118 protein-coding genes and 1 pseudogene (1 of these 119 running past the window's edge) are annotated in these 113,780 nt (G+C 45.4%); 21 read left to right on the top strand and 98 right to left on the bottom strand.

From position 1 onward, the window contains the following. The 13 genes from ACRRQV_RS13085 to ACRRQV_RS13025 all read right to left on the bottom strand — a co-directional run. Positions 1 to 749, bottom strand: the 5' portion of a protein-coding gene (locus tag ACRRQV_RS13085; RefSeq protein ID WP_432531566.1) for a CaiB/BaiF CoA transferase family protein. The gene continues 235 nt to the left of window position 1, outside the view; the window shows 749 of its 984 coding nt (coding positions 1-749); the start codon lies at positions 747 to 749; the stop codon falls past the left edge of the window. Then, positions 750 to 1,898 carry an acyl-CoA dehydrogenase family protein gene (locus ACRRQV_RS13080; protein WP_432531564.1) on the bottom strand — a complete coding sequence of 383 codons (1,149 nt, stop codon included), beginning with the start codon at positions 1,896 to 1,898 and terminating at the stop codon, positions 750 to 752. Between the two features lie 84 nt (positions 1,899 to 1,982). Beyond that, entirely contained in the window at positions 1,983 to 2,753 is a 771-nt protein-coding gene (locus ACRRQV_RS13075; protein WP_432531562.1) for a 3-hydroxyacyl-CoA dehydrogenase, read from the bottom strand. Between the two features lie 14 nt (positions 2,754 to 2,767). Continuing rightward, on the bottom strand, positions 2,768 to 3,919 hold the full coding sequence (locus ACRRQV_RS13070; protein WP_432531560.1) for a thiolase family protein: 1,152 nt from the start codon (positions 3,917 to 3,919) through the stop codon (positions 2,768 to 2,770). A 171-nt stretch (positions 3,920 to 4,090) separates the two neighbouring features. After that, positions 4,091 to 4,990 (bottom strand): glycine betaine ABC transporter substrate-binding protein, encoded by a 900-nt coding sequence (locus ACRRQV_RS13065; protein WP_432531558.1) that lies wholly within the window; start codon positions 4,988 to 4,990, stop codon positions 4,091 to 4,093. Between the two features lie 12 nt (positions 4,991 to 5,002). Then, on the bottom strand, positions 5,003 to 5,641 hold the full coding sequence (locus ACRRQV_RS13060) for an ABC transporter permease (RefSeq protein ID WP_432531556.1): 639 nt from the start codon (positions 5,639 to 5,641) through the stop codon (positions 5,003 to 5,005). After that, positions 5,638 to 6,606, bottom strand: coding sequence for an ABC transporter ATP-binding protein (locus tag ACRRQV_RS13055; RefSeq protein ID WP_432531554.1), 969 nt, complete (start codon positions 6,604 to 6,606; stop codon positions 5,638 to 5,640). The genes ACRRQV_RS13060 and ACRRQV_RS13055 overlap by 4 nt, the downstream gene beginning before the upstream one ends. Before the next feature lie 230 nt (positions 6,607 to 6,836). Continuing rightward, positions 6,837 to 8,480: a ribosomal protection-like ABC-F family protein gene (gene abc-f, locus ACRRQV_RS13050; protein WP_432531552.1), complete on the bottom strand. Its 1,644-nt coding sequence runs from the start codon at positions 8,478 to 8,480 to the stop codon at positions 6,837 to 6,839. 217 nt (positions 8,481 to 8,697) lie between these two features. Beyond that, positions 8,698 to 9,549: a GNAT family N-acetyltransferase gene (locus tag ACRRQV_RS13045; protein WP_432531550.1), complete on the bottom strand. Its 852-nt coding sequence runs from the start codon at positions 9,547 to 9,549 to the stop codon at positions 8,698 to 8,700. 159 nt (positions 9,550 to 9,708) lie between these two features. Continuing rightward, positions 9,709 to 10,926 carry an MFS transporter gene (locus ACRRQV_RS13040; protein WP_432531548.1) on the bottom strand — a complete coding sequence of 406 codons (1,218 nt, stop codon included), beginning with the start codon at positions 10,924 to 10,926 and terminating at the stop codon, positions 9,709 to 9,711. A gap of 115 nt (positions 10,927 to 11,041) precedes the next feature. Next, a complete protein-coding gene (locus ACRRQV_RS13035; protein WP_432531546.1) occupies positions 11,042 to 11,986 on the bottom strand; it encodes a DUF4003 family protein in 945 nt (314 codons plus the stop codon). Between the two features lie 53 nt (positions 11,987 to 12,039). Further along, entirely contained in the window at positions 12,040 to 12,849 is an 810-nt protein-coding gene (gene zupT / locus ACRRQV_RS13030; RefSeq protein ID WP_432531544.1) for a zinc transporter ZupT, read from the bottom strand. Positions 12,850 to 12,949: 100 nt separating this feature from the next. Beyond that, entirely contained in the window at positions 12,950 to 13,594 is a 645-nt protein-coding gene (locus ACRRQV_RS13025) for a uracil-DNA glycosylase (RefSeq protein WP_432531542.1), read from the bottom strand. Between the two features lie 133 nt (positions 13,595 to 13,727). Here ACRRQV_RS13025 and ACRRQV_RS13020 point away from each other — a divergent pair, with 133 nt between their 5' ends. After that, positions 13,728 to 14,069: a P-II family nitrogen regulator gene (locus ACRRQV_RS13020; protein WP_432531540.1), complete on the top strand. Its 342-nt coding sequence runs from the start codon at positions 13,728 to 13,730 to the stop codon at positions 14,067 to 14,069. A gap of 12 nt (positions 14,070 to 14,081) precedes the next feature. Continuing rightward, positions 14,082 to 15,365, top strand: coding sequence for an ammonium transporter (locus tag ACRRQV_RS13015; protein WP_432531538.1), 1,284 nt, complete (start codon positions 14,082 to 14,084; stop codon positions 15,363 to 15,365). Between the two features lie 49 nt (positions 15,366 to 15,414). Here ACRRQV_RS13015 and ACRRQV_RS13010 read toward each other — a convergent pair whose 3' ends face one another. The 7 genes from ACRRQV_RS13010 to ACRRQV_RS12980 form a co-directional block, all read right to left on the bottom strand. Continuing rightward, positions 15,415 to 16,005, bottom strand: coding sequence for a phosphatase PAP2 family protein (locus tag ACRRQV_RS13010; protein WP_432531536.1), 591 nt, complete (start codon positions 16,003 to 16,005; stop codon positions 15,415 to 15,417). 251 nt (positions 16,006 to 16,256) lie between these two features. Continuing rightward, on the bottom strand, positions 16,257 to 16,565 hold the full coding sequence (locus ACRRQV_RS13005; protein WP_432531534.1) for an antibiotic biosynthesis monooxygenase family protein: 309 nt from the start codon (positions 16,563 to 16,565) through the stop codon (positions 16,257 to 16,259). A gap of 196 nt (positions 16,566 to 16,761) precedes the next feature. Continuing rightward, entirely contained in the window at positions 16,762 to 17,715 is a 954-nt protein-coding gene (locus ACRRQV_RS13000; RefSeq protein ID WP_432531532.1) for a siderophore ABC transporter substrate-binding protein, read from the bottom strand. An 18-nt stretch (positions 17,716 to 17,733) separates the two neighbouring features. Further along, the gene (locus ACRRQV_RS12995) at positions 17,734 to 18,495 is read right to left on the bottom strand and encodes an iron ABC transporter ATP-binding protein (RefSeq protein ID WP_432531530.1); all 762 of its coding nucleotides are present in this window, start codon (positions 18,493 to 18,495) and stop codon (positions 17,734 to 17,736) included. Beyond that, positions 18,492 to 19,442, bottom strand: a complete 951-nt coding sequence (locus ACRRQV_RS12990; protein WP_432531528.1) for an iron chelate uptake ABC transporter family permease subunit — start codon at positions 19,440 to 19,442, stop codon at positions 18,492 to 18,494. The genes ACRRQV_RS12995 and ACRRQV_RS12990 overlap by 4 nt, the downstream gene beginning before the upstream one ends. Continuing rightward, positions 19,435 to 20,385 carry an ABC transporter permease gene (locus ACRRQV_RS12985; RefSeq protein ID WP_432531720.1) on the bottom strand — a complete coding sequence of 317 codons (951 nt, stop codon included), beginning with the start codon at positions 20,383 to 20,385 and terminating at the stop codon, positions 19,435 to 19,437. The genes ACRRQV_RS12990 and ACRRQV_RS12985 overlap by 8 nt, the downstream gene beginning before the upstream one ends. A gap of 217 nt (positions 20,386 to 20,602) precedes the next feature. Continuing rightward, complete coding sequence (locus ACRRQV_RS12980; RefSeq protein WP_432531526.1) at positions 20,603 to 21,478, bottom strand: DUF6612 family protein; 876 nt, start codon at positions 21,476 to 21,478, stop codon at positions 20,603 to 20,605. A gap of 246 nt (positions 21,479 to 21,724) precedes the next feature. Here ACRRQV_RS12980 and ACRRQV_RS12975 point away from each other — a divergent pair, with 246 nt between their 5' ends. Further along, positions 21,725 to 23,443, top strand: coding sequence for an ABC transporter ATP-binding protein (locus ACRRQV_RS12975; RefSeq protein ID WP_432531524.1), 1,719 nt, complete (start codon positions 21,725 to 21,727; stop codon positions 23,441 to 23,443). A gap of 111 nt (positions 23,444 to 23,554) precedes the next feature. Here the strand turns inward: ACRRQV_RS12975 and hflX are convergent, their stop codons facing one another. From hflX to putP, 3 genes are all read right to left on the bottom strand, one after another. Continuing rightward, the gene (gene hflX / locus ACRRQV_RS12970; RefSeq protein WP_432531522.1) at positions 23,555 to 24,826 is read right to left on the bottom strand and encodes a GTPase HflX; all 1,272 of its coding nucleotides are present in this window, start codon (positions 24,824 to 24,826) and stop codon (positions 23,555 to 23,557) included. Positions 24,827 to 24,907: 81 nt separating this feature from the next. Then, on the bottom strand, positions 24,908 to 25,639 hold the full coding sequence (locus tag ACRRQV_RS12965) for a VOC family protein (protein ID WP_432531520.1): 732 nt from the start codon (positions 25,637 to 25,639) through the stop codon (positions 24,908 to 24,910). A gap of 172 nt (positions 25,640 to 25,811) precedes the next feature. After that, entirely contained in the window at positions 25,812 to 27,332 is a 1,521-nt protein-coding gene (gene putP, locus ACRRQV_RS12960; protein WP_432531518.1) for a sodium/proline symporter PutP, read from the bottom strand. A gap of 115 nt (positions 27,333 to 27,447) precedes the next feature. Here putP and ACRRQV_RS12955 point away from each other — a divergent pair, with 115 nt between their 5' ends. Further along, entirely contained in the window at positions 27,448 to 27,816 is a 369-nt protein-coding gene (locus ACRRQV_RS12955) for a DUF2188 domain-containing protein (RefSeq protein WP_432531516.1), read from the top strand. Positions 27,817 to 27,849: 33 nt separating this feature from the next. Here the strand turns inward: ACRRQV_RS12955 and ACRRQV_RS12950 are convergent, their stop codons facing one another. The 3 genes from ACRRQV_RS12950 to ACRRQV_RS12940 all read right to left on the bottom strand — a co-directional run bounded on the left by ACRRQV_RS12950 (position 27,850) and on the right by ACRRQV_RS12940 (position 30,758). Further along, positions 27,850 to 28,449 (bottom strand): response regulator, encoded by a 600-nt coding sequence (locus tag ACRRQV_RS12950; protein ID WP_432531514.1) that lies wholly within the window; start codon positions 28,447 to 28,449, stop codon positions 27,850 to 27,852. Then, positions 28,449 to 29,582 carry a sensor histidine kinase gene (locus tag ACRRQV_RS12945; RefSeq protein WP_432531512.1) on the bottom strand — a complete coding sequence of 378 codons (1,134 nt, stop codon included), beginning with the start codon at positions 29,580 to 29,582 and terminating at the stop codon, positions 28,449 to 28,451. The genes ACRRQV_RS12950 and ACRRQV_RS12945 overlap by 1 nt, the downstream gene beginning before the upstream one ends. Positions 29,583 to 29,738: 156 nt before the next feature. Continuing rightward, a complete protein-coding gene (locus tag ACRRQV_RS12940) occupies positions 29,739 to 30,758 on the bottom strand; it encodes a fatty acid desaturase (RefSeq protein WP_432531510.1) in 1,020 nt (339 codons plus the stop codon). A 197-nt stretch (positions 30,759 to 30,955) separates the two neighbouring features. Here ACRRQV_RS12940 and ACRRQV_RS12935 point away from each other — a divergent pair, with 197 nt between their 5' ends. Next, on the top strand, positions 30,956 to 31,186 hold the full coding sequence (locus ACRRQV_RS12935) for a hypothetical protein (protein ID WP_432531508.1): 231 nt from the start codon (positions 30,956 to 30,958) through the stop codon (positions 31,184 to 31,186). Between the two features lie 76 nt (positions 31,187 to 31,262). Here ACRRQV_RS12935 and cydC read toward each other — a convergent pair whose 3' ends face one another. The 5 genes from cydC to wrbA all read right to left on the bottom strand — a co-directional run bounded on the left by cydC (position 31,263) and on the right by wrbA (position 36,598). Beyond that, positions 31,263 to 32,969, bottom strand: coding sequence for a thiol reductant ABC exporter subunit CydC (gene cydC / locus ACRRQV_RS12930; RefSeq protein WP_432531506.1), 1,707 nt, complete (start codon positions 32,967 to 32,969; stop codon positions 31,263 to 31,265). After that, positions 32,966 to 34,690, bottom strand: coding sequence for a thiol reductant ABC exporter subunit CydD (gene cydD / locus ACRRQV_RS12925; protein ID WP_432531718.1), 1,725 nt, complete (start codon positions 34,688 to 34,690; stop codon positions 32,966 to 32,968). Before cydD ends, cydC begins: the two co-directional genes overlap by 4 nt. A gap of 189 nt (positions 34,691 to 34,879) precedes the next feature. Beyond that, entirely contained in the window at positions 34,880 to 35,056 is a 177-nt protein-coding gene (locus ACRRQV_RS12920; RefSeq protein WP_432531504.1) for a hypothetical protein, read from the bottom strand. A gap of 99 nt (positions 35,057 to 35,155) precedes the next feature. Further along, on the bottom strand, positions 35,156 to 35,890 hold the full coding sequence (locus ACRRQV_RS12915; RefSeq protein WP_432531502.1) for a hypothetical protein: 735 nt from the start codon (positions 35,888 to 35,890) through the stop codon (positions 35,156 to 35,158). A gap of 93 nt (positions 35,891 to 35,983) precedes the next feature. After that, positions 35,984 to 36,598, bottom strand: coding sequence for an NAD(P)H:quinone oxidoreductase (gene wrbA, locus ACRRQV_RS12910; RefSeq protein ID WP_432531500.1), 615 nt, complete (start codon positions 36,596 to 36,598; stop codon positions 35,984 to 35,986). A 192-nt stretch (positions 36,599 to 36,790) separates the two neighbouring features. Here wrbA and ACRRQV_RS12905 point away from each other — a divergent pair, with 192 nt between their 5' ends. Continuing rightward, positions 36,791 to 37,102: a hypothetical protein gene (locus ACRRQV_RS12905; protein ID WP_432531498.1), complete on the top strand. Its 312-nt coding sequence runs from the start codon at positions 36,791 to 36,793 to the stop codon at positions 37,100 to 37,102. A 23-nt stretch (positions 37,103 to 37,125) separates the two neighbouring features. Here the strand turns inward: ACRRQV_RS12905 and ACRRQV_RS12900 are convergent, their stop codons facing one another. The 3 genes from ACRRQV_RS12900 to ACRRQV_RS12890 form a co-directional block, all read right to left on the bottom strand. Continuing rightward, positions 37,126 to 37,485: a GIY-YIG nuclease family protein gene (locus ACRRQV_RS12900; RefSeq protein WP_432531496.1), complete on the bottom strand. Its 360-nt coding sequence runs from the start codon at positions 37,483 to 37,485 to the stop codon at positions 37,126 to 37,128. A 24-nt stretch (positions 37,486 to 37,509) separates the two neighbouring features. After that, complete coding sequence (locus tag ACRRQV_RS12895; protein WP_432531494.1) at positions 37,510 to 38,256, bottom strand: DUF2087 domain-containing protein; 747 nt, start codon at positions 38,254 to 38,256, stop codon at positions 37,510 to 37,512. A gap of 119 nt (positions 38,257 to 38,375) precedes the next feature. Beyond that, positions 38,376 to 40,019 (bottom strand): AMP-binding protein, encoded by a 1,644-nt coding sequence (locus tag ACRRQV_RS12890; RefSeq protein ID WP_432531492.1) that lies wholly within the window; start codon positions 40,017 to 40,019, stop codon positions 38,376 to 38,378. A gap of 160 nt (positions 40,020 to 40,179) precedes the next feature. On the opposite strand from ACRRQV_RS12890, the gene ACRRQV_RS12885 reads away from it, so the two are divergent. Continuing rightward, complete coding sequence (locus ACRRQV_RS12885) at positions 40,180 to 41,355, top strand: class I SAM-dependent methyltransferase (protein WP_432531490.1); 1,176 nt, start codon at positions 40,180 to 40,182, stop codon at positions 41,353 to 41,355. A gap of 44 nt (positions 41,356 to 41,399) precedes the next feature. Here the strand turns inward: ACRRQV_RS12885 and ACRRQV_RS12880 are convergent, their stop codons facing one another. After that, positions 41,400 to 41,819, bottom strand: coding sequence for a hypothetical protein (locus ACRRQV_RS12880; RefSeq protein WP_432531488.1), 420 nt, complete (start codon positions 41,817 to 41,819; stop codon positions 41,400 to 41,402). Between the two features lie 187 nt (positions 41,820 to 42,006). Here ACRRQV_RS12880 and ACRRQV_RS12875 point away from each other — a divergent pair, with 187 nt between their 5' ends. Then, entirely contained in the window at positions 42,007 to 42,930 is a 924-nt protein-coding gene (locus ACRRQV_RS12875; protein ID WP_432531486.1) for an ABC transporter ATP-binding protein, read from the top strand. Next, positions 42,908 to 43,852, top strand: a complete 945-nt coding sequence (locus ACRRQV_RS12870; RefSeq protein WP_432531484.1) for an ABC transporter permease subunit — start codon at positions 42,908 to 42,910, stop codon at positions 43,850 to 43,852. The genes ACRRQV_RS12875 and ACRRQV_RS12870 overlap by 23 nt, the downstream gene beginning before the upstream one ends. Positions 43,853 to 43,894: 42 nt before the next feature. Here the strand turns inward: ACRRQV_RS12870 and ACRRQV_RS12865 are convergent, their stop codons facing one another. The 3 genes from ACRRQV_RS12865 to ACRRQV_RS12855 are packed head-to-tail and all read right to left on the bottom strand — an operon-like array spanning position 43,895 to position 45,981. Next, on the bottom strand, positions 43,895 to 44,617 hold the full coding sequence (locus ACRRQV_RS12865; RefSeq protein ID WP_432531482.1) for an alpha/beta hydrolase: 723 nt from the start codon (positions 44,615 to 44,617) through the stop codon (positions 43,895 to 43,897). Positions 44,618 to 44,635: 18 nt separating this feature from the next. Then, positions 44,636 to 45,253: an NAD(P)-dependent oxidoreductase gene (locus ACRRQV_RS12860; protein WP_432531480.1), complete on the bottom strand. Its 618-nt coding sequence runs from the start codon at positions 45,251 to 45,253 to the stop codon at positions 44,636 to 44,638. Further along, positions 45,250 to 45,981, bottom strand: a complete 732-nt coding sequence (locus ACRRQV_RS12855; RefSeq protein ID WP_432531478.1) for an NADPH-dependent oxidoreductase — start codon at positions 45,979 to 45,981, stop codon at positions 45,250 to 45,252. The genes ACRRQV_RS12860 and ACRRQV_RS12855 overlap by 4 nt, the downstream gene beginning before the upstream one ends. Positions 45,982 to 46,085: 104 nt before the next feature. On the opposite strand from ACRRQV_RS12855, the gene ACRRQV_RS12850 reads away from it, so the two are divergent. Continuing rightward, positions 46,086 to 46,640, top strand: coding sequence for a M15 family metallopeptidase (locus tag ACRRQV_RS12850; protein WP_432531476.1), 555 nt, complete (start codon positions 46,086 to 46,088; stop codon positions 46,638 to 46,640). Positions 46,641 to 46,818: 178 nt separating this feature from the next. Here ACRRQV_RS12850 and ACRRQV_RS12845 read toward each other — a convergent pair whose 3' ends face one another. The 6 genes from ACRRQV_RS12845 to ACRRQV_RS12820 form a co-directional block, all read right to left on the bottom strand. Continuing rightward, entirely contained in the window at positions 46,819 to 48,093 is a 1,275-nt protein-coding gene (locus ACRRQV_RS12845) for an ABC transporter permease (RefSeq protein ID WP_432531474.1), read from the bottom strand. Then, positions 48,083 to 48,781, bottom strand: a complete 699-nt coding sequence (locus tag ACRRQV_RS12840) for an ABC transporter ATP-binding protein (protein ID WP_432531472.1) — start codon at positions 48,779 to 48,781, stop codon at positions 48,083 to 48,085. Before ACRRQV_RS12840 ends, ACRRQV_RS12845 begins: the two co-directional genes overlap by 11 nt. Positions 48,782 to 48,903: 122 nt before the next feature. Next, positions 48,904 to 50,148, bottom strand: coding sequence for an MFS transporter (locus ACRRQV_RS12835; protein ID WP_432531470.1), 1,245 nt, complete (start codon positions 50,146 to 50,148; stop codon positions 48,904 to 48,906). A gap of 317 nt (positions 50,149 to 50,465) precedes the next feature. Beyond that, positions 50,466 to 50,834, bottom strand: coding sequence for a DoxX family protein (locus ACRRQV_RS12830; RefSeq protein WP_432531468.1), 369 nt, complete (start codon positions 50,832 to 50,834; stop codon positions 50,466 to 50,468). A 190-nt stretch (positions 50,835 to 51,024) separates the two neighbouring features. Continuing rightward, positions 51,025 to 51,741, bottom strand: a complete 717-nt coding sequence (locus tag ACRRQV_RS12825) for an anti-sigma factor (protein WP_432531466.1) — start codon at positions 51,739 to 51,741, stop codon at positions 51,025 to 51,027. Continuing rightward, positions 51,722 to 52,300, bottom strand: a complete 579-nt coding sequence (locus ACRRQV_RS12820; RefSeq protein ID WP_432531464.1) for an RNA polymerase sigma factor — start codon at positions 52,298 to 52,300, stop codon at positions 51,722 to 51,724. Before ACRRQV_RS12820 ends, ACRRQV_RS12825 begins: the two co-directional genes overlap by 20 nt. A 236-nt stretch (positions 52,301 to 52,536) precedes the next feature. Between ACRRQV_RS12820 and ACRRQV_RS12815 the strand changes: the two genes are divergently transcribed. Together ACRRQV_RS12815 and ACRRQV_RS12810 are read left to right on the top strand one after the other, a co-directional pair. After that, positions 52,537 to 53,868, top strand: coding sequence for a hypothetical protein (locus ACRRQV_RS12815; RefSeq protein ID WP_432531462.1), 1,332 nt, complete (start codon positions 52,537 to 52,539; stop codon positions 53,866 to 53,868). 58 nt (positions 53,869 to 53,926) lie between these two features. Then, positions 53,927 to 54,868 carry a sortase domain-containing protein gene (locus ACRRQV_RS12810; protein WP_432531460.1) on the top strand — a complete coding sequence of 314 codons (942 nt, stop codon included), beginning with the start codon at positions 53,927 to 53,929 and terminating at the stop codon, positions 54,866 to 54,868. 52 nt (positions 54,869 to 54,920) lie between these two features. Here ACRRQV_RS12810 and ACRRQV_RS12805 read toward each other — a convergent pair whose 3' ends face one another. The 8 genes from ACRRQV_RS12805 to ACRRQV_RS12770 form a co-directional block, all read right to left on the bottom strand. Continuing rightward, on the bottom strand, positions 54,921 to 55,916 hold the full coding sequence (locus ACRRQV_RS12805) for a GNAT family N-acetyltransferase (protein ID WP_432531458.1): 996 nt from the start codon (positions 55,914 to 55,916) through the stop codon (positions 54,921 to 54,923). Positions 55,917 to 55,922: 6 nt separating this feature from the next. Further along, positions 55,923 to 56,585, bottom strand: coding sequence for a diphthine--ammonia ligase (locus ACRRQV_RS12800; RefSeq protein WP_432531456.1), 663 nt, complete (start codon positions 56,583 to 56,585; stop codon positions 55,923 to 55,925). A 289-nt stretch (positions 56,586 to 56,874) separates the two neighbouring features. Then, positions 56,875 to 58,257 carry a class II fumarate hydratase gene (gene fumC / locus ACRRQV_RS12795; RefSeq protein WP_432531454.1) on the bottom strand — a complete coding sequence of 461 codons (1,383 nt, stop codon included), beginning with the start codon at positions 58,255 to 58,257 and terminating at the stop codon, positions 56,875 to 56,877. 90 nt (positions 58,258 to 58,347) lie between these two features. After that, positions 58,348 to 59,838, bottom strand: coding sequence for a UDP-N-acetylmuramoyl-L-alanyl-D-glutamate--2,6-diaminopimelate ligase (locus ACRRQV_RS12790; RefSeq protein ID WP_432531452.1), 1,491 nt, complete (start codon positions 59,836 to 59,838; stop codon positions 58,348 to 58,350). 224 nt (positions 59,839 to 60,062) lie between these two features. After that, a complete protein-coding gene (locus ACRRQV_RS12785; protein WP_432531450.1) occupies positions 60,063 to 61,595 on the bottom strand; it encodes an SPFH domain-containing protein in 1,533 nt (510 codons plus the stop codon). A 14-nt stretch (positions 61,596 to 61,609) separates the two neighbouring features. Continuing rightward, on the bottom strand, positions 61,610 to 62,149 hold the full coding sequence (locus tag ACRRQV_RS12780) for a hypothetical protein (protein WP_432531448.1): 540 nt from the start codon (positions 62,147 to 62,149) through the stop codon (positions 61,610 to 61,612). 103 nt (positions 62,150 to 62,252) lie between these two features. Then, positions 62,253 to 62,966 (bottom strand): hypothetical protein, encoded by a 714-nt coding sequence (locus ACRRQV_RS12775; RefSeq protein WP_432531446.1) that lies wholly within the window; start codon positions 62,964 to 62,966, stop codon positions 62,253 to 62,255. Positions 62,967 to 63,086: 120 nt separating this feature from the next. Further along, entirely contained in the window at positions 63,087 to 63,617 is a 531-nt protein-coding gene (locus tag ACRRQV_RS12770) for a topology modulation protein (RefSeq protein WP_432531444.1), read from the bottom strand. A 230-nt stretch (positions 63,618 to 63,847) separates the two neighbouring features. Here ACRRQV_RS12770 and ACRRQV_RS12765 point away from each other — a divergent pair, with 230 nt between their 5' ends. Next, positions 63,848 to 64,048 (top strand): cold-shock protein, encoded by a 201-nt coding sequence (locus tag ACRRQV_RS12765; RefSeq protein WP_432531442.1) that lies wholly within the window; start codon positions 63,848 to 63,850, stop codon positions 64,046 to 64,048. Positions 64,049 to 64,298: 250 nt separating this feature from the next. On the opposite strand, the gene ACRRQV_RS12760 is transcribed toward ACRRQV_RS12765, so the two are convergent. From ACRRQV_RS12760 to ACRRQV_RS12705, 12 genes and pseudogenes are all read right to left on the bottom strand, one after another. After that, positions 64,299 to 65,261: a serine hydrolase domain-containing protein gene (locus tag ACRRQV_RS12760; RefSeq protein WP_432531716.1), complete on the bottom strand. Its 963-nt coding sequence runs from the start codon at positions 65,259 to 65,261 to the stop codon at positions 64,299 to 64,301. A 153-nt stretch (positions 65,262 to 65,414) separates the two neighbouring features. After that, a pseudogene (locus ACRRQV_RS12755) lies at positions 65,415 to 65,552 on the bottom strand (hypothetical protein); the annotation flags it as partial. Between the two features lie 509 nt (positions 65,553 to 66,061). Further along, the gene (locus tag ACRRQV_RS12750; RefSeq protein WP_432531440.1) at positions 66,062 to 66,223 is read right to left on the bottom strand and encodes a hypothetical protein; all 162 of its coding nucleotides are present in this window, start codon (positions 66,221 to 66,223) and stop codon (positions 66,062 to 66,064) included. 85 nt (positions 66,224 to 66,308) lie between these two features. Next, entirely contained in the window at positions 66,309 to 67,337 is a 1,029-nt protein-coding gene (locus ACRRQV_RS12745) for a hypothetical protein (protein WP_432531438.1), read from the bottom strand. Between the two features lie 125 nt (positions 67,338 to 67,462). Beyond that, complete coding sequence (locus ACRRQV_RS12740) at positions 67,463 to 67,915, bottom strand: GNAT family N-acetyltransferase (RefSeq protein WP_432531436.1); 453 nt, start codon at positions 67,913 to 67,915, stop codon at positions 67,463 to 67,465. Next, positions 67,915 to 68,367, bottom strand: coding sequence for a hypothetical protein (locus ACRRQV_RS12735; RefSeq protein WP_432531434.1), 453 nt, complete (start codon positions 68,365 to 68,367; stop codon positions 67,915 to 67,917). The genes ACRRQV_RS12740 and ACRRQV_RS12735 overlap by 1 nt, the downstream gene beginning before the upstream one ends. Before the next feature lie 127 nt (positions 68,368 to 68,494). Beyond that, positions 68,495 to 71,116 carry an MMPL family transporter gene (locus ACRRQV_RS12730; RefSeq protein WP_432531432.1) on the bottom strand — a complete coding sequence of 874 codons (2,622 nt, stop codon included), beginning with the start codon at positions 71,114 to 71,116 and terminating at the stop codon, positions 68,495 to 68,497. Positions 71,117 to 71,119: 3 nt separating this feature from the next. Beyond that, entirely contained in the window at positions 71,120 to 71,563 is a 444-nt protein-coding gene (locus ACRRQV_RS12725) for a MarR family winged helix-turn-helix transcriptional regulator (RefSeq protein WP_432531430.1), read from the bottom strand. A gap of 103 nt (positions 71,564 to 71,666) precedes the next feature. Beyond that, positions 71,667 to 72,749: an AI-2E family transporter gene (locus ACRRQV_RS12720; protein ID WP_432531428.1), complete on the bottom strand. Its 1,083-nt coding sequence runs from the start codon at positions 72,747 to 72,749 to the stop codon at positions 71,667 to 71,669. 151 nt (positions 72,750 to 72,900) lie between these two features. Further along, on the bottom strand, positions 72,901 to 74,034 hold the full coding sequence (locus ACRRQV_RS12715) for a CAP domain-containing protein (protein WP_432531426.1): 1,134 nt from the start codon (positions 74,032 to 74,034) through the stop codon (positions 72,901 to 72,903). 416 nt (positions 74,035 to 74,450) lie between these two features. Next, positions 74,451 to 76,145, bottom strand: coding sequence for a hypothetical protein (locus ACRRQV_RS12710; protein ID WP_432531424.1), 1,695 nt, complete (start codon positions 76,143 to 76,145; stop codon positions 74,451 to 74,453). Between the two features lie 79 nt (positions 76,146 to 76,224). Beyond that, positions 76,225 to 77,301 (bottom strand): NAD(P)H-dependent flavin oxidoreductase, encoded by a 1,077-nt coding sequence (locus tag ACRRQV_RS12705; protein ID WP_432531422.1) that lies wholly within the window; start codon positions 77,299 to 77,301, stop codon positions 76,225 to 76,227. A 149-nt stretch (positions 77,302 to 77,450) separates the two neighbouring features. Between ACRRQV_RS12705 and ACRRQV_RS12700 the strand changes: the two genes are divergently transcribed. Continuing rightward, positions 77,451 to 77,693 (top strand): hypothetical protein, encoded by a 243-nt coding sequence (locus ACRRQV_RS12700; RefSeq protein ID WP_432531420.1) that lies wholly within the window; start codon positions 77,451 to 77,453, stop codon positions 77,691 to 77,693. A gap of 83 nt (positions 77,694 to 77,776) precedes the next feature. On the opposite strand, the gene ACRRQV_RS12695 is transcribed toward ACRRQV_RS12700, so the two are convergent. Then, a complete protein-coding gene (locus ACRRQV_RS12695; RefSeq protein ID WP_432531418.1) occupies positions 77,777 to 78,628 on the bottom strand; it encodes a VOC family protein in 852 nt (283 codons plus the stop codon). Positions 78,629 to 78,756: 128 nt separating this feature from the next. Between ACRRQV_RS12695 and ACRRQV_RS12690 the strand changes: the two genes are divergently transcribed. Continuing rightward, positions 78,757 to 79,089: a winged helix-turn-helix transcriptional regulator gene (locus ACRRQV_RS12690; protein ID WP_432531416.1), complete on the top strand. Its 333-nt coding sequence runs from the start codon at positions 78,757 to 78,759 to the stop codon at positions 79,087 to 79,089. 32 nt (positions 79,090 to 79,121) lie between these two features. Here ACRRQV_RS12690 and ACRRQV_RS12685 read toward each other — a convergent pair whose 3' ends face one another. The 12 genes from ACRRQV_RS12685 to ACRRQV_RS12630 all read right to left on the bottom strand — a co-directional run bounded on the left by ACRRQV_RS12685 (position 79,122) and on the right by ACRRQV_RS12630 (position 89,376). Beyond that, on the bottom strand, positions 79,122 to 79,883 hold the full coding sequence (locus ACRRQV_RS12685) for an STAS domain-containing protein (protein WP_432531414.1): 762 nt from the start codon (positions 79,881 to 79,883) through the stop codon (positions 79,122 to 79,124). Between the two features lie 68 nt (positions 79,884 to 79,951). Next, positions 79,952 to 81,586 carry a ribosomal protection-like ABC-F family protein gene (abc-f, locus tag ACRRQV_RS12680; protein WP_432531412.1) on the bottom strand — a complete coding sequence of 545 codons (1,635 nt, stop codon included), beginning with the start codon at positions 81,584 to 81,586 and terminating at the stop codon, positions 79,952 to 79,954. A gap of 97 nt (positions 81,587 to 81,683) precedes the next feature. Further along, positions 81,684 to 81,821 carry a hypothetical protein gene (locus ACRRQV_RS12675; protein ID WP_432531410.1) on the bottom strand — a complete coding sequence of 46 codons (138 nt, stop codon included), beginning with the start codon at positions 81,819 to 81,821 and terminating at the stop codon, positions 81,684 to 81,686. 333 nt (positions 81,822 to 82,154) lie between these two features. Further along, entirely contained in the window at positions 82,155 to 83,093 is a 939-nt protein-coding gene (locus ACRRQV_RS12670) for a magnesium transporter CorA family protein (RefSeq protein ID WP_432531408.1), read from the bottom strand. A 63-nt stretch (positions 83,094 to 83,156) separates the two neighbouring features. Then, a complete protein-coding gene (locus tag ACRRQV_RS12665) occupies positions 83,157 to 83,324 on the bottom strand; it encodes a hypothetical protein (RefSeq protein WP_432531406.1) in 168 nt (55 codons plus the stop codon). A gap of 63 nt (positions 83,325 to 83,387) precedes the next feature. Then, positions 83,388 to 84,527: a PstS family phosphate ABC transporter substrate-binding protein gene (locus tag ACRRQV_RS12660; RefSeq protein WP_432531404.1), complete on the bottom strand. Its 1,140-nt coding sequence runs from the start codon at positions 84,525 to 84,527 to the stop codon at positions 83,388 to 83,390. A 29-nt stretch (positions 84,528 to 84,556) separates the two neighbouring features. Next, positions 84,557 to 84,970 (bottom strand): NUDIX hydrolase, encoded by a 414-nt coding sequence (locus ACRRQV_RS12655; RefSeq protein WP_432531402.1) that lies wholly within the window; start codon positions 84,968 to 84,970, stop codon positions 84,557 to 84,559. 169 nt (positions 84,971 to 85,139) lie between these two features. Next, on the bottom strand, positions 85,140 to 85,613 hold the full coding sequence (locus ACRRQV_RS12650; protein ID WP_432531400.1) for a GNAT family N-acetyltransferase: 474 nt from the start codon (positions 85,611 to 85,613) through the stop codon (positions 85,140 to 85,142). Positions 85,614 to 85,770: 157 nt separating this feature from the next. Continuing rightward, a complete protein-coding gene (gene tatC / locus ACRRQV_RS12645; protein WP_432531398.1) occupies positions 85,771 to 86,613 on the bottom strand; it encodes a twin-arginine translocase subunit TatC in 843 nt (280 codons plus the stop codon). A gap of 10 nt (positions 86,614 to 86,623) precedes the next feature. After that, positions 86,624 to 86,872, bottom strand: a complete 249-nt coding sequence (gene tatA / locus ACRRQV_RS12640; RefSeq protein WP_432531396.1) for a twin-arginine translocase TatA/TatE family subunit — start codon at positions 86,870 to 86,872, stop codon at positions 86,624 to 86,626. 19 nt (positions 86,873 to 86,891) lie between these two features. Next, positions 86,892 to 88,604, bottom strand: coding sequence for a GMC family oxidoreductase (locus ACRRQV_RS12635; protein ID WP_432531394.1), 1,713 nt, complete (start codon positions 88,602 to 88,604; stop codon positions 86,892 to 86,894). A 22-nt stretch (positions 88,605 to 88,626) separates the two neighbouring features. Further along, positions 88,627 to 89,376, bottom strand: coding sequence for a gluconate 2-dehydrogenase subunit 3 family protein (locus ACRRQV_RS12630; RefSeq protein ID WP_432531392.1), 750 nt, complete (start codon positions 89,374 to 89,376; stop codon positions 88,627 to 88,629). 119 nt (positions 89,377 to 89,495) lie between these two features. On the opposite strand from ACRRQV_RS12630, the gene ACRRQV_RS12625 reads away from it, so the two are divergent. Continuing rightward, the gene (locus tag ACRRQV_RS12625) at positions 89,496 to 90,110 is read left to right on the top strand and encodes a hypothetical protein (RefSeq protein WP_432531389.1); all 615 of its coding nucleotides are present in this window, start codon (positions 89,496 to 89,498) and stop codon (positions 90,108 to 90,110) included. Between the two features lie 90 nt (positions 90,111 to 90,200). On the opposite strand, the gene ACRRQV_RS12620 is transcribed toward ACRRQV_RS12625, so the two are convergent. After that, positions 90,201 to 90,983 carry a LysM peptidoglycan-binding domain-containing protein gene (locus ACRRQV_RS12620; RefSeq protein WP_432531387.1) on the bottom strand — a complete coding sequence of 261 codons (783 nt, stop codon included), beginning with the start codon at positions 90,981 to 90,983 and terminating at the stop codon, positions 90,201 to 90,203. A 260-nt stretch (positions 90,984 to 91,243) separates the two neighbouring features. Beyond that, the gene (locus ACRRQV_RS12615) at positions 91,244 to 92,230 is read right to left on the bottom strand and encodes an NAD(P)/FAD-dependent oxidoreductase (protein ID WP_432531385.1); all 987 of its coding nucleotides are present in this window, start codon (positions 92,228 to 92,230) and stop codon (positions 91,244 to 91,246) included. Between the two features lie 181 nt (positions 92,231 to 92,411). On the opposite strand from ACRRQV_RS12615, the gene ACRRQV_RS12610 reads away from it, so the two are divergent. Continuing rightward, entirely contained in the window at positions 92,412 to 93,203 is a 792-nt protein-coding gene (locus ACRRQV_RS12610; RefSeq protein ID WP_432531383.1) for an SDR family oxidoreductase, read from the top strand. Between the two features lie 76 nt (positions 93,204 to 93,279). Beyond that, positions 93,280 to 93,720: a peptidylprolyl isomerase gene (locus tag ACRRQV_RS12605; protein WP_432531381.1), complete on the top strand. Its 441-nt coding sequence runs from the start codon at positions 93,280 to 93,282 to the stop codon at positions 93,718 to 93,720. Positions 93,721 to 93,825: 105 nt separating this feature from the next. On the opposite strand, the gene ACRRQV_RS12600 is transcribed toward ACRRQV_RS12605, so the two are convergent. From ACRRQV_RS12600 to ACRRQV_RS12550, 11 genes are all read right to left on the bottom strand, one after another. Next, positions 93,826 to 94,641, bottom strand: coding sequence for a transporter substrate-binding domain-containing protein (locus ACRRQV_RS12600; RefSeq protein WP_432531379.1), 816 nt, complete (start codon positions 94,639 to 94,641; stop codon positions 93,826 to 93,828). A gap of 544 nt (positions 94,642 to 95,185) precedes the next feature. Continuing rightward, positions 95,186 to 95,914, bottom strand: coding sequence for an amino acid ABC transporter ATP-binding protein (locus ACRRQV_RS12595; RefSeq protein ID WP_432531377.1), 729 nt, complete (start codon positions 95,912 to 95,914; stop codon positions 95,186 to 95,188). Further along, positions 95,911 to 96,555, bottom strand: a complete 645-nt coding sequence (locus ACRRQV_RS12590; RefSeq protein ID WP_432531374.1) for an amino acid ABC transporter permease — start codon at positions 96,553 to 96,555, stop codon at positions 95,911 to 95,913. Before ACRRQV_RS12590 ends, ACRRQV_RS12595 begins: the two co-directional genes overlap by 4 nt. A 57-nt stretch (positions 96,556 to 96,612) precedes the next feature. Then, on the bottom strand, positions 96,613 to 97,389 hold the full coding sequence (locus tag ACRRQV_RS12585; RefSeq protein ID WP_432531371.1) for a transporter substrate-binding domain-containing protein: 777 nt from the start codon (positions 97,387 to 97,389) through the stop codon (positions 96,613 to 96,615). A gap of 106 nt (positions 97,390 to 97,495) precedes the next feature. Further along, positions 97,496 to 98,593: an AI-2E family transporter gene (locus ACRRQV_RS12580; protein ID WP_432531369.1), complete on the bottom strand. Its 1,098-nt coding sequence runs from the start codon at positions 98,591 to 98,593 to the stop codon at positions 97,496 to 97,498. Between the two features lie 95 nt (positions 98,594 to 98,688). Further along, positions 98,689 to 98,970 carry a hypothetical protein gene (locus ACRRQV_RS12575; RefSeq protein WP_432531367.1) on the bottom strand — a complete coding sequence of 94 codons (282 nt, stop codon included), beginning with the start codon at positions 98,968 to 98,970 and terminating at the stop codon, positions 98,689 to 98,691. Between the two features lie 98 nt (positions 98,971 to 99,068). Beyond that, entirely contained in the window at positions 99,069 to 99,581 is a 513-nt protein-coding gene (locus ACRRQV_RS12570) for an isoprenylcysteine carboxyl methyltransferase family protein (protein ID WP_432531365.1), read from the bottom strand. Further along, positions 99,578 to 100,648, bottom strand: coding sequence for a type III polyketide synthase (locus ACRRQV_RS12565; protein ID WP_432531363.1), 1,071 nt, complete (start codon positions 100,646 to 100,648; stop codon positions 99,578 to 99,580). The genes ACRRQV_RS12570 and ACRRQV_RS12565 overlap by 4 nt, the downstream gene beginning before the upstream one ends. 172 nt (positions 100,649 to 100,820) lie before the next feature. After that, the gene (locus ACRRQV_RS12560; RefSeq protein ID WP_432531360.1) at positions 100,821 to 101,513 is read right to left on the bottom strand and encodes a type 1 glutamine amidotransferase domain-containing protein; all 693 of its coding nucleotides are present in this window, start codon (positions 101,511 to 101,513) and stop codon (positions 100,821 to 100,823) included. Positions 101,514 to 101,639: 126 nt separating this feature from the next. After that, positions 101,640 to 102,089 carry a YaiI/YqxD family protein gene (locus ACRRQV_RS12555; RefSeq protein ID WP_432531714.1) on the bottom strand — a complete coding sequence of 150 codons (450 nt, stop codon included), beginning with the start codon at positions 102,087 to 102,089 and terminating at the stop codon, positions 101,640 to 101,642. Then, positions 102,086 to 102,658, bottom strand: coding sequence for a DUF1836 domain-containing protein (locus ACRRQV_RS12550; protein ID WP_432531712.1), 573 nt, complete (start codon positions 102,656 to 102,658; stop codon positions 102,086 to 102,088). Before ACRRQV_RS12550 ends, ACRRQV_RS12555 begins: the two co-directional genes overlap by 4 nt. A 138-nt stretch (positions 102,659 to 102,796) precedes the next feature. Between ACRRQV_RS12550 and trhA the strand changes: the two genes are divergently transcribed. Next, on the top strand, positions 102,797 to 103,444 hold the full coding sequence (trhA, locus tag ACRRQV_RS12545) for a PAQR family membrane homeostasis protein TrhA (protein ID WP_432531358.1): 648 nt from the start codon (positions 102,797 to 102,799) through the stop codon (positions 103,442 to 103,444). A gap of 49 nt (positions 103,445 to 103,493) precedes the next feature. Here the strand turns inward: trhA and ACRRQV_RS12540 are convergent, their stop codons facing one another. The 8 genes from ACRRQV_RS12540 to ACRRQV_RS12505 form a co-directional block, all read right to left on the bottom strand. Continuing rightward, positions 103,494 to 104,441, bottom strand: coding sequence for an STAS domain-containing protein (locus ACRRQV_RS12540; protein WP_432531355.1), 948 nt, complete (start codon positions 104,439 to 104,441; stop codon positions 103,494 to 103,496). A 17-nt stretch (positions 104,442 to 104,458) separates the two neighbouring features. After that, positions 104,459 to 105,640, bottom strand: a complete 1,182-nt coding sequence (locus ACRRQV_RS12535) for an MFS transporter (protein ID WP_432531353.1) — start codon at positions 105,638 to 105,640, stop codon at positions 104,459 to 104,461. Further along, entirely contained in the window at positions 105,633 to 106,064 is a 432-nt protein-coding gene (locus tag ACRRQV_RS12530; RefSeq protein ID WP_432531351.1) for a MarR family winged helix-turn-helix transcriptional regulator, read from the bottom strand. Before ACRRQV_RS12530 ends, ACRRQV_RS12535 begins: the two co-directional genes overlap by 8 nt. 127 nt (positions 106,065 to 106,191) lie before the next feature. Further along, positions 106,192 to 107,460, bottom strand: coding sequence for an acetyl-CoA hydrolase/transferase family protein (locus ACRRQV_RS12525; protein WP_432531349.1), 1,269 nt, complete (start codon positions 107,458 to 107,460; stop codon positions 106,192 to 106,194). Positions 107,461 to 107,573: 113 nt separating this feature from the next. Continuing rightward, a complete protein-coding gene (locus ACRRQV_RS12520) occupies positions 107,574 to 107,786 on the bottom strand; it encodes a hypothetical protein (RefSeq protein WP_432531347.1) in 213 nt (70 codons plus the stop codon). Positions 107,787 to 107,799: 13 nt separating this feature from the next. After that, positions 107,800 to 108,465, bottom strand: a complete 666-nt coding sequence (locus ACRRQV_RS12515) for a hypothetical protein (RefSeq protein ID WP_432531345.1) — start codon at positions 108,463 to 108,465, stop codon at positions 107,800 to 107,802. A gap of 87 nt (positions 108,466 to 108,552) precedes the next feature. Next, entirely contained in the window at positions 108,553 to 111,645 is a 3,093-nt protein-coding gene (locus tag ACRRQV_RS12510; protein ID WP_432531343.1) for an AAA family ATPase, read from the bottom strand. Beyond that, entirely contained in the window at positions 111,642 to 112,808 is a 1,167-nt protein-coding gene (locus ACRRQV_RS12505) for an exonuclease SbcCD subunit D (RefSeq protein WP_432531341.1), read from the bottom strand. Before ACRRQV_RS12505 ends, ACRRQV_RS12510 begins: the two co-directional genes overlap by 4 nt. A gap of 129 nt (positions 112,809 to 112,937) precedes the next feature. On the opposite strand from ACRRQV_RS12505, the gene ACRRQV_RS12500 reads away from it, so the two are divergent. Together ACRRQV_RS12500 and ACRRQV_RS12495 are read left to right on the top strand one after the other, a co-directional pair. Beyond that, positions 112,938 to 113,159 (top strand): transcriptional regulator, encoded by a 222-nt coding sequence (locus tag ACRRQV_RS12500; RefSeq protein WP_432531338.1) that lies wholly within the window; start codon positions 112,938 to 112,940, stop codon positions 113,157 to 113,159. 52 nt (positions 113,160 to 113,211) lie between these two features. Next, complete coding sequence (locus ACRRQV_RS12495; protein WP_432531336.1) at positions 113,212 to 113,652, top strand: YtoQ family protein; 441 nt, start codon at positions 113,212 to 113,214, stop codon at positions 113,650 to 113,652. The last annotated feature ends 128 nt before the right edge of the window (positions 113,653 to 113,780 follow it).

Here is a 113,780-nt window from a genome sequence, read left to right as displayed (position 1 = left end):
TTTCGCCAAAACTTGTGTTCAAGCGCACCGATGGTCACGAAGCGGCCGTCTTTCGTTTCGTAAATGCCGTAGCAAATGCGCGACCCAGAAATCTCGGGTATGCCGATTTCGGAAATTCCGGCTTTTTTATACATGTCGTGGTTGCCCAGAAATTCAGCCATGACGCCGGCAAGCGCAATGTCCAAATGAACGCCTTGGCCGGTCCGGAATTTCCGCAAGAGTGCTGCGGCGATTTTTTCAGAGGCAACCAGCCCGCCAGTAAAATCTGCTAACGTATTGGTCGGATGAACCGGCCTTCCGGCAGCGTCTTTAAACTGGTCGAGCGCACCGGAAAGTGCCATGTAATTCAAGTCATGGCTCCCTAAAACCGCCATCGGTCCGCTCTGTCCGTATCCCGACAATGAACAATACACCAGATCCGGTTTGATTTTCGATAACGCGCCGTAACCCAATCCAAGCTTGTCCATAACACCCGGCCGGAACGTTTCAATCAGCGCATCCGCCGTCCTGACAAGTTCCAGCATCGCTGAGCGGCCTTCTGCCGATTTTAAATCAAGCGAAACAATCGTTTTTCCAAGATTGTTCGCTGCATGGACATAGCCGCCTCCCATATAGCGCGCAGGGTCTCCTTCAGGCGGCTCGATTTTGATCACTTCCGCTCCCATTTCGGCGAGCCGCATCGCGGCATACGGGCCTGGCAAATAATACGTGACGTCCAGCACACGGATTCCATTTAACGCATCTTTCATTTAAAGCCCCATCCGCTTCGCGACGATGGTTTTCATGATTTCATTGGATCCGGCATATATGGCAGCAACCGGAATGTCGCGGTAGCGGCGCGCAATTTTATACTCTTCCATATAACCGTAGCCTCCGTGCAGCTGCATGCACTCGCCTGAAATTTTCTTCGCCGTGTCCGTCAGCCAGTATTTGGCCATCGATACTTTCGAAACGATGTCTTTGCCGGCGATGTGGTCTTCAATAAGCGATTCCAGGAACGAATGGCCAAGTTCCACTTCGGTCGCCATTTCCACCAGCTTGAACTGCGAATTTTGGAACGAACCGATGGGCTTGCCGAACGCTTTTCGTGATTTTACGTAATCGAGCGTCATTTCCAGCATGTCTTCCGAAGCAGTTTGCGCGGCAATCGCGACCACAAGGCGTTCTTGCTGCAATTTTTCCATCAAATACGTAAACCCTTTGTTTTCTTCGCCGATTAAATTCGACACTGGCACCACGCAGTCTTCAAAAAACAATTCCGAAGTATCTTGTGCGTGAAGGCCGACTTTATTGAGTTTGCGCCCTTTGGTAAATCCGGGCGTCCCTTCTTCGACCATCAGCAAGGAAATGCCGCGGTGTTTCGGCTCCGCTTTCGGATCGGTTTTGACTGCTACCAGCACCAGCGTCGAATTGATGCCGTTTGTGATAAAGGTTTTTTGGCCATTGACGATGAAATTATCGCCTTGGCGCACCGCAGTAGTGGAGATATTCGCTAAATCTGAACCTGCTCCCGGTTCCGTCATGGCAATTGCGGTAATATGGTCCCCTGAAATGCAGCCGGGCAGCCAGCGCTGCTTTTGTTCTTCAGAACCGTATGATTCGATATAAGGAACCGTGATATCGTTATGCAGTCCGACGCCCGTCAAACTGGCGCCTACTCGTTCCAGTTCTTCGCCGATGATGACCGCGTAGCGAAAATCAAGGCCGAGGCCGCCGTATTCTTCTTCTACTTGCGGGCATAAAAAGCCCATCTCGCCGAGCCGTTTCCAAAACGATTTCGGGATCAAATGATCTTCTTCCCATTGTTCATATTGCGGCACGGCTTCTTTCTCTAAAAACTTCCGCAGCGATTTGCGGAACATGTCGTGCTCTTCTTCCTCAAACCGGTATTTCGCCATGTCAATTCCCCCTATTGTCAGTAAAAATTCGATTCAGTCAACTAACACCCAGCAAGGCCAATCCCTGCTGAGTGACGTTTTTCTTTATTTCGGCTGCATCCGAATCGCTCCATCAAGCCGGATTACTTCCCCGTTCAACATCGTATTTTCTGCAATGCTTTCCACTAATTGAGCATATTCATCTGGTTTTCCGAGGCGCGCTGGGAAAGGTACTGACGCCGAAAGCGACTCGATCGCAGATTCCGGCAAGCCGTCAAACATCGGCGTTTTCATTAAGCCTGGTGCAATCGCCATGACCCGGATGCCGTCTCTTGCAAATTCACGCGCAATCGGCAACGTCATCGAAACGATGCCGCCTTTTGACGCGCTGTACGCCGCTTGGCCAATTTGCCCTTCATACGCTGCCACGGAAGCCGTGGAAATAATGAGGCCGCGCTCCCCGTCTTCATTGGGTTCGTTTTGTTGCATGGCCAAAGCTGCCACCCGCAGCACATTAAAACTGCCGATCAAATTGATGCGGATAACTTTTTCAAACTGCTCGAGCGGCATTGCGCCATTTTTGGAAACGACTTTTCCCGGCGTCCCGATTCCTGCGCAATTGACGACTGCATTGACGCCGCCAAAATGGTTGACTGTTTGCGCGACATGTTGCTCGACTTGCTCGGCATCCGCTACGTCAGTTTTCAGGAAATAAACCGCTTCTTCGCCCAGTTCTTCAATCAAACGTTCCGCACGTTCTGCATTCAAGTCAAAAATCGCCGCTTTCCCGCCACGTGCCACAATGCGCCGTACCGTCGCTTCTCCAAGGCCAGATGCTCCGCCTGTCACAATCGCTTTCATTTCAGCTAATTTCATCGCCATTCCCCCAGTTATTCCAGTCTCTCGATAATTGTCGCATTCGCCATGCCCATTCCTTCACAAATCGCCAGCAGCCCGTAGCGCCCTTCAATGCGTTCCAGTTCATGGACGAGTGATACCAGCAATTTCGTTCCCGTGGCCCCAAGCGGATGTCCGAGCGCAATGGCTCCGCCGCCGACATTCAGCTTTTCCGGATCTCCACCGATATCAGCAAGCCAGGCAAGCGGCACCGGTGCAAAGGCTTCGTTCACTTCGTAGCGGTCGATATCTTCAATGGCCAGCCCGGATTTTTCCAGTACTTTTCTCGTTGCGGCAATCGGTCCCGTCAGCATCAACGTCGGATCTGATCCTACAACGGCACGGGCGATAATGCGCGCTTTCGGCTTTAAGCCAAGCTCTCTTGCTTTTTCTCCTGACATCAATAAAACAGCGGATGCACCATCGCTCATTTGGCTTGCATTCCCTGCCGTAATGACACCATTTTCGTCAAAGACGGTTTTTAATCCGCTGAGCACGTCCATCGATGTTCCCGGGCGCGGCCCTTCATCAACAGCCACTACTCGTTTTTCTCCGTTTTCATCTTCGACTTCTACCGGCACAATTTCTTTTTCGTATTGGCCGTTCGCAATGGCTGCTTGGGCACGGTCATGGCTTTGCACGGAAAACGCATCCAATTGTTCGCGTGTCAACTGCCATTTTTCCGCAATCCGCTCCGCCGACAATCCTTGGTTGATGATTTCATATTGTTCCATCAATTTTTTGCTTGGCTTCGCTCCTTGGACATTTGAGAACATCGGAACACGCGTCATGCTTTCCACGCCGCCCGCAATGACAATATCCATATCGCCCGCTAAAATTGCTTGGGCACCGAAATGAACGGCTTGCTGGCTAGATCCGCATTGGCGGTCAATGGTAACACCCGGCACATAGTCCGGGAATCCCGCAATTAGCGCTGCCGTCCGCGCCACGTTTCCGCCTTGTTCGCCGACTTGGGAAACGCAGCCCAAAATGACGTCTTCAACTGCCCCTTTTTCAATGCCCGCACGTTCCACCAATTCTTCCAGCACTTTCGCCGCCAATTCATCCGGCCGCGTGTTGGCATACATTCCTTTGCGCCGGCCGACTGCCGAACGGACTCCTTCTATAATTACAACTTCTCTCATGATCGTCCCCCCAATTTATCTGCGCACCCAATAAGCAAACGCTTTCATTATACTGAATTGAATGACTATTCATTCAATTATTTTCATTGTACAAGAACTTGAAAATAAATACTAGAGAGGTTGAACGCAACCATAGAAAAAATCCCGCAGAAACGTCTGCGGGATTTCTAATTATTCTTTAATCAATCCTTTGTCCACCAAAAAATCACGGGCGACGTCGCTCGCTACTTCCTGGTCTTGGTCGACCCGGGCATTCATCGCGAGCATTTCTTCTTCGCTGATTTGCCCAGCCAAACCATCCAGCACTTTTTCAAGCTCCGGATACTGTTTAAGCGCTTCTAGCCGGACAACTGGTGCAGCATCGTATTTCGGGAAAAACGACAGATCATCTGTCGTGGTCGCCAAATCAAACAAGCCGATGCGGCTGTCGGTGGTGAATGCCGGGATCACATCAACTTCCCCATTTTTCACCGCTTCGTACATGATGGCCGGATCAAAGCTTTCCGTCGCTGAAAACTTAAAAGGATAGGTGGCGATCATGTCGTCATAGCCATCCCCTTTTCGTTCGTAAAACGGATGCGGCGCTCCAAACGACATTTCTTGCTGTTTGGAAATTTCCGCAAGTTCGGAATAAGTTTTGGCATCATAGCCACTGTCTTTCGAAAAGGCAAGCGTATAGCCGTTCTCGAACCCAAGTGGCTCAAGCCATGTAGCGTTCAGTGTTTCTTCATAGCCTTTGCGCACACGATCCAATACTTCTTCTGACGATTGGCCAGAAACCGACTCTTCTTTCAACACATCCTTCAAGCCAGTGCCGGTATACTCCACATACAAATCAATATCGCCTTGTTCAAGGGCAGGCGTCAAAATCGAAACTTCGCCAAGCCCCTCTTTGTACTCAACTGCATAATCTGAATTCGCTTCAATATACTGCCCCAAAATTTGCGGCAAAATGTATTGCTCAGTCCAAGGCTTCCCGCCAATCACAATCGGTTCTTCGCTGTCCCCACTTGCCGAACAGCCTGCCAAAACCGAAGCCAACAGCAAACTCCCAAAGATAATCTTTTTCATGCTGCTTCCCCCTTAAGTTTTCATTCCTTTTGGCGTTACTTTTTTCTCGATCCATTTTAATAAAAGATCAAATCCGATGGCGAGCAAAGCAACCGGCAGCGCCCCAGCTAAGACAAGTGAATTGTTATAAGACTGCAGCCCCCGGTAAATGATATCACCGAGGCCCCCTGCCCCTACAAAAGTCGCAAGCGTCGCAATGCCGACCGTCAAAACCGCCGCTGTCCGGATGCCTGCCATGATAAAAGGCAAGGCCAGAGGCAGCTCGATTTGCTTTAAAATCTGTGTCCTTGTCATTCCCATCCCATGGCCCGCCTCGATTACGGATTGGTCAACGCCTGTCAGGCCAGTGTATGTATTGCGTAAAATAGGCAATAACGCATAAATGATCAACGCGATCAATGCTGTTGGAGAACCGATGCCTAAAATTGGCACCAAGAAACCGAAAAGTGCCAGGCTTGGAATCGTTTGAAAAACTGCCGTCACGCCGATAACCGGCTCTGCAAATCGGTGATAACGGGCAATCAGAATCCCCAGAGGGAGCGAAATTACAATGCCCACTGCCACGGCAATAAAGGATAAATAGATGTGTTCCAAAAACGCACTTTGAATCATGTCTTGCCGGGTTGAAAACGTTTTTAGCAATTCACTCATACCGTTGCACCAGCTTCCTTATAAAGAGCCGCCCGCAGCAAATCCCGTTCCGTGGCATAAGCGATGACACGCCCATCGTCTGTAAGAGCCAGCCGGTCTTGAGAACTTTCTTCCAATAGCCTAAATGCCTTATCCATCGTTTCTTCAATCGACAGCTTCACGGCATCTCCCGCCCATTCGGCCGTAAACAATCCCATAAATTCCTTCAGCTTCCGTTCCCGGAACGACCGCTTTTGATTGATGCGTTCAGCACCAATAAAATTGCGGACAAAGTCGTTTGATGGATCGTCGATCAATTGTTGAGGCGTGCCAATTTGTTCAACCTGACCTTGCCGCATGACGATGATGCGGTCTGAAATCTTCAGCGCTTCATCCATATCGTGCGTCACAAAGATAATGGTCTTCTGAATAGCTTGCTGCAGCTGCCGCAATTCATTTTGCAGCTGCTCCCGGCTGATTGGGTCAAGCGCTGAAAAAGGTTCGTCCATCAATACAATATTCGGATCTCCCGCCAACGCGCGGACGACCCCGATCCGTTGCTGCTGCCCGCCGCTCAGTTCGAGTGGAAACCGTTCCAAATAAATTTCCGGGTCAAGCCCGACTAATTTCAATAAGTTTCGCACGCGTTCGCTAGTTTTTTCTTTTGGCCATTCCAACAGCTTGGGAACGAGCGAAACATTATCCTCAATCGTCATATGCGGAAACAAACCGATGCGCTGAATCACGTAGCCAATGGAACGCCGAAGCTGAACGTCGTTTAATTCCGCGACCGGTTTTTCATCAATGTAAATACGTCCTTCTGTCGGCGTTTCCAATTTATTGATCATTTTCATTAACGTCGTTTTCCCACAGCCGCTTGGCCCAATAATGGCCGTCAATTCATGGGCCGGCAAACTGAGCGAAATGTTCTTCAGTGCTTCTGTGCCATCGGAAAACCGTTTGGTCACATTTTCGAAACGAATCATGAAAGCCCTCCTTCTTGCCACCCCTTCATTTTTACCCTGCTACCAAAGAATTACTCCCGCTAATCGTTGAAGTATATGCTTTCTACAAAAATATGATAAAATCCTGCTTCTATTACCGTTCTTCAAACGCTTTCCATTTCCCCGTCCAATTTCTGTTGCCACATTCGGAACTTCAATAAAAATAAAAACGGCTGCCAAAGGCAGCCGTTTTTCAACTCTTCTTAACAACTTTAATTTTTCGCACTGCGGATTTCTGCGGATAATTGAAGAAAGCGTGCATCCAGTTCGCTGTACTCTTTGTCACCTGGCTTCAACATTGATAATTTTCCTAGCACTGCTTGCCGTTCGGTTTCCAGCACCAAGAGCTTATCCTCACCGCTATCGGCCCTGTTGCGGTCCCGCTTGTTTTGCCACTCGCTATAGCTTCCATCGTATTTGATAAGGCGGCCATTTTCAAAGATCAATAACTTGTTGACAAACCGCTCCATGAAATAGTGGTCGTGCGTCGCAATCAAAATTGTTCCCGGAAACGTCTCCAATGTTTTTTCAAGCTGCTCCCGCGACGGCAAATCCAAATGGTTCGTCGGTTCATCTAGCAGCAGCACATTGCATTCGTTCAGCATGAATTCCATCAGCTTTAATTTGACTCGCTCGCCCATGCTCAACAAGTGGATGGCTCGTCCCCAATGTTCTTTATCAAAGCCTAAGTTGTTCATCAATGTTCGGATTTCACCGGTGCGCTCAAAGTTTTCCGGCGCAAATAATTCAGCAGGAGTTTTAGATTCCGGCAAATCGAATACATCTTGGCTCAAATAGCCAATTTTCGCGCCAGCTGTTGTCCACACTTCCCCGGAATGCTCTTCTTCTCCCCGCAGCATGCCAAAAAGCGTCGACTTCCCGCTCCCGTTATTCCCGACCAAGCCGATGTGTTCTCCGTGCTGGATAGTAAAAGAAGCAGAATGGAACAGCGTTCGTTTTCCAAAGGACTTTCCTGCATTTTTCAATTCGATTATGCGTTTTCCTTTTTTAGCGCTGCCCGCAATTTCGAAAACCACGTCTCGTTCGTCTTTCGGCTTTTCTACCCGCTCTTTGTCAAGTTCAGCTTCCAGCCGTTTTTGCTTGCTGCGGACTTGCACGTCCATGCGCTTTGCTTTCGACCGGTAATATTCTTTAGGGAATTCTTTTTTTGTGGAGTCGGCATGCGCTTTGCCGGACCAATCCTTCAGTTCCGCTATCTGATGTTCGACACTGGCAATCTTGGCTTGCTGCTTGTCATACCGCCGTTGCTGTGTTAACCGGCGATGTTTCTTTTCAGCTCGCGACTCGCTGTAATTGCCTTTATAAACAACGAGATTCCGGTCCTCAATTTCCCAAATATGCGTGGCGATCTTGTCGAGAAAATAACGGTCATGGGAAACAACAAGCACGGTGCCTGCATAATCCGCCAATTGTCCGCTGACGAGTTCCACACTTTCCGCATCCAAATGGTTTGTCGGTTCATCTAGCAATAAGACATTCGCTTTTTCTGCCAAGGCTTGGGCCAACCGCAGTTTCATGCCTTCTCCGCCGCTCAAATGGACGCGCATGTCGGGAACCTTCCATTTTGTTTCAAACTTTCTGCTTTCAGTCGTGCTCGAATCAATCGGCTGGCTCTTCACTTCCTGTTTCATATAAGCCACTCTTGGAAGTACGCCTGACCACTCTACGCCAGGCGCTTCAGTCGCAATCGCTTCAAGCAGCGAGGTTTTTCCAGATCCATTCGCTCCGATAATACCAATCCGTGCGCCTTTCGGGATGTCTGCCCCGGCTTTTTCCAGCAGCACGTATTCGCCGTATTGTATGTTCAAATTTTTTATTTTCCCTTGAATAGCCATTACAATTCCCCCTTGCCGGAGAAACAAAAAAATTCCTCCGAAATAATATCGGAAGAATTCGCATGCCCAAATAGCCCTCAACCGAGGGATGCTTAGTGAAAATAGGCAGACGAATCCAATTCCTTGTATACCAAATCTCTTCGGTTCCACAGAAACAGGATTACTTATCCATCGTCCACCCATCTTCCCTTCAGTTTGATGCTTCGAGTATATCACACTACTTCTGTCTTGGCACAAATTTCAAATGCACTGGGTTGGCGATTTGTTCATAGCCAATTTCTTTGTAGATTTTATTGGAAGTGGGATTTTGCAAGTCGGTGTACAGCATCGCAAAGTCATATTCCAACAGCAACTCTTCGGTCACTTCTGCCACTAATGACCGGGCATAGCCTTTTCGCCGGTGATTGTTAGGCGTGAAAACGAACGACACGGTAATGCCGTGTTTAGAAGGCCGCGTTTTTTTCATGCACGAAACGACTTCACCTTCTGCTTCCCACACATACACTTCTTTTTCTTCAATGAACAAATCGATTTTCCGCGCTGCTTCTGCCGGACCCGACATCTCGATACCGGTTTCTGATTCAAACAGCAGCATCCATTCCTCTAAAAGCGGTGCATCTTTTTTATTGGCTACGCGCCACGTTCCTGGGCTTTTCTCAAGCCTAGAAGCCACAGCGTCCGCCCGGTACAAGCCTTGGTTCATCAAAACGTGCGTTTGCTCACTAGTTTCCGCTGTCCAAAATTCGGCAAACTTATTTGCCGTATCTTGATCGCCCACTACTCCGCTCACTTCGGTTCCGGATCTCAGCAGCAATTTGGCAATGCCGCTTTCGATATCCTCAGCATTTTCGAAGTTGATCAATTGCAAAGGATGCGGCGGTGTCATCAGGCAAGCGGCTAGAGCACGTTCTTCTTGTTCGGCGATTGCCAGAAAATAATCTTCATAGCGCCCCGCTTTAACTTGGCTAAGAATACCTAAAAACAAACTGTATTTATCTTCGTGCTCATAAAGCAGCGGCTCCACTTTTTCAGCAAAGTCTTCCGGTTCTTCATATACCTTCCATTCCATCTCTTCACTCTCATTTCCCTAAATAATCGCCTTACCTAACTATTAGCGATAAGTGAAGAATGTCCTGCTTCATCTCATAATTTCCACCTATTTATTTTTTACTCGCCTTTTCTCTATGCAAATAGCCCAAACCATACGAGACAGTTTGGGCCACATTACTTAATTCAATTCGATTTGCTTGGTTTCCTTGCCAAGAAATGCGACGGCAAGTGCACCGATAATGACCGAGACACAGAAAATAGCGAAAATCCAATTGATTTCATAGTTTGCCGTTAGCATGAACCCTACTAAAAGAGGGCCTAAAATACCGCCGACACGGCCAAAAGAAGCAGCCATTCCAGTGCCTGTCCCTCGAATCACCGTCGGGTACTGTTCCGGCGAGTAAGCGTATAACGCTCCCCATGCACCTAAGTTGAAGAATGACAGGAAAGCTCCTGCAACAATCAGTGCAACAATCGTATCGGCATTTCCGAATGCCAATGCGCTCGCTGCTGTCCCCAATAAATACGTCACCAAAACGAATTTTCTTCCTGCCCGCTCGATTAGCCAAGCGGCTGAAAAATACCCCGGCAACTGGGCAAGCGTCATAATCAAAACGTATTGGAAACTTTGAATCAGCGAAAACCCTTTTAATACCATGACGCTCGGCAGCCATAAAAACATGCCGTAATAAGAAAAGACGACCGTAAACCAAACAATCCACAACATCAACGTTGGGCGGCGGTACGGTTTGGACCATACGCTTTTAATGTTTTGCGAAACGGATTGCAAACCGCTCTTTTTTGCTGTAAATTGCGGTGAATCCGGCAAATTGATCCGCAAGTAAAGCGCATATAAAGCCGGCAATGCGGTTAACAGCAAGGCAATGCGCCAGCCAAATGAAGGAATGATGAAATACGAAATAAGTGCTGCAATCAGCCAGCCGCCTGCCCAGAAACTTTCCAGCAGCACCACGACTCGGCCGCGCTCCGCTGCTGGAACGCTTTCCGAAACCAATGTAGAAGCGACAGGCAATTCTCCGCCTAATCCCATTCCGATGAAAAACCGCAAAATCATAAAGGCTGCCAATGTAGTTGTCAACGCTGACAAGCCGCTTGCTATTGAAAAAATCAATAACGTCAGGATAAACACTTTTTTCCGGCCAACGCGATCTGCGTAGATGCCAAAGACAAACGCCCCTACAGCCATTCCGATCGAATTGACGCTTCCAATCCAGCCCATTTGCTGGGTGGTTAAATTCCAATCTTCATGCAGCGCCGCAATGACGAACGACAAAATCCCTACATCCATCGCATCAAAAAGCCAACCCAACCCCGCAATGCCGAGAAGTTTGTTTTTTGAAATCTCCGGCACACTTTTTTCTACTGCTGTAGCCATTCCCACACCCCTTGTCTTTACACTTGTCGCAAACTGTCTTTACACAACTACTATACGCTTCAAGCCAAAAGGTGACAAGCGGCCAAGAAATGTTCCACTATTCAAAAAACTTCTCTTAATTCGAGCTATTATTCGAAGCGCTTATAGCAGCATTGACGCTTACCATCATGGCTGCTTGCTGGGCTTGCATCAGCATTTCCAGCGACGTAGAAAATGCCGCATTCGAGAGGCCGCGAACATCTTCTGCATCTTTCATGGCATACTGGACCACTGTCGGAAACACCATATCCGGAAACCAGCGATAGAGCTTTGTTTCTTTCAGCAGTTTTGTGTTTTCCACAATTTCCATTAATGCCGGCCCTTCCGCTTCCGATACAGCCAAAAATCCGATGACAGGATAATGGGAAGCCCGTATTTTAATTTCTTCGTTTTTGAAAAACTCTTTTAGTGCCAATACTCTTCCCACAACTTTCGGGTCGTATACTGGAGAGTTGAAGGTCATAACCTGGGAAAGCCATTGCAAATCGTTGCCCATCGTAAACCCTTGCTCCCGCAAGTCTTTGTAGTAAGCATTCATAGTAGCCGCCCGTTCTGCAATAGCACCTTCTTGCCTGCTCAAAAGAATCGCATATGGCACATCTTCTTGAGAAGTTAAAAATTTATGGTGGCTTCGCATCTCTTCATAAAGAAGTTTCGCCCGCTTGACATCATCGCCTTCCTGCATCAGCAATGCGGCCAAATACGTATAAGCGCTTTTGCTGAATCCGCCATCGTTTAATTGTTGCTGGCGGGCATTCAAAGCTTTCAAGCCCGTTTCCGGATCTTCTTGGCTAATCGCCAAAAACGCGGCTGCAATATGGTGCATATGCGCTTGCAGCGGAGAAAACCAGCCTTCTGATTTTTTGATCGTTTTTGAAGCCTTCTCATGTTCTTCTGCTTGGAATCCCGTAGTCTGAGTCAAATAAAAATTGGTGACCGATAAGGCAATGCGCTTGTCTACCGCCCACCCTAACTTTTTTGATATTTCGCTAAACGTTTCTTCCATCAATTTAATGTCCATGAAAAACGCCTCCCTGTTCCATAGTATACGGAACAAGGAGGCGTTGGTTTCATTTAGACAATCAAGACAAGGCTGATGGCCATCACTGCCATGCCCGCTACCAAACCATAAATGGAGAGATGGGCTTCATCGTAGCGTTTCGCTGCCGGCAATAGTTCATCCAACGAGATAAACACCATGATTCCGGCGACGCCCGCAAAAATGACGCCAAACATTGTATCGCTCATAAACGGCATCAAAATCAACCAAGCCGCAATTGCTCCGATTGGTTCGGAAATTCCCGACAGCACGCTGTATTGAAACGCCTTTTTTCGACTGCCCGTGGCATAATAAATCGGCACAGAAACGGCGATTCCTTCGGGTATGTTGTGGATAGCGACGGCAATTGCAATGGCGATCCCCAAATCCGGATCTTGTATAGCCGACATGAACGTCGCGATTCCTTCCGGAAAGTTGTGTATGCCGATAGCAAGAGCCGTAAAAATCCCCATTTTGCGCAAATGTGCGTATTGGTCGTTTGTCGGTCCCGCGTCCATATCTTCTACCGTCTTCACTTCATGCGGATTTTCCAATTGCGGCAAAATGCGGTCCAAAAATGCCATAAAAATCATTCCGCCGAAAAAGCCTGCAAGCGTCAACCAATAGCCGATTGTCTCGCCATGCGCATTCGTCAATGAATCTTTTGCTTTAAAGAAAATTTCGATCATCGATACATAAATCATGACACCGGCTGAAAACCCCAGCGAAACGGAAAGAAACTTAGTATTAGTCCGTGAAGCAAAAAAAGCGATGAGGCTGCCGATCCCCGTTGCGAGCCCCGCAAATAAAGTCAATCCCAATGCAAATAAAACCGTACTGTCCATAGACTCATCCACTTTCCATTCTGCTTGATTAAAATTATTGTACGCTAAAAGTTTCCTTAGAGCAACATTTTTCAATCGAGAAAGATATTCGACTATTTGTTTATTTCTTCACTTTTAGCAGTTCCCCTAATTTTCGCCAATCCTCATCTTTTAATGCCCTAACAGGCGGGTTATAAAACACGCTAGCCGGATGGAATGTCGGATAAATGTGGTAACTTTCTTCCGACAGTTTGAATTTCTGTGTTTCTTCGTCCCAAAGGAGAATTGGCGTTTCCATTAATACGCCATGGAGCTGGGTGACTTTTGCATGCGGCCCTATGAGGCGCTGCAGTCCGACATTGCCAAGCGTCACAATGACCGGCGGCCGAATATCCCGGATCTCCGTATCTAAAATGGGCGCATGGGCAATAATTTCTTTTTTCGTAGGCGCCCTATTGTATTTCCGTTCTGTTATATCGCCATTCCGTTCTTTTTTCTGGCCCCATTTGTACGGCCGGCTCCGAACCGCACTCGTTATATAGACATCTTCTCTCGTTAACCCAACGCTTTCTAAAGAAGCCATCAGTTCTTTTCCGGCCCTGCCGGTAAACGGGATGCCCGTTTGCACTTCATTTTCTCCTGGCGCTTCTCCAACCAGCATCAAGGCTGGCCGCTTCGGCCCTCTGCCTCGGACAAACCCTTCTACGGGATAGCCTTCTATGCGTTTCATTCCTAAAGCTGCCAGTTCTTTTGAAATGGTATACATCTTTAAATCACCTCTAAGTAAATTAGTAGTTAGTTCTATGTCAGTTTTCCTAACATAAAATTAAATAAAAGCTTGCATTAATCGAATAGTTTGACTATTATGTTATAAAACCTAACATTAAGGAGGAGCTTACATGAAAAAAATTGAAACCATTATCCGCCATTCTGTTTTTGCAGACGTTCGGCAAGCTTTGGCTCTTGAAGGCATCGATGGTTTAAGTGTCACCGAAATAGCCGGAATCGGCAAGCAAGAAGGCCGAGTCGGCTTGTTCCGGGGCAATGCCTATACCATGGAATTTTCACCAAAGCTGAAACTTGAAATGGTGGTGGAAGACAGCAAAGTTGAAGACATCGTTGAAGCGCTGCTGCAACATGCCGCTACCGGAGAAGTGGGAGACGGAAAAATTTTCATCTTGCCAGTCGAAGAAGCCATTCGCATTCGAACAAGAGAGCGCGGCGCTGTCGCCGTCGGATAAGGGGGAAATCAAATGGAAGCAGTTCAAAGTTCTGTTGATATGTTATGGGTAATGCTGGGCGCTATTTTGGTATTTTTTATGCACGCTGGTTTTTCGATGGTGGAAACCGGATTTACCCGTTCGAAAAACACACTAAATATTTTAATGAAAAACTTGCTGACAGTAGCAATCGGTTCCATTCTTTACTTTTTTATCGGCTTCGCCTTTATGTTCGGCCCTTCCGCTTTTGGCCTGATTGGTTCTGAAGGTTTTGCTCTGCTTGGCCGGGATGACATTGGATTTTTCGTTTTCCAAGCTGTTTTCGCCGCAACTTGCGCTACCATCATTTCAGGTGCTGTTGCTGAGCGCATGAAACTGTCTTCTTACCTTTTATTAACTGTTGCCATGACCGCCATTATTTATCCTGTAGTCGGGCATTGGGTATGGGGCGGCGGCTGGTTGTCGCAACTCGGGTTTATTGATTTCGCCGGTTCGACTGTTGTTCATTTGACCGGTGCCGTTGCCGCTTTTGTCACTGCTTGGAAAATCGGGCCGCGCATCGGCAAATATTCCGGAAAAACAGTCAACTCGATTCCCGGCCACAATTTGCCGCTCGGAGCTCTCGGGGTTTTCATCCTTTGGGTCGGCTGGTTCGGCTTTAACGGCGCCAGTACACTGGCTGCAGATCCGGCATTAGTGCCGCCGATTATCGCCAAAACCCTTCTCGCAGCATCCGCAGGCGTTTTGGCAACAGCCGCTTACACCCGCTTCCGCTATGGACGAATTGACGCTTCCCTTACATTGAATGGTGCGTTAAGCGGTTTGGTCGGCATCACGGCGGGCTGTGCCAACGTTTCGCTACTCGGCTCTATGGTAATCGGGCTGGTTGCAGGCATCGTGATGACCGAAAGCGTCCGGATCCTCGATTCGAAAATACGCGTCGACGATCCAGTCGGGGCGATTTCCGTCCACGGAATTGTCGGCATTTGGGGAACACTTGCTATTGGCTTGTTCGATACAACCGGCGGCCTTTTGTACGGAGGCGGCGCTGAAATTTTAGGCATTCAAACGATTGGCATCTTAGCTGTCGTCGCCTGGACTTCGCTCACTGCCGGCCTTGCCCTTTTTGTCATCAGCTTGTTTTTGCCGCTCCGCGTTTCTGCAGATGAAGAAGAAACCGGCCTCGACTTTACAGAACACGGATCTCAAGCGTATTCCATGCAAGATGTTTTCCGGGGAACCGGCGCTGCTGCTGATCAAAGTTTTGCGGCGCGCCTCAATCAATTAGGCGAAGATCCTTCCGTTCAAAAATTATAAAAGCTCCATTAACTAAAAGGGCCTCCCGAATATTTTCGGGAGCGCCCTTTTAGTTGTTTTGCATATGTTTTTTGAAAAAACGTTCGCGCATTTCATACCACACGGCAACGGCGACAAATAGCGAATAGCCTGCGCACCAGCCGGCCAAAACGTCTGAGAAATAATGTTCGCCTCCGGCAATGCGAGAAGTACCGACACCGAGCGCCAAACCGGCCGCTGCCAACCAGACAAGCCATTTTCCCATTTTCGATTCCAGGCGCTCAGTCAGAAAATACGCGATTGTGAACAAATACAATAAACCAACCATCGCATGGTTCGACGGGAAACTGTAGCTGTCCAGCCCGTGCGGCAAGTTCGGGCGCTCCCTGTCAAACAAACGCTTTAATCCTTGATTTAACGCATTGCCCACCCCAACCGCAAAAAACACAAACAGCATGCCCCGGTAATTTTGCTGATGAAGCCATAAGTAAAGTATGAGTAGAATGCTAGCAAGTAAAATCACCCATGGTTCTCCCAAAATAGACAAGCTATCTACAAAAGCATTTTCTCCGAGCAAATTGTATGCCGATTGATCGATTTGCCGAAATTGCTCGCTTGGAAAACTGATGAGAATTGCAAAAAAGCAAATTAACGTCGCCATCCCAAGCGGATAGAAAAATCGTTTGATGGCCTCCGCCCCCTTTACACGAACTTTGATTTCATTATAACCTACTTTCTTATCTTGCCCGAAGAAAACGGTAGCCAAAGAAGGACCAAAAGGATTTGGGACCTTCTTTGGCGACGAGCTTGCGCAGGAGCAGCGTACTTTCACGCAGTTGCTAATTCCTTAATTCAACTGATTTAGATTTTACGCATAAAGAAAAGGCGGACTGCTAAAAGTCCGCCTTTTCTTTATTTCATTGCATGCACATGATAGGTATCTTGAGAAGATTCAAGAATATGATCGGGTTTTGGTTTTCCGATATTGGCTTTATGGCCTGCGATATGGTCGAGATGCTTCTCCCAATTTTTCCAGTCACTTTCAGATTCCCAGCGGACGTAAAGAATGACTTCCTCGTCGCCGCGGCGTACGTTCTTCTTCAGAATTGTTCGGTCGATAAATCCTGGCTGCTCAGCCAATTTAGTCTGTCCTGAGAAGCGATTCAACACAAGGTCTGAAGTTCCTTCTTTAACAACAAAGCGTTTCATTTGTACAAACATTTTCATATCTCCTTTTGTTTTCTTTCTATAAAACAAATACTCAGCGGAAAACAGCCCGCTGAGTATTCGTAAAATTTTTGTCTAGACCCCAGCGGGCAACCCTTCGGTCTTAAACTGTCCTTCCTATGCGGCAAAAAGCTCCGCTTCGGAAGTTCATCTTAAGTCTCCCAGAGCTGAACGGCCGCTTCCGCTTTTCTTACTTGTATGCAGATTCGATGTCTTTTACCATTTGGCTGACTGATTCGAGCCCGCCGCCTGATAGGTACCAGAAATCTGGATCCAAGTAGATGATTTTATCGTTTTTATAAGCGTTTGTTTTTTGCACCAATTCATTTTCCAACGAATCTTTCGCACTTGCATCGTTGCCTACTGCGGCATTGCGGTCGATAACAAAGATCATATCTGGATTCGTATCCAGCACATACTCAAATGTAATGCTTTGGCCATGAGTCGAAGCTTCAATTCCTTCGTCTGCAGCAGGTACGCCAAATACATCATGGATAATGCCGAAACGTGAAGCTTTGCCATACGCGCTGACTTTGCCTTCGTTCGCCAATAAAATCAATGCTTTTTCATCAGAAGCGCTTACCGCTTCTTTTACACCTTCGATTTCTTTATCAATGGTTGCCAACTCTTCTTTAACTTGGTCTTCTTTGCCAAAAATTTCACCAAGAAGCGTCATGTTCCCAGTAAATGATTCCATGTAGTTGTTTGTATCAACTGCCATATGGATTGTCGGAGCAATGTCCGCAAATTCTTCGTACATTTCCGCTTGGCGGCCAGAAATGATGATCAAATCCGGTTTCATGGCATTAATTGCTTCAAAATCCGCTTCTTTCAACGTTCCCACGTTTTCGTATTTTGCTTCATCTCCATAAGCTTCCAAGTAAGCAGGCAATGATTCTTGCGGTACGCCTGCAACTGAATCGCTAAGGCCTAACTTATCCAATGAATCCAACACACCAAAATCAAACACGACTACTTTTTTCGGGTTTTTCGAAATTTCTGTTTCCCCAAGTTCATGTGTTACCGTCATTTTTTCTTCTGAAGGTTTTTCAGCCGCCGTTGTTTTTTCTGAAGCGCTAGATCCGCAAGCTGCAAGAAAAGCAACCATCATTAATGTGAATGTTAAAAGCAATAATTTCTTCATCTATTCCATCTCCTTTTATTATGAATTAAAGTAAACACAAATTCGGCAATTATCCATTTGCTGAATCGGGATATCCATGTCGTAAATTTCTTTTAAAGCATCGCTTTGAATAATTTCATCCGTTGTTCCGTCTTTGACCACCCGGCCGTTTTTTAAAGCGACGATCCGATCGGAATAGACCGAAGCGAAGTTGATATCGTGAAGGACAATAACAACGGTTTTTCCAAGTTCATCAACCAACCGGCGCAAAATTTTCATGATTTGGACCGAATGCTTCATGTCCAAATTGTTCAACGGTTCGTCCAACAATACATAGTCGGTATCTTGGGCGATGACCATGGCGATAAACGCGCGCTGGCGCTGGCCTCCGGACAACTCGTTTAAATAGGAATGCTCCATGTCTTTTAAATCCATGTATTCAATAGCTTGGTCCACCATTTTTTCATCTTCATCATTGAGGCGGCCTTTCGAATAGGGAAAGCGCCCAAATGAGACAAGTTCACGAATGGTCAAACGAACATTCATGTAGTTTGACTGCTTTAAGATCGATACACGTTTTGAGAATTCATTCGATTTCATCTTTTTGGAATTGGTTTGATCAATCAATACTTCACCTGTATCGGCATCGAGAAGCCGGCTGACCATGGAAAGAAGCGTCGATTTACCCGCCCCGTTCGGTCCGATAAACGAAGTGATCTTACCGTGTTGGATATCGACCGTGACGTTTTCTACAACTTGTTTCTTTCCGTAAAGCTTTGTCAATTCACGAACTTGTATCATTTAGACCGACTCTCCTTTAATAGTAGATAGATGAAGTAAATTCCACCGATGAAGTTAACGATGACGCTCAACGTAGTATTGAAAGTGAAGATTCGCTCCACTACCCACTGTCCGCCGACCAGTGCAATCACACTGATGACGATGGCACCGAAAATGATCGTTGAATGTTTATAGGACTTAAAGAACTGATAAGATAAATTGGCGACAATCAAACCGAAAAACGTAATTGGTCCGACAAGTGCAGTTGCGACAGCTATCAGCATCGCTGCCAGCACAAGCATGAACTTAACCAAGTAGTCGTAATTGACGCCGAGGTTGACCGCTGTATCACGGCCAAGCGACAAAACATCCAAGGAGTTGTTATGGCGCCAAGCATAAATGACTAGTGCGCCGATGACGATAAGCGATGTCCACACCAAATCGGCATTAACATTATTAAAGCTTGCAAACATCCGATCCTGTACAATCTGGAATTCATTCGGATCGATCAACACTTGCAGGAATGTGGAAATGCTTGAGAAAAACGTTCCACAAATGATTCCGACAAGCAGCAAAAAGTAAATCGGCTTGTCGCCTTTTTTAAAGAGGAACTGATAAAACAGCAAAGCGAATACCACCATGACCCCGATCGATAAGATAAAGTTGACTTGTTTGTTGATAATCGTGACGTGGTCGGAGCCAAGAAAGAAAATCAACAAGGTTTGAAGCAACATGTAAAGCGAATCGAGCCCCATGATGCTCGGCGTTAAAATACGGTTATGGGTAATCGTTTGGAACACGACCGTTGCATAAGCAATCGCTACGCCGGTCAGCACCATGGCGAATACCTTCACCCCTCGCCGCGGCAGCGCATAATCGAAACTGCCGTTCAAATCATGGAACAAATAAAGACCACAAGCAAGTACCGCTAAACCGATAAGAATCATCAGTTTATGTAAATCACGCATACGCTTTCCTCCTAAACAACAAGAAGAGGAAAATAAAACTTCCAATGACCCCAACCATTAAACTGATGGAAATTTCATATGGGTAAATGAGAACTCTTCCTAAAATATCGCAAAGCAATAAGAAAATGGCTCCAAGCATTGCCGTATGTGGCAAGGTTTTCTGCAAGTGGTCGCCTTTGAAGATCGAGACGATATTCGGGATGATCAATCCGAGAAACGGAATGACTCCCACGGTCAACACGACTGTCGCCGTAATCAACGCCACAAGAACCAACCCGATATTGACAACGCTTCGGTATTTCAAACCTAAGTTTTTGGAGAAATCTTCCCCCATACCCGCTACAGTAAAGCGGTTGGCATAAAGGTAAGCGATGATAAATACCGGAACACTAATGTACAGCAGTTCGTAGCTTCCTTTCATAATCATCGAAAAGTCGCCTTGCAGCCAAGCAGACATATTTTGAATAACATCTGCACGGTAAGCAAAAAAGGTTGTAATAGAAGATAAAATGTTGCCGAACATCATCCCGACTAACGGAATAAAAATGGCATCTTTAAATTTGATGCGGTTTAGAATTTGCATAAAGAGAAATGTACCTGCAAGCGCAAATGCAAATGCCAGTGTCATCTTCTCAAGCATCGATGCATTTGCAAACAACAGCATCGAAACGAGAATCCCAAGCCGTGTCGCATCCAACGTGCCTGCAGTTGTCGGAGACACAAACTTGTTGCGGCTTAACTGCTGCATAATGAGTCCTGCCATACTCATACCAGCACCCGCAAGCAAAATCGCTACCAGTCTTGGCAGACGGCTGATGAGGAATATTTGTGTTTCTTCAGATTGGAAATCCAATAAATCCATCACGCTGATACTGCTGACGCCGATAAACAATGATGCGAACGACAGTATGATCAATGCTGGTATTAAAAAACGTTTTTTCATCACTGCCTATCATCCTTGCCTATCGTTTTTCTATGCGCGGCAGTGATAATGATTATCACTGCCGCACAAGTTTTAGTATAGCATGTTGAATGAAAGAGTCAACGAATAACTGAGAATTATTTTCACTTAGATGAGAACAATCACATTCCCTTCAATATTCAGACAAAAATGAACGAAAAAAGAACATGCACTAAGGCATGTTCTTTCATCTGTACTATTAGTAAGAGAGTTCTTGAGCGTTATCCAAAACTTCTGCAGGGACAGTGATGGCGTCAATTTTATCGTATTGGCTGTACGTCGTCTTGACATCGGATTTCGTATTCATCGTCTCGCCTTCGATCGATATATCCATATCCATTTGAACGTTCATGCTGTTTGGCAAAAAGGTTTCTTTATCAATGAAAATTTCAAAATTAGCCGAATGGATCACCATGTCTTCAAGAAGCGACTGCGCCTCAATTTCCATTTGTCCCATCACTTGGTCTAATTGGCTATCAAGCAAAGCTTTGAACTCATCTCCTGATGCATCCAATTTCAAAATGTACTCGTCTGCTGACTGTTCAAAACTGAAATCGTCTTGAAACGCAGCAAGCTGGTCTAATTGTTCGGATGGATCAGCTGATTCTTGGCTCATCAAATCCTCTATCTCTCCCAAACTTTCTGCCGGCATTTTCACCCACGCATCCATTGTCGGTTCATACGTGAACAATCCATCTTCTGTGTAATACATTTCCATAGCCAGCGGATTTTCATTTTCAATATCCTCAGATAAAATCGTCGTTTCCATGGTCTGATAGAAAGCCAATGGATCTATTGTCATGTCCATGCCAATATCCATGTTCATTTCCATTTCCATGCCTTCTGCCCCCATGGCCATCAATTGATTGGTCGAAATATCCGCATGCAAGCTTTTAACTTTTTCGGAAGCCTCTGTCGACTTCGCAAAGACTTCTTGCAACGTCAACTCGCTGTTTTTTTCGGAGTTCTTGTCTCCTGAATTCCCTACCGGTTCCGCCGTACTGTTGCAAGCAGCCAATCCAAAAGCCAAAAACCCCGTGCCCATAACTGCCATCCATTTTTTCAAATTGCTCATCCTCTCCTATGTTTTTCCTACTATATAATACGAAGCGAATTGCCAAAAGTTTCAAAATAAAATATTCAGTGGAGAAGTTTCAATCGTTTATTTTGCGGTTTTCGATTATACTTTTCATTGTGGCAAGAAAAGCGTTGGCGCACCTGCCTATTAAACGGCGTACGAAGAGCCGGAAAATCTCGTTGGCAGAAGATCTGATAATTAAGTGCCAGGTTTATAGACAATAAAAAATATGAGGTGAAGTTTTTGAATTTAAAGCATTTTTTCAGCTATTATAAGCCGCACAAACGGCTGTTTATCATTGATTTTTCAAGCGCTATTACAGTAGCGATTTTAGAACTTGCTTTCCCAGTCGCTGTTCAATGGTTTATTGACGTTTTATTGCCGAGCGGCGAGTGGAACACCATTGTTACCGTCAGCGTGCTGCTGTTGGCTGTCTTCTTATTGAGCACGTTTTTGCAGTATATCGTGAACTATTTGGGCCACAAGCTCGGCATCAATATCGAAACCGATATGCGGGAAGAATTGTTCACGCACGTCCAGCGCCAATCTTTCCGCTTTTTCGACAACACAAAGACCGGCCATATCATGAGCCGCGTGACCAATGATTTGTTTGACATCGGAGAACTTGCCCACCACGGACCGGAAGATTTCGTCATCGCCATCATGACCTTCTTCGGCGCTTTCGGCATCATGTTCTGGATCAATCCGAATCTTGCACTGGTCACTCTGATTGTTATTCCATTCCTCATTTGGCTCATCACTTACTGCAACGTCAAGATGAACCACGCCTGGAGCAGCATGTATGGCAAAATCGCCGATGTTAACGGGCGGGTGGAAGACAGCGTTTCAGGAGCACGCGTCGTCCAGTCTTTCACCAATGAAGAATTTGAAATCAACCGCTTTAAAAAAGACAATGACAAGTTTCGCTTGGCAAAACTAGTGGCTTATAAAGTCATGTCGGCGACGCATTCCAGCATTTACATGATGACGCGCTTGTTAACGCTGATCGTCCTTGTATACGGAGCATGGCTCAATTACCAAGGAGATTTGACGTACGGGGAACTGGTCAGCTTTGTATTGTTTCTAAATGTCTTGATCAAACCGATCGACAAAATCAGTGCCTTATTGGAATTGTATCCGAAAGGCATGGCAGGTTTTGGCCGCTTCCGCGAACTAATCAACCAAGAGCCGGATATTTTGGACCGCAAAGACGCAGTTGCTGTTGATGGTTTGAAAGGTGATATTCATTTTGAAAACGTCCATTTCGGCTACGACGACCATAAAAAAGTATTAAACGGCATTGATTTAACATTGCAAGCCGGTGAAACAATTGCTTTTGTCGGACCGTCTGGTGCAGGCAAAACCACCATTTGTTCGCTCATTCCAAGGTTTTATGATATTCAAGAAGGCGCCATTACGATCGATGGCATCGACATTCGCGATATGACCAAACACTCGCTTCGCTCCCATATCGGCATCGTGCAGCAAGATGTCTTTTTGTTCACCGGCACTATCCGGGAAAACATTGCATATGGCAAACAACATGCCAGCGATGAAGAAATTTTAGCTGCAGCAAGAAAAGCCCATTTAGAAGATTTCGTCTCCAAGCTTCCAGAAGGCTACGAAACGCAAATCGGTGAACGCGGATTAAAATTATCCGGCGGCCAAAAACAGCGCTTAGCCATTGCGCGCATGTTCTTAAAAAATCCGCCAATTTTAATTTTGGATGAAGCCACTTCCGCACTCGACACCGAAACTGAACGTGTCATCCAAGAAGCGCTGTCTGAACTGGCCGAAAATCGCACGACGCTAATAATCGCCCACCGCCTAGCAACCATTCGCGACGCAGACCGCGTCATCGTAGTCACAGAAGATGGCATCGCCGAGCAAGGCGGCTACAGCGAACTGCTTGAACACAATGGCATATTTGCAAATCTGCACCGGATTCAGTTCCAACAATAAGTATGCCTCCTGAGGGGAGGCATACTTATCTGCGACAAAAAAGCATTGACGATCAAAATTTCAACAACAAGAAAGGACGCACTCTGTTTACAGAGTAGCGTCCTTTCTTTCTTATCTCCCTATCACAAATTCTTCAAATCGATCGTAGTCGGCACGGCTCAGTTCCACTTTTAGCAGGGTGCCATTTTCCTCGTACTCAGTTTCTTCAATTGTCGCATTTTCATTCAAATACGCAACAATGTCTCCGCGTTCAAACGGCAGGATCATCCGGCACATAACGTGGTCTGCAAAAATGCGCCGCTTGATTAGATCCAGCAGCTCATCAAGGCCGCTGTCTTCTTTGGCTGCAATCCATAACGAATCGCCTGTTACTTTAGGATGCGGAATGCCCGCTAAATCGGCTTTGTTGTAAATATAAAGCGTCGGGATATTTTCAACACCCACTTCATGGAGCGTTGAATTCGTCACGTCCATCATGTGGCGATATTCTTCATGCGAAACATCCACAACGTGCAGCAGAAGATCGGCGTTGCGTGCTTCTTCTAACGTAGAGCGGAATGCATTTACTAAGTGGTGCGGCAACTTGCTGACAAACCCGACGGTATCTGCCAATAAAAACGACTTATTGTCTTCTAACCGAATTTGGCGCACTGAGGTATCGAGCGTAGCAAACAGCATGTCTTTTTCAAAAACTTGTTTGTCTTCATGCTGCCCTGATTTCGTCAGCAATTCGTTCATGATGGTAGATTTCCCAGCATTCGTATAGCCAACCAGCGAAACGACGGGCGCCCCGGTTTTTTGCCGCTGTTTCCGCTGTGTCACGCGCTGGTCTTTGATTTGGCCGAGTTCTTTGTAAAGCTTAGATATTTGTTCTTCAATTTTCCGTCTATCAAGCTCGAGTTTCGTTTCACCGGCACCACGGTTTTGATAGCCGCCTCCGCTGCTTCCTCCTTGGCGCCCAAGAGATGCCCGCAAGCCGACTAAACGCGGCAGCATGTACTGGAGCTGTGCCAATTCGACTTGCACTTGCGCTTCACGTGTTTTTGCCCGGCGTGAGAAAATATCCAAAATCAGCAAAGTGCGATCGATAACTTTGCATTCCAGTTCTTCTTCTAAGTTGCGGATTTGAGATGGGCCTAGCTCATCATTGAAAATGACCAAATTGGCTCCTGACTCTTCGTAAAGCGCTTTGATTTCATCCACTTTTCCGGTTCCTACATAATGCGAAGGGTTAATGCGCTCTAGGTTTTGCGTAATCTCGCCCACCACTTCCACTTCACAAGCTTCCGCCAAGTTCCGAAGCTCTTCCATTTCATACTCAAAATGGAGATCTTTTTGAAGCTGCACGCCTACCAATATTGCTTTTTCAACTAATATGTCCATCTATTTATCCTCCTATTCAGTAAGGGGAATGTCTGCCAAAACTTTGTTGCTGCTGTTCAAGCCTTTGGAGTCCCACTGCAATTACATTACTAAATTATTCCCTTTTTCCGGTACCCAGTAAACCCCTTCTTCAAAACTCACTTGCCGGCTGCCGCCTTCAAATATCACTTGTTCCAATCGTTCTTTTTCCTGTTCGGTTTGCTTGAATTCAATCTGGCAATTGGCCAGCAGCAGTTCGCCGCCTAATAACGTTTGCCATTTCTCACTGCTTGCTTCAACATCCCACACACCAAAAATGCATTTTTCAACTTTCATTTGTTCGTTTTCCGCTTGAATCGCTCCACTTTTCTTTAAGTTTTCAATTCTCGTTAAATCGTCTTCTTGCCATTCAATAAAAAACGGCGAGGGCAATTGATCGGAAACCGCTTCTTTAACAAAAAGCATTTTCCATTGAATCAGCTTGCCTTCTTGCGTCCGGCGTTCGGCATTCATGACGCCCGACGTTTTAAATCCTTCTCCTTTTAACCGGCTATCCACTTGGTCAATTGCATTGGTACGAAGGCAAATCGTTCCGAATCCTATTTTGTCATGAAGCAGCAAAGCCGTCAGCGGATGATTCGCTTGTTCCGCAATTTCTGGTTTTTCCAACGAGAGCCACTCCACATAACTGTTTTTCGAGTAAAACAATGCATTATGTGTTCCCCACTTTATATGTTGGCCGCCTAACACAGCTGGAAATCCGAGTTGGTTCCAGAAATCCATGGCTGCCTGCGGCGATTCTTTTGTAAAATGCACAATATGATCCAAATACATGTTTTCCCTCTCCCTTATACCAAAGTTCTTTATACCGTTCGCCATAACAGGAGCAGACTCCTTTAACGAATGTACTGTTGCCGGCATTCAAATGAAGTACAAACACCACATAAAGAAAAAAGGCTTCAATTTCCATTCGTCCACGGAAATTGAAGCCTTTTATTCGTTAAATTTACGCTTTCTCTTTAATCAGACGTTCTGTCTCATCAAACTCAGCCGTAATTTCTTTGTTTGGTTTGTAAGTAACTAAACTTACCACTACAGTAACGATCAAGCACAGGAAGAATCCTGGAATGATTTCGTAAACGCTGCCGATAAAGTTAGTCGTCGCAGTAGCGCCAGCATCTGTTGCCACCGTACCGATGGAATCCCAAATGATAACCGTTGCCGCACCAACCACCATACCTGCAAGAGCGCCCCAAGTTGTCAACTTTCTCCAGAACAAGGACAACAAGATAAGCGGTCCAAATGCAGCACCAAAACCGGCCCATGCATAAGCAACCAAATCCAAAATTGTTGCATTTTGTTCCCATGCCAACGCAGCGGCAATTAAGGAAATAACCAATACAGCCAAACGGCCAAGTGTTACATATTGTTTGTCCGTAGAAGCTTTTTTGAATGCAATTTTATACAAGTCTTCCACCAATGCTGATGACGTTACAATCAGCTGAGAAGAAATTGTGCTCATGATCGCTGCCAGAACAGCCGCTAACATGAATCCAGCAATCAATGGATGGAAGAAGATTTGCCCTAAAACGATAAAGACGCCTTCCGGATCTTCCAAAGTTGCACCCGGGTTTTGCTGGAAGTAAGCAAGCCCTACTAATGCTGTAGCAACTGCACCGCCCAAGCTTAAAATCATCCAGCTAATACCGATGCGGCGTGCTTGACGCACTTCTTTTAATGTACTAATAGCCATAAAACGGACGATGATATGCGGCTGGCCGAAGTAACCAAGGCCCCATGCAACTGCCGAAATAACGCCTACAAGTGATGCGCCAGTCGTGAAGTTTAAAAGTGCCGGATCCACTTCGCGGATGCTGGCAGCGGTTTCACTAAAGCCGCCTGTCACAAAAATACCGATAACCGGTACAGCGATCAAGGCTAAGAACATCATTAAGCCTTGCACGAAATCTGTATAACTTACAGCAAGGAAACCGCCAAATAGTGTATACGCAACCACAACTCCAGAAACAATCACTAAACCAAGATGGTAATCAAGGCCAAATGAGCTAACAAAAAACACTCCGCCCGCAACCATTCCGGAAGATACATAGAATGTAAAGAATACGAGAATAATAATTCCGGAAACCACACGCAATAATCGAGAAGTATCTTTCAAACGGTTTTCTAAAAAGCTCGGGATCGTAATTGAGTCTTTTGTGATAAATGAATACACGCGCAAGCGTGGAGCTACGAAGAACCAGTTTAAATAAGCTCCGATTGTTAAACCAATCGCAATCCAGGCTTCCACGAGACCGCTTACATAAATAGCACCCGGCAATCCCATCAATAACCATCCGGACATATCCGCAGCACCGGCACTCAATGCGCCAACAGCTGCTCCAAGTCCCCTTCCTCCAAGCATATAATCTGTTAAATTGGCTGTTTTTTTGAATGAATACCATCCGATAAACAGCATAGCCGCCATGTATATGGTCAAAGCTATAATTTGATAAACTGAATCTGTCATGTTTTTTCTCCCCCTCCGTTTTTTAGTGTAACAGGTTCTTTATCCATGTCTACAGGTATTTTTTGGTTTTATTCTTCTTTGGAAGGGGGAAAAGAAAAGCAAGGAGGCGATCATTGTGCCATGGAGCAACGAAAATTATCCGGACTCATTTAAAAATTTGAACACAGAGGTACGCGGCAAAGCGATCGAAATCGCAAATGCGCTTCTTCGGGATGGATATGAAGAAGGACGCGCCATTCCAATAGCACTCGATCGCGCACGCAAAAGCGTTCACGGAGATGAAGAACAGCCGATTTATGAAATCAAATCCCACGACGAAGGATGGCAGCTTAAGAAAAAAGACAGCAAAAAAGCGATTTTAATCGAAGAAACAAAAGAAGAGCTGATGGGCGAAGCCAAACGCTACGTCAATAAAAACAATGGTGAACTGCACATTTACACAGAAGACGGTACGTTGGAACAAACTTTATACAAAGAAAATTAAAAGCAAAAATCCCGCTGCACATGCAGCGGGATTTTACTTGAACCAACCTTTTTCTTTGAACCGCGAAATTGCTTCGATGCGGTTGCCGACTTCCAATTTATCCAGAATCGTCGAGATGTAATTGCGGACCGTTCCCGTCGTGATGTAGAGTTCGCTTGCGATCTCTTTCGTGTTTCTGCCGTCCGCCACGAGTTTCAGCACTTCTTGCTCTCTCTCCGTCAATGGATTGTCATCCCCATACGCTAAATCTACCAGTTCGGGGGCATAAATGCGTCTTCCTGCCATGATAGAGCGAATCGAAGCAGCTAAATCTTCACTTGGGCTGTCTTTCAATAAATAGCCGCTCACTCCCGCTTTTCGGGCACGTTCAAAATAGCCGGACCTTGCAAACGTCGTCAATATGATGATTTTGCACGGTTGGTCTTTTAATATTTCCGCAGCATCCAAACCGCTCTTCATCGGCATTTCGATGTCCATAATGCAAATATCCGGCTGCAGCTTCTCGACAAGCGAAATCGCTTCTTCCCCGTTTGCCGCTTTGCCGACCACTTCCATATCATCTTCCAAATCCAACAGTGAGCCAAGCGCTCCGAGCATCATGCGCTGATCTTCCGCTAAGACAATACGTATCATTACGTTTCCTCCTTTGTGCTATAAAGAATGACGTTGGGAACGCGAATGTTTAAAATCGTGCCTTCTCTTGTCTTGATGTCCAATATGCCATTAACAAACTCAAGCCGCTCCCGCATGCCGGCGAGCCCATTCCCTTGAATGTGGGTATGGCTTTCTGGCATCCCGATGCCGTCGTCTTGAACTTGGACAAGCACTTCTTCCGCCGTTTGTTTGACCAAAATGCTGCAGCGCGTCGCCTCGCTATGCTTCACTACGTTGGTAACTGCTTCTTTTAAACACATGCTCAGTACATTTTCCACGAGCAGCGGTGTGTTCGTAAGCTGGGCATTGCCATATAAAATAAAATCAATATCTGCCGCTTTTAATATTTGCTGAATGCGGATCAATTCATCTTGAAGCCTGGCCCCTCGCATATTCGAAACGAGCTCCCGAACTTCTTTTAGCGCCGTTCGGGCCGTTTGCCGAATATCGTTGATTTCTTCTACTGCAGTTTGCGGATCACGCAGCACCAATTTGCTGGCTAAATCGCTTTTCAGCCCAATGAGCGAAAGTTTTTGCCCAAGCGTATCGTGCAAATCTCTGGCGATGCGCTCCCGTTCTTCAATGATCATCAGCTGGGAAATTCGTTTATTGGCATCTTCCAGCTGGCCTTCAAGCTTTTCACGTTTGTTGCGGTTATACGTATTGAATGGCAATAGAATGACTCCAATAACTGTAAGCAGGACAAACGGAAATTGGGTCCTATATAGTTCCCCGTGTTCCATGATCCCAAAAATAATTGCAAGAATCGCTGTTCCGATATGGATCCCATAGACAATAAAAAATCCGACTTTGTTGCGGATATTTCCAATAAAAAATGCCAAGAACAACGAAAGATACACATAACCGAATAAAAACGTCATACCGATATTGATAGCCATTTTCACACTGATCCACACATAAACAAAACCAGTTTTGGAATTGAACGAAAGCCGGTACGCCAAGAAAAAGAGCCCTAGCGATAAAATTCCAATGGCAATTTCTGTAAGCGAAGAAGACCGGAAAATAAAAAAGAAAGGCAAAACGCAAAATGCCACCCATGCATACAGACTGAGCCATGGGTTTTTAGGGAAAATTTGATACCAATTTTGCATAGGCTCCTCCTTAGCATTCGATACTATATATAATTCATCATATCAAACTATTAAGAAAAGCGCAGTTGCCCTGTCTACCTAAAACAAGCAGTGGACAAATGTTCGAAATCGGCATAGAAAAAACCATTCAGCGAGGAATGGTTTTTTCTATGTTAGTTATTCAACTGCTGTATTTCGATCATTTAACAAGTGTTTGATGTCTTTAAATGTAACGAATGTTTTGTTTTTCGCATCGTATACTTTATAACGCAAAGACTTCAAGCTTGATTTGATAGTAATGGTTGTTGCTTGCTGAAGCGGTGGAGTCGATTCATGAGCTTTTTCCAAGTTGTAGTTTGGAACTCTTGGGCTCAAGTGATGGACGTGGTGGAAACCGATATTTCCAGTTACCCACTGAAGCACTTTTGGAAGTTTGTAGTACGAGCTTCCTTCTACTGCAGCTTTTACGTAATCCCATTCGCTCTCGTCTTCAAAATAGGAATCTTCGAAAGTATGTTGAACATAGAACAACCAAATTCCGAATGCCCCTGCTACAAACATTGTCGTTCCTTGAACAATGACAAATGCCTGCCAGCCGATGGCCCAAATTAAAAGCGAATAAATGGCCACTAGCAAGAAATTGATCAAGTAAGTGTTATTGCGTTCTTTTTTGCGTGCATCTTTTCGGTTGAAACGGCTTGATACCAAAACTAAGAACAATGGCCCGAACCCGAACATAACAAGCGGATTGCGGTACATGCGGTATTTGAACCGCTCCCATTTAGATGCTTCTACGTATTCTTCAATTGTCATAACCCAGATGTCGCCGACACCGCGTTTGTCTAAATTGCCGCTTGAAGCATGGTGGATCGAGTGTTCACGTTTCCACTTTTCGTAAGCGAACAACGTCATAACTCCAGTTATAGTTCCTACTACAGCATTTGCTTTTTTATTTTTAAAGAATGATCCGTGTGTGCAGTCATGGAAGATGATAAACGTCCGAATAACAAACCCTGCTGCTACAATTGAACAAGCGATTGTTAACCAAATCGATACATCTAGTGCCTGATAAGCTAAGAACCAAAATAATATGAACGGTGGAATGGTGTTAATTAATTGTCTGACACTTGCTTTTACATCTGCTTTTTCAAAAGGCGCGACAAATTTACGTAGTTGTGCTGTTTTTTCTCTGCTCATGTCTTCCTCCTTAAACGAGCTTTTCTGCCCGAATAACTTCTTACCCTTATAATAAAGAGAAAAAGACGGCCAAAAAAGACATAAACGTCTAGTTTAGACATGACAGTTGTCATATCTTTTAGCATTTCCAGCTTTTTATTTTAATGAATTCGGGTATACTGTAAGAAATCAGAAAATTCGAAAGAGGAGTGAACAGCATGACAGGGCTGATAGCCGTCATAATGATATTTTCCATACCGCTCGCTGGCATCATCACCTCCCATTTACAGACGCAAACCAAACTGAAAACCAAAAGGATTGAAAGCGAACTGGAACTTGAGAGATTAAAGCACGAAAACTTTGTCATCGAAACCCAAAAGATGCGGCTGGAACTCGAACAAATGAAACTGGAAGATGCTAAAAGAGAACACGATCTGCTCCTTAAATAGAACGAGTTTAAATAAAAAAACAGGATGGCGAAAACTGTGAACTTCAACTGCACAGCTTCCGCCACCCTGTTTTTCATTAGGCAAACACGCTTTTTTCAATTTGTTTCAAACCGTAAAAATACCCTTTCTTCGCCATAAGCGTATCGTAAGAACCCGCTTCGACAATACGCCCTTGTTCCATCACAAGAATCTGGTCCATTTGTTCAAGACCAGACAAGTCATGGCTAATGACAACAAACGTATCGCTTTGGCCTTGTTCAAAAAGGCGGGCATAAACCGCACGGGCAGTAATGCTATCCAAAGAAGAAACAGGCTCATCGAGCAGCCAGACTGTCCCGCCTTTTAGCATAGCGCGGGCAATCGCAAGCCGCTGCTTTTCGCCGCCCGATAAATTCCGTCCTTTTTCTTCAACTTTCGCAGCCAACGAAAACGCACTCAGTTCCACTGTGTTTAAAACATCCATCATCTGCTCGTCACTCGCTGATTCATTGGCTAAAAGCAAATTGCTTCGGATAGTGCCAAAAAAGAAATGGTTTTCCTGCAGCACAGCGTTTAACTGCTTCCACAATTTTTCTTTGTCCAATTGTTCAATTGAAGTTTCGCCAATATGCAGCGAGCCGCTGCTTGGCTGAAGAATCGCAAGCAGCACTTGCATGAGCGTTGATTTCCCGGAGCCGCTTGGGCCAACAATCGCCGTTTTGGACCCTGGCATTAATCGAAAAGACACATCGGCCAGTGCCGGGCGTTCTTCATCTGGATAAATGAAGGAAAGCCCTTCCGCGATTATTGGAGGCACAGCTGTTGAAACCGATTTTGTTCCGCCTCTTTGCTGCGGTTCAGCAACTACTGAATCCAATCGTTTTGCCGCTTTTCGGCTTTCTTCAAAATAAGCGGGGAATGCTGCCATTGGCGTTACGTTTTCAAACAAGCCGATTGACAGCATGACTAGCATCGCCAAATACAATCCATCCAATTCGCCTGTTGCCACAAAATAGGCGCCAAGCCCAAGAACTAACCAAGAAACGAGTAGCGCGGCAAAAGCATTTACGGACTGGCTGTAGTTTTCTCCAAGCCCTGCCTTTTTTTGATCGGCTAAATACGTATCGGCCAACCGCTCAAGCTGCTGTTCTTTTTGTTCCAATTGCCGGTAAATTTTCAGTTCCCGGAAACCGTATAAAAATTCGGTCGCTTCCGTCGAAAAAATAGCCCGGCTTTCGCGCACCTTGGAGCCCATGCGTTGTTTTCGCAAGGCAAAAAAGGCCGGAATGAAAATGACCGTCAACACAAAGCCTGCAAACAGAACGAGTGCCAAGTAAATGGAAAAGAACGACGTGAAAAAGATCGTGCTCAGAAAAACGAGCGCCAAAACAACCGGCGGGTAAAACACGCGCAGCAAAAAGTTTTGAAGGCTTTCGACATCTCCAATGATGCGCGCCAGCAAATCGCCGCTTCTGTAGCGTTGGAACAGTCCAGGCGCCCGCGGAGACAGCTTTTCAAAAAAGGATACGCGCAAATTGCTGAGCATCGTAAACGTCGCCCGGTGAGAATACAATCTTTCCATATAACGGCTAATTGCGGAAACAAATCCAAACAATTTCAAACAAGCGCCCATGACCACAAGCGTCGTGATTTGATTGGTCAAAGAAGCTTTTGAAATCAAATAACCGCTCGAAGCAAGCAATGCCACACCGGCAAGGCCTGCGATAAAACCGAAGAAAATGGCAAGCGCTACATCTTTTTTCTCGACAAGCGTTAGTTTCAAGATGGATTTCAATTCACTCATCCTCTAACTCCTCCTTGCTGCACCGCAAGCATTTCACGATATGGGCCATGGCTTTCGATCAATTCCTCATGTCCACCGACAGCCGACAGCCGGCCTTCTGCCAGAAAGAAAATAAGATCCGACTGGCTGATGGTATGCAAACGGTGCGCCACAGTAAGGACGGTCGCCGTTTTCCCAAGTTCCGCTATCGACTGCTGCAAAATCTGTTCCGTCCGCAAATCGAGCCCGGTCGTCGGTTCGTCGAATAAAATCAGCGACGGCCTTTTCAAAAAGGCACGGGCCAAAGCGATCCGCTGCTTTTCTCCGCCCGATAACCCGCGGCCTGCTTCACCGATCGGCGTATCAAAGCCATTTTTGAGCGAGCGGACCAATTCTCCAATCCCCGCTTTTTCCGCTGCTTCGATCACTTCTTCATTTGTGGTTTCCCGGCTGGCGCCAATAACGATGTTTTCTTTGATCGTGCCAGAGAAAAGGTATGGATTCTGAGAGATGTAACTTAATTGATCAAACCACGATGCTTCGCTGATTTGTTCAAGCGGGGTGCCATTGGCTTTTATATGGCCTTCCGAAGGAGGCAACAACCCAGCAATCATATGCAGAAGCGTAGTCTTCCCGGATCCGCTTTTCCCGATAATCGCCACTTTGCTGTAAGGCGGAATTTCAACATTTACCGGATTCAAGGCAAATCCTTCATGATACTGAAACGCTGCTTGCTCTAATGTGAGATGCGGCGGTTCAGATGCCAGAATTTTTTCGCCCCACTTAACCGGCTGTTGTTCTTTTGAAAGTTCTTCGGATACTAGCTTCGCAGCCGATACGCTGCCGCGCGCTGTATGGAACGCACTTCCGAAATCTTTTAACAGGTTAAAAAAGTCCGGCACTAGAATCATTACGAAAAATGCCGTAAAGAATGTAATGTTTTGGAAAACGACAAGGCGCAAGCCAATTTCGAGCGCAATGATGCCAATGCCAAGCATGGAAATATACTCAAGCGTCAACGACGACAAAAACGCCGATTTTAACACGGCCATGGTCGCATCCCGAAACGACAGACTGCTTTTTTCAATCACTTTTTTTTGCTTGTCGGCTTGGCCAAATAAATGAAGCGTCGTCAGCCCTTGCAAAACATCCAAGAACGTTCCGGAAAACTGACCCAGCTGCTCCATTTTTTCATCTGCTTTTTCTTTTGTCCGTTTGCCGACGATGGCCATGAAAACCGGGATAAACGGTGCCGTGATCAAGATAATAACGGCCGTTGTCCAGTGCAGGTAGAAAATAACGCCGAGAATCATCAACGGAATGGTGTAGCTTTGCATCATTTGAGGAATGTATTTGCTGAAAAAGCCATCAACTTCATCAACCGCATCCAAAAGCAAGCTTACTTTCTGGCCCGATTGGCCATGCACTGACGCTTGAAGCGGATTCTCAGCGAAATTTTTGATTAATTTTTTTCGTAATTCGCCTTTTACTATTGCGGCGAGGTGGACACCTATTCTGCCAATGGCATAGCCGCTGCTTGCGCGCAGGATGATCGCCGCCAAAAGGCCACCTAAAAGTGGAAGGACATCTTCAAAAGGCCGGTTTTTCAGAAAAACGCTGTCTGCTATCCAGACAAAAAACAACGCTTGCCAAATGATTGCTAAGCCTTTTAAAACAGAAGCCGCCACTAAAAATGCGATGATATTTTTTCGTTCATACGCCATTTTTTTCAACTCGATCATGCCATTCTCCCCTTTGCTGATCATGCCTCCATTATAAAGCATCCGCAGTAAAAATCCGTTGGCGCCGCCCTGTTCTGGATCAGTTTGCCAGACGTTTGTTACAGCTTTGTTCACATTTTGCACCGCACCTTTGCGGGACTAAAATGAAATCAAAAAGCCCCATGAGCTAATTGCTCACAGGGCCTATGGTTACCAAAACTTCGATTTTTCATTTTGGGCAAGTTGAATCGCAGATCGAATCAACGAAATGTCTTTTTCAATCTCTTGCTTTAATGACCGATTGACACATTTCCGGTATTCACAGTTTAGTTTATGGAGTTCGGACTCGAACATAACTCGTTCTTCTTCTGTTACCACTGTGGTCACCTCAAAGAATCGTAGTTTTAAAGACTCACTCTTTTGTACCTATGTTATTGGTCATTATAGCAGTTATTTTTCGAAATATCCAGAACAGTAGAACATTTATCACAGAAAAAGCAATAAAATCGAATAGCCAGCCAATCCAAGGCAAAAAGCCCCGAAGCTGCTTTCACGTTCTTCCGGCAATTCTTCTTTCAAAACGTTCAAGACAATGCCGCCTGCCAGCAAAGCGACAGCAATCGAAACAATCAGTTTGTTTACTTCTGTGAACATGCCGACCAGCCAACCAATGAAAATCGCAGCGGCCAGCAGCCACCTTCCGTATTTATCGTAATCTTCTTGGTGGGTAGCCCGCAGCCCTTTGTCATTTGTAATAAAATGGACGCCCATGGCCACAAAGAAAAAGACGATTCCCCACTCTCCTTCATAATCTTCCCGTATGAGGAGGTAGCCGATCAAGGCGTTGTACAAAGCAAACGAGCCAATGTGGACCCAAAACACTCCTGTTGGCGTATTCGCGCTTTCCATTTTCGAATTCCTTCGTCTTGATGATTTCACCATTTGCTCCAACCCGTAGAAAATGGCCAATCCAAGCATGGCGATCAAATAAATGTGGTTTTCCAAAAAACTCCACGACTCATTTTCGAGCGCACCATGGATTTCATCCTGATACTTAGCCAAATCTGGCAATAAATGCAGGAATACATAGGCAACGGAAATCCCTCCGCCGACTGACAATAGACGGCTTCTTGGCACTGCTTTTAAAAATTTCATTTGCTTTGAAAAAATATGAATAAGAATAAATCCGATAATAAAAATAAACCCAAGCCATTCAAACATGAGAAATCTTCCTTTCTATAAACAATCTTGCAAGACAAAGCATAAAAACAGGCGAGGAACTTTCCGCTCACCTGTTTTTATGAAAAAGCGCCTTTATTGGCTTTGGCCGGCTTTCAACCAACCAGCCACTTGCAGTGTGTTACGCGCTTGTAATTTAACTGCGTCTTCGACATCTTCCACCATTTTCCCTTCTTGGTTCACCGTTACACTTGTGCCATATGGATTTCCACCAGCTTTGAACAACGCCGCTTCCCGGTATCCCGGAGCCGCGACGATTGCCCCCCAGTGGAACATCGTCGTATAAATAGCCAAAATAGTCGCTTCCTGGCCACCGTGCGGGTTTTGGGCAGATGACATGGCACTAACGACTTTATTCGCTAGTTTGCCTTGCGCCCAGAGGCCTCCCGTTACATCCAAAAATTGCTGAGCTTGGGAAGAGACATGCCCGTAGCGGGTTGGAAAACTGAAAATAATCGCATCCGCCCAGTCCAGCAAAGCCGGTTCAGCCACCGGCACATCTGCCGTTGCATCCACGTGAGCTTGCCATAAAGGGTTAGAAGCAATGGCTTGCGGTGGTGCATTTTCTCGTACTTTCGCCAATCTCACTTCTGCACCAGCCTCTGTCGCAGCTTCCTCCGCCCATTTAGCCATTTGGTAATTGGTCCCGGTTGAACTGTAGTAAATAATCGCCAACTTAACGTTTTCCATTAAAAGCCCACTCCTTTTAACTGTAGAATCCGTGACAGTCAACAAAGCCCGAAAAATATCCTAGTTTAAAGATTTTTTGCTTATACTCATCTTTCCCCGAAGCTCGATTTTATTAAACAATAAAAGTGGAAACTTTCTGTTTTCGATTGAATGCCTGTGTTATAGTCGATTTACAAAAGGAGGCTGGATGGAATGGAAATTGGGTATGTTACGCTTAGCCTAGTGCTTGCCGGCTTTGTTTATGCCACCTTTATGCAAATTAAAGACTACAACAACGTAAGAGCTGCCGTTAAACCGACGAACTTCTATAACAAGAGAATTCTTTACGGCAATGTTTTGTTAACATTTGCTTATATCGGCTTTACTTTGTCAATGGGCTGGAACGTTTTAAACGGTTCCTCTAGTTTGTGGTTAGTTTTTCTTGCGCTGCTGGTCATCAGCAAATTTCTAATCATCCCAAAAGATTCCACGCCTCGCCTAAAGAGCTCGTTTCACCAACATTAAAAAGCGCCTTTTAAGGGCGCTTTTTAATGTTGTATTTTTTTCGTGTTATACCTTTGTTCTTCAAACGGCTGCACTTTATCCAGCCATTTTTCTTCAAGCCGCTCTAATTCTTTCTTCAAGTTAAACAGCGGATCGTTTTGTTCTTTCACTTCTTCCAGCACGTTGACCTCGAACACACCTGCTCCTTGCGCTGTCCAATCCTTTTGCAATTCCTTATTGGTGTGGCTGCCGTTTTCAAGCATAAACTTCACGCCATTCAAGGTCTTTAAATTGCTCGTACTGCCGATAAAGCGTTTGCCGTTTTTGGTATTTTTGATTTCGTAAACGCCCGCTTTAACAGCCGTTTCTTTGTATTGCATTTTCAATTCTTTTTTTCGGTCCATCTTTTCTCCACGCCTTTTCTATTGTTAATTTTCCAGCCAATATTCGCTGCCATCGGCTTTGCGGCTTAAAAATCCATATTCGACCAAGTAGCGCCTCACCACTACATAGTCGGGAGCAACCGCTTCAATAATGGCATTCACTTGTTTTTCGCTATAGCGCTTGCCCATTTCAAACCGGCGGCTAATTTCTTTGATAGCAATCAGCCGCTGCTTTTCTTTTGGGGGAAATTTCTTCAGTCTGCCATCTGCAAACAACTTGGCAAGAATTTCCGCTTCTTCTTCCGGTGTCACGTTATACCGCTCGTCGACCATGGCAGCTGTTTTATGGACCGCCACAAACTCCGGGGCATGGGCATCTTTTTCTTTTAATAATTCCATCGCCGCTAAAAACACTTTCGCTTGCCGTTCTTTTTCCTTTAAGACAAAACGATGGTTACGGATCGTGGAAGCCGAGCCGATGTCCAATTCTTTTTGAATATCCGCATCGCTTTTTCCTTGGTAAAACAGCTGAAGCAAGCGATTTTGATGTTCGGTCAATCCCGTCAGTTTTTTATCAAGCCCCATTAAATACTCAAAAACTGAACCATGCATTTGTTTAATATGAATCTTCATAAAACGCTGCGCATCAACGAGCCGGTCCTCTGCTGGATAAATGACGCCTTTCTCCACCTTCTCGCCACATAGCAGACACTGATACTCTTCTTTTTCTTCAACAAATCCTTCTTTCAAACTGTCCAGCGAAGTTTCCCAAAAGCTAGAAGAAATCCCCAAATTCAATCAACCTTTATAATTGTTTAGTATATAACAAACATAACATCATTATGTTTGTTATTTTACAAATGCCGAAAAACTCCGCATCTAGAGATGCGGAGTTTTTCGGCTTTATTTGTTTATACTTCTGCTTTTTGGCTTAGTTCGATCGACAGTTCGCGCAGCTTGAATTTCTGGATTTTTCCGGAAGCTGTCATCGGGTATTCTTTTGTGAATTCAATATAGCGCGGAATTTTGTGGCGGGAGATTTTGCCGCTGCAGTAACTGCGCAGCTCTTCCGCATTCAGCGATTGTCCGTCTTTTAAAATGACCCAAGCCATCAGCTCTTCCCCGTATTTCGGATCTGGCACGCCTACGACTTGCACGTCTTGGACCGCCGGGTGGCTGTACAAAAATTCTTCGATTTCACGCGGGTAGATGTTTTCGCCGCCGCGGATGACCATGTCTTTGATGCGGCCGGTAATGGCGATATAGCCGTCTTCGTCTTCAATTGCGATATCGCCTGTATGAAGCCAGCCCTCTTCATCAATTGCATTTCTCGTCGCTTCTTCATTTTTATAATAGCCCTTCATGATATGGTAGCCTCTTGTGCAAAGTTCACCTGGAATTCCAGTAGCTACCGTTTCATTTGTTGCCGGGTCAACAATTTTTACCTCGACTTCCGCATGTGGTTGTCCGACAGTTGCCACACGTTTTTCGATGGCATCATCTGAACGGGTTTGCGTAATCACTGGAGACGATTCGGTTTGTCCGTAAGCAATGGTAATTTCCGATGCCCCCATATCGCTGATGACTTTTTTCATCACTTCAATCGGGCAAGGCGATCCGGCCATAATGCCCGTCCGCAGCGTCGATGTATCAAATGAAGCAAAGTCGGGATGGTTCAGCTCCGCGATGAACATCGTCGGGACGCCGTGCAGCGCTGTGCATTTTTCGTCTTCGACCATTTGCAAGACGCGTTTAGGATCAAACTGTTCCGCGATGACCATCGTTGTGGAATGCGTCACAGCCGCCATTGTTCCAAGCACACAGCCGAAGCAATGGAAAAACGGCACCGGAATGCACAGACGGTCGTTCTCGGTTAAATTCATCGTGTCGCCTACCAATTTCCCGTTGTTGACGACATTCAGGTGCGTCAGCATCACGCCTTTGGGAAAACCCGTAGTGCCTGAGGTGTATTGGATATTGATGACGTCGTCCGGATCCATCGAAGCAAACCGGTCTTCCAGCTGCGCATCCGAGACGTTTTCTGCAAACGCTTCCAATTCACTCCATTTAAAAATACCCGGATAACTCGTCTCCCCCATTAAAATCACGCGTTTGAAATGCGGAAGCCGTCCGCTTTGAATCGCTCCTTTCTCAGCTGTTTTTAATTCCGGACAGACGGTATTCAAAATGTCTATATAGCTCGTGCCTTTGAATTCTTCTCCAAGTATGAGCGTGGTCGCATCTGATTGGCTCAGTAAATACTCGAGTTCGCTTGACTGGTAATTGGTGTTCACCGTTACAAGCACTGCGCCCATTTTGCCCGTAGCATATTGACTCAACAGCCATTCGCGTTTATTGTCCGACCAGATGGCGACGTGTTCGCCTTTTTCAATGCCCATTCCGATAAACGCTTTTGCCAGAAGATCCGTTTCTTCGTCAAATTCTTTATACGTTTTGCGGATGCCGCGCTCCGGATAGACGTATGCTTCCGTATCGGGATGTTTAGCCGCTTGTTCGCGTACGATTTGCCCCACTGTCTTTTGTAAAATTGCCATCATCATACCCCCATGTTTGTAGCCGTTAATATCATTTCTATATTATCACAAAATTTCGACTAAAGTGAAGAGCAAGCCCGGTTTCATTAGAACCTCTAACCGCACTTTCAGCGGCAATCGTGCTAAACTAAAGGTATTATGGAAGACGAAAGGATCTGCAATGGACTTACAAATGATGCATACTCAACTCATCGAACGCTTCGAACGGCACGAACTGGTGTCAGCGACGATCAGCCAGCCCCGATTAAAATCACAGGAAGTAAAACGCATAAAACTAAAACCTGTCACAATAAAAAATGATTACCGCATCCAATTTGAATACCAACACGAGCATGTTTTGAAGCATGAAAACTTGAGCGTAGAAGAAGCAGCTGTGAAATTGGAAACTATTTTCGCTGATTTCCGCCAAGCTTTGTTCCTTTTCACCGAAGAAAAAATTCAAATTCAGCTTTCGAAGAAATTTAAAGTTTCATGGAAAGCTGATAGAACCGAAGCCAAAGCTGCCGAGCTGTCGCATAACCGCAAAAAGCAATATTTACTGGAAGACGGCATTCCCTATCCATTTTTGGTGCGCCTCGGCGTCCAAAGCCCGGATGGCAAAGTGAAAAAGCAAAAATACGACAAGTTCCGGCAGATCAACCGGTTTATTGAATTTATCGATGATGCGCTCGAGCATTTGCCAAAAGACCGCACTGTCCGCATACTCGATTTCGGTTCCGGAAAATCGTATTTGACCTTTGCCCTCTACCATTATTTGCGTGAGGAAAAAGGATTGGATTTGCGCGTCACTGGCCTCGACTTGAAAAAAGAAGTAATTGAAGAATGCCAGGAGATCGCAAAAGACTTGCAGTACGACCAGCTGGAATTTCTCGTCGGTGACATCAATGACTACAACGAAGAATCGGCAGTCGACATGGTCGTCACGCTCCATGCATGCGACACTGCAACCGACATGGCGCTTTCCCGGGCAGTCAAATGGAAGGCCAGCGTCATCTTGAGCGTCCCCTGTTGCCAGCATGAACTGAACAGCCAAATTGCGGCTCCCGAAATGGGGCTGATGCTGCAGCATGGCTTGATCAAAGAGCGCTTCAGCGCACTTGCGACCGATTCCATCCGCGCCGAACTTTTATCGCTCGTCGGCTACGAAACGCAGCTGATGGAATTTATCGACCTTGAAAACACACCGAAAAACATTTTGATCCGTGCGTATAAAACCGAAAAAAAACCAGCAGCCGGCCAATTTGAGCGCTATAACGCGTTCACGCAACTACTGGCTGCCAAACCGTTTCTTGAAAATGAATTGAAGCACTTATTGCCAAACCCAGTTTCTTCTTGAAATGAGCAAAGCCCGCAAGCAATTTGCGGGCTTTTTCATGTTCTTTACGGCTGGTTGGAATTTGGTTTTTCTTCTTGATGTTCTTTAATCGACTCGTCGATATAAGTTTTTACGGGTTCCAGCGTCAACTCGATGCCGCTCGATTCCAAGTACTTTTCGAAATAATACAGCATGGTTTCTTCCACCATGTCCGATTGCAGCGTGAGCGCGTTCGTAATGTACAAAATGCCTTCTCTCGTAGCCATCGGTGCTTCAAGCCCTTCTTTTTCACGCGCTTCTACGTTGTCGATTCCCAGAACGAGCCCTTGTTCAACCAATTCATCCATCGCCCGGTCGTAGCGTTCCTTGCCGATTTCATCCGACAAGCGCCGATTTAACGCCTTCACTTCATCTATCGTTGCTCCCCGATAAAATTGCACATAATAGGCCATTAAAATTTGTTCCTTTTCCTGAAACACTGCCATGGTCATCCCTCCATTTTTCTGCTAATTGCTTTTCATATTCCCTCATTTTCTTTCGATTAAGCATGCTCTTGAGACAATAGCCTTGCTCATAGCAATATTTGCAAATAATCCGAAACTTTACGCCCTGTCGTTCGTTATTAATAAAGAAGAAACAAAGTGAAAGCAATTCACGAAAGCAGGTGAGGAAATGAGCGAACAACCGATTGTCCAATTAAAAGGGTTATCTAAAACCATTGGCAGTAAAAAAATTATCAAAAATTTAAATTTGGATTTGTACGCCGGGCAAATCACCGGGTTTCTCGGTCCGAACGGTGCTGGGAAAACGACGACGATCCGCATGATGGTCGGATTGATGCGTCCGACCGCAGGAGACGTATTGATCGAAGGCCAATCCATTCAGACGCATTTTGAAGACAGCATCCAAAAAGTCGGCGTCATCGTCGAAAACCCGGAAATGTATAAATACATGACAGGCTACAAAAACTTGCTTCATTTTTCACGGATGCATAAAGGCATCACGAAAGAGCGGATCGACGAAGTCGTCAAGCAAGTCGGAATGCAAAACCGCATCCAGGAAAAAGTCGGATCCTATTCGCTCGGCATGCGGCAGCGCTTAGGTCTTGCGCAGGCTCTCCTCCACAATCCGAAATTTTTGATTTTGGATGAACCGACGAACGGGCTTGATCCGGCAGGGATTCGCGAGTTCCGGCTGTATTTGCAAAAAGTGGCCCGCGAAAGCGGCGTCGCCGTGTTTGTATCCAGCCACCTGTTATCTGAAATTGAATTGCTGTGCGACCGGATTGCGGTCATTCAAAATGGCGAGTTGATCGACATCAAAAACGTCAACGAACTGCATCATTCGCAGTATTTTATTCAAGCAGAGCCGCTCGATTTGGCGAGTGAAGTGCTATCAGGCATCGGCTTCTCTTTTGCGGCATCTGGCAAAGGCTTAATTGTCGATACGGAAGAAGAGCATATTCCAGGAGCGGTTTCGTTGCTCGTAAATGCCGGCGTCAAGATTTATACCGTCCAGCCGCACCGTGAAACGCTTGAAGATCAATTCCTCGAAATGACAGGAGGCGGACAAATTGCTGAAGCTCATACAAAATGAATGGATGAAACTGTGGAGCAAAAAAGCCAGTTGGATCATGGTGGCGCTCTTGGTCGTTATTCTTTTCGGATCAGCCGCCATCACGAAATGGGTCAACTCGACAGCCAATGAAGGCATTGATGAAAGTTGGCAAGACATTGTCGCTGCTCAACTCGAAAACAACCAAGCCATGCTCATGGATCCGAATTTGAGCGAACCCCAAAAAGACTATTACGAAGGCCAAACAGCGATTGCGCAATACCGCTTGGATAACGAGGTGCCGCCTTTTGAATTCACGAGCATGCAGCAAAGTGTCCTCGATGCCCATATGATGCTGTCGATCGTCACCTTATTTACGGTCATTGTCGGCGCCGGCATCATGGCTTCTGAGTTTTCGCAAGGGACCATCAAAATGCTGTTGACGCGCCCCGTCAAAAGATGGAAAATTTTAACGTCAAAATATATCACGACGATGATTTATGCAGTTTTATTGGCCGTCATTACGTTGCTTGCCAGCGCTTTAGCTGGGTTGATTTTTTACGGGATCGGCGATGGAACGTTCCTCGTCTGGAACGGTTCGGAAGTGGCCGAAGGGTCTTATTGGCTGGAAGCGATCAAGTTATCCGCCCTTAGTTTTGCCAGCGTCTGGATTATCGGCACGTTCGCCTTCATGCTCGGCACAGTTTTCCGGTCGAGTTCACTCGCAATCGGCTTGTCGATTTTCTTAATGTTCACAGGCATCCAAATCGTCTTTTTGCTGAGCAATTACGAAATTGTCAAATACTATTTGTTCACCCACACTGATTTGACGCAATATTACACGGGCTTTATGCCAGTTCCGGATATTACGATGACGCTGTCCGTTATCGTGCTGATCGTGTACTTCCTGGTATTCATGGCCGTCAGCTATTGGACATTCGGGCGGCGGGATGTTGCTGCCTAACGCCAAAAGACCACAAGAGCTGGAAAGCTTTTGTGGTCTTTTTTAATGGTTATTCATCCAGGACGCCAATGCGTCAACCACCTGGTTCTGCTGTTCAAGCGGACCGATGGATGCGTCGTTGTCGCCTTTTTGTTTTCCGTAGAGCCCAAACTGCGCATGGTTGCCGCCTGATATTTCAACAAACTCGCTGTCTGCCGGAAGCAGTTTCTTGCTGGCTTCCACATCTTCAAGAGTGGTCAAGCCGTCCCGTTCCGCGTAAATCGACAGCAGCGGCAAACGGCTGCCAGACAAATCAGAGCCCGGATAGGAGCCGAGAAAATAAAGGCCGGCCAGCTTTTCTGAAGGGTCTTCTGCGTACATTGCTGCAGCGACGCCGCCAAGTGAATGGCCGCCTAAAAACCAGCTGGGGACTTCCGGATGCTCATTTATGCCCTCACCCGCTTTGCCAGCCCCCAATATGCCGAAATTCAGCGGAAGCTGTGGAATGGCAACCGCATAGCCTTTTTCGCTCAAGCGTTTGCCAAGATAAGCGTAGGCTTCTTTTTCAACTTTCGCGCCTTGGTACAAAATGAGTCCTTTGCCGTTCGGCGACTCCGGCTGGAAATAAAGGCCCTGCCCGTCCGTTTCCAGTTGTTCCATTGCCACTTCTGCCGTTAACTTATCACTTGGCTCGTAATCAAATTGCGCATAAACGACGAATGCGATCACAGCCACGAGCACCATGGCCAAAATGCCAAACGTTAGGCGAATGATCCATTTTTTCATCGGCTGCTCCTTCTTCCCTTAATAAGCGATTCCAACACGGGTTTGAATAAATTCAAGTGAATCCAGTTGGCTGTATGCAAATTGCGCCGTGTCGCCGACCGTAATTTCTTTGCCGCCTTCGGGAAGAAAATTTGTTTCCGTCCGGTAGTTTCCGCGTGCTTCGCCATCAGGCAAATAAGTCGGGCAGACGATCGTCCATTCAAGACCGGTTTGTTCAAGCAAACGGAAAACCGCCGCGTGTTCTTCTGCGGCAAACGTCAATTTGCGGTTGGAATCCCCGCCTTGAAACCGGAGCATGCCTGGAGTCAGCCGGCTGTTCAATATTCCGGCTGTCCCGATTGTGACAATGCGGCGAATGCCGCGGGAATTCATGGCTTCAACGATAAATGGCATCGCTTCTGCCAGCGTCGTCGTCCGGTCCGTTCCAAGAGCACTGAACACAGCGTCTGCGCCATCTATTGTTTGCTCAATACCTTTTTTATCCCGGACATTCCCGACAATTATGTTCAAGTTTGGATGAGGGGTTAGTTTTTCGGAACGCACGAGCGCCGTCACATGATGCCCATCAAGCAATGCCTGCTCGATGATGCGGCTTCCAACGCGGCCCGTGCCTCCAAATACAGCGATTTTTCTCATTTGAATAAAAAGCCTTTTTTCGCCAAAAATTCACGGATGTCTGTCCGCTGCGGCTTGTTCAAAAAATGCGCCATTTGCTGCGTCCACATAATGGATTTTTGATTCGTGGTGCGGGCTTCGTAATAAGCTGCGATCGTTTTGTCGTATTCCGGAAGCAAGGTTTCGTATTTTGCTTCATCGTAGCTGTTTTCATGCAAAATCGCTTCCACCGGCAAGCGAGGTTTGACTTCATTGCCTTCATTTGGAACGCCAACCGTCAAGCCATAAACCGGGAAAACGCCTTCCGGCAAACCGACCAGTTCGCTGATGGCTTCCATATTGTTGCGCACACCCCCGACATAGCAAATGCCGTAGCCTTTTGATTCGGCAGCCAGCGCCAAGTTCTGCGCCAGTAGGCCAACGTCTGTCACAGCCACAATCAAGTTTTCTGCTTGGTCATAGACCGTTCGTTCGCCTTGCATCGCACCTGCATGAGTTAGGCGGTTAAAATCGGCGCACATCAAAAAGACAGCCCCCGCTCCTTCCATTTGCTGCGGATTGCGCGACAGTTCGCCTAGTTTTTTGCGTTTTTCCGGATCTGTCACCCAAACGATTGAATAAGCTTGCACAAAATGGGAGCTTGCCGCGTGCTGAGCCGCTTCAATCAATTCGCTGACTTCTTCACGCGTCAATTGCTTTTCTTTATAATCACGCACAGATGCGTGGGATTTCATTACGTTGATGACCATTGGGTATCGACTCCTTTTTCTCTTTCTTCTATCCTATCAAAAATTTCCGCCCGATACTCTTTCGGTGATTTTTGCTACAATAAATTCAGTAGAGGTGAACTGATTTGAAGTATTTAAAGACCGCTTTATCCGTCGTTTTTTTATTAGTGCTTGGCGGTTTTATTTTTGTCTGGATGCAAAACGAACTGGAATTCAAAGAAGAATTGGAATCACGTCCGCCTCCGTCCGAGCTGCATCCCATTGTTGCCAAAAAACAAGACGAACTGGTGGCAGAAGCGGCCAAAATTGGCATTGCCGTAGTGATTACCGACGATTTCCGTTCCAATGAAGAACAAAACAATTTGCATAGACAAGGGCGCACAACGGAAGGCAATGTCGTCACACACGCAGAAGGCGGAGAATCCTATCACAATTATGGACTCGCCATCGATTACGCATTGCGGCTAGACAACAATGATGTGGTTTGGGATATTGAACGCGATGACAACGGCAATGGAAAAGCTGATTGGTTTGAAGTCGCCGACATCGGCAAAAAACTTGGCTTTTCTTGGGGCGGCGATTGGCGGCGCTTTAAGGATTACCCGCATTTGGAAATGAACTTCGGCTTGTCGATCAGCGAACTGCAAGAAGGCTGGCGGCCGGAAGATGTTGTGGAATAGAAAAAAGAGCGCCCTCAATAGGCGCTCTTTTTTCATTGAATGTTTTTCGTGCAATTTTCGCTGAGCGTGCATATTTTTCGCTGAGCGTGCATATTTTCTCACGAGCGTGCGTATTTTCTCCTGAGCGTGCATATTTCTCGCTGAGCGTGCGTATGCCCACCCACCCTTAAAACTTCTTTTACAATTCCTGCCGCAATGCTTGAATTACGTCAATTTGCGTAGCTTTCCGCGCTGGACGCCAGCCTGAAATCATGGCTACGCCAATGCTGATGGCCGATGCGATGACAACCAACTGCCATGGGATGAGCGAGATGAGAATGCTGACATCACCCATGTCTTCTTCACCAAGTGAACTCACAATGATTATTGGCACAAGCCAGTTGGCGAGCACGCTGATGCCGTAAGAAATGGCCACTGCTAAAATGGTGCCGATGATACCGATTGCCGCACTTTCCATCAAGAACAGCTTCTGGATCAGTTTCGGCTGGGCGCCGATCGCTTTCATGACGCCGATTTCACGCGTCCGTTCGGTTACGGCCATTGTCATCGTATTGAAAATACCGATCGAGGCGATCAAAATCGCAATCGTTCCGACGAAAATCAATCCCGCTTTTAGCGCCAGGAAAAATGTACCCATAGTTTCCAATTCTTCCGTAACCGAATACACGTAATACCCATCGTCTTTCAATGTCTTTGTGATGCCTCCGACATTTTGAAGGTCGTCGGCGTAAACCAAGATCTCACCATAACTTTCTTCAAGACCTAATTTTTCATTGAATACCGGTCCCCATGAATTGTCGATATAGACTTTATTGTTTACAATCCAGTCTTTCCCGGGCTCTTCCATGACACCGGAGACAGTAAAGGTCCAGGTGGCCGGCTCCGTTTCCCCTTCATACGGCGCGAGTTCCAGTTCAAATGTCTGCCCGATAACGCTGCCTGCAAATCCTTTCGGCGTTTCGCCGCCTTCATCTACACTTTTTTGCTCTTCTTCGGTCAATAATGCTTGTGCAAAATGATAGCCGACAAGCACTTCATCTGCCGCTTTTGGCATCGCGCCTTCGGACAATTTCAATCCGGCTTTTTGCTCTTCCTCAAAGTCGACAAGGTTTGATGCGATAAAGCCGCTTCGCTCTCCGATTTTCGCCGTGGCATCTGCATCAGGCGACGTGCGTTTAATAACCGCTTCCACATGCTCCAACTTCCGGATGTCCTGAATTTCTTTATCGCTGACTTTTTCATCCGACGCTTCTTTGCCCGGCACTTGGATTTCCGTCACCATCTGATTGTCCAGCACATCATCTGTGATGGTCTTATGTAAGCCGAACCCGACAGAAGCCAAAATGATCAAGAACGCGCAGCCCATCGTTGCGGCTAAAATGGTGGTCGCTACCCGTAATTTATTGCGTTTCATGTGCTGCCGAATAAAATCAATCTGGTCTTTAAATTGCATGGCGTTTGGCCCCTTTCACCAATTCTCCGTCGTGGAGGCGGTATTGACGATGCGCGACATCGGCAACTTCGTCGTCGTGCGTGATGATGACAAACGTCAGCCCAAGCGTTTGGTTCAATGAGCGAATCAACGCTAAAATGTCTTCTTCCGTTTCCGAATCCAAACTGCCCGTCGGCTCATCAGCCAATAAAATCGGCGGATCCGTCACCAACGCGCGGGCGATGCTGACGCGTTGCTGCTGCCCGCCGGATAGCTCGTTCGGGTAATGGCCGGCCACTTCCGCCAAGCCCACTTTTTCCAGCAATCGCTGCACTTTCGCTTTTCTGTCTTGCACGGCCATCCCTTTGATTTTCAACGGCAATTCCACATTTTCAAAAGCCGTCAATCCCGGCATCAATTGAAAGTTTTGGAAAATGAAGCCGAAGTTCTCTAAGCGGAAATTGGCCATCTCAGCTTCTTTCAAGGTGGCCGTTTCCTGGTTGTTGATTTTGATCGAACCTGATTCTGGACTCATAAAGCCGGCCAGAATATTAAGCAGCGTCGATTTGCCCGATCCGCTTTTTCCGAGAATCGCAACGATTTCCCCTTTGCCCACATGGAGCGTAACGCCTTTTAATACCGGCACGCGGCGCTCTTTTCCTTTTTTGCCAATTGCAAATGTATGCTCTAAATCTTGAATTTCAATCATCTTCTTGCCCTCCCTTTGCTATATGGCCTTAGTATAGCGGCCAATTCTTAACAATTAGCGAGGGCTTTTCTGAAGAAATTCTTAAGAAAGCAAAAAGGGACTCATACCTGAGCCCCTCACGCTTATTTTATTTCTTCAACTGGTTTTCCGGCTTCCACCAATGCGTCATTCCGCATCAGCAATAGCCCTTGAAGCAGCATCAACAAACCCGTGGCGACCAACAGCCATTCAATTTTGATGAAATCCGCCAGCGGTCCAAATAACACCATCCCGAGCGGCATCATGGATGTCGAAATCATCACCAACACGCCAAATACCCGGCCGAGAAAATTCTCTTCGATCTTTTCCTGCAGCAGCACTGTAGAAGGCGTATTAAAATAAGGAATCGCCACGCCGATCACTCCCATGAAAATCAAATAGAACACGAAATTCGGAATGGCTCCGAGTGCCAATGTGCTGATGCCAATAACGAGTGTCGCCAGCGCCATTGTGTGGATTTTATTGCGAAAACCGTGCCAATACGCAATGAGTCCGCCGCCCAGCATCATGCCGAGTGCAAAGGCGATTTCGTTGGCTGTCAGGCGCCACACTTCTTCCCCGAAACTTCTGACCACCAAAAGCGGCGTCAGAAAAGCAGCCGGTGAGATCAATACAAAGAAAACCGCATAAAAGAAAAACAGCTTTTTCACGAACGCGTGGTTTTGGATATAGACAACCCCCGCTTTCATATCGCTGAAATAACTGGCCGTTTGCGCTTCCAATGCTTTCGCATGGAGTTGGACTTCCAAGTAAACCACCAACAGGAAAATGGAAATGGCTGCTGTGATGACATCGATAAAGAAAATGGCCTCAATGGCAGCGAAAGACAACAAAGCGCCGCTGGCAGCAGGCGACACAAGCATAATAAATGCCTGGATGCCGCTGTTGATGCCGTTTACCTGAGTCAATGCCTCAGCCGGTACGATTTGCGGAAGGATGGCTCCCACGGCCGGCGACTGAATGCCCGTCCCTACCGCTCGTATCGCGGAGACCAAAAACAGCAGCCAAATCGCGTCAAATCCCATTAAAAATAAAATCGCCAATACCAGCGTCGAAACAGCCACCAGCGCATCGGCTAACACAATCAGCATTTTCCGGTTATAGCGGTCTGCCCAAACACCCGCAACTGGAGAGAGAATAAAAGCAGGCAAAAATCCACAAATGACGGAAATGGTCATCATGACGCCCGATTGGGTCGTTAAGGTGATATACCAAATGATGGCGTATTGAACCAACGAAGACCCGAACAGCGTTAGGGTCTGTCCAGCTAAAAATAGTGCGATGTTCTTTTTCCATTGTTCATCAAAAACTTTTTTTAGTTTGTTCATGTCGGCTCACCCTTTACTTTGATGTAACTTTGCTGCAGCAAAAAAACATAGGCAAATGCCTATGTTTCAAGTAAATGGCCGTCATGAAAAAATTCAGACGGAAAGTGTTTTCCCATCTATCGAATTTTCACCACTGCTATTAAAATAGACAGACCCGTCCCATTTACTTTGCTTATAAGCAAAGTTTTGATCAGATTTAATTACCGATTCAAAGTTAAGGAACGCAATCTGACTGAGTGCATAATAAACCCTCCGTTTATTAAAGTTACCTCCACCATACCACAAAATACTGAAAATTAAAATAATTCTTCTGACTTTTATGCCGCTTTTCCGTTCAATCTCCGCTGCCCCAAAAACACCACAGCCGCCATCAGCAATAAAACAAAAGGCAGCGTGGCAACTTGAATCTCTTGCCCCGCCTGTAAATGCGTAAATACAGCACCCGCCATGACGAGGATAAGCAACGCACTAAAAATGACAACGAACTGCTTTTTCCAAAAACCGATTAATAAACCAAACGCAGCAATCACTTCAATAACTCCAACCACGTACATAAACCAAATGCCATAGCCGTATATTTCAGTAAACGCTTCCGCTTGCACTGGATCTCCAGCCAGTTTCACAAATCCTGTCATAAAGAACATTACTACCAGCAAACCTTGAAGAATACGGACAATCCATTTCATAGACAGTTGCCTCCCTTTTTCAAGTCTTTTCCGATTGCACCTTGGCTGGTTACTAAAAGTTACCTAGACTATAGCACGGAACACTCGCTTCTACAACACCCGAGTTCAGTTGCCAAAAGCCGGCTTTTGAAGAACAAAAAAATCCGCCTCAGCTTACGAGGCGGACCTTTCTATATCAATTAAGAGTGTTTTAAAAAGTAGAACTTAATACCACTTCGCCTTTCGGCAATTCATTGCCTGCTTGCGGTTCACGGGTGATGGCGATCGTATCCCAGCCTTCATCCGTCTCCTCCATGCTGTGATACACCGCGCCTTCACCGTTTTCACTCGGTGTGAAAGCGCCAGCCGGAACCGGCTTGTCTCCTTTTATCATCCACACTTGATAAACTTCGCTGCTTTCCAAGCCAGCCAATTGATCGGCTTGCACAACGATTTTAAGGGATTCGTCGTCTTTTATCATCGCGGCTGTGGCATTTCCGTCAAACTCTTCGGAAGGCTGCAGCGCTACTTCTTGGATTTCCGGTTGATCGGAGAGCCGCAAAAACGCATATGCGTTGCCGAGCAGCGACAATAAGAGCACAGCGGCGATCATCGGCGTCCACCAACTCCTTTTTATCGGTTTCTTCATTGGAATGGGCGCTTCCGCCGATTTTGGCGCTGCTTTCGGCGTTGAGTCAATTGCCGGTTCTGGAGCTGCTTCATCTTCAAATACATTTGCCAATATCCGTGCTTTCATACCTGAAGGAGGCTCTATTGGTTTAGCAAGGTAAGGGAGCTCACCTGTTGCTTCGATAATTTCTTGGCATTCTTTGCACGTCTTGAGATGCTGTTCAAATTCACGAGCTTCTTTTTCAGTCAATGTTCCATTTAAATAATCTACGAGTTGGTCACAGTTTAGATTCGTCATCCATAGCCCCCCTTTCCTGCACACCGTGCAACGATATCTTTAATTTTTTCAAGGCCAGCCTAATGCGGCTTTTCACGGTTCCGAGCGGAACGTCGCATAAGCTGGATATGGTTTCATGCGTATAGCCTTTAAAATAAAACAGCTGAATCATTTTCTGCTGCTCTTCAGATAAACTAAGCACGGCTGTTTCGATTTCTTCTTTCTTTTCCTGCCATTCTGCAGCGTCTTCCACGGAGGAATCCTGGCTTGCCATATCCCCAATTTCATCCAATGGAACCGATGGCGCTTTTCGCTTACGAATCAAGTCGATGGCCACGTTTTGCGCCATCCGGAACAGCCACGAAGTGAATTTGCCTTTGCTGTCATCATAATCGCCTTTGCCCCGCCAAATTTTGATGAAGACTTCCTGCAAGGCTTCTTCCGCCAAACTTCGGTCCTCGGTCATTTTATAAATAAACGAAAAGAGAATTTTTTCATAGCGGTCGTATAATTGTTCAAGCGCTTCTTTTTCTTTAGCGCGTATTCGCACATAAAGTTCGGAATCCGTGCTTTTCTCCATTTGGGTGCCCCTTTTTCGCATGTCATAGTGCAACCTTACTATAAGTGGAGGCCAAGGAGAATAGTTTTTGTTTCGGCCTCTACTTGTTCAACGTATGGTTTCGCCGTTTAGTTCACTTTTTTGAAGTTTCTTATAGAAGAAAGTCAATTGCAAAAATATTTTTGAAAAAATATGATCTAAACGTGAACCTCCTCCGTTATGTGTGCAAGAAATAAAAAAATGAGGAGTGTTTCAAGATGAAATGGAGAAAAATTTTAGTACCCATATTAGGGGCATCGCTTTTGATTCCAGGAATGGGCGCTACTGCTTTCGCAGATGAAATGCCAAAGACCGACACGACCGGCGCGGAACTTCGTGCAACGCTTGATTCTTTATTATCCGAGCATTATGCACTTGCAGTCGATTCGATGATGAAAATTTACGATGGCGACAAATCAGCCGAAGCAGCTTCTGCTGCGCTTGATGCGAATGCCAAAGACATGGAACCGGTCATCGCATCGGTTTACGGCGAAGAAGGCGGCGCAGCATTCGAAGAAATTTTCGCCAAGCACAATATGGGAACCGGTGAATACGCAATGGCCGTCAAAGAAGGCGACGACGACATGAAAGAAGAAGCACTGGACGAAATTCAATCATTCGTTGATGAAATGGGAACATTCTTAGGAACTGCAACTGAAGGCAATCTTCCAGCGGACGGAGCTAAGCAAGCGCTTCGCCAACACGAAGACTTTGTCCAAAACACATTTGATCTTTATGCAGCAGGCGATTTCGAAGAAGCCTATACTTCTTACCTAGAAGGCTCTAAACAAATATTCGGAGCAGGCAGTGCCATCAGCGGCGCTATCGCTGCTCAATTCCCGGATAAATTTTCCGACCCGAATACGGCAGCTGGCGACTTCCGTTCAACAGTAAACCGCATTGCCGCGGAACATTTTGCTTTGTCTCAACTAAGCATGGCGAAAGGCTTTAACGGAGCAGAAGATTTTGACTTCGCGGATTGGGCACAAGACCAAAACACTGAAGAATTCCGTGCAGCCATTGCTTCAGTCTATGGCGAGGATGCAAGCATGCAGTTTGCGAAACTTTGGAACAACGAACACATTTCAGTGCAAGGCGAACTAGCTGGCGCAACGGCTTCTGAAGATGCTGCAGCAATCGAAAAAGCAACAGATCAGTTAACCAACACATTCGCAACCGACCTGGGCACATTCTTGAACATGGCAACCGAAGACCGCATGCCTTTAGATGAAACCATCGCAGGCATTGCCGCTCATGAAACATCCGTAATTGCTGCTTTCAGCCAGTACGCTTCTGAAGATTTTGAAGCATCTTACGAAACATACCGTTCAGGTTACGCGATTGCCTTTGAAATTGGCAAAGGATTAAGCGGAGCCATTGTGGATCAATTCCCTGAAAACTTCCAAACTGCAACACCAGAAAAAATGCCAAAAACCGGTTTGGGCGGAACAGCTAACGAATCAAACACAATGGTGCTTTGGGTTACCTTAAGCGCATTGATCTTGATGGCTGCTGGAACTGTAACGCACCGCCAAAGAAAACAACAATAAAGGAATGACAGAGAGAGCCTTGCGCTCTCTCTATTATCGTTGAAGGGAGAGTGGAAAAATGAAGCAGTTTTTGACAATGGGCATCGCTTTGTTTTTATGCGCTACACTGTTTTTTATTTTAAAGCCGCTGGCAAACAACTCAACAGCCGAAAAAAGCACTCAATCAACCGAAACACGTGAAGTGAAAAGTTCCGGCGATGCAGCCGATAAAATTGCCGAATTTCCCATTCTTCCAAAACAACGCGAAAAGCTGGAAGAAATTCAACGGCAGCGCCAGCAAAGCATCCGTGGAATGGAACCGGTGCACATCGAAATTCCTTCGATTGAGGTTGATGCTGCTATCCAGCCGACAGGCGTATTAGAAAACGGTGAAATGGGCGTTCCCGATGCGATTGAAGAAGTGGGTTGGTTTGAACCTGGATTTCTTGCGGGTGCGCTCGGGCATGCCGTCTTAGCGGGCCATGTCGACAGCAAAACCGGTCCTGCTGTGTTTTATGAATTAAAGAATGTGAAAATCGGCGACCAAGTCGAGTTAACGGATGCAACCGGCAGAAAAATGGTTTTCGAAGTGAAAAAAGTGACCAGTTATGCAACAGACAAAGCTCCGATTGAGGAAATCTTCGGGAAATCCCAACAGCGCATGATCAATTTGATCACGTGCACCGGGAATTTCAACCGGGATATCGGTTCGCACGAAGAACGGCTAGTGGTATCGGCTGAACTCGTTTCCGATACTGATTTAAAAGAAGCGATTCCCGAAGCTCCAACCAACGTTGCCTTAACGGCTTATTCAATTTCTTGGCATGCCGTCCGCGACGACGCGATTATCGGCTACCGGATTTACGAACAAGATTTAAAGAGCGGAAAAACAACGAAATTACAAACTGTTTCTTTGTTTGACCGCAAACAAGTGGAAATTACCACGGAACCGGACAAACGTTATTTTGTCTCATCTGTAGACGTTGGTTTGAACGAATCCGAAAAAATGGAAGCCAACTGAAAAACGCCCGCAGCCTGTAAAAAGGCTGCGGACGTTTTTTCGTTGATTCGTTTTATTGCCCTTTTGCCCAGGCGATGCGCGGGTCGATTTGCCGCGACATCCGGACCATGACCGGTTTGAAGCCCATGCGCGGCCAGAAATAAGAAGCCAAGTGATTGGGGGTGTGCCAATCCGCATAAACAAATTCAAATCCTGCCTTTTTCATTTCCGCGAAACAGTGGTTGGCAAGCGACCTGCCGACGCCTCTTCCCCGCATATCCGGGTTTGTTGAAGCTGCCGGCAGTTCTGCACAATTTGCCGGCGCCACCAAACTCAGCGGCTCGTTTTTTGGAAAGTAAACATGGAACCCCGCAATACGTTCTCCTTGTTCGGCAAGCCAGACAAACGCCTCTTTATCTTCCGACAAAGCTTCATAAGCATCTGCAATGCCGCTCATCGTTTCTTTCGTGATGGGCAGCCAAGACGGTGCCGATGTCTGATGGATGCTATTCCATACCGCCATTTTCTTTAACAGCGGCGCATCTTCCCTAGTGCCTCTTCTAAATTCTAATTTCGACTCTAGTTCCGGTGGTTGCGGCTCAAACTGCTGCAGCGGCAAAATCGCGTACTTTTGTTCAAAATGAAACGATTGATCCAGCCATTGCTGAACGATGGTTTCATTGCCAAGCGGCGCTTTTAATACATGATGGAAATAGCCATGCTGCACCCACTCGGCTCCTGCATCGGCATACAGCAAACGCAGCAGCCTCGGGTGCTCTTTTTCGCCGATGGCAATCGCTTCATAGTCCATCCACACATAGCGTCCGCGCTCTGCATCTTCTTTGAATTCATACAGCAAATACCCGATCACTTCGATTCCCCTAGTGGCAACGATGCCATTTGAATAAGGGCGTTTCAACAGATCCCGTATGACGTTTTCGGCATCATCAATTTCTTCAAAGTTGGCAGGAAGAAACGGGAAAGTTTTTCGCTCCCGTTCGTGCCTTTTGGCCAACAAGGCAGCCATTTGGCGAATATGGCGCTCTTCGGCTCCTATAAATTGAATCATGGCCCTTCACTCCTCTGACTGAAGTTTCACTTCCAGCATCCGGTAATGATCGATTGCCAGTTTTTCGCCGAACCGGATCGGCACCGGTTCCACAAAAATTGGTCCATCAACGATTGTCGTATGAAATTCCCCTTCTTCTCCGCAGGCGTCAATGCCGAGCGATTCCAGTTCATCAATCAGTTCTCGGGTAAACTCGCGCCCCAAAAATCGTTCGTCGACGCGAGTAGTATCGACTACCGTAATGATCGCTTTAAACCCTTCATTCACCAGCTCTTCCAATATCGTTCTTCTTGGTTCTTGCCATAAGGGATGGTTAACGTCCATGTCAGCTGTCGCACTCACTTTTTGAACCCATGCTAAATGGTCTTCCAAATCAATGTCGCCGTATACGCCCATTTCAATGCCCGACTCGCGGAATTTCGTTAATTGGCCAATAAACGCTTCTTCGTAATCGGCCCAATCGGCTTTGCCGACGACAAGCGGCAGCCCCATGCGCTCCGCCTGCGCTTCCATCACTTCCAGCGGCAAACCGTGCGACCGCGATTTGTAACCGTCTTTTTCAAACATCGTAAACAACGCAACCGGGACGTGGCCTTCCAGAACTGCCCGGTAATACGCGAGCGCCGAATCTTTACCGCCGCTCCAGGACATAAAAAATGATTTTTGCATAAAGCACCTCTTTTATCTAATCGTTCTTCTTGTACCTTCTTCGACAGCCGGCGAATAAATTCCTTTGTCTCTCCGGATGCACTCGTTTCATCAAGAGTTTCAGCCTCTTAATTGATTTATTTGCGGAAAAGAGGCGTTTGTTTGCAGAATTTGCCGGTTTGTTTGCCGAATGCCTGATTTTATTTGCAGAATAACCGACTTTATTTGCAGAATACTGGAGCTTATTTGCAGAAACCCTGTTTCATATAAAAAAGACGGCTGCTAAGTTCAGCAACCGTCTTTTTTTATTTCATCGTCCTACCATGTTCTTTGGTTTTACCCATTCGTCGAACTGATCGGCTGTTAAATGACCGCTTTCTACTGCAGATTCTTTTAACGTTGTGCCTGCCGCATGTGCTTGCTTGGCGATTGCTGCCGCTTTTTCGTACCCGATGTGCGGATTCAATGCGGTAACAAGCATCAAGGAATTTTTCACGTGGCTTTCGATGACATCCAGGTTCGCTTCGATGCCTACTGCACAGTGTTCGTCAAAGCTGATCAAGCTGTCGCTAAGCAAACGGACTGATTGCAAGAAATTATAGGCAATGACCGGTTTGAAGACGTTCAATTCAAAGTTTCCTTGGCTCGCCGCAAAACCGATTGCCGCGTCGTTGCCCATCACTTGGACCGCTACCATCGTCAATGCTTCACTTTGCGTCGGATTTACTTTGCCTGGCATGATTGAACTGCCTGGCTCGTTTGCAGGAATCGTGATTTCACCGATGCCGCTGCGCGGACCGCTTGCCAGCCAGCGTACGTCGTTGGCAATCTTCATTGCATCAGCCGCAAGTGCTTTGATGGCACCATGCACATAAACCATTTCATCATGGCTTGTCAGTGCATGGAATTTGTTTTCTGCAGAAGTAAACGACGTCCCTACCGCTTCCGCAATAAATTCTGCGACCGATGGGCCGAATGTCGGATCGGCGTTAATGCCGGTTCCTACTGCTGTCCCGCCGATTGCCAATTCACGCATTTCTTCGACGCTCGCACGAATCATTCGCTCGCTTTTCTCTAACATGTGCTTCCAGCCGCTGATTTCTTGGCCCAATGTTAATGGCGTCGCATCTTGCAAATGCGTACGGCCGATTTTGATGATGTTATCAAATTGCTCGGATTTCTGAGCTAATGTCGCTTTCAGTTTTTGGATGGCCGGAATCAAGTTGTCGGTAACTGCCAAAACGCCCGCTACATGCATCGCTGTCGGGTATGTATCGTTTGAACTTTGGGACATGTTGACGTCGTCGTTCGGGTGCAACTTTTCTTCTGATGACTGCTCCGCCAAAATTTCATTTCCGCGGCGCGCCAATACTTCATTCATGTTCATATTGGATTGTGTGCCGCTTCCCGTTTGCCAAACCACCAATGGGAAATGGTCGTTCCATTTGCCTTCGATGACTTCGTTTGCAGCTGCTTCGATCGCTTTCATTTTTGCTTCAGACAATTTACCGAGTTTGTGGTTCGCTTTTGCCGCGGCTTTTTTCAATTGAGCAAATGCCATGACAACTTCATGCGGCATGCGTTCGGTTCCGATGGCAAAGTTTTGGACGCTGCGCTGTGTTTGCGCGCCCCACATTTTGTCAGCTTCAACTTGAATTTCACCAATGGTATCTTTCTCTGTACGATATTGCATTCCATTCACTCCAATTCATATGTCTCTGTAGCCTTCTCTTCTATTAAACACAAGCAGGCGAAAAAAAGCGACCTTTCTCTCGAAAAATCGCTAGTTTTGCTGCAGGAAATAGCCTTCAATAATTTCTTCGTCTGAATGAGGGATGTTTTCCCCTTTTATGATTTGCGCTCCGTTGATGCAGCCGCCTGACAATAAAATAATATCGTTTGGACCACTTTCTTTTAACGCCGCCAAGACGCCTTCACGCCGAGTCGGCGCCGTCAGCACTTCCTGCTTGTATGGCAATGAAAAGCCTTTTAGCACTTCTTCAATGACACTTTCAGGCTCCATATATCCCGGATGGTCAACAGATACCACCACTAAATCCGCCTTGCCTTCAGCGCTTTTCGCCATTTTTGGCATTTTTGCCAAGTCCCGGATGCCGACTCCCATGATCATGGCAATCAACCGGTTGTGCGGCAGCTTCTTCACTTCCTGCAGCACCAAGTCCAACGCAACTGGGGTATGGGCATAATCGATGATGATTTTGCGGTCTTCCGGTCCGGGAATCACTTGGAAACGCCCTTCTACTTGAGGCATTCTTGAAACGGCGGATAAAATTTGGTCAATGGAAGCATTTGATAATAACGCAGCCCCTATTGCTGCCACTAAATTGGCAACGTTATAGTCTCCAAAAATCGGCACCTTAATGGGATAAACTTGTCCGTTGTAATGCAGATCAAACGCCATGCCGTCTCCATGGCTTTCGCAATTTGTCCAAATTAAATGAGCCCCAGAATCCGTGTGCCGGCTGTACGTCAAATGTTCGTAATCCACCACGTCCAAAATTTCTTTCGACATGCCTTGGTCGTCAATGTTGATGACTGCTGTTTTGGCTTGCGTGAACAATTGAAGTTTGGAAGTCAAATAATGGGAAAATTCCTTATGGTATTCCATATGTTCTTCAGAAATATTGGTATGAATCGCCACATCAAAGACGATGCCTTCCACACGCTTTTGGTCCAAAGCGATTGACGACACTTCCATCGAAGCTGCTTGGTCCCCGACAGCGACTAAATCTGAAAACACTCTGTGGATGTCAGAAGAAATAGGGGTAGTAGGCGTGCTTTTTTTATAGGTAATTTTACCTGAAGAGTTGTAAATCCCCGTCGTACCTAAAAATCCGCATGGAATGCCGATCAAGTTGAAGAGGTTATATACATACGTTGCTGTTGTCGTCTTGCCGTTGGTTCCTGTAACCCCAACTTTAATCAGCTGGTCTTGAGCACCTTTGAAAAAAAGAAGCGAAGTATATGCCAATGCGATGCGGGAATCTTCCACCACCGAAAACGTTAAGGCACCATGCTTTTCAGCGTATTTTTCCAATAAAGGAAGGTCTGATCCTACAATTGCAGAAGCTCCTCTTTCAATCGCTTCTTCAATGTAGAAATGTCCATCCGTATGTTCGCCGGATACGCAAAAGAAGACGGAACCCTCCACCACTTCTTGGGAACTATATACAATGGAACTGATTTCCTGTGTCTTGGGGCCGTAACATGCAATAAGCGAGAGGTTGGGAATTTGGTCGAATTGTATATTCATTGGCTACTCCTTTTAAAAAATTAATCCATCAAATAATGATTTTTATCCTGTCATTACCATTATTCTATCATTTTAACAGAAGACAGAAAACCGTTTCCGATGCCAATAATTTAATATGGCTTTTTTTCGTACTATTCGCCTATTCCAAAAAATCTTCTTTCGAGTCCATAAAAATACAAAAAGGCGCAAAGCTCCAAAGCCTTTGCGCCAAAGTGTGAAGGTTTTTATTCTTTGTTGACGAGTTTTTGATTATCCATTTCATAGCGCAATTGCTCAATGCCCTTGGAATAATCCGTTTTTCCTGTTAAGTTTTCGAGCATTTCCCGCACATCAATGCCCGAAGATTCTTTTAAGGTTTCCTGCAGGGATGCCATCAAATTAGTTGCATATGAAGTGACTTTATTCGCTCCGCCGCCTTCTCCGCTTCCCGTATCCACCACTGTGATTTTATCGATGTTCGCAAGCGGGCTCGCGATTTGTTTCGCATATTCCGGCAACATGTTGACGATCATATCAAGCGTAGCTGCTTGTCCGTACATTTCAAACGCTTCCGCGATTTTGCGTTTTGCTTCCGCCTCCGCCAAACCTTTCAAGCGGATGATATCAGCTTCCGACTCCCCTTGCGCACGCTGCGATTCGGCTTTTGCAAGCCCGTCCAGGCGGATCTTCTCGGCATCTGCTTTTGCCATGGCTTCCACACGGTATTTTTGAGCATCGGCATCAGCCAATTGCTTGGATTTTTCGGCTGCTGCTGCTTGTTCCACCGAGTAGCGGTCCGCATCCGCTTTTTTCTTCACTTCCGAATCATACTGGCGTTCGCGGCGCTGAATTTCTTTTTCTTCCAGCTCGATTTGTTTCTGGCGCTCGATAATTTTGATCTGCATTTCCTGTTCCACAACTTCTTGTTTGGAGCGGGCGGTTTCAAGTTCGTACGCTTGATCAGCACGGGCTTTTGCACTGTCTTGCTCGCGCTTGTACTCGGCCACTTTCAATAAGTTCTCTTTTTCGGCTTCCGCGATTTCAGTAGCACGTTCAATTTCTGCACGTTGGGCATCTTTGCCGGCTTCTGCGCGTTTGATGCGTGTTTCCATTTCCGACTCTGCAGTTGCAATGTCAGCGTCGCGCTTCACTTGGGCAATACGCGCTTTCCCAAGAGAATCCAAATAGCCGTTTTTGTCCCGGACATCTTTAATCGTAAACGAAACGATAATCAAGCCCATTTTCGCCAAATCGTGTGAAGCAACTCGCTGCACTTCTTGGGAAAATTTATCGCGGTTTTTATAAATTTCTTCGACTGTCATCGACCCTAAGATTGAGCGCAAATGCCCTTCAAGCACTTCTTTCGCTTCGTTTTCCCGGTCTTCTTTTGATTTCCCAAGGAATTGCTCAGCAGCTGTAGCAATTTCAGAAATCGAGCCGCCGATTTTGATAATGGCTGTTCCATCTGCCATTACCGGCACGCCTTGTTCCGTATAAACTTCAGGCGTGGTCACTTCCAATTTGCTCGACAATAAACTTAGCGGCGCCGCTTGTTGGAAAACCGGCAGCAAGAACGTCCCGCCGCCTCGAATGATTTTAATGCGATTGCCCGAATCATCGGTGTGGACATTCTTAGACCCCAGATAACTCCCCGTGACGATCAATGCTTCATCCGGTCCCACCGTCTTATATTTTGTGATATAAACCCCGATAATCGCCAATATCACAAATGCTGCTATTCCTGCTGCAATCAAACCCGCTCCTATTTCCATTTCCATTTCCATTCCCCCATTCAATTTGTTGTGTTAAAACTTACCGGCTCATACTCTCTGACATACAGCGTACTGTCGCGCACTTCTATAATGAGCACTTGCTGGTCTTGCCCAATCGCTTCGTTGTCAAATCCCGCTGCCCGCTTGGCGATCATTCCCCCGTAGGTTTCCAACGCCACTTCTCCGTAGCCATCAACGGGAATCGGGATGATGACGCGTGCCACTTGGCCAAGCAGCGATTCATCGGTATAAGCGATGGACGCTTCAGCCGAAGATAATGGCAATAGCACAAAGAAATAAAGCAAAAAATCCAATAACACCGCTATCGCCACGGACATGCCGATGATTGCCAAGCTGTCGATTCCTGTAAGTGTTTCAAGCAAAAAACCAGCTGCGGCTGCCAAAGTGAAAAATGCCAAAATCACTGTCGGATTAAAAAACGGAATCGCATCTCCTCCATCAGCAATGTCGCCAAAAAACACGTAAAGCACTGTTATGGCACCGGCAATAATGAGGATGTACATATACAGCTGCTCCATGGCGAGCCCAAAGAGTTCCATTCCAACACCTCCCATTCCAGTAAGTTATTTTCCATACTTAATTTACGGACAAAAACGAATAAAGTTTCAGAATCTTTCATAAAAATAAAAAAACCCATTCTTTTTACAGAACGGGTTTTGCAAATTGGAATTCATGAAAGCCGCGGACCAGTTGAAAACCGATTCCTACGTAGCCGTCTTTTAATAATTCGCGCTGTTTGTCGTAATCGTCCAGTTTGACGGTAACGTATTCAGTGTAGCGCAGCGGCGGATTTTTCAAGTCTTTTACGCAAATATAGCGCTTCATGCCATTGTATTTTATTTTCATTGCTTGAATATACATGTGCTGTGAAAATTTATCTTTTAAACTCGGAATATTCATCGGTGCGACGGTGCAGCAGACATAACGAAAATCTCCTTTTAAATCCGGCATGTCTTTCATAATCACTTCCGCCAAAGTTTGTTGAAGGCGATTTCCTCTGTACTCAGGAAGGACAGCGGAGATTTCCTGATAAATCACTTTCGGCAATTCATCTTCCCCCAGCCCAATATCCCTTCCTAAATGCTCTTCATCAATCTCCGGAATCAACAATGCGCGAAAGCCGATCAACTGCTCATCCGCAAATGCGCCCACTACTAACCCGCGTTCATTCAGAATAAACAGGAATTCTTCAGTCGACAACGGCTGAAGCACTTCTTTTTCCGCAAGCGATGCAATGACTTTTTTTTGCACTTCTTCTATTGCGGGAAGGTCTTCCAAATAAAGCCGTTTTATATGCATAGGCAGCTTTTTATGAAGCACTTGGTTAGTAATCGCTCCTTCATATAAGAACTCCATCGTGCATTCTCCTAATCTTCTTTTTATCTATTTTATATTTAAAGCATACCACTTCCCTATAAAACCGTCTGCTCGTTCCGCAATTTTTTATCCGCTTTTCCGTTTTTTTATTAGGCGAAATCAATGAAGCGAGCGCCGGCCATTTTTCATAAATCCATCTATTTGTTTTTGATTAAGCAAGGCAATGGCCACATTTCCCGTTTTTTGCTGCCGGAACTCTTGGAGGCGCCTTTTCATTTTGACTTTTCTCGAACTGTAAGTGAAGACGATGAATTTTAAAAAATCAAGATCCATTTTTTCCGGGCAGCCTGCTCCCATATCCGGACGCGTCTTGCCTCGGTTAGCCAACCAGCGCTTTAGTACACGGTACAAACAAACGGAAAGCGGCAGTTCGAGGTAAATGATGGTATCTGCTTCAGCCATCCGCAAATGAAAGGTTTCAGAGTAATTTCCTTCTATAATCCATTTGTCTTTTTTTACGATTGCTCGTTGGGCATTTTCAAACTCTTTCGGCTTTGCCTCTACCCATCCCGGCTTCCAGTGATAAGAATCCAAATGGAAAACGGGCAAGCCAAGTTCTTTTCCAAGTATTTTAGCAAACGTGGATTTTCCCACACCGGCGGATACACCAATCACCATCACCTTTTCCATAGCGCTTTTCCTCCTAATTCTTTCACTAAACTACTTATTAATATAAACGATATATTAATTGCCAAGAAGAATATTCACATATCGCTTGCAATCTTGTAAAAGCCATGTTATTCTAAGGAAGAATTATTTTTGTTCGGATAACTTTTTACAAAGTGTCAGATGTATATCTGCAAGATTTGAGCAAGGATAGTAATACAATGTATGTTTAGGCATACGAGGAGGAAACACACATGGAACACGGTAAAGTAAAATGGTTTAACTCAGAAAAAGGATTTGGCTTCATCGAACGCGACGGTGGAGATGACGTATTCGTACATTTCTCTGCAATCCAAAGCGAAGGCTTCAAATCATTAGACGAAGGTCAAGAAGTTACTTTTGACATCGAGCAAGGCCAACGCGGTCTTCAAGCTACTAACGTAGTTAAAGCTTAATCTAAAACCAACTATTTATGAGTCCCTCTTCGGAGGGGCTCATTTTTTTGTTCTTTTTTATACCATATAAAAAAAGCGCAGCCTTCGCTGCACTTCTCCATTTTACTTCATCTATTTGTGTTCGTTATTGTTTAGGATTCACTATAAAATAAAGCTTGAATACCAAGAAAATCAAAATACATGCCACAACAGTGCCAATGGCTATAAAAAGCGCCAATTTTTTGCCGTTCATGCCCTCACTCCTTCTGTTCTAATCTGCTTTCAGGAATTGCCCTTCTATTAATTTCATCGCTTCCGATGCACCAGTGCTTTTGTTTGAAAGGATCGTCAAAATGCTGCCGTCTTTCGGATAAAATGCTGAATGAAAAGAAACTCCTGGATCATAACCCATCAAATGGTATTTAACCACCGACTCGTTCTCCGTTTGGATCCATACACCATAGCCATATCCTTCACTTTCAAGTGCAACGTGGGCAGTCAACAGGCTTCGCGTCATCTCTTCTGACAACAGCGTATAATCCATCAACCGCTCCCAAAAAAGCAGCATATCGTTCGCTGTCACAAAAGCACCTCCATCTGCACCGCCTTGAATCGGAATTGCATACTGGTTCGTCCGCCACGCGCCGTCTTCTTCAATATAGCCATAAGCGGTTTGTGCCGGCAAGCGGTCCAGTGAAAAATAGCCGGACTCGTTCATGTCCGCCCGCGTAAAAATCCGTTCCTCTACTGCGTTTATAAACGCCATGCCTGTTAGTTTTTCAATGACGAGCCCCAACGCAATAAACCCAGCATTATTGTATTGGAATTTCTCCCCCGGCTCAAACTGCATCGGCCGGTTTTGAAAAAGCGGCAAAAAATCCGAGGGCGTCTTCATTAAATACATCGGGTGCTCTGTCCATACTTGTTCAAACCCACCTGCTGCTTCTTCATCAAAATAGTCCGGAATGCCGGATGTGTGCGTCAGCAATTGATGGATGGTGACTTCAAAATTTGGAAATGCTTTCGGCAGCAGCTCAGATAACTTGGCTTCAAACGTTAATTTCCCTTCTTCCACGAGCTGGCAAATAGCAATCGCTGTGAAGATTTTGCTGCCTGAAGCGATGCCAAACCGGCTGTCCACTGTGTTGGGCCGGTTATTGGAACGATCCGCCAGCCCTTTTGCCATCGACCAAGTTTCCCCTTTTTTCAACAGCGCAACTCCGGAGAATGCCATTTCTTCTAATTGATCGGAAATGGGGTTGGCTGCTTCCGACTGGCGAAATAGCCCTTCTTCCGTAATTTCAATTTGCCGGCCATCGTTAAGTTCAATGAGCAGCGGGTGCGTCTCGCTTTTTCGTTTTGAAAAATACCATGTGCGTTTTGGCGGAACGAGAATCAGGAACGTGTCACCGGCACCTAAAAAATTCAATGAGTCCGCATCGATGCCTTTATTGCCACGAACCGGAATCTCCATGTTCTCCAGCTGGCTGCCCACGTCTTTGACGAATGGCGTCGTGATGCTCATTTCACTGATGTCCAGCAGCGAATCCACGCTAAAGTCGCCCAGCCGGTCGATATTGCGCCGTGCAATAAATTCAATGATGTTGCCCGCGGGATCTTCGAAATAAAACGCATCCGCATTAAAATTGGCGTAATACATTTCATCCATGCCGTCTTGCAGGTTTAACGCTACACGGGAAGTTGCCCAGCCTTTTGCGAGCGTAAACTGATTGCCAGGAATATTAAAAGCAAAATGATAAAAAGCATCGCGGTCCGATTCTTTGAAAATCAGCTGGGAAGCACCGATTGCCAGCACAAAGCTAGTATCATCTTCTTCCATAATGCGAAAACCCAGTTGGTATTCATAAAATCCTTTGAGTTCTTCTAATCGATTTGTGTATAAGGTCACTTTTTTGAACATGTCCTCACCCCTTATGACAAGCATACCGAAATTTATTGGGATTTACCTCTTTTAAAAGAATAAGAAATCATAAATTTTCCATGGGCGCTTTTCTTTTGTCTAGTCTCCAGTGCCTAGCTCTTCGGGTCATAAGCCAGCTCGGTTGTACGGGCAAAGAGCGCCGCTTCGGCAGATCGCCTTACGCCTGTCGAACCTAAACGGCCGTTTCTTCTTTTCTTATTTTCCAGCCCCTCGAGGTCGTGGTCTGCCTTGCTGACAATGGCAGAAAACGCCATTGCCTTCACGTCCTCCAGCGCTTGTCGGGGCTTAAACGGGCGCTTGCGCTTTTCTATCCAAAAGAAAAAGGAGCACAAGGCTCCTTTACAACGCTCCTATAAATTGCAGATCTTTGACTTCTCGCGCATCTGCTTGGCCGTTTAGTATGGCTTCTGCGTCCAACAAAGTTTGTTCAAGTGGAACAGACTGTCCCTTTACCTTCATAAGTTCTTCCGCTACATAAAATGGCTGAGTAAAATAAGCTTCCAAGCGTTCACCTTTTTGGTACGTTTCAAGCTCTGTTTGCGGAATCCGGCTAAAACCATGGGCTTGAACAATCGAGCGCAATTCCCGGTAGCGGCGCAATGTTTTTTGTACGCGTTGCCGCAGCTGAAAATGGCGTTCATCAAGTTCCGCTTCTTCTAACAGTGAGGACGCCGAGTGCAAGGGGCTAAGCGCCGGATATTGGTGGCGTGCCGCCAAATCCGCGTCCAGTTGCCACACCGTTTCAAGTGGACCGAAAGGAAAATCATCATCGACCACTTCCCCTAATAAATCCACAAGCACCGTCGTAACCGTTTCATGCCCAAGCTCCTCCTGCAGTTCGAACAGCTCGCCGGAGTCAACTCGGCTTTTATCGGTGAACAATACCATATTTTCTTTATTGGCTTTTAGAAATTCCAGCGTTTCAGCAATCGAGCTTGTTATGTGATCAGCTAGTTCAACCGTTCCTTCAAGCTCCTCTCGAGAATGTGCCGGAGTTAGAAATACAGTGTTTAAGCCATTTTTTTTAAAGCGGTGCAGCAATTCGGCAACAATTACGAGCTGCCCCATGCCAGGCCGCGCGACGATGCCAGTTGTTCCACCTTTGACTAGCGGCGCAAAAAAATCCAGTGCTTTGATTTTTGTCTCAATCATTTTCATCTTCTCCCCTCGAATGATCAATTCATCCACTGTGCAGTTAGCAAGCGCCGCCAGTCCCACAAGCGTCCTTACTTCCGCTTTCCCCAAATCGATTTTTCCGGTACATAAATTGGATACCGTTGCCGGACGGATGCCGACAGCTTTTGCGGCTGTCGTCAAATTAGGAACTCTCCTTCTTAATAAAGCTGCGTTCAAACGTAATTCTTCCATGTTTTCCCTCCCCCTTCTTACTTTTAATAGTAAATTAAATTACCTTTAAAAGCAATATTAATTACGCAAAAACGCAATTATATTTACGTTAAAAAGAAAACCTCCTTCAATTAATGAAGGAGGTTTTAAAATTTATAGGCAAGGCGAATCATATCGCGGCACTGGATGCCGTTTTCCATAATCGGCTCCGGATAGTTGCGGACAAAGAAATCGTGATCGATCGAGTCGATGCGAAATCCGCATTTCTGATACAGCGCTAGCTGATCGAAACTGGAATTTCCCGTCCCGATTTCAACTCTGCCATACTGCAGGCGCCACGCTTCAGACAAGGCATGCTTGAGCAATTGCTTGCCGTATCCTTGGCCTCTTGCCGAAGCAGAAATGGCGATATTTTTTATTTCGATGGTGGTTTTATTCAGCGGCAAAAGCACATAAACGCCAATCCTTTTGCCATGTCGTTCTGCAATATAACAAAAGCCTTTGGTGCTGTAGGCTCGAACCAGCTTTTCAGAAGGATCGGCTTCGAGCAATAAGTCCATGGGCAATGCTTCGTTTTCAAGCAGCCGACGGATTTCCATTACTTCTGTTCTCTAAAGCCTTGTTCAATTAGATATTCTTCAGCGTTTTCAAAGGTGCCAAAGCTTTCTTCCAAGTTCTTCCCTGTGTAAACGTTCCAGAACGGCTCTTCGTATACCAAATCAAGTTTGACTTTTTCACGGTTCACCCATGTTTTGTCATACGGCGGCTCCGGTTCAAGCGATAAGTAATCGATGGCATCGCCAAGAACGCTGCGCAGTTGCTTTTCTGAATAATCGCGGATGTTCACAAAGCCTTTGTCGTCCGCTTCGTATTGCGGCAAGTTGCCGACATACACAAAGCCGTTGCCGTTCGGGTGCAGATGGTACACCACTATTTTTTTGTCGTACAAGCTTTCTTCAAAATGAAAATTCACACGCTTCATCGATACCTCTTTGCGCGTCAATTCCGGAAACGTTTCGATGATTTCCAATTTTTGTTCAAATGTTAACATAGTTTTACCCCGTTTCGTATGGTTCATGCTTTCAATATTATAACATGCCCGGCGAAATGCCACATGAAGAAATCAGCGCTTTTCATGCCAGTAAAAAAAGCTGCGCGAACGCAGCTTTTTTTTGCATTTATTTCTTTTTAACAGCGAATGGCCACCAGACGCCCCGGTCGAACGATACCGAAATCGCCGGAATCAATAGCGGCAAGACGATCAAACCATACAGCAAGAGCCCGGTGATGACGATTGTGGCGATTTGCACAAGGCTTAATACGCCAGACGGCATCATGGCACCAAACGTACCAGCTAAAATAATCGCAGCCGTAATGATGACTGTCCCCATTTTCGCCATAGAGATTCCCATCGCTTCACGGACGCTCACGCCTCGATGCGCCTCTTCACGGAAGCGGTCAAGAAGGAAAATCGAGTAGTCGACGCCGAGCGCAACTAACATGACAAAGCCGAAGAATGGCACGGCCCAGCTGATTCCATCATAGCCAAGAATATTAACGAAAATCAACTCAGCAATCGCAATGGATGTGAAGTACGTCAATAGCAATGAGCCAATCATGTAAAGCGGCATGATCAACGACCGGAACAAAATGGCCAGTACGACGAACAAACTGATCAACATAATAGTCACGGTATTGGTGAAGTCGTTTGACGACACTTCTTGCAAGTCGTTGTTGACGCTTGAGATGCCGCCAAATGCAAATTCCGCATCTTCTAGCGGGGTGGCAACTACGCTGCGTTCAACCGTTTCTTTAATATCTGCAGTGATGTCAATTGCTTCAGGCGAATATGGATCTTCCGCCAAAATCACTTCAAGTTTCATCCCAGTGCCTTCTGCAAATGAATAGCGGTCCAGCACTTGTTCAAATTCTTCATTTTCCAGCGTACCTTCAGGAATAAACAGCCCCGTGTCACTGGCAGCTTGGCTGTCGCTCATTTTTTGCATCATATCTGTCGCTTCGGATAATCCGTCCTGAATTTGGACGATTCCTTCATTCGAAGCGCCTACTCCTTCAGCAAGCTGCGAAAGCCCCGTACCAAGCTCACCGCTTTGGCCAGCCGCTCCAGCTAAACCTTGCTGGAGTTGTGTAAGGCCCCCGCTGATGCCCGTCAACGCTCCTGCTGTTTGCTGGATGTTGCCGGTTTGCTGCAACCCTTGTGTAGTCAAAGCAAGCTGATCATTAATTTGAGAAAGGCTTGTCGCCGCTTCCCCTAGCCCGTTTGCTCCATTTGTTTGGGCGCTGACTCCTGATAAGTTAGTTTCGATTTCCGAGAGGCCACTTTGGACTTCGCCAAGACCGTCGCGTGCATCGTTAATTCCATCAGCCAGCAACCCGATTTGGTTGTCCACATACAAGTCTTCGATCACTTCGCCGGTCGGACGAGTAATGGCGCGTACGGCTTCAACGCCGGCTACTTTTTCGATTTCTTGGCTAATCGATTCAAAATAAGGAACGATTTGTTCATCATCCAACCGTTCATCTGATTTCACAATCACTTGAACAGGCAAGGAATCGCCTTTGCCAAAACCGTCTTCTATTGCACGCAATCCTTTAACTGACTCATATTCAGAACCGATTTCATCAACCGTATTAAACGACAACAAATCGTCGTACGTAAACAACAACGGCACGGTAATAACAGCTACCACAAGCATGGATAGCACTGGGCGGTTGATCGACAGTTTGCTCATATTGATCCACAATTTGCTGTCGCTATGAGAAGCCGATTTTTTAGCCGGCCAAAATAGTTTTTCTTTCAACACAGCCATAAAGAACGGCACCACCGTAAACAACACAATCAGCAAAACGAAAATTCCGACCGCGACGGCTACAGCAGATTTGAAAATCGGAAAGTCGGCAAAGCCGATGGCAAAAAATCCGATAAAAACGGCCACGCCGCTGATCAACAGCGTACGTCCCGCTGTTTTATACGTATTGACAATCGCTTCGACTGTTCCGTGCCCAGCCGATAATTCTTCTTTGTAACGGCTCAACAGCAGGATGCAGTAGTCTGTTCCGATACCGAATAAAATCGCCACCAAGAAGATTTGCGTATAGTTGGAAACCGGGAAACCAAACCAGTCGATGAAAAACGCCACAACTGATTGGCTTAACAAATACGTGATTCCCACTGCCACTAGCGGAATAAATGGTGTAACAATCGAACGGAACACCGCAAGAAGCAACGCAAAAATCAAGACAACGGTAATAATTTCCGTGCGTTTTAATCCTTCTTGTGCACTGATGTTCACATCGTTGTTGATGATCGCTTCACCCGTTATGTAGGCTGTCATGTTTTCCGGAATGATTTGTTCTCGGATTTCATCCGCTACTTGGTTTACTTCTTCATCCGTGCCGTCAACGGTAACCGGCATTAAAACTGTTTTTTGGTCTTCGGAAATCAGTTGCTCTTCAAGCTCTTCGCTTTCAACCGGATTGAGTACACCGGTGATTGGATCGCCAAGCGCTTCAATGTCGCTCGCCATCCCTTCAAGCGTTTCCCGCATAGCGCTGTCCAGCTCTTCATCAAGCGGAATGGCCAGCGAAATGGTTTGTTCATCTGCTCCGGCTTCACTTAATATCGTAGCAGCCAGCTGCGAAGAGGCGTCTTGAGACAATTGGAACGAACCCGCCTCTTCTGCTTGTTCAGTTAAATTAGGAGCCACTAAAAACAAGGCGACCGTCAGAACGATCAAAACGATCAGAATCGGCCATTTGAATTTCAACACTGTACGCATTTGTTACACTCCATCCATTTTTATAATGTTCTTTAGTTTGCGGAAGATCGCTAAAAATTGTTCAATTTCCTCGTCATTTATTTGCTCGGATAATAGCTTTCCGAGATAATCCGTCAACACTTTGTCCGATTGATTCAACACTTCCTGGCCCGCTTCTGTCAGTTCCAATAGCTTTTCGCGCCGGTCATCGGTCTCAACGATTCGAATCAATTCTTTTTGAAGCAATTTTTTGATGCGGTTGGAGATGGCGCTTTTATGGACCGACTGTAAAATGGCCAAACGGCTGGACGTCACTTGTTTTTCTTTGCTGATCAGTTTCAGCGTTTGGATTTGCTCAGGCGAAAATTCGTTCCATAACGGATTGTCTACCGCCCGAATCACGCGTTCCGTCCCATAAAACAACACTTCTTGGAATAAATCCACAGCTTCCCCTATTCTTATATCCATAAAGTTTACCCCCTAAACTATTAATTAGTTTAGGGGGTAAACTTTCAATCGTCAAGCAATAACGCTTCCATAAGAAAAAACCTGTGGAAAGGCTCCACAGGTTTTAATCGATGTCTTTTGTTGCGGTGTTTCCGATTTCCTGGCGTCTTGCATAGATATTTTTAGCAATCACTTTTATGACTGCATAAACCGGAATCGCCAAAATAATTCCCCATAGCCCCGCAATGTTTCCGGCGGCTAAAATCAGCGTGATAACCGTCAGCGGATGAACATCCAGCGACTTGCCCATGACGTTTGGCGTGATAAAGTTGCTTTCGATTTGCTGGGCGACGAGCATGACGATGACTACATATAGCGCCATGATCGGATCCTGCACAAGAGCGATGATAATTGCCGGAATGACGGCGATGTACGGTCCGAGAAACGGAATAACGTTCGTCGCCATGCCGATGATGGCTAATAGCAATGAATATTCAAGGCCGATGATCAAATAACCGATCAGCAGCATGACGCCGACTAAAAAGCTGACGAACAATTGGCCTTGAATATACGCCTGAAGTGTATCATCGATATCGCGCATAGTTTTGCTGATCCAGCGTTGGCGCGCTCCGGAGAAAAAGCCGGAGATGAACGGCACAAATTTGCGATGGTCGATCAACAAGTAAATCAAGAAGAATGGCACAAGCACCAGCGTAAACAAGCCCGAAATGAAGCTCGTCAAGAATGATAAAATCCACGTGCCGATCCCTGCTGCCCGGGCACCAAATTGATCGGTCACACCATTGAGCTGTTCTTCTAGAGAAGCTGGCAAGCGGTCTCGCTGGTCCAATAAATACTGAACATAGTCTTCCGTGTTTTCAATAATTTCCGGCGCATTCTCGACCAACGAATTGACTTGTTTTGTTACCATTGGGCCGATCATGGCATAAAGAAGCCAAAACACAAGGACAATGATCAAAACAATGATCAAAATTCCTGACCATTTTGGAAACTTTCTCTTTTCCAAAAAATAAAGAATCGGCCTTGTTAAGTAAAACAGTACACCGCCAAGCAACAGCGGCACAAAAATGGTTTGGGCGATAATGAAAAGCGGGTCGAAGATAGCTTGAACTTCTATAAATAAACGGATAATAATAAGTGCAAGAATAATTCCTACTCCCGCCTGAAACCAAAGTTTGCTTGTCAATGAACACACATCCTTCCTATTCCAACATAAAAGTAGTTTACCACGAAAACTCCTTTTCCTAACTCCTTTACCGGAAATAGAAAAAATAGCGCATTTCTTCTTTTATTTGGGCCAAAAATAAAAGCATTCGCAATAAAAACTGCGAATGCTTTTAGCGATTAAAGAAATTGGCCGTGTAATACGGTTGGTTTTCGACATTAAAGGCTGCTCCGATTCCAAGATAGCCGTAATCGGGTTTCAAGATGTTTTCGCGGTGCCCCATTGAATTCATTAGGCCTTCATGGGCAAAGATGCTGCTGTATTGGCCATAAGCTAAATTTTCGCCAGCCACAAAGAACGTAATGCCGTCGTCGCTCATCCGGTCAAAAGGCGATTCTCCTTGCTGGTTCGTATGGCTGAAATAATGGTTATCCGCCATATCCTGGCTATGCTTCCGAGCAGTTTTCATAGCGTCTTCATTCCATTTCAATAACGGAAGTTCTCGTTGAATGCGTGTTGAATTGGTTAATTCGAACAGCAGAAATTCATAGCCTTTTTTCAACTCATCGGTTGGTTCGGCATAAATTTCCGGGCGCTGTTGTTCCAACTCTTCATCAATCACTTGAATCGCCGTAACGGTGTTGTCTTCATGGATATCGTAAAATACGGTTACGTAGACGTTATCCATTTTATACAAATCGTATTCTTCCCGCGTATCCAGCATGTATTGAACGTTGCCTTTTTGAAGAAATTTTAACGGCTCACCAAGCGCTTTCCGCACTTCATCTTTTGTCGATTCCATCGTGATGTTTTCGGTGGATGAAATGATGGCCTGATTGGTGTACATGCCGTTTACTTTTCCTTCTTGGTCATACGACAACAACACATAATTTTGATAATTTTTGTGGTAACTATGCCAATCGCTTCCGTACTCATTGCGCATCAATCGCAGCGGCAATCCGACTTTCGCTTGGGCTTCTTCTTTTGACATCCCTAACGTTACGTTATGGACCGCAAAAAGCGAATCCGTTTCCGTAATATCCGGCTTTGCCACAGCTTCCGGCAATGCAAGAGATTCTTTGGAAACGACGGATTGAAGCTCACCGCCGATGCGGGCAGTAAATTGCTTCGCCTCATCAATCGCTTCAGAAACAGTGGGGTTTTCAGCCACTTGCTCGATCGCTTGGTCAATTGAATCCAAAAAACTTAAGTCCACATGCTCGCCGACCGGTTCTTCCCAAATTGGGCGTGCAACATACACAAGCACAAGCAAAACAATGAACCATCCTATTTTCCGCAAGTGCATCACCCCTTCTTTCTCATTTTAATCTTCTCTTGCTTTTCTACAAAGCGAAAAGCCCTATAAATACAAAAAGAAAGCCCTTTGCACGATAAGTACAAGGACTTTCTGTCTAGACTAGTTGAAGTTGGTGCATGGGATTGCTGATCTTCTATCAAGAAGCTTCTTTTTCTGCGGGCTCGCGTCGAAGCAGCGAAGCGATACAGAGACAGAAACAGTACGTTTTGCTCCATAGCTTCTAACCAGCTTGCTATAGAATAGCAACCTTACATGTAAATAGTATTAAGATTCGGCGCGTCCACGAGGTGAGCGACGCAAAAAGACAGGGCGTTTTTTGCCTGGCTTCTTGCGAAAGCCGTCCTTAGAGCGTCCGAAGCGGCTTACACCATTAAACTTCTTTTGCTTAACTATATAGATATAAACTATTGTTCAATTCCTTCTATCGTTAATTCCTTAACTGGCAAGAACAATTCACCTGTTTGCGAATAGGTTAACGTGACTTGGTCGGCTTCTTGCAAGTAAATCGCAAGCGGCACATTTTCAGATGAGACTACGTAGTTGGTGCCGTCTTCGAGCAAGAAGGAAACAATCGTGAAATCACCGACGCGCTCTTTGAATACGCGCTCTACTGTTCCGGATATTTCCGCATCTTCTGCATCGGACGTTCCGTCTACGGTGCTGCCGCCTCGCTGAAGGGCAGTTTTGTACATGCGAAGCGCATCATTCGGCGTTCCGGAAAACACCGATATTTCAGGGTTTGCAGCCGAAACAATAAAGTAATTCTGCAGGAACCCATTGGAATCGAGGACCGGCGTCAACCAGCTGGCTTCCCCGTAGAAATTGTAAAGCACCGGCATTTCACCGGACCACTGCTTTTCGATAAACTGCTTTTCAATGATTTGCAGATTTCCTCGCGAGTCCATATAGGAATCTTCCAAGCTTCCTGTAAAATACGTTGATTCTCCAGTGCGTGCATTGGTCAACGAATAGCCGAGCATCGAATCGACGCCTTCTTTCGGGCTGGTAAAGTCCGTGAAGTAGAACATCTCGCCTTCTGCATCAAAAATCGGGCTGACGTTCGCTTCAGTGCCTTCATTTGATGGCAATTTCACATCTTTTTTCCCGAATTTGCTGTTCCAGAAGCCGTGCACATAATTGCCATAATAGTCGTTTTCCAAGGAAACCGATTCAGGCGAAACGGCGCCGTCGATAAATGCCGGCACTTTATCAAGCGAATAGGTATTCGTGTCGCCTGATGCCGGATCCATTACAACGATTCCTTGAACTTTAAATCCGTTTCGCGCTGTAATAAATTCTCCATAAGAGCGGATATAAAACGGTTTGCCCGCATCATCAACTTCAAGCTGAGGATCTCCGTAAAAAATGGCTTCCGGATTTTCCAAGCGCATAAAACGTTCGACGTTTTTATTAAAGTAAGAAGAAGGCGTATACGCCATCTCGGCGGCCATGAATTTTGGGTTGGCCGCTGCATCGGTAGCACTCATTGTAAAATACCCTGGGGTTGTGTCGCCGTTCCACCATTTAAAAAATCCAGAAAACTCAACTGGCGCAATGTAAACAAATTCCCCATCCACTTTCTGGATTTGCAAATTGCCCAATTCGTAATAGCTGGTGTTCGGCACTTGGCCGAATGCTTTTTTCATTTTATTCCGCGCAAATTTCGGCGGCACGCTGGCAGGCGTCTGCGATTCATCAAAAGCGGTAATCTCCACTTCTTCCGCCATTTCGACCGCTTCAAATTTTTCCGTTGCATTGAAGAGCGGCGCCGATAGAACGTAGGCGCCAAACGCCAACGACACAAGGAACAAGGCGCCTTTCACTTTTTGCTCAAGGCCGCGTGAAGCAAACACACCGAGAGCTGTGACAATGATCAATACCGGCCAAATGGATGTGATGTTGAGATCTTTGTTGGTAAAGTAATAAAATGCCGTCAGCAGCACGGCGACAAAAACAAACGATATCACAAAGCCGGTGATCCGATTGGCTTCCGGCTTTTTCTCTTTAGTGCCTTTTTCACGATTTCCTGCAGTCAATGGCGATATAAGCAGCGCGATAACCAGACTCGCAATCAGTGAAAAAACGAATATGCTTCCCATAATAAATTCTCCTCTATTTTCCGATTGTTTTACTTCGATAACTTTTATACGGATAAACAAAGGAAAAGTTTCATCTTCGTCACTTTGGAGAAAAGAGATTTTCCGCTTCTTCTATGATCTCGCTGACAATGTCGGCCGCATTTTTTTCGGTTGTAAGCATACGCGTCGACTGCCCAGCCCACAGCGACATAAATTCGGGGTTGCCGGCCTTTGCCGCTGCGGCGCGTATATCTTTTGTAACAGTGTTTTGAGAAGGAAAAGGCAGCGAAGTTATGCATTGTTGTTCAAACGTTTCAATAAATTTATTTTTTATGCCGCGGGCAGGACGGCCTGAAAAACTTTTTGTCACCACTGTGCTTTCTTCGGTGCTGTCGAAAATAGCTTGTTTATACACCGGATGCGCGCCGGATTCTTTGGCGATCAAAAAACGGGTGCCAATTTGGACCGCTTGTGCACCGAGTGCAAGCGACGCCACCAGCCCGCGCCCATCAACGATTCCACCAGCCGCTATTACCGGTACGCTTACCGCATCCACCACTTGCGGCACGAGCGCCATCAAGCCGATTTGAGCGCCCATCGAATGTTCCGCTAGCGAAAACGTGCTGCGGTGCCCTCCGGCTTCCGCACCCTGTGCCACAATCGCATCAACGCCCGCTCGTTCTGCCAGCCGCGCTTCTTCTACTGTCGTGACCATTGCGAGCACTCGTACACCGCTGCTCTTGGCGCGCGCCATGCTTTCTGGCGGCAGACAACCGAAAGCCGTGCTGATGACCGGCACTCCGAGCTCCAGGCAAACAGCAAACTGTTCGGCGCTCCAGTCAGGAGATTGAAAAGAAGAAGGTACATCGATAATGCCTAGTTCTTCGCGAAATGGGCTTAGCGCAAGCTGCACTTCGTCCAAGCGGGAAAAATCATCTTTTGTTTCCGCCGCAAAAATATTGACGCTAAACGATTTAGAGGTCAACGACTGGATGGCTAAAATCGCTTGGCGCAATGCACTCGGCTGCATATAAGCGGCCCCTAGCGTTCCAAGTCCGCCGGCTTCGCTTACGGCGGCTACCAGTTCAACTGTAGTCGGCCCGCCTGCCATGCCCGCTTGAATAATAGGATAATCGATGCCCAATAGTTTGCATACGTCTGTTTTTAAATGAACCATTTTCATCCTCCTCAGAGTTTCTTAACTTGCCTTCAGTATCGCTTAAGCAACAAAATTCTTCAATTGGGAACTTTTATGCCATAAGCGTCGTTCTTAGTATCAAGCACACACAAGAAGGCGGGATTACTATGAAGGGGTTCCTTTCACTTTTGGGCATCACTTTAATCGTTGGGGCATTTGGATTGATTCTTTTGACTTTTCAAGGCAATCCCTTGGAAGAATGGAAAAGCAAAGAAAGAATGTACGCCTATATCGAAACACGCCAACAGCACTCAGCTGAAATCATAAAAGAAAATGAGTTTGCTGTTGTCTCAACAGCTGCCATCAATCAACCCAACATAAATTTTTTCCCTGACAACGACAATAGCTGTGAAAAGCCATTGCCAAAATAATCACTGATCGTTAATATGGGATAAATCTTCTTCCCCTGAAAAAAGAAAGCCGGCTCTCGTGAAGAGCCGGCTTTCTTTTTAAATTAAACAAGCAATCGAATAAAGTTGCCTGATGGATCTTTTGTTTCCAAATGTTCTTCGCGTTCTTCAACTTCTGCTCCCATTTCACGCAACCGCTCGGCAGCCTTGCCTCGCATGCTTTCATCGCCATATTTCAAGGAATAGTAATGCAAGCCGGCTGTTTTTTCAGGAAGCGCCGGTATACCGATGCCATTCCAAACATTCAAACCGATGTGGTGATGGTATTTCTGATCTGCAAGAAACAATGCTTGTCCGCCCATCGCAGAAACTGTTTCAAATCCAAGTCCATCTATATAAAAACGCTCAGCGGCATTTAAGTTTGAAACATGCAAATGAATATGCCCCATTACGGTATCGCTTGGCATCCCTTTCCATGTTTCCCCAGATGTCTGGGCTTCTTCGACAAGCCCTTCTCCGTCAATAGGATCGACCGCCATAATCACTGCGTTATTGTTCCAGTCCCACTCTTCTGCGTCTCGGTCGCGGTAAATTTCAATGCCGTTTCCTTCGGGATCTGATAAATACAGCGCTTCGCTTACCAAATGGTCAGAAGACCCGAGATGAATTCCTTTTTGGTGAAGATGAATTAAAATCTTTCCCAGTTCTTTTCGGTCAGGCAGCAAAATGGCGAAATGGTAAAGTCCGGCATATCGGTCTTTTTTCGGCACCAGTCCTTTAATTGCCTCTAGTACAAGCAAGGTATTGCCCCCCGCTCCTAACTCCGCTCTGTTATCTGTTTGAACCAATAAGTCAAAACCGAGCACCTCTTTATAAAAAGCGATCATTTTTTCTAAATCCAATACTTTTAAGCCTACTTCCGCTACGTGTGTAACCGGTTTTTGGTGAAAATTCATAATCCATTCCTCTTTTCATTGTTACTTTATGTAACTAATTATATTTTAATTACATTAAAGTGTCAAGTAACTTAATTGTTTTAACTTCTAAAGTAAATATGGTATTATATAAAAAAGGAGTGATGACAATGGATACCTCCCTCATTTGCCCACGATTTGAAAGTGCCATTTCAATTTTAAGCCAACGCTGGACCGGCTTGATCATATATCAACTTTTATCAGGACCTCAACGCTTCAGCCAGTTGACTGAAGCAATCGGCATTAGCGGACGCCTTTTGTCTGAACGCTTGAAGAACTTGGAAGCTAATGGACTTGTTTCTCGCAATGTATACCCGGAAACACCTGTCCGGATTGAATACGCATTGACCGAAAAAGGATTTTCCTTAAAACCGGTAATGGATGAAATCCAAAACTGGTCGCAAGTTTGGGTGGAGCCTGTAAAACCTATCGAAACAAAATAAAAACAGCTTATCCGCCATCGGATAAGCTGTTTTTATTTTGTTCGCAGATCAATGATGTATTTAAGACCTTCATGCGCCGAACTGAACGTTTTCACATTGCTTTCTAAAGAAACCATAGATATCGCCAACTTGGGGCTAATGCCCACCAAAATACAATCTGTGCCGATCAATTTCAAGCTGTCTGTGAGCATTTGGATTTGATAGCGAATTTGGTTTTCAAATTCCGTAATGCCGCCAAGGTCAACGAGCACATGTTCAATATTCTTCTTCGAACATTCCATTAAAACAGTCGCAATCAATTGATCAGAACGATGTTTGTCAAACTCTCCGATGAGCGGCAATGCGATGGTTTTATCCCAGATATTCAATATGGGAATTGATAATTGCCTAATCAGCTTTTCATTGTGCTTTAGCTCTTCAGCTTGAGTCGTCACATCCATCAACATGACGATATAGCCTTCAATGGCCTGTTCGGCGTTTTTAATCGGAGTGATGACAATGTCCGCGATATATTCCCCACGAATGTTGATTCGGGCACGGTGGACATTTTCCAGTTGATTCATCAGTTGGATTTGATGTTCCGGCTCTTTATGAAACTCATCCATGCTCATTCCAATCAATTCCCGGCAATCGTTTATGCCATATAACGGCACAACTTCCGACAGCAATCGGCATGCTTCTGTGTTCATCCAGCATATATTATAAGAAGTGTCAGCAATGAGAATCGTTTCACCAATGCAATCGAGTGCACTGAGCAGTGATATATTTTTGGGGATTGTTCCTATTGCGGGCATGTTTTTTCCACCTTATCGGTTAGTTGCATTTTACCCATTATCCCACAGCATTGCTTTTATAACAGGTTTTATTGAAGCGTGACGGCATTTTTCTTTTCTTTGGCGAAAGAGTAATTGCCATCAAAGCGTTCGATTGTTTCGTCATGAAGCCAATACGTTAACGGAAATAGCTTATCAAGGAAATACCGGTCATGCGAAACTGAAATAATGGTCCCGGGAAAGTCAGCCAGCGCTTCTTCCATAACTTCTTTTGCTTCCAAATCCAAGTGGTTGGTCGGTTCATCCAAAATCAATAAATTGTGGTTCATGTGCATCAATTGCGCCAACCGGAGCCGCATCCGCTCACCACCGCTGAGCTGCCGAACCGGCTGAAAGACCATATTGCCAAAAAACAGGAATTTAGCCAAAAGCGGCCGGGCATCAAACTCTGAAACCGGCACCACGTCACGAAACTCTTGCAAAACGGTTCGGTCGTTGTCCATTTCCAATGTATGCTGTGACAAATAGCCGACCGATAAACCGGTCCCTAAATAGATATCACCTGCATCTGCGCTTTCTTTTCCTAAAATCATATTCAGCAGCGTTGTTTTCCCCGTGCCGTTGGAACCGACAATCGCAATGCGTTCGGCGTAGCGGACATGCATCGACACATCATGGAATAAAATCCGGTCGCCAAATTCTTTCCACACACCATCCATCCGAACCACGTCTTTTCCGCTTCGGTCTTTTGTTTGGAAATCGAGGGCCATTTGTTTTTTCGTCAATACGGGCCGGTCCAATAATTCGATTCTGGCCAATGCCTTTTCCATGCTTTTCGCTCTTCGATGCAAGCCTGCACTTGGCGGATTGGCTCGGTTCGCCCATTCTTTTAAGCGCTTGATGGTTTCTTTCATTTTCTGGATTTTCTTTTGCTGGTCTTGGTACTGCTGGAATTCAACCAATAACCGAGCTTCGCGTTCTTTTACATAAGTGGAATAATTTCCTTTGTATTGAATCAAATCCCCTTGGTCGAGCTCCCAAATATGGGTCACCGTTTCATCCAAAAAATAGCGGTCATGGGATACGAGCACAATAGTGCCTTTGTAATGGCTGATAAATCCGCCAAGCCACTCGATCGCTTCCAGATCCAAGTGGTTGGTCGGTTCATCAAGCAGCAGCAGATCCGGTTCTTGCAGCAAAAGTTTCGCGAGCCCCACTTTGGTGCGCTCGCCTCCGCTCAAATGGCCCCAGCGTTCAAATTTCAAATGCTTAATCTTTAACCCGTTTAGCACTTGATCGATTTTCACATCGACTTCATAGCCGCCGCGCTGAATAAAATCGTCCTGCAATTTCCCGTAACGGGACAGTACGCGGTCCATTTCTTCTGGAGAAGCAGTGGCCATTTGCTGTTCCATCGCAGCCAGCTGAGCTTGGACAGCTGCCAATTCCGAAAACACGCGAGACAGCAACGGATAAACTTCCATTTCTTCTTTTTCATCTGGCGATTGCTTCAGCAACCCGACCGTACTCGCTTTTTTCCACGTGATGCTTCCTTCAGTCGGCTGCAAATTGCCAGCCAGTACGTTCAATAAGGTAGTTTTTCCTTCGCCGTTCCGACCGACCAAACCAATTCGCTGCCCTTCGGCAACTTCTCCTTTGATGTGGTTGAATAATTTTTGTGTCGCAAAATGGCACATAATTTGTTGAAATTGGCTAATAATCATTTTTCTCTTCCTTTCGTTGAAGAGACCGAGCCATAGAAAAAAAGGCATGCACAGACGCATGCCTTTTCGTTAAAATCCGTTCGTAGGCAGATGTCTCTTACTGGTTATTTTCACGCGATGCAATTGTTTGAAAAAGGACAGACGTGTCCCGTGCATCTACTCCAGTGAAAAAAATGCCATGAAGAATGTACAAGTATTCTTGACACTCTGTCATGCGCTTACCAGTCTGATTCATCTAACCCACCTCCTTCGTTCATTTCTTCTATCATATTTGATTCGCTGCAGGCAGTCAATAAAAAATCAGAATATTCTTTCCGATTTTCCCATAATAAAAGGGCATGTCCTAAAAGTGGTTGACGTCCATTCCAGCGGACGCTTTCCGTGGGCTTGCGCAGCGATGCAACGCTCTTTCATGTCTCGAAGCTAGCGAAGCGATGCAGAGACAGGAGCACATGGTTTTCGCCGCTTCCATTTCCATCAATTAGCTTAAAAAAACGACAAAGAAAAGCATCCCTTTTCTTTGTCGTTTTTTTATTTTTGCAGTTATGGGACAGTCCCATTTTCTGTACTAGCCATTATATTTTGATTTTGGATTGGCTGTTTTTAAAACATCGCCGATCCAACCGCGCCGTTTCAAGTAAATATACAACACCACCGTTGTGGTAACCATCAGGAAAAGAGCCATTGGATAGCCGAATGACCAATGCAGTTCCGGCATGTTATCAAAATTCATCCCCCATAGCCCGCCAAAAGCCATGATTGGGGTAAACAACGTGGCCAATACAGTTAAGGTTTTGGCGATTTCGTTCCCCCGGTAACTCGCTATGACGTTTTCCATGTCTACCAAGTTATTGATTTCATCTTCATAAGAATCGACCAACATGGCGCAGCGATCGATCCGCATGGATGTACGGTAAAATTCCGGCTCTTCTTGTACCGCTTTTCCAAACACTTCCGGTATGGCCATTTTGATTTCCAAAAACCCAATGACAAGATGTTTCCATAAAAAAATCTCATGGCGCACACTTTGAATTTCCTCAAACGTTTGCTTGTTATTTTTTTCTTCAATCTCCCACAATAAATTATGTAGACGTTCTTCAAAAAGATCGATTTTGCGAAGGATGGCATTGGACATTTTCCCAAGCATAATCATCATAAGCTCAATTGAAGAAGAAGCATTTTGCATTTGCCGAAGAATGGCTGCTTCATCCAAATCTTCATCTTTTTCAAACTCCAGTTCGCTTGTCACCAACAGTTCTTTAGACAAATAAAAATGAAAAACATCGCGTGCATTTCGTTGCTTTTGGTTTTGCCTAAACACCAAAGATCCCCAAATGGCTTCATGCCCCGGATTAGACGTTTCCGTATGCAAAACGTTTACGGCAATGTCACCGCATTCCTGTATCCACGAATGCATTTTTTTATTTTCCGGCATGAGCTTCCGGAAATTCGCGTCTTCGACGTCTCCTTCTTGCCAAATTGCGTGCTTGAATAAATGTTGCGGCATTACGCCTCACCCCTTGTCTCGACTATCCAGGCTATTGAAAAAGCAAGCCGCCGCAGGCTTGCTCTACTCTTCCCGTTTTGTTTTGTCTCGGTATTTTTCATTCGAGTTTTCTTTGTATTCCAAGTCCCGGTCCGGCAACAAATCAAAATCTTTTTCAGACGGCTGATCTTCTTGCGGCTCGATTCTCGGAATCAGCTCTTCGCCTTCCTGATCTTCCTTGCCTTTTTTCATGATAGACCCTCCTTGATGAAGTTCCTACTTGTTAAATACCCGTTTCCCGTTTATGTAATCAACTTACTGAAGCGAAACAAAACCCGTTTCATCAATCAGTTTTTGCCCTTCTTCAGAAAGGATCCAATCGAGAAAAGGCTCCACATTCGGATTTTCTGTTCCCGCAGTAACAGCATAAAATTCAGAGACGGATGGATAGCTCCCCGAACGGATCGTTTCACGCGTCGGGATTACTCCATCAATGCCCAGCAATTTAATTTTGTCGTTTCGAACCATCTCGGTTGAATAAAAGCGGAACGTATACCCAATTGCGTTTTTGTAATTGTGGTAGCTGGCCACTTCGTTAATAATGCCGCCCATTGCCGAAGCGACGTCTTCGGTTTCCGGTTCTTCAATCGGCGCATCTCCCATAAACTTGATAAACGTTGTTTGGCTGCCGCTTTCTTCCGGCCGCTGAAAGGCCCGAATTTTATCGTCGCTGCCGCCCACTTCTTTCCAGTTGTCTATCGTTCCTGCATAAATGCCGCGAATGTCTTCGCCCTTTAAACTATCGATTGGGTTTCGAGAATTAACAAAAAACACGAAAGCTTCCCGCCCGATCGGCGTCAGTTTCAATTCCACCCCAGCTTCTTTCGCTGCCCGTTCTTGCGAAATGGAAGGGCCAGCTGCAAAAATCAAATCGGCTTCCCCGGCAATCAGGCGTTCATAAGCTTCTGGAGTGCTTGAGGACTGGACACTGCTGTCATATGGAGGATAGGAATTTTTTGGATAAACGGCTTCAGCAAAAGCGGCGTACAAAGGATACAACGCAGTCGCACCGTCAAGCTTTGGCCATTCTTCTTCGATCTTGAAGGAAGCAGGTTTTTCCAGCCGCGCCAGTTTTCCGCTTCCAGTAAACGGTTCATAATCATAGAGCATCATTTCCGAATCCTCTACTTTTAAGCTTTCTTTGTAATAATAAGGCACTGCAAACGAGATGCCGACTGCGAGGAAAAGCATGATTAATCCTGCGGTTATTTTGCCATGGCGTTTTCCGTTAAACAAATACAGCGCCAATACAATAAATGAGGCTTCTAAAGCAATGCCAAAACCGGCCAATTGAAGCGCATCATTGTTTAGTACAAATAAAAACGCAAAGAACGGAAACAACATAATTGCAGCGATGACTGAAAAAACCCCAAATACTTCAACAAAATCTCTCATTCTTGTCCCCCTGATTGCAAACGATCTTTTTAGTTTTTGATTAACGATTCGATTAACGTAATGTCATCCGGATACGCCAAATCCAACTCCGAAAGATTGGCAATCGGCTGCCACGAAACAGCTGCAATCCACTCATCGCCTTCAAGCACCGTAATTTCTCCGCCAACTAATTCCACCCGAAAATAATGAAGTTCAAACGACACGGCATTGTCTTGGTAAGCGCCATTTTTTACTGTCAACTTTTCAGCAGTGCGGACGGCCAATCCTGTTTCTTCTAAAAATTCGCGTTCACAGCTTTCTTGCAGCGTCTCACCCGCTTCTAACCCGCCTGAAGGAACCCCCCACTTTTTGTCTTCGCCCGGAGGTCCCTGCAGCACGAGCAACACTTCATTTTTTTCATTGATGCAAACTCCAGCTGCACCTTTCCAATTCGACATTTCCATCCAATCGCTCCTTTGCATGAATGCTTTTGATTACAATTTTTATAATTCTTTAGCTTGCCACACCATATTCTACCATGTTGTCCTATTAAAAGTGAGAGGGTTTAACAGCTGCTTTTCTTTGTCTTAACGCAAAGAAAAACAGCTTGCCAATGCAAGCCGCTCTTTTTATCTATTTCGTAGTTTCTTCAAGTTTGCTGTCCAATCTCATGCCATGCGTCGCTTCTGGCAATCCAAGGTCTGCCGCAAAGCCGTTCGCCCGGTAAAAAGCATCCGCATTTGCTGAATCAGTCCTCACGACAATTTCATTAAAATGGCCGCGCCCGTAATCGACAATTGCTTTTAGCAACTCTTTGCCAATTCCTTGGCGGCGCACTTGCTGTGACACGTAAAATCTCCGAAGCCGGCCAACACCGCTCTTATCCGAATACGGGTCGCGGTTTAATCCGCCGATTGCAACCAGTTGGCCATTGTGATCCCAAGCGCCATATAGCACTTCTCCGGCTTGATTGAACGTATTGCTGCCGTCTTCATATTGGCTCACGAGCCGTTTAAGAAATCGATATCCTTCAGCTTCGCTTTCTTCCACTAACTTCGAGACGTCTACCGTTTTCAAATCTGCAATTTCTTTTAATTCTACGGTCATATTGGGGCCCCCTCATTATGGTTTCTTATTTGCTGATTCGCTCTATTCTTTCACGTTCTTATTTAGTGTATAGGAGTTTGCAAGCGAATTCCACTTTATAAACAGAATTTTCATACAAAAAGAAACTGTGCGCCGGCACAATTTCTTTTTTTCTTAATTATACGGTGGAAGATTCCATCATTGCTTTTTTCGCTTCAATTCGCTTGATTAAGTAAATACTAGATTCGTACAAAATAATCATTGGAATCATGATAATAAATTGGCTGAGAAAATCAGGCGGCGTAATAGCAGCAGCTACAATCGCAATAATCAAATAGGACCATTTCCGAACTTTTTTCATAATACTTGAAGTGAGCACCCCAATTGTTGATAAAAACAAAGCAATAATCGGCAGTTCAAACATCAATCCAATTGGAACGGTGGTGATGATTAAAAAATGGATGTACTCGCTTGCTGAAATCATTACAGCAAAATTGACGGCTCCCCATCCAAGCAAAAAATCGTAGCTTAATGGGTTGACGACGAAATAACCAAATGCGATGCCTATAAGAAAAAGGAAAAGCATAACCGGTGAATACAAGCCAATAAATTTCGATTCTTCTTCTTTTAAGCCCGGCTTTACAAATTGCCATATGAAATAACAGAGGAAAGGCAACGAAAGCCCCAGAGCCAATGTCATGGAGATGGATGTATAAAACCGAATCACTTCCATCGGGCCCAAAATCACTAAGTCGTGCCCTTTAACCACAAAAGGAAACCAGTAATTTATCGTGGAAAACACCACAATTAAGAAAAAGAGGAAAACAAAAGCACTTTTAATGAGCTGCTTCCGCAATTCTCCTAAATGATCCACTAACGATTCGACATGAACCGCTAAATCTTCCATAGGCGGCTCGGGTGGTTTTGGAACTTCCACTTGGATTTTTTGCACCGGTTCTTCTGGCCGTTCTACTTTTTTATGCAGCGGGCTAATCAGTTTGCGATCTCCGTACGGATCCATTTAACCACCTTCATAATGTATCAGATTTTTTTTCTTCCACTGTAATGGTTTGTACAGGAGTAGGCACTGGCGGCTGGATAGGCGGCTGTGTTGGTTTTGGCGTTTCTTCGTCGTCCATGATTCCTTTTGTAGAGCGTTTAAATTCAGCTAAGGTCTTTCCGACAGCGCCGCCAATTTCAGGCAATTTTTTTGGTCCAAACAAAATAAGGACAATGACTAAAATGACAATCAATCCTGGAACCCCAATAGATGAAAACATAGTGCATAACCTCCTGTTATTAGACGAGTGATCCGCCATCTTTGCTGTATTTAATGATTCCTTCTGCACAGCGGTAAGAAAGCGCTCCTACTGTCCCAGTGGGATTGTATCCGCTGTTGTGAGCAAAATTTCCTGCCCCAACTACAAACAAGTTTTCCATGTCCCAATGCTGCAAGTAATTATTAACTACGCTGTCCTCGCGGCTTGAGCCCATCATTGTGCCGCCTGTATTATGGGTCGTTTGATAAGGGACAATGTCATAATCAGAAATCGGGCTGCCGCCCACCACGGTTTTAGCACCCATTTCCTGCATGATTCCGCCTGCTTTTTCTGATAAATAGGCATGCAGCGCTTTATCTTGATCCGTGAAATTATATGTGACTTGCAATAACGGCACCCCGTATATATCTTTATATGTGCCATCCAGCGATAAATAATTTTCCTTAAACGGCATAGAAGCACCTTGCCCGCTTATGCCCAAGGTTCTTGTATAGTTATGGATGGAAGCTTTCTTAAAATCCGCTCCCCAAGAAGGCGTATCCGGAGGAAGGGGATTGGTTTGGATCGGCCGCTGCCCTGTTTGAGTGATTGATAAACTCGCTCCATGGATAAAGTCCAAGTCACTATGGTCAAAATTATCTCCATTAAAGTCATCGATTGTCATGCCGAGAGATCCAGCTCCCATAAAGACATTCATTTGTTCATCAAAAAAACCGGAAGTTGATGGCAAAATTTGATAAGCGTAATTTTTCCCTAAAGTGCCGCGCCCTGTATCAGGATCATATTGTTCTCCAATATCGGATACCATCAGGAGCTTGGCATTATTCATCATGTAGCTGGTCAGCGCCACTACTTCTGCTGGCTGAATAAACTCTTCAAAAGTCACCGTGTCTATATAACGGACTCCAGTTACTTTATCTCCTTCTTTCATGATTTCAACAACATTAGCATTAAATCTTACATCAAAGTTCCCAGTGTCCCTAGCTGTGGGAACCACTGTGATTTCAGGAGAAGTTTTAGCTCCGTACTCACAGCCGAAACGTTCGCAAAAACCGCAATATTGGCAAGCATTGATGGTTTTCCCATCCGGGTTTTTATAGGATTCAGACAAATTGGCTGACGGCATCATAAACGGCGAATAGCCTAAATTTTTGGATGCTGTTTCAAATTTCTTTAAAATTGGCGTTTTCTTCATAGGAGGCGTCGGGTAGTCTTCTGAGCGCTTGCCCCAAAATGGATTTGTGTCTTCTCCTGAAATCCCTGCCGTTTTCTCAAACCTTGTAAAGTAAGGTTCCAGTTCATCATAAGTGATGCCCCAATCTTGAATGGTGTAATCAGCCGATAGCTTGTTTCTTCCATACCGTTCTTCAGTCATAGTTTTTATTTGGAAATCATAAGGCAGGAAACGCCAAGTTTGGCCGTTCCAGTGAGTTCCTGAACCACCAAGTCCTTCACCCAGCAAAAAAGAGCCCATTTGGCGCATCGGCAAAGCGCGTTGTCTTCTCGTATTTCGAAACGTAACGGTCTCTCTGGATAAATCCTGCATCAATTCATAGCGGATGGCATACCGAAATTCGTCATGGATAATTGAGTAATCTTCCGTGCTTCGCTCACGCCCGCGTTCCAATCCTACTACTTTCAGGCCTTCTTTTGCGCATTCTGCCGCAATGATTCCGCCTGTCCATCCAACCCCAACTGTTACGACATCCACTTTATCCAAAGTTGTTGCCATAAATATTCCCCCTAATGTTAAATTACATGCCGAGCGAATGCGGTTCAATTTTCACAAATTCTTCACTTTCAATTTGGTTGATGTAGGCTGCTTGATGGCCAGGAAAGCCTTTCATTCTCCAACCTTCCATATTTCGATTGCCGCTGTAAATCGGATCTGCATATGCCCCTTCTAAAGTTGCCTGCCGCAAAAGCCGGAAAAAGAACAAGGAAGAAACCCCTTTCATTTCAATTTCATCCTCTTGAAAAGCTGTGAGAATTTCGTCCATCTGCCCTCCTTCAAGATCGACAAAATTTGCATTGAACCTGCTTTGCGCTTCTTTTTGCATTATTTGAAGGCCTTGCCGGAACATTTCGTTTCTTCTCAGCCGGCTTTGGTAGCCTTGTGTATTTTCTCCTTCATAGAAAGGCGGCTGCATATATTCTTTAGAATTTTCACCATAGGCTCCTGCTAATTGGCGGTCGATAAAGTATGGAACACCGAGGCCAATAGCTCCTGGCCCTAAATCATCTTCTGGAAAAATCCGCTCTGTAGCCTGCGCAAGAATTTGGAATTCAGCATCTGTGCTAAAATATTGCAGTCCTCTTACACCGCCCGACTCTCCTTCTCCTCCACCAGTCGGAGCATGCGGTGCGGTAGTTGCTGTGCTATTTCCTCCTCTATTTGCACCGATCAATCCTCCGATTAAACCACCGCCAATTAATGCTCCCGTCGCAATCCCGGAAGTTTTTAAAAAATCTCGCCTCGAAAAATTCTTTTCTTTTTTCGCCATTTCTAAACCTCCCGCCTAAGTTGATTAAAAATTTTGAATATTACAATCTATACCCGCTTTATTTTGGTTTAATCATATATCGTTAGGGGAATTTAATCGAAAAAGAAAGGTTGGGGAACATGGAAACAAAACTGTCGGTCAAAGAAGTTCCTTCGTTTTTAAGATGGAAAGACTCCCTTTTGGATTTGCGCTATCGCTTTGATTCAAATACTGCCGATTACACAGTGACTCGCCTTTTTGACCCAGAACTTGAAGAACAATTAGAACGCTTCGGAATTATGGACGTTCATGCCGCTAAACAGCATTACTCCGCTGAAATCGAACAAGCCCAGCGAACGGTTTATTACCACCGGATTGCCAATATCATGTTTTTGTTCTTACTCATTTTATTGCCAAGCGTTGCACTTTATTTTTTCCAAGATGATTTAGTCGCATTAGTGTTCGCCATCCTTTTTTCCCTGCTCATGTTTTTCCTTGTAGAATGCTACAACCAAGCTTATTTAAATAAATTCCAGCAGCAGCTGAAAAACGAACTTGGCCTCGAACAAAAAGTCCAGGAGGCTTCTATTCCTTTTCAAGAAGACGAAGTCCGTATACAGGGAACATATGCAACTGTCAAAAAACCGGATTTGCCGCCCATCACTGATGCCAATTTCACAAAAGGAGCTGACAATCAGATTCTTTTCCGGCTAAAAGACAACTCTATCGTCCCCCATATCGAAATAAGAGCATAAAAAAAAGAGGCAGCCCAGCCAGGCTGCCTCTTTTTCTTCCATATAAAAAGGCCAAGGGGATGGTCACCTCGGCTTTGTAGCTGGTGGTGCTTATTTCAAGATTTTGATTGTGATGTTTTTGCGGCCCCAGTCAAGAGCTGCATCTTTTGACGGAATAAATACATCAATTTTGTTGCCTTTGATTGCTCCGCCAGTATCGCCTGCGATTGCTTCTCCGTAACCTTCAACCCAAACTTTTGAACCCAATGGAATGACAGTTGGATCTACTGCAATGACTTTTTGGCTTGGATCTGCAATAAGATCTTGCCCTGTGGCTGTAATTCCTGAACATCCTGCACAATATGCAGTATACGCTGTTGCCGATACAGTCATTTCTTTACCGGACTGAGGAGCTGCTGCTTGTTCAACTTTAGCAGGTGCTGCTGCAGATTTTGTTTCTGCTGGCGCTGGCGCTGATGATTCGACCGGAGTTGGAACCGAGATCGGTGATCCGCCGCTTACGACCAGTTTATCACCTGGATAAATCAAGTGGCCCGTAATTCCGTTCCAGCTTAGCAATGCATCTAGTGAGATATTGTTGGCATTCGCAATTTTATATAACGTGTCGCCGTTCTCCACTATGTACATAGACTTTTCCGTAACTTGTTCTTTCTTTTCACCGGCTTCGACTGAAATCTCTTGGCTAGGGTAAATTAAATCGGATGATAAGTCGTTCCACCCTTTTAGTTTTTCTACTGAAACGTTCTGCGCTTGGGAAATGCTCCAAAGCGTATCACCGGATTCTACTGTATAAGATGTATTAGCGCTGGCTTGGCTCGCTAGTCCTACGCTTAATGCTGCTACTGCTGTTAGTGTGACAATTTGTTTTTTCATAAAAATGAAATTCCTCCTTTTCACTGACAAGATGAATCATAACACCTCTATATTTCAACAGCATGACAGAACGACAGATATAAAATCACAATTACGTTACGTCAAAGTAGCTAATATTACAAGATGTAATATACTTGGAAATCATTTGATTCGGAATTAAATAAATCCATTTTTCTTTTAAGAGATTTCTAATTTTAGGAAAGGAAGTAAAAAAACAACATAAAAAAAGGGCCTTGCGTTTTTGCAAGAACCCTTTTGGCTTATTTAAATACACTCGTGCTGTGAAGCGGCTGGATTTTGGATTTGGGATCAAGGTAAGCTTTTGCGTTATTGATTGCTGTTGGGGCTTCCCCAAAGCCCACCGCAATCAATTTCACTTTTCCTTCATACGTTGCAATGTCTCCTGCTGCGTAAATGCCTTCAATGTTCGTTTCCATTTTAGAATTAACGATAACGGCATTTTTCTCCATTTCAAGGCCCCACTCTTTAATTGGGCCAAGCGATGTTATATTTCCATAATTAACGATGACGTGATCAGCTTCAAGGCGTTCTTCGTTTCCTTCTTTGTCGATCAAAACCAATTCACGCAACTGGCCATTTTCACCGACCAATTCTTTGACGCCGTATGGTTTTTTCACTTCCACTTTCGACTGCATTAAAACATCGATGTTGGCTTCATGAGCTGTCATTTTTTCTCGGCGGTGGCTAAGTGTCACATGGCCGGCTACATCTTCCAGCATCATCGCCCAGTCAACTGCAGAATCTCCGCCGCCAAGAACGACCACTTTTTTGCCATGGAACATTGTTAAATCTTTTACTCCATAGTGCAGCGTTTTGCCTTCAAACGGTTCCGATCCTTCTACCCCGATTTTACGCGGCTGGAATGCACCAACACCGGCCGTCAGTAAAATGGCTCTTGTGTAATGCAGACCTTTATCGGTTTTAATGACAAAATAATCGTCATTTTTTTCAAAATCCGCTACTGTTTCTTCTAAACAGATTGTCGGATCGCCGTAATTTGCTTGCACCACTAAATTATCAACCAAATCCTTCGCCAATACTTTCGTGAATCCACCAACGTCGTAAATAAACTTATCGGGGTACAGTTCAGTCAACTGGCCGCCAAGCTGTGGCAGGCTGTCTAAAATTTTCACTTTCATCTTGCGCATACCGCCGTAAAAAGAAGCAAACAAGCCGGTCGGGCCAGCTCCGATAATCGTAATATCAAAAACTTCGCGTTCTTCCATTTCTAACACTCCTAAATTTTCATCAATACCTATATCCTAACACAATTCCCTCAAGTTCACGCCATTGGACTTATGACTGAAACTGAAAAAGAAAAATTCGGATAATTTTCATTAAAACCCTTCATACTGGCGTTTCTTTAGGTACACTAAGGATATTATATAGCCAGAAAGGATGAATCGCATGGATTTAGCTTTATCAGAAAAAGTGGTAGTGGTGATGGCTTCAAGCAAAGGGTTGGGCAAAGCAACAGCACTTGAATTCGCAAAAGAGCAAGCAATTGTTATCATTTCCAGCCGCAATGCTGAAGCGCTTGAACAAACCAAGGAGAAAATTATTCAGCAAACCGGCAATCCAAATATCCATAGCCGCGTCTGTGATATGGCGAAAGAACAAGACATCTCCTCCCTGTTTCAATTTGTCATTGACCGATTCGGGCGCGTCGATGTCTTGATCAACAATACAGGTGGACCGAAAGCCGGCGGTTTCAATGATATAGAAGACAATGACTGGATGGCTGCTTTTGAACGCAACTTGCTCAGTTATATCCGAACGTCTCGTGCCGTCTTGCCGTACATGAAAAAACAGCAGCACGGGCGCATCATCAACATCGCCTCTTCTTCCATAAAAGAAGTGATCGATGGCTTGATCTTATCCAATACGTTCCGCGCGGGCATGGTCGGCTTTTCCAAAACCTTAGCCCGTGAAGTTGCCGCGGACAATATTTTGATCAATACGATTGGACCCGGCCGCATTGCGACTGATCGGGTGGCGGAACTCAACCAGGACAAGGCTAATAGACAGCAAGTGCCGATCGAAGAAATCGTTGAAAAAAGCAAATCCGAAATTTCAGCCGGCCGCTTCGGAGACCCCGAGGAATTTGCTAAAATTGTGGTGTTTTTAGCTTCTTCAGCCAATTCTTATATGACCGGCCAATCACTCGTGGTTGACGGCGGCTTGTTGAAAGCGTTGTAAGCACCTTAACATTATACAGGCAAGCAAAAAATCGATATACTGGAAACTGAACCTACGAAAAGGAGATGTTGTTTACATGGCTAAAAAAGGACATATTCATATGGAAAACGGCGAAAAAATCGAATTCGATCTTTTCCCGAATGAAGCACCAAACACAGTTGCAAACTTTGAGGAATTAGCGAACTCCGGTTTCTATGACGGCGTTACATTCCACCGCGTTATTCCTGGTTTCGTTTCCCAAGGCGGAGACCCAACTGGAACAGGCGCTGGCGGCAGCGGCAAAACAATCAAATGCGAAACTCAAGGCAACCCGCATAAACACCAAGCAGGAAGCCTTTCAATGGCGCATGCCGGCAAAGACACTGGCTCTAGCCAATTCTTTGTTGTCCATGAACCACAGCCACACCTTGATGGCGTCCACACCGTTTTCGGACAAGTGACTTCAGGGCTTGAAACAGCTAAAGCAATGAAAAACGGCGACAAAATGACAAAAGTCCACGTTTTCGACGCAGAATAAGCATGAAAAAAACCGGCTTGTAAAATCCAAGCCGGTTTTTTTATGGTATTTTTTCAAGAAACACGAAATCGTCATTATTAAAGCTAAAATAATCTTCCTTCTCGATTAATCAATGTATTTTTTTAGGATTTCATCGTATTCGCCACTATCTTGAAGTTCTTTTAGCCCAGTATTTATTTTCTCAAGCAATTCTTTATTTTGTCCTTTCAATACTGCGATTCCGTACTGGTCTTTAGTCAAACGCTCGCCAATTGTTTTCAATTCTAAATCCCTTTTGGTAATTGCATAAGAAATCACTGGATAATCTTCCAGTAAAACATCTGCATGGCCTTTTGTAACCTCTAGGAACATAGATGGGCTATCTTCGAAATCAGCAATTCTGTAGCCGTATTCTTCTTGGTTGTCACGAGCAAATTTTGATCCTGTAGTTCCGTTTTTGACAGCGATCACTTTTCCGTCCAAATCCTCCAAAGAAGCAACTTCTGTATTATCCGCGTTGGCTACCATGGTCAAACCTGCATCAAAATATGGTTCAGAGAAATCCAAAATTTCTTTTCTTTCATCTGTAATGCTTATTCCGGCAATAGCCAAGTCCAATTCGCCAGCTTCTAATGCGGGGATGATTCCAACAAAATCCATTGGCCGCAATTCGATATCCAAGTCTTGGCTTTCAGCAATTGCATTGATAATGTCAACATCAATTCCTGTATATTCGCCTCCTACTTGAAATTCAAACGGCGGGTAAGTTGTATCAATCCCTACCATATACGCTCCGCCTCCGTTGCCGCCTCCCGTTTCTCCTGTCCCTTCGTCTGCTTTGTCTCCACCTCCTTGCATCTGGTTTTGTCCGCTCTCTGGTCCGCAAGCAACTACAATTAGAATCAGGGTCAAAAGCAGCAATAAGAAACTGAACTTTTTCACCTTTCTCACCCCTTGCAGTTAACTACCCTTCGTTAAATATAACATAATTTTCAGATTATAATAGTTTTTTGCTACAAAAAAATTAGTTGATGCCGATTTTGCCTATTCTTGCTTCATGTCCTTTTAGGCAATTGCAAGGACTATCAATCTTTTCTGCCAAATCACCCGCATCTTATCAAAACCGTAAAAAAGGGGTTGTCCCATAACTACAAAATATAAAACCGGCAAAGAAAAGGATTACTTTTCTTTGCCGGTTTATAAGTTAGCTGACGGGAATGGAAGCGGCGAAAACCATGTGCTCCTGTCTCTGCATCGCTTCGCTAGCTTCGAGACATGAAAGAGCGTTGCATCGCTTCGCTGCTTCGTCGCAAAGAAACGACTGAACTCTCTTCGGTCGATTCTTTCCTGCGGGAGCAGTGATGGAGCAAAGCGACAGAGCGACAGTGCCGAAATCCACTCGGGCGTTTCGCCCAAGTTAGTTCGGAGCAAGCCCGCGGAAAGCGTACGCTGGAATGGGCGTCAGCCACTTTTGGGACAGCCACTTTTACAATACTTTGCTCAAGAACAATTTCGTTCGGTCATGCTGCGGGTTGCCGAACAATTCGGACGGGACATTTTCTTCTACAATAAAGCCTCCGTCGATAAACATGACACGGTCGCCCACTTCGCGGGCAAAGCCCATTTCGTGAGTTACGATGACCATCGTCATCCCTTCGATCGCTAACTGCTTCATGACATCCAATACGTCTCCAACCATTTCTGGATCGAGTGCAGAAGTCGGCTCATCAAACAACATGATTTTCGGATCCATTGCAAGGGCACGGGCAATGGCGACACGCTGCTTTTGTCCACCTGACAATTCACCCGGATAAGCATGTGCTTTTTCCCGCAAACCGACTTTATCGAGCAATTCATATGCTTTTTCCGTAATCGCTTTTTTATCGGTTTTCTTTAACTTCATTGGAGCTAATGTGACGTTTTCCAAAACGGACATATGTGGAAACAGATTGAATTGCTGGAACACCATGCCAACATCTTGGCGGACTTGGTTGATATCCACTTTCGGGTCTGTAATATCCGTTCCTTCAATATACACATGGCCTCCAGTAATTTCTTCCAGACGGTTTAGGCAGCGCAAAAACGTACTTTTTCCGGAACCTGAAGGACCAATAACGCAAACCACTTCTTTTTCTTCTACAACAGTGCTGATGTCTTTTAACACTTCGATTGGGCCAAAGGATTTTTTTAAGTTTTCTACTCTGATCATAGTCATCGCAATACAAACTTCCTTTCTACAAAACTCGCTAATGTGGAGAGCAAGTAAATGACAATAAAGTAGATGATCCCTAAGGTTAAGTAAATCGTGAACGCTTCAAATGTCGCGTTCGCTTGAATACGGCCTTCTTGGGTCAAATCCGCAATTCCGATAACCGATAACAAGGATGTATCTTTCAAAGAAATGATGGCTTGGTTCGTAATGGTCGGCAACATGCGGCGGAAAGCTTGCGGCAAAATGATATGGCGCATGTTTTGAGTTGCATTCAATCCGAGCGACCGGGCTGCCTCTGTCTGGCCTTTGTCAATGGATTGGATACCGGCTCGGATAATTTCCGAGAAGTAGGCACCGGCATTGATGGCTACAGTAACAATCCCCGCCGTCGTGTTTTCCATTGAGAAAAATCCAAGTGAGTTTAAACCAAAATAGATAAAGAACAATTGAACGATGAATGGTGTTCCGCGAATCGCATCGACAAAAAACTTGGAAATCCAGTTCAGGATTTTTAATGGCGCTAAACGCATCAAAGCTACAATCAAACCAATAATAAACCCTAATATAATGGCTATGATAAAAATGTAAAGCGTAACTTGCAGCCCTTCTAAAAGATAGGGCATGGCATTCATGATCGTCTCCATTTCATCTCTCCTTTACAATAAAAATGCAGCGCGCATCAGCGCGCTGCAATCTGTTTCTTATTCCCCAATATACTTGTTAATGATTTCATCGTATTCGCCGCTATCGCGCAGCTCTTGAAGACCTTTGTTGATTTTTTCAAGCACATCAGCGTTTTCGCCTTTTAACACAGCAATTCCGTACTGGTCCCCAGTCAAACGCTCGCCAACTGTTTTCAGATCCAAACCACTTTGAGCAATTGCATAAGCGATTACCGGATAGTCTTCCAACAATACATCCGCATTGCCGTTTGAAACTTCTTGGAACATTGAAGGGCTGTCTTCGAATTGTGCTACTTCATAACCGTATTTGCCTTCGTTTGCACGAGCAAATTCAGCACCGGTTGTTCCGCTCTTAACGGCAACTGTCTTGCCTTTTAAATCATCAAGTGTTGTGATATCGTTGTTGTCTTTGCTGACCACAAGAGATAAACCTGCATCAAAATACGGATCTGAGAAATCAACGACCTTTTTACGCTCGTCAGTGATGCTCATCCCCGCAATCGCGATGTCCAACTGGTTTGCTTGCAAAGCTGGAATGATTCCGCCAAAGTCCATTGGGTTGAATTCGATTTTAAATCCCTGGTTTTTAGCAATCGCGTTGATGATTTCAATATCAATACCTGCGTATTCGCCGTTTTCTTCAAATTCGAACGGTGGATAAGTTGTATCAATTCCTACTTTGTATGTTTTGTCTTCGCCGCCTTCGCCTGATGACGAGTCGCTTCCCCCTGAACCACAAGCTGCCGCGATAACCATGACAGCCATTAACAATGCTACTAAACTAAGCTTCTTCATTTCTTTTCCCCCTTGATTTTTACTAAGCAATTCTAGGTATACTATATCACAATGTTCTTTAAACAAAAATGCTATAACAGAAATAAATAGGAAGTTTAACTAGCTTTCAAACTTTTTGATCCTGTCTGTTTGCGATTTCCCTTTTTCTCCTCAGCCTCATAAAAATCCGCAAATTATGAATCAATGTCTTCAAAACAGCATAAAGCGGAATAGCAATTAATAGCCCAATAAAACCGTAAAGAGCTGCAGAAACCAACAACAATAAGATAATAGTCAATGGATGGATGTTTAGTCGGCTGCCCATAATATTGGGAGTTACCAAATTACCTTCGAGCTGCTGGACTATCAAAAGCACCACTAGCACTTTTAACGCCATAAAAGGCTCTGGGCTGATCAATCCAACAAACAGGGCAGGCACAACACCGATCATCGGACCCAAAAATGGAACAATATTAAGAAACATAGCGAATACCGCCAGCGTCAATGCATAATCAAGTCCAATAATTTCATATCCTATATACATTAAGACACCTACCACCACTGCTACAATAACTTGGCTTACTATATAAGTAGAGAGTGCTCGGTCTGCGTCTTTCAACACTTTCTTTCCTTCTGGCCGTCGATCTTCTGGGAGGTACTTCATCAAGTGAGGAATCAGCTTTTCATCATCTCTCAACAGAAAGAATAAAATAAACGGAACAATAATTAAAACGAGAGCCACATTCATGACCATTGAAACGATTCCCATAATATTTTCCATTAATCCATCTGATAAATTTTCAACATAATTAAGAACTTCATTTTTTAACTCTGGCCCTGAAATACCGCCAAAGTGCAATGTGGAAAGGACATCATTTGATTCTTCCGTTACTTCCTCTACTTTTTCAGGTGCAAGTTCTGCCAAACTTTCAACTTGTGTTTTCATTAGAGGACCGAAGTAATAGATTAATGTGGCAATAGTGAGAACCATAAGCGAAAACACAGTAACAATTCCTGCAAGTTTAGACATGTAGCGCATCAGCACTCGGAGGATGGGGCGAATTATGTAATACAAAAGGCCAGCAATTAAAAGCGGCGCAAATATTGATGTAATGATAATCTTAAAAGGCAACCAGAGGTAATCGATTCTTCCTAAAAAAAAGATAATAATAACAATAAGCAAGATACCGGTTGTATATTCAAAAAAAGGTTTCTTTATCCACATTTCTTCCTCTTCCCTCTATTCTTCTTTCCATGTTAAAAATCAGCATAAAAAAGCGGAAGCACGGACAAGCATTGCTTCCACTGTTTTTATATTGCTTATTTATCTTCTTCCAATTCGCGCATTTCTCTATGAGTTTGCGGAAAACCATTCGCTTGCCATTCGTCGCGGTATGCCGAGTCGAGCTGCGTCAACCCTTGTTCTGCAGGATCCACGTCTGCATCCGGGCTTTCAAGCTTGTCGACTTCTTGGCTGTTGCGCATGTCTTTGTCATCCGCCACTTCTACTTTGTTCTTTTCTTTGACTGCTTTAAAAACAAAATATCCTGTAGCTGCAGCCAAGACACTGCCTATCATGGTATTCATCGTTGAATTCTTCATCTAATCCCTCCGAATAAAAACTTATTTGCTGTTCTCTCTCTACTTATATACCCTATTTCTTTTGTTTTAATTACAGAAATTAAAAAATTCATATTCCGTTAGCTTTTTAGTTGCTGCAGCGCCTTTTCTTCTGCTGGAATCCGGACAAGCAGGAGCAGCAAAGCATTGGCAATGGTAAAAAACACCGCCGTCCTCCAAGCTCCGAATACGAGCGGCAGCGTTAAGATTTCCAGCGCCACTACGATGTAATTGGGATGCGGCAGCCATCGGTATGGACCGCTCGCTATTTTTCGGGCTCCAGGCAGCACAAGAATTTTCGTGTTCCAAAAACGCCCCAATGAAGCCAGCGCCCAAACGCGAAGAATTTGCGCAATGACAAAAGCCACAAAAAACACCATCCAAAACGGACCTTTTGCTCCATCCAAGTAAAGAACTTCCGCCAACAATGAGATGAAAAAAAGGACATGAAGCAAAACAATCCATTTGTAATGAGATGCTCCGGCTTCAATTGCACCTTGTGCTTTCATGTACCGTTCATTTGACTTTGCATACAGAACTTCCAAGAGCCTCTGCAAAATAACGAAACAAAAGACGATGTAAAAAAACGTCATGGCCTCACTTCTCCCCATTCCAGCCAAAGCATCTCTGAACTGAACCCTGGCCCAAGAGCTGTCAAAAGCCCTTCTTCTCCTCTTTCCGGCCGTTTTTCCATGAATTCCTTTAAGACATACAAAACCGTTGGAGAAGACATGTTTCCGTAGCGGGCCAATACGTTTCTCGAGATATCTGTTTTTTCATTGGACATGCCGAGCGATTTTTCATACGCCGTCAACACTTTTTTGCCGCCGGGATGGGCGACAAAGTGAATAATATCCGACGACGTTTTTCCGATTTTTTCTAAAAAGAGATCGACGTTCGGCTTCAGCCATTTTTCGATGATTTTCGGTATATCTCGGGAAAACACGACGTGAAGCCCTTCGTCTTTGACGTCCCAGCCCATGACATCTTCAGAATCCTGCATCAATGTTGACTGCGTATCTTTAATAAAAAAGCCGCTTCCCGCTGTTTGGTCTTTTTCACCCGTCACAAGCGCACAAGCTGCTCCGTCTGCAAACAAAGACGTTCCAATCAAATTGCTTTTGGACGTATCCGAACGCTGGAACGTCAAACTGCATAGCTCGATGCACAAGACAATCACTTTGGCTTCTGGGTAGGCTCGGCAATAATCGTGGGCTCGGCTTATTCCAGAAGCGCCTCCTGCGCACCCAAGGCCCCAAAGCGGAATGCGTTTAATGTGCGGAGGAAGCCGAAGTTCATTCATGATTCGGGCATCAATAGTTGGCGTCGACATACCGGAACTTGAGACGAAAATAAAGGCATCGATTTCTTCTTTTTTAACACCGGATTCTTCCAAACATTTTAAAACAGCCTGGCTTCCCATGCGCACAGATTCTTCCACATACAGCCGGTTTTTCTCTTCCAACCCTCGCTCTTTTTCAAACCAGTCAAGAGGGGCGGCAAAATAGCGGCCCTCGATTTGTCCATTGCCGAAGACCCGCAGCAATCGTTCAATATCGTCATACTGACCGCCGAACAGGCTTCTGACGACACCCACTATTTCTTTTTGATCCACATAATGTGGAGCGTTTTCAATGGCTACATGACGAATAAATGACATCAGCTTTCCTCCTTTTCCCCTCTGGGTGAAAAAAGCCATCCTTTCGGAAGGACGGCTTGCTTTTGCGGCATGCTCTCGCCGCAATCATTTTGTTTATTTTGTCCTTAAGGCCGCATTTCATGTATCCAAACCGTTTCTCCAAAAATACCCTTCCAGCAAAATGGCTAAACGTTCACGTTTTATCCGTTTTCAGCTGCTCAACCACTTTAAGGGCGACGCCCCGTGCAGATGCAGGATTTTGCCCGGTGATGATTTTTCCGGACTTGACGACACAAGCTCCAAATGGCACGGACGCAAATTTAAACAGAACCCCCTGGTCCCGCATGGCTTGTTCCAATGAAAAAGGCACGTGCTTGTACAATCCCATCACTTTTTCTTCACGGTCTGTAAATCCCGTTACGATGTGGCCCGATAACAGCGGCCGCTCTCCCGCTAAATGGACGTTCAACAATCCGCTTGGCCCGTGGCACACCGCTGACACGATGCCTCCGTTGTCGAAAATGGTTCGAGTCAGCTTTTGCAGCTCGGCGTTCTCCGGAAAATCTTCCATCGTCCCGTGTCCGCCTGTAAAATAAATGGCGCCATATTCTTTGCCATTTACTTCACTGGGCACCAGCGGTTTTTTCAGACGGTCCATCAAGCGGTCGTCCATATAATATTGGCGGGTTTTCTTGTCCGATAAAACCGCAAGCAGACTTCTCGGATCAATTGGCACCCGGGCCGGAGCAGGACTAACAATATCAACATCAAACTCATCTTTTACTTCATGATAGAAATCCGTCAATTCCCTCAGCCAAAGACCTGTCTTTTTCTTTCGTTTCCCCAACGCCGCTTGATTGGTTACCACGATTAAAATTTTTTTCATGCCAAACTCCTTTCGACCGGATGCGTCCTGTTTTTCTCCGTATTCCCTTTGAACACAAATTTAGTCCTGGCCCCCAAAAATCAACCGTCAAGCTAACATATCAGATTATGCACCAAGCTCCGGCGATCAGTTGACGGCCACTTTTTCCAAAAGCGCAGCCAAATTTTCCCGGAAATTCTCGTTGTCTTCAAGGCGGCGCTTTTTCGGGCCTTTTAACCGCCCACCGCCTTGCCGGATTTTTTTGGCTATGTGGCGCCCATGGAGCAATTGATCGATATTTTCTGCGGAATAGATTCGTCCGTTTTGATCAATCGGATAGCCTTGCTTCGCCAACACCATGGCCGCCAAGCCATAATCCTGCGTCACGACCACATCGCCTTTAGCCACCCGGTTCACCAATACAAAGTCTACGGCATCGGCTCCTTTTGAAACGGTTACCGTTTCTGCCCCTTCCCGCTGCATTTCATGGGAAGTGTCGCACAATAAAATAACAGGAAGCTCAAATTGTTTTGCCGTTGCTATTGTCAAGTCCACAACTGGACAGCCATCTGCGTCAATTAGCACCTTCACGTTTATCCTTCCTTCCCAGCCATCAGTTGATCCACTAATCTTTCTGCGGCCCGCTTATACAAATTGCTTGTATGGACAAGCGACGCAATAAGCAGCACTTGTTCAAATTCTCCCATATGTTCCATACCTGCCGCTTTTTGTGCCGCACTTTTTTCTTGCCTGCTTAACTCTTCGGCAAATGCGTCGCCATTTCCTTGTTGAAGGCTCAAGTAACTCGTATAAAAGGGCTCTAGATTCAATTCCTGCTGCTCTGCTTTTTTATTGATCCCTTCAAGAACTTTCTTGACGTCGTTGATTGAGAGCACGCTTTTCATTTGATAAATCAACGAGATTAGCATGATGTGATTGCGGGAATATTTTTTATTGTGCAAGGGGTAAAACAGTTTTCCTTTTGCATAATTATTGATCATCGTTTTCGTTAAAATTTTTTCCCCTTCGCTGCGCTTTGATTCTGCAAAACTGGTTTCAAACAATTGGATCACTTGGTCAATATATAAATCAATTTTCGGAATATCTTCCAGCTGCACTTGATTGTGGAGAGCCAACTCTTCAATCAGCGGATTTTTTTCTGTCATCATGCATCACCTTTGCCGTTTATAGTTGCTTTCCATTTTACCTTATCATTCAAAATCCACCAAACTTGACCTCAGAATTAAATACCTATATTATTTTAAGTAGTTTTAAAAACTACATGGAGCAAGGAGCCTTTTCATATGAACACTTATATTCGAGAACCTTTTAATGCTTTATCCCATTTAGCCGGCGCCATTCTTTCGTTCATTGCCTTTTGCGCAATGATTTTAAAAGCCGCTTATGCAAATGCGCCTGCACTTCATGTGGCATCTGTCATGATTTTCGGCATCAGCTTAATGTGCCTGTACATGGCTTCGGCTGTTTACCACAGCGCCATGGCAAGCCCTGAAACGATTGCGTTTTTGCGGAAGCTGGACCATTCCATGATTTTCGCTTTAATAGCGGGCTCATATGCGCCTTTTTGCTTGATCGCACTGGATGGAAAACTTGGTTGGACTTTGTTTGCGGTAGTTGCCATCATCGGATTGAGCGGTATTTTCTTTAAAATGGTGTGGTTCCATTCCCCACGCTGGCTGTCGACCGCCCTTTATATCGCCATGGGCTGGATCATCATTTTCGCCATTGTTCCGTTAGCCAACAGTTTGTCGCTGAACGGACTGCTGCTGTTAATTGCAGGCGGCTTGTTTTACACGATTGGCGGCATTATTTACGGCATAAAGCCGAATGTTTGGGCTTTTAAGAAACTTGGATTCCATGAAATTTTTCATGTCTTCATCTTGCTTGGCAGTTTGTGCCACTTTTTAGCCGTTTACTTTTATGTTCTTTAAATAAAAAGAAGGTCCAACCGCGTATCGCATGCGTTTGGACCTTCTTTTTTTAACTTTCCTGCGTTTCCAAGGCACGCATCAAGTTGGCGTGAATTTTGATGTCTTTGAAGCTGATGCCAAGCGTGATGGCAGTTTGGGCAATTTCAGGGCGGATTCCCGACAGCACCGATTGCACGCCAATAATTTTCAGCGACGTCATCAACTGGAACAATTGCTGGGCAACCATCGTATCGATAATCGCCACAGCCGATAAATCAATGAACAGTGTATGCAGTTTTTGTTTGACGCTTTGTTCAAGCGCCGTTTCTAAAATAACTTTGGCCCGGTGCGTATCGATATCGCCGACAAGCGGCAAAATGCCGACGCCAGTTTTAATTGGGATCACCGGACTGCTTAATTCGTTGATCATTTCCTGCTGGCTCTTCAATACTTGCTGGTTGACTTCAAAATGGTGGACTGCAAAGCTCTCAATGATGTAGTCAAAGGCATAGTTTGTCGCTTCGCTCCATCGCAAAGCATCGTCGCTTGTTGCGCTTTCCACTTTTTTGAAAAACTTTTTCACATAGCTCCAGTATATTTGGCGGAAAATGCGAAGCTGCGCAATAAAATCATGAAGCGGCACCGCTTGCTGTACACGCGCTTCCGCTATTGTTGCCACCCAATTGTCGATATAGCTTATGTATTCTTCCCGCTCCTGGACAAACGCCAAGGAAATTGCATCAACCAAGTTGCTGTTCTGCTGCCGCAACTGCTCTTCTGTTTTTGATGAAGCGTTTATTGAATAAGTGGACCCATCCGCTTTCTTGCGTGTACTGAGCCATTCTTCTGTCATTTCGCATTTATTTTCTAGCATGAACTCGTATAACTGTTGGCTGATTTGCCCCATGACACGGATTTCCCCTTTTTTGTATTGTACTTTTATAGTATAAGAAACAATTTGATTTATCCATTCAAAACTAAAATCTTCGTTTTTAAAAAGCCAAAAGGCATCCCACATTAGGGATGCCTCTCTAGTTAATGAACTGCAGTTTTGTGTTTAGTCATGATCCACAGATAATAGAAAATAATGGCGACCACGACAAGGGCAAGCGTTAAATACAAGTTTGAATAACCATTCACCAAGACGGCAATTGCACCCAGTGAAACCGACCCGATTGCCATTCCGCTGTCGTAAAAAGCAAAGAAGGTGCCCGTTGCGTAGCCGCTTCTGTGCTTGTCGGCTGCTTGTATCGCCAAAGTTTGAAAACTCGGCAAAAGCGTGCCGTAGCCGAGCCCTACTAATGCGCCCGAAAGCAGCAGCATCCATGAAGAATGGGTAAAGCTAAGCGAAATGAGGCCGATGGCAAAGATAATGCACGATGGAATGATAACGATGTTCGGCCCACGCATATCGAACAAGCGGCCGGAAAATGGCCGGACGAGCAGCATCGCTACCGCGTATACTACAAAGAAAAAGCTCGCGGTTTTAATCAAGCCAAGTGAAGTTGCATAAACGGAGATAAATGTGATGATGCTGGCATAGACAAATGAAACAAGAAAACCGACGCTGGCAATCGGCATCGACCGGGTTTCCAGGAAATCGCTGAAAGCCAATTTGCGTTTCCCTACTTTCGCAGCAGGCGTTTCTTCTAATTGTACCCATAGCGCACAAATAAATCCGATAATCATAATGATGCCGAAAACCACGAAAATAGTTTGATAAGAAGCATAAGGCTGAAGCGTCAATGCCAAAAACGGTCCGGCGACAACCGCCAAATTCATCGCAATGCCGTAATAGCCCAAGCCTTCGCCGCGGCGTTCCGGCGGAATAATGTCTGCTGCAATTGCCCCGGCAACTGTCGTCACCAAGCTAAACCAAATGCCATGGAAAAAGCGCAGCGCCAATAGCATTGAAAAATCGGTGACGAATATGTAAAGCACCGTACTGAGCGCAAACATCAGTACACCAAGAATCAAAATTTTGCGTTTCCCGTATTTTTCGAGAATCAGGCCTGCGAAAAATCGCATGATAATGGCTGACACTAAGAAAATCGAAACTGCCAGTCCTCCGTCCGTCGCAGTTCCACCTAACCCTTCGCTATCCAATACGTAAATAGGGATGAACGTCAGCAGTGCATAAAACACAGCAAAAATAAAAAAAGAACTTAACGATATATTGATGAAACTCTTTGTCCAAATGGGTCTTTTCTCAGTCATTCCTTACATCCTTTTCTGTCTGTTCTGTTCCAATTTTCTTCATCAACGAGATCAACAACTGCTGTTCATCGTCGCTCAGGCGGGACAGCAAAGTTTCTTCAAGTGCGATTACCCGTTTTTCGATTTCCGGCACTATTTTTTCGGCGCGTTCTGAAAGCTGGACGATGCGTTCGCGTTTGTCTGCCCCTTCTCTCCGGACAATCCACTCACTTTGTTCGAGCCGTGTAAGAGTCCTGGTCACGGTCGGCGCTTCCACATTCAAATACTGCCAAATCTCTTTTTGGGTCATCGAACCAAATTGCTTTAAGCAAAAAAGGATGGACCATTGTGAGCTGAATAAATCAAAGTCCTTCAACACCTCGTTGACTTCTTTGACCGACAGCCGCGATTTCTGATGAATCTCATGAAACAATAAATTTTGCATAAACATCTCTTTCTGAATTTATTTACCTAAGTAAGTATATATTTTTACTTGCCTCAAGTAAAGTTTTATTTCGAAAGCCAAAACAAAAAGCCTTTTCTAAAAACTAGAAAAGACTTTTCATTCGAACTTATATAAGAATGCCCCGCTGCTTCGCTTCAAATAGCAATTCATCGCGGAAGTTTGGATGGGCAATGGCAATCAGCCGCTTGGCGCGTTCCGCTAAAGAGACGCCGTGCAATCGGGCGATGCCGTACTCGGTTACGATGTTGTCGACATCGTTTTTCCCAGTGGTCACGACTGATCCGGGAGCCAAATCGATCTTGATGCGGGAAATCGCATCGTTTTTCGCAGTGGATTGCATGCAGATATAGCCTTTGCCGTTTTCTGCAAAACGCACACCTCGGGCGAAATCGATTTGGCCGCCGCTTGAAGAGTAGTATTTGCCGCCGACTGTTTCAGAAGCGCATTGGCCAAACAAATCTACTTCTGTTGTAGCGTTGATGGATACAATGTTTTTCTCTTTGGCAATTTCGCGCGGGTCGTTGACAATGCTGACCGGCAAAAATTCCACGGCCGGGTTGTTGTCGATAAAATCGTATAATTTTTGTGAACCGTAGGCAAACGTTGCGATGATTTTGCCTGGATGCGTGAATTTCTGGGTGCCGTCCACCGCTCCTGCATTTACCAAGTCCACAATGCCATCCGGCAGCATTTCGGTATGGATGCCAAGATGCCGGTGATTTTTCAGCATGCCGATCACCGCATTCGGAACAGAACCGATCCCAATTTGCAGCGTATCGCCATTTTGGATATCCGCAGTAACGGATTCCGCGATGCGAATGTCTTTTTCCGCAATGATTGAAGCTTTTTCTTCCGTAAGAGTGGCGTTGTGTTCCACATATCCGGCAATTTGGCTGACATGGATTTGGTTGCTGCCATATGTTCTTGGCATTTGGTTGTTTACTTCAAGAATAAAGGGAACTTTGCCGATAAATTCAGAAACGTAATCGGCTTGCGTGCCAAGCGTAAAATAGCCGTGCTCATCCATCGGAGAAGCAACCGTCATAATCATCGACATGTTCGTCACTTTTTGCAAGAGCCTCGGCATTTCATGAAAATTATTCGGAACAAGGTCAATTTTTGCTTGTTGGTAGACTTTTCTCGTGGCTCCGCTTAAAAAATACGAGATATGTTTTAATTGTTCAAACTCCCCCAATATGTAAGGGCGTGGGCGCAGTGCCAACATTTGATGAATCGTTACGCCGCTTAGCTGTTCTGCATTTTCTTCCAATATATCGAGCAGACGGATGGGTTCTCCGTTTGCAATCGGAACGATGATATCCGCACCTTGATCGATCAAGCCGATCACTTCTTGTGGATTTAGTTTTTTCGTCATTCGGTTCACACTCCTGGCTTTGCTTATCTCGTTAAATTCTATCATAATTCCAGCTGTTTTCCCGTTTCGGTACTTTCCGGGCTATTTCGTATTTTCTTCAAAACGAAAGACCGTCATTTCTTATGACGGCCGCGTTTGCTGATGCTGTAAATAACTCCACCGATGCCAAAAGCCACTAACAAGCCCCAAATCACCAGCAACAGAACAGAGCCGCTTCCTGCTGCTTCTTGAGAATTGGCGTACCACTGCAAAGCAAAAAAAGCCAAGCTCACTGCAGCGATCAAACTGAAATAAATGATGCGTCCTTTAAAGCTGAAATTCTTCATTGAAAAAACTCCTTTAGACTGAGTTCTTCGTCAACGTTCTGGATTCCACACGAACTTTTGTCCATACAAGCGTAAACAGCAAAAACAATTCAAATGCGTTGGTGGCTGCCGCACTCTCCACTGGAATCGGAACAGCACTGCCGATGGTCATCACCACAGCTCCAATCAGCATCCACTTCCAACTTGTTTTTCGCCACAGCACAATGCTTGCAAAAATAAGGGCGAGCGTCACCAATAAAACCATGATTGGCGGCCCGCTTGCGGGTTCTGCAGACACGTAGCGCAAAGCTCCGTACTCATTGGCGGATGTTAACCAGAGCTGCGCGGTTTCCAGTGCAATCTCGATAACAATCAGCGCCGCCGTATAAAGGAGCACGCCTATAATAACGACTTTCTTCTTTGCCCATGCTACGCCAGCATGATGCAACACAGCCCAAGAAAACAAGGCCAGCGGCGGCGTCAATAAGGCATGACTCCAAAAACGCGGCAAACTCAATCCTTTAAGCAACGCCCCTTCTCCGACAAAACGGCCGATTGCAATGATGAAATTGTCGTATATAAGGCCGATCACGACCAAGAAAACAACCGACATCCAGCTCCAGTTCTTTTGGCGCCTTATTCCCCAAGCCATAAGCACAATGTAAGCCGCCCCAAAGAAAAAATAAAGAATGGTATCCATAATGGCTCCTTCCATCTTCTTTCCTGTTACTTCTTATCATTCACTATTGAGGGAAGGTTTAAACACGGGCAAGTTTGCCGCCATTTTTTATTTGATTACAAATCGGGTCTGGCTGTAGCCTTCTTTGGATTTTTTCACTTCCAAAATGGCCGGGATTGCCGATTTTAATTCCTGCACATGCGAAATGACGCCAATCATCCGTCCCGATTTTTGCAAATCGATCAAGGTTTCAATGGATTTATTGAGTGATTCTTCGTCAAGCGACCCGAAGCCTTCATCGATGAACATCGTATCGATCGACACGTTGCCTTGGAAGCTTTGAATAACATCCGCCATGCCTAGGGCTAAACAAAGGGATGCGTTAAACTTCTCGCCGCCTGATAAGGTTTTGACGTCGCGCGTCTGCCCGGTATAAGAATCGTAGACATCGAGGCCCAATCCGCTTTGCTTGCCGCGGGCTTCTTGGCGGTCGCTGCGGATCAAGTAAAACTGGCCATTCGACAACTCCCTCAAACGCTCATTGGCAGAATGAATGATTTGCTCCAAATACTCGATTTGCAAATAGCGTTCGAAGGATATTTTCAAAGGGTTTTGGCCGCGAATCATGTCGTGCAAATCGGCAATGCGGTTCATTTTTTGTTCTTCTTCCCCTGCTTTTTTTGCGGCGCGAACAATTCTATCAATCAGCAAAACAGCATTTTGCTGAAATTCTTTTGAATGGTTCAGCTGGGACAGCGAGTGTTCGTAACGCCCCTTTAGCTCTGCTAATTCGGTTTCGAGCAGATGGGAATCGGTTTGTTCCCGGCCCACCAAAAGAGTTTCCAGTTCTTCAACTTGTTCGGCTAAGGTATGGCGGCTTTGCTTGTAAACTGAAACTTCTTCTTTTAAAGCCGTTTGCTTTGCTTGCGCAAGTTTTGCTTGCCGGTACGTTTCTTCCGACTCAAACTTGGATGTTTTCAAGGCATCTGCAAATTGCTGATGCGATTGTTCTTTTTTAACGGAAGTTTCTTTGGCTGTGTCTTCCGCATGCTGCAGCGTAACAGCAGCTTTCGCTATTTTTTCTTTAGCAGTTTGGAGCTGCTGTTGGACAGCCGTCCACTTTTGTTCAAGCACGTCTTTTTGTGCAGCGATTTCACGGATTTTCGCTTCCAATACTGCGAGCACGCGAACTTCTTCTGGAATCGAGTTGAGTTGCTGTTGGTAAACAGCTGTGGCTGTTTCAAAAGCTGAAGCTTGCTGCTGCCATTTCCGTGCAGCTTCAGTTTTGTTTTGTTCCAATTGATCGACTTGTTTTGACAGCTGGCTGTGTTTGTCTTTTAACGTGCGCAGTTTTTGTTTGTCTTGCTGCAATTTTTCTACGGTTTTTTGCAATTCGCTTCGGCCGGCATCGAGTTCTTCAAATAGCTGTCCGACCTGGTCCGTTGCTAGGCCCGATTCTATTGCCGCTTGGTTTTTTTGCACGACTTGATCCAGTAGCGCATTTTGCTTGGCCGATGCATCGCGGAACTGGCTATCCACTTCATCCAGTTTGGATTTTTTTGCGTCCAATTGTTCTTTTGAAACGCCTGACGAATGCGATCCACCGGTTTTATGCGGATGTTCCAAACTTCCGCATACCGGGCACGCTTCGCCATCATGCAATTGCTCCGCCAGAACACGTGCTTGATCGGCAAACCAAGCTTCTTGCAAGCTCGTGTAATCTTCGAATGCGGCATTATAGGCGGCTTCTTTTAGCCGCTTTTCAGCCTCTTGTTTTTCCAGACTTTTTTGGGCGGCGACCAGTTCTTTTAACATGCGGCATTGGTCTTTCAATTCCGCTAACCGTGCATTTTTTTCATCAAACGCTTCAACCACTTGTTCGAGGATATCAATTTCTGTTTTAAGCGTACTTAATGCCTGCTTTTCGGCCTGCCATTTTTCTTCAACCGCAGTCGATTGAACTTCCGCTTGTTTAGCGGTCGTTTGCAGCCGCTTGAGTTCAGCATTTTTTCCGTCTAATTCTTGGACTGCAGGCAACTGATTTTGCAAAGCTATTAATTGGCTGTGCAGCTGTTCGCGTTCATCGCGGCGCATTTCCTCTGCTGAAAATTCGGCTTCCGCTTGTTTCAGTTGGATATTGGCAGCTTCGTGGTTGTCATGTGCTTGTTTTAACAGTGCTAATTTTTGTGCTTCATTCGATTTCAGTTCGTTGTAGAAATTCTCAATGCTTTCGATAAGGCTGGCGCGTTCTGCGTTTTTTAACTGTTCTTCTTTTGCTTCAAAAACCGGCAATTGGGCAGTCAATTCCTCAAGCCTGCGCCCTTTAGCGGCAAGGTCAGCAAACCGCTCATTCCACTGCTTCGCTTCATGGAACAACGCCTGTTTCTCAGCATGTGCACGATAGGCAGCTTTATATGTTTCATCGTCTTGTTTGATTTTTTCTTGGTAATACAATGCTTCCTGCTTTAGCCCTTCCACTACTTGATGGACATTCTGATAGTCCCGCGCCAGCAATTCAAAAATAGCCGACTCGCGTTCTGGCAATGAACTTTCGATGCTTCGGATGTGGCTTTTCAAAATCTGCTCTTCCAATTGATGCGCTTTTGCCGCTTCATCTTTTTTTTGCTTGAGGCGTTCGCTGATCATTTTATACGGTTCCGTTTTAAAAATCTTGCGGAGAATTTCTTCTTTATTATCCGTTTCCGATGTCAACAGTTTGCGGAATTCGCCTTGCGGCAGCATGACGATCTGGCTAAACTGGTTTTGCGTCAAGCCAATGATTTCTTCTACACGGCGGTTGATCTCCGAAACAATTTGGCGTTCGACGCATGGTTTTTCACCGTCTCCACTTTTTTCGAAAAACTCGTAGCGTTCGCCTGTAGCGCTTTTATTGCCTTTTTTCACGTGCCCCATTTGGCGCAAAATCCGGTACACCTTATTATGTATCTCGAATTCCATTTCCACGCACGTGTGTGTGGCATCGTCCGCAAAATCACTGCGCAAAATGCGCGGTTCGCTGCGGTCGGAACCGCTTGCCGAACCATAGAGCGCAAAACAAATGCCGTCGAATATTGTCGTTTTCCCGGAACCAGTGCTGCCCGAAATGACGAATAGCTGATTGCCTTGCAAATCGGCAAAATTGATTTCTTCGGTTTGCTTGTATGGCCCAAATGCCGTCAGTTTTAATTTTAAGGGTCTCATGCTTTTACCCCTTCTTTCTCTTCGGTTTCTTCACGCAAAAATTCCTGCAAAACGTCTTTGAAGATTGCTTCGGTTTCAGGCGATGCCGCTTCGCCTTTCACTTCTTCATAAAAGGCGTTAAATAAAGACAGCGAATCCATTTTTCGACGAGACCCGGTTTCACCTTGTGTGCTCGCACTGGCAAAACTTTTGCGCTCGACATGCATCGCATTCGGGTACACGGAACGGACTTTTTCCATCGGGAACAAAATCGGGGCGTCGTCAAGCAAAGTCACGAAAACAAAATCCTCGCTGAGTTCGTGGCGCAAAATTTCATCCATCGTCCCTTCCACTCTCCGCATATTGCGGTTTGGCGCAAACACGCGTTTTTCCACTGAAACCTTGCCGTCTTCATTCATTTCGACCACATGAAATCCTTTTTGGTGCATTTCCTCAGAAATCGAATATTTGAGCGGAGATCCCGCATAGCGGATCGTTTCGTTCAAGACGTAATGCGCTTTGTGCAAATGCCCAAGCGCCGTGTAATGAAACCCTTCGAAATGGCGGGCATCTACGTGTTCCGCTCCGCCGATCGACAGCGGCCGTTCTGAATCGCTGGTGTTGTCCTCTTGTTCCCCGTAAGGCGTCACAAACGCATGCCCGACAAATACATGGCGCGCTTCCGGAGCCAGTGATTTTTTTATGTTCTCAACGATGGCTTTTGTCGCATCGTCGTGCGAACGGATTTCCGGATCTTCAAGCGCATAGCGCACCAATGAAGGATCTGTATAAGGAACCAAATGAAAATGGACTTCGCCATGTTCATCGCGCAATATCACCGGTTCGTGTTCTTTCTGGACGTGGCCAGCAATGTGGATGCCGTTCATTTTCATGACCCGGCTGCCAAAATTCAAGCGCCCGGGGCTGTCGTGGTTCCCTGCGACCGCAAGGACAGGCGTCTTTAATTCCAAGACGATTTTAGCCAACACTTCATCGAGCAAATTGACCGCATCCGTCGGAGGCACTGCCCGGTCGTACAAATCTCCTGCAATAATGACCGCATCCGGCCGTTCTTCTTCTATGGCAGCGATCAATTGATTTAAGACAAAGCGCTGTTCATCAGTCATGTAAACCCCTTGGATCAGCTTGCCTAAATGCCAGTCGGCAGTATGGAAAAATTTCATGGATTTTGCTCCTTTCGGCTTCAAAAAAGAATATATGTTCGTTCCATTATACACGAAATCTCCTGGCTTGTTTCCTTTAAATTTATAGGTTATAATAAGAACAAACGTTCTATTAAGGGAGTGAAAATCATGAAAGCACAGATTCTAAAAGCATTCAAATACCAGCAGCTGGTTGATATGATGTACATGGCGAACGACGGTTCAATCAGCAAACGCCGCATTAAAATTTTAAAAGTCAGCGGAGATACGTTTCAAGCCTACTGCTTTCTCCGGAACAAAAAACGCACGTTCAAAATGGAAAATGTGCTTTCATTGATTCCGGTAACACGAAAAGAGCGCTTGATCATCTAACCATCCCTCAATTATGCTAAACTGAAAGAAATGGGTTTTGGAGGAATGGATCATGCGATTAACCGTTTATTTGGCTGGTGAAATTCATAGTTCATGGCGCGGGGAACTCAAGAAAAAGGCGTTGGCATTACGGCTTCCCATTGATTTTGTTGGACCTATGGAAGACCATGAGCGCTCAGACCATATCGGAGAAGAAATTCTAGGCAAACAGCCGAATGCCGTTGCTAAAGACTTAACGGCATCTAGCTTCAACAACTTGCGGACCGGCGTGCTGCTCAACAAAGCCGATCTCGTCATCGCTCTTTTCGGCGAACAGTACAAGCAATGGAACACGGCGATGGATGCGAGTGCAGCAATCGCTTCCGGCAAACCGGTGATCATCATCCGGCCCGAAAAGCTCCACCATCCGTTAAAAGAACTTTCCCGAAAAGCCAGCGCCACTGTCGAAACAGTCGATCAAGCATTAAAAGCATTGTCGTATATTTTTGAATAACGAACGAAAGAGCGGCCACAGAAGTCATGGAACTGACTTTCGGGGCCGTTCTTTCATTTTCCAGGTTATTTTGCCGAGCGTGCGTTTTTTCTCGCGAGCGTGCGTTTTTTCTCGCGAGCGTGAGTTAT

Source organism: Planococcus sp. YIM B11945 (genome assembly GCF_050864155.1).
Lineage (GTDB): Bacteria > Bacillota > Bacilli > Bacillales_A > Planococcaceae > Planococcus.
The sequence above is the reverse complement of the archived record's forward strand: the minus strand, read 5'-3'. Positions and strand labels throughout refer to the sequence as shown.

Coding starts and splice junctions, on each gene's coding strand:
- ACRRQV_RS13080 (WP_432531564.1), bottom strand. CDS start 1,898: ATGGCGAAATACCGGTTTGAGGAAGAAGAGCACGACATGTTCCGCAAA.
- ACRRQV_RS13075 (WP_432531562.1), bottom strand. CDS start 2,753: ATGAAATTAGCTGAAATGAAAGCGATTGTGACAGGCGGAGCATCTGGC.
- ACRRQV_RS13070 (WP_432531560.1), bottom strand. CDS start 3,919: ATGAGAGAAGTTGTAATTATAGAAGGAGTCCGTTCGGCAGTCGGCCGG.
- ACRRQV_RS13065 (WP_432531558.1), bottom strand. CDS start 4,990: ATGAAAAAGATTATCTTTGGGAGTTTGCTGTTGGCTTCGGTTTTGGCA.
- ACRRQV_RS13060 (WP_432531556.1), bottom strand. CDS start 5,641: ATGAGTGAATTGCTAAAAACGTTTTCAACCCGGCAAGACATGATTCAA.
- ACRRQV_RS13055 (WP_432531554.1), bottom strand. CDS start 6,606: ATGATTCGTTTCGAAAATGTGACCAAACGGTTTTCCGATGGCACAGAA.
- abc-f (WP_432531552.1), bottom strand. CDS start 8,480: ATGGCTATTCAAGGGAAAATAAAAAATTTGAACATACAATACGGCGAA.
- ACRRQV_RS13045 (WP_432531550.1), bottom strand. CDS start 9,549: ATGGAATGGAAGGTATATGAAGAACCGGAAGACTTTGCTGAAAAAGTG.
- ACRRQV_RS13040 (WP_432531548.1), bottom strand. CDS start 10,926: ATGGCTACAGCAGTAGAAAAAAGTGTGCCGGAGATTTCAAAAAACAAA.
- ACRRQV_RS13035 (WP_432531546.1), bottom strand. CDS start 11,986: ATGGACATTAAATTGATGGAAGAAACGTTTAGCGAAATATCAAAAAAG.
- zupT (WP_432531544.1), bottom strand. CDS start 12,849: ATGGACAGTACGGTTTTATTTGCATTGGGATTGACTTTATTTGCGGGG.
- ACRRQV_RS13025 (WP_432531542.1), bottom strand. CDS start 13,594: ATGTATACCATTTCAAAAGAACTGGCAGCTTTAGGAATGAAACGCATA.
- ACRRQV_RS13020 (WP_432531540.1), top strand. CDS start 13,728: ATGAAAAAAATTGAAACCATTATCCGCCATTCTGTTTTTGCAGACGTT.
- ACRRQV_RS13015 (WP_432531538.1), top strand. CDS start 14,082: ATGGAAGCAGTTCAAAGTTCTGTTGATATGTTATGGGTAATGCTGGGC.
- ACRRQV_RS13010 (WP_432531536.1), bottom strand. CDS start 16,005: ATGGCGACGTTAATTTGCTTTTTTGCAATTCTCATCAGTTTTCCAAGC.
- ACRRQV_RS13005 (WP_432531534.1), bottom strand. CDS start 16,565: ATGTTTGTACAAATGAAACGCTTTGTTGTTAAAGAAGGAACTTCAGAC.
- ACRRQV_RS13000 (WP_432531532.1), bottom strand. CDS start 17,715: ATGAAGAAATTATTGCTTTTAACATTCACATTAATGATGGTTGCTTTT.
- ACRRQV_RS12995 (WP_432531530.1), bottom strand. CDS start 18,495: ATGATACAAGTTCGTGAATTGACAAAGCTTTACGGAAAGAAACAAGTT.
- ACRRQV_RS12990 (WP_432531528.1), bottom strand. CDS start 19,442: ATGCGTGATTTACATAAACTGATGATTCTTATCGGTTTAGCGGTACTT.
- ACRRQV_RS12985 (WP_432531720.1), bottom strand. CDS start 20,385: ATGAAAAAACGTTTTTTAATACCAGCATTGATCATACTGTCGTTCGCA.
- ACRRQV_RS12980 (WP_432531526.1), bottom strand. CDS start 21,478: ATGAGCAATTTGAAAAAATGGATGGCAGTTATGGGCACGGGGTTTTTG.
- hflX (WP_432531522.1), bottom strand. CDS start 24,826: ATGGACATATTAGTTGAAAAAGCAATATTGGTAGGCGTGCAGCTTCAA.
- ACRRQV_RS12965 (WP_432531520.1), bottom strand. CDS start 25,639: ATGTATTTGGATCATATTGTGCATTTTACAAAAGAATCGCCGCAGGCA.
- putP (WP_432531518.1), bottom strand. CDS start 27,332: ATGACAGATTCAGTTTATCAAATTATAGCTTTGACCATATACATGGCG.
- ACRRQV_RS12950 (WP_432531514.1), bottom strand. CDS start 28,449: ATGATACGTATTGTCTTAGCGGAAGATCAGCGCATGATGCTCGGAGCG.
- ACRRQV_RS12945 (WP_432531512.1), bottom strand. CDS start 29,582: ATGCAAAATTGGTATCAAATTTTCCCTAAAAACCCATGGCTCAGTCTG.
- ACRRQV_RS12940 (WP_432531510.1), bottom strand. CDS start 30,758: ATGAGCAGAGAAAAAACAGCACAACTACGTAAATTTGTCGCGCCTTTT.
- ACRRQV_RS12935 (WP_432531508.1), top strand. CDS start 30,956: ATGACAGGGCTGATAGCCGTCATAATGATATTTTCCATACCGCTCGCT.
- cydC (WP_432531506.1), bottom strand. CDS start 32,969: ATGAGTGAATTGAAATCCATCTTGAAACTAACGCTTGTCGAGAAAAAA.
- cydD (WP_432531718.1), bottom strand. CDS start 34,690: ATGATCGAGTTGAAAAAAATGGCGTATGAACGAAAAAATATCATCGCA.
- ACRRQV_RS12915 (WP_432531502.1), bottom strand. CDS start 35,890: ATGTTTGAATGGCTTGGGTTTATTTTTATTATCGGATTTATTCTTATT.
- wrbA (WP_432531500.1), bottom strand. CDS start 36,598: ATGGAAAACGTTAAGTTGGCGATTATTTACTACAGTTCAACCGGGACC.
- ACRRQV_RS12905 (WP_432531498.1), top strand. CDS start 36,791: ATGGAAATTGGGTATGTTACGCTTAGCCTAGTGCTTGCCGGCTTTGTT.
- ACRRQV_RS12900 (WP_432531496.1), bottom strand. CDS start 37,485: ATGGACCGAAAAAAAGAATTGAAAATGCAATACAAAGAAACGGCTGTT.
- ACRRQV_RS12890 (WP_432531492.1), bottom strand. CDS start 40,019: ATGGCAATTTTACAAAAGACAGTGGGGCAAATCGTACGCGAACAAGCG.
- ACRRQV_RS12885 (WP_432531490.1), top strand. CDS start 40,180: ATGGACTTACAAATGATGCATACTCAACTCATCGAACGCTTCGAACGG.
- ACRRQV_RS12880 (WP_432531488.1), bottom strand. CDS start 41,819: ATGGCAGTGTTTCAGGAAAAGGAACAAATTTTAATGGCCTATTATGTG.
- ACRRQV_RS12875 (WP_432531486.1), top strand. CDS start 42,007: ATGAGCGAACAACCGATTGTCCAATTAAAAGGGTTATCTAAAACCATT.
- ACRRQV_RS12865 (WP_432531482.1), bottom strand. CDS start 44,617: ATGAAAAAATGGATCATTCGCCTAACGTTTGGCATTTTGGCCATGGTG.
- ACRRQV_RS12860 (WP_432531480.1), bottom strand. CDS start 45,253: ATGAGAAAAATCGCTGTATTTGGAGGCACGGGCCGCGTTGGAAGCCGC.
- ACRRQV_RS12855 (WP_432531478.1), bottom strand. CDS start 45,981: ATGGTCATCAACGTAATGAAATCCCACGCATCTGTGCGTGATTATAAA.
- ACRRQV_RS12845 (WP_432531474.1), bottom strand. CDS start 48,093: ATGCAATTTAAAGACCAGATTGATTTTATTCGGCAGCACATGAAACGC.
- ACRRQV_RS12840 (WP_432531472.1), bottom strand. CDS start 48,781: ATGATTGAAATTCAAGATTTAGAGCATACATTTGCAATTGGCAAAAAA.
- ACRRQV_RS12835 (WP_432531470.1), bottom strand. CDS start 50,148: ATGAACAAACTAAAAAAAGTTTTTGATGAACAATGGAAAAAGAACATC.
- ACRRQV_RS12830 (WP_432531468.1), bottom strand. CDS start 50,834: ATGAAATGGATTGTCCGTATTCTTCAAGGTTTGCTGGTAGTAATGTTC.
- ACRRQV_RS12825 (WP_432531466.1), bottom strand. CDS start 51,741: ATGACGAATCTAAACTGTGACCAACTCGTAGATTATTTAAATGGAACA.
- ACRRQV_RS12820 (WP_432531464.1), bottom strand. CDS start 52,300: ATGGAGAAAAGCACGGATTCCGAACTTTATGTGCGAATACGCGCTAAA.
- ACRRQV_RS12815 (WP_432531462.1), top strand. CDS start 52,537: ATGAAATGGAGAAAAATTTTAGTACCCATATTAGGGGCATCGCTTTTG.
- ACRRQV_RS12810 (WP_432531460.1), top strand. CDS start 53,927: ATGAAGCAGTTTTTGACAATGGGCATCGCTTTGTTTTTATGCGCTACA.
- ACRRQV_RS12805 (WP_432531458.1), bottom strand. CDS start 55,916: ATGATTCAATTTATAGGAGCCGAAGAGCGCCATATTCGCCAAATGGCT.
- ACRRQV_RS12800 (WP_432531456.1), bottom strand. CDS start 56,585: ATGCAAAAATCATTTTTTATGTCCTGGAGCGGCGGTAAAGATTCGGCG.
- fumC (WP_432531454.1), bottom strand. CDS start 58,257: ATGCAATATCGTACAGAGAAAGATACCATTGGTGAAATTCAAGTTGAA.
- ACRRQV_RS12790 (WP_432531452.1), bottom strand. CDS start 59,838: ATGAATATACAATTCGACCAAATTCCCAACCTCTCGCTTATTGCATGT.
- ACRRQV_RS12785 (WP_432531450.1), bottom strand. CDS start 61,595: ATGGAAATGGAAATAGGAGCGGGTTTGATTGCAGCAGGAATAGCAGCA.
- ACRRQV_RS12780 (WP_432531448.1), bottom strand. CDS start 62,149: ATGGAACTCTTTGGGCTCGCCATGGAGCAGCTGTATATGTACATCCTC.
- ACRRQV_RS12775 (WP_432531446.1), bottom strand. CDS start 62,966: ATGGAGTTCTTATATGAAGGAGCGATTACTAACCAAGTGCTTCATAAA.
- ACRRQV_RS12770 (WP_432531444.1), bottom strand. CDS start 63,617: ATGGAAAAGGTGATGGTGATTGGTGTATCCGCCGGTGTGGGAAAATCC.
- ACRRQV_RS12765 (WP_432531442.1), top strand. CDS start 63,848: ATGGAACACGGTAAAGTAAAATGGTTTAACTCAGAAAAAGGATTTGGC.
- ACRRQV_RS12760 (WP_432531716.1), bottom strand. CDS start 65,261: ATGGCATTCTCCGGAGTTGCGCTGTTGAAAAAAGGGGAAACTTGGTCG.
- ACRRQV_RS12750 (WP_432531440.1), bottom strand. CDS start 66,223: ATGGCGTTTTCTGCCATTGTCAGCAAGGCAGACCACGACCTCGAGGGG.
- ACRRQV_RS12745 (WP_432531438.1), bottom strand. CDS start 67,337: ATGGAAGAATTACGTTTGAACGCAGCTTTATTAAGAAGGAGAGTTCCT.
- ACRRQV_RS12740 (WP_432531436.1), bottom strand. CDS start 67,915: ATGGAAATCCGTCGGCTGCTTGAAAACGAAGCATTGCCCATGGACTTA.
- ACRRQV_RS12735 (WP_432531434.1), bottom strand. CDS start 68,367: ATGTTAACATTTGAACAAAAATTGGAAATCATCGAAACGTTTCCGGAA.
- ACRRQV_RS12730 (WP_432531432.1), bottom strand. CDS start 71,116: ATGCGTACAGTGTTGAAATTCAAATGGCCGATTCTGATCGTTTTGATC.
- ACRRQV_RS12725 (WP_432531430.1), bottom strand. CDS start 71,563: ATGGATATAAGAATAGGGGAAGCTGTGGATTTATTCCAAGAAGTGTTG.
- ACRRQV_RS12715 (WP_432531426.1), bottom strand. CDS start 74,034: ATGCACTTGCGGAAAATAGGATGGTTCATTGTTTTGCTTGTGCTTGTG.
- ACRRQV_RS12710 (WP_432531424.1), bottom strand. CDS start 76,145: ATGGGAAGCATATTCGTTTTTTCACTGATTGCGAGTCTGGTTATCGCG.
- ACRRQV_RS12705 (WP_432531422.1), bottom strand. CDS start 77,301: ATGGTTCATTTAAAAACAGACGTATGCAAACTATTGGGCATCGATTAT.
- ACRRQV_RS12695 (WP_432531418.1), bottom strand. CDS start 78,628: ATGAATTTTCACCAAAAACCGGTTACACACGTAGCGGAAGTAGGCTTA.
- ACRRQV_RS12690 (WP_432531416.1), top strand. CDS start 78,757: ATGGATACCTCCCTCATTTGCCCACGATTTGAAAGTGCCATTTCAATT.
- ACRRQV_RS12685 (WP_432531414.1), bottom strand. CDS start 79,883: ATGCCCGCAATAGGAACAATCCCCAAAAATATATCACTGCTCAGTGCA.
- abc-f (WP_432531412.1), bottom strand. CDS start 81,586: ATGATTATTAGCCAATTTCAACAAATTATGTGCCATTTTGCGACACAA.
- ACRRQV_RS12675 (WP_432531410.1), bottom strand. CDS start 81,821: ATGAATCAGACTGGTAAGCGCATGACAGAGTGTCAAGAATACTTGTAC.
- ACRRQV_RS12670 (WP_432531408.1), bottom strand. CDS start 83,093: ATGCCGCAACATTTATTCAAGCACGCAATTTGGCAAGAAGGAGACGTC.
- ACRRQV_RS12665 (WP_432531406.1), bottom strand. CDS start 83,324: ATGAAAAAAGGCAAGGAAGATCAGGAAGGCGAAGAGCTGATTCCGAGA.
- ACRRQV_RS12660 (WP_432531404.1), bottom strand. CDS start 84,527: ATGAGAGATTTTGTTGAAGTATTTGGGGTTTTTTCAGTCATCGCTGCA.
- ACRRQV_RS12655 (WP_432531402.1), bottom strand. CDS start 84,970: ATGGAAATGTCGAATTGGAAAGGTGCAGCTGGAGTTTGCATCAATGAA.
- ACRRQV_RS12650 (WP_432531400.1), bottom strand. CDS start 85,613: ATGACCGTAGAATTAAAAGAAATTGCAGATTTGAAAACGGTAGACGTC.
- tatC (WP_432531398.1), bottom strand. CDS start 86,613: ATGGATCCGTACGGAGATCGCAAACTGATTAGCCCGCTGCATAAAAAA.
- tatA (WP_432531396.1), bottom strand. CDS start 86,872: ATGTTTTCATCTATTGGGGTTCCAGGATTGATTGTCATTTTAGTCATT.
- ACRRQV_RS12635 (WP_432531394.1), bottom strand. CDS start 88,604: ATGGCAACAACTTTGGATAAAGTGGATGTCGTAACAGTTGGGGTTGGA.
- ACRRQV_RS12630 (WP_432531392.1), bottom strand. CDS start 89,376: ATGGCGAAAAAAGAAAAGAATTTTTCGAGGCGAGATTTTTTAAAAACT.
- ACRRQV_RS12625 (WP_432531389.1), top strand. CDS start 89,496: ATGGAAACAAAACTGTCGGTCAAAGAAGTTCCTTCGTTTTTAAGATGG.
- ACRRQV_RS12620 (WP_432531387.1), bottom strand. CDS start 90,983: ATGAAAAAACAAATTGTCACACTAACAGCAGTAGCAGCATTAAGCGTA.
- ACRRQV_RS12615 (WP_432531385.1), bottom strand. CDS start 92,230: ATGGAAGAACGCGAAGTTTTTGATATTACGATTATCGGAGCTGGCCCG.
- ACRRQV_RS12610 (WP_432531383.1), top strand. CDS start 92,412: ATGGATTTAGCTTTATCAGAAAAAGTGGTAGTGGTGATGGCTTCAAGC.
- ACRRQV_RS12605 (WP_432531381.1), top strand. CDS start 93,280: ATGGCTAAAAAAGGACATATTCATATGGAAAACGGCGAAAAAATCGAA.
- ACRRQV_RS12595 (WP_432531377.1), bottom strand. CDS start 95,914: ATGACTATGATCAGAGTAGAAAACTTAAAAAAATCCTTTGGCCCAATC.
- ACRRQV_RS12590 (WP_432531374.1), bottom strand. CDS start 96,555: ATGGAGACGATCATGAATGCCATGCCCTATCTTTTAGAAGGGCTGCAA.
- ACRRQV_RS12585 (WP_432531371.1), bottom strand. CDS start 97,389: ATGAAGAAGCTTAGTTTAGTAGCATTGTTAATGGCTGTCATGGTTATC.
- ACRRQV_RS12580 (WP_432531369.1), bottom strand. CDS start 98,593: ATGTGGATAAAGAAACCTTTTTTTGAATATACAACCGGTATCTTGCTT.
- ACRRQV_RS12575 (WP_432531367.1), bottom strand. CDS start 98,970: ATGAAGAATTCAACGATGAATACCATGATAGGCAGTGTCTTGGCTGCA.
- ACRRQV_RS12570 (WP_432531365.1), bottom strand. CDS start 99,581: ATGACGTTTTTTTACATCGTCTTTTGTTTCGTTATTTTGCAGAGGCTC.
- ACRRQV_RS12565 (WP_432531363.1), bottom strand. CDS start 100,648: ATGTCATTTATTCGTCATGTAGCCATTGAAAACGCTCCACATTATGTG.
- ACRRQV_RS12560 (WP_432531360.1), bottom strand. CDS start 101,513: ATGAAAAAAATTTTAATCGTGGTAACCAATCAAGCGGCGTTGGGGAAA.
- ACRRQV_RS12550 (WP_432531712.1), bottom strand. CDS start 102,658: ATGACAGAAAAAAATCCGCTGATTGAAGAGTTGGCTCTCCACAATCAA.
- trhA (WP_432531358.1), top strand. CDS start 102,797: ATGAACACTTATATTCGAGAACCTTTTAATGCTTTATCCCATTTAGCC.
- ACRRQV_RS12540 (WP_432531355.1), bottom strand. CDS start 104,441: ATGTGGGATGCCTTTTGGCTTTTTAAAAACGAAGATTTTAGTTTTGAA.
- ACRRQV_RS12535 (WP_432531353.1), bottom strand. CDS start 105,640: ATGACTGAGAAAAGACCCATTTGGACAAAGAGTTTCATCAATATATCG.
- ACRRQV_RS12530 (WP_432531351.1), bottom strand. CDS start 106,064: ATGCAAAATTTATTGTTTCATGAGATTCATCAGAAATCGCGGCTGTCG.
- ACRRQV_RS12525 (WP_432531349.1), bottom strand. CDS start 107,460: ATGACGAAAAAACTAAATCCACAAGAAGTGATCGGCTTGATCGATCAA.
- ACRRQV_RS12520 (WP_432531347.1), bottom strand. CDS start 107,786: ATGAAGAATTTCAGCTTTAAAGGACGCATCATTTATTTCAGTTTGATC.
- ACRRQV_RS12515 (WP_432531345.1), bottom strand. CDS start 108,465: ATGGATACCATTCTTTATTTTTTCTTTGGGGCGGCTTACATTGTGCTT.
- ACRRQV_RS12510 (WP_432531343.1), bottom strand. CDS start 111,645: ATGAGACCCTTAAAATTAAAACTGACGGCATTTGGGCCATACAAGCAA.
- ACRRQV_RS12505 (WP_432531341.1), bottom strand. CDS start 112,808: ATGAAATTTTTCCATACTGCCGACTGGCATTTAGGCAAGCTGATCCAA.
- ACRRQV_RS12500 (WP_432531338.1), top strand. CDS start 112,938: ATGAAAGCACAGATTCTAAAAGCATTCAAATACCAGCAGCTGGTTGAT.
- ACRRQV_RS12495 (WP_432531336.1), top strand. CDS start 113,212: ATGCGATTAACCGTTTATTTGGCTGGTGAAATTCATAGTTCATGGCGC.